Here is an 80,858-nt window from a genome sequence, read left to right on the forward strand (position 1 = left end):
GGACCGGCACTCCCGTGGTCTACCTCAACGGCTCCTACGCCGACCAGAAGCCCTGGCGGCGCCTCATCGCCGACCTCGGCGGCGACTACCGCCACATCACCTACGACGAGCGCGCCCGCGGCAAGTCGCAGCGCGCCTCCGACTACTCCTTCGAGGCGTGCGTCCGCGACCTCGATGCCGTCCTCAAGGCGCGGGGCGTGGAGCGGCCGATCCTGGTCGGCTGGTCCTACGGCGGCCTGATCGCGATGCACTGGGCCGCCCGTTACCCCGACCGCGTCGCGGCGGTGGTGTCCGTCGACGGCGCGATGCCGACGGTAGAGATCGACGACGCCACCCGCGAGCAGGTCCGGAACCTGTTCCGCAAGCTGAGCCCGCTGTTCCCGCTGCTGCGCCCGCTCGGCCTCGCCGCCCGGATGAGTACCGCGCAGCACGCCGAGATCAACCTCGAACTCATCGACCTCTGCTCGGCCCGCGCCCTCGCCCCGGTCTTCGCCGATGTGACCGCGCCGACCCGGTACATCATCGGCACCGGCGGCAACCTGGGCGCGACCGAGAAGGAGATGGAGGACATGCGGACCGAGCTGGGCCGGATGCTCGACGGCAACCCGACGATCCAGATCAGCAAGAAGGTCGCCAGCAACCACTCGCACATCCTCAGCAAGGACTTCCACTCGGTCGCCGACGCGGTCCGCGAACTCGCCACCGCCCGCGACCACGAGGTCGGCTGAGCCGCGATCGGGCCACGTCAACTGCGACTGGGTTCGACACCGAGGTTGCGCAGGCTGGGGCTGCCCGGGGTGCGGTCATCACCATGAGCAACTGGCTGTCGTCGAGGGTCCGCAGGACCTGCCAGTCGAAGGTGTAGGGGCCGGCGTCGAGGCTTCGTCGGCCTCGGCCGGTGAAGGCACGGCACACGGACGCAGGACCATGAGCGCGTCTTCCAAGGTCGCCACCATGGCAAAGGGAAACCTGTCGAGCTCAAGACAGAGCGCGACGTCATCAGGATGGACTCCTTGACGCACCCCCTCCGCCAACTCGGCCGCGGCGCGCGACTCGGCAGCGCGGCGAAGGAACACGGCAGCATCCGTCCCAGCAGCCTCGGTGGCTCTCCGAGCGATGTACTGAGCGCACGCCAGATCTTCATCGGCCTGCCCGTCCTCGCCAGTGACCACGAACGTGACACTGTCACTCCTGCGCGTCCGCAAGACCCGAGCCGTTGCCTCCGCCACTACGAAGCCGGCGCACAGCACCAGCGACGCCTCCTTGACCGCAAGGGCGCCGACCGTCCCCGCCGTGGTCTTCTGCACAACGGTCCGTCCGCCAAGGTCAACAGACCGCAGCAGGCCCGGCGAGTTGACCATGTCGAACCCGGGCGCGGGCGGCCCGTCCTTGAGCGCCACCCACGCCGGGTGACGAGCCTTGAGCGCCAGAGCGTCGTCCAACGACTCAGCGAGAACGATCTTTTCGGCCCCCTGGGCAAAGGCCCAGGCAGCCACGGTGAAGGCACGCATGACGTCGACCACGACCGCCACGGACGGGGCTTCGACCAGATCTGCGATACCAAGAAAACGAGCGTCCATTTCGATCACGTTCGGACGCTACATCACGTGCAGGTCCGGCCCCGGTCCCCCAGGCTTCCCGACCTGAGCACAGCCAAACGTGACCTGTGCTTATGCCTTCGAGGCATGAAGAAAGGTGGGCACATTCCGTGCCCACCTTGTCCGTTTTGCTGTGCCCCATGCAGGATTCGAACCTGCGACACCGGCTTTAGGAGAGCCGTGCTCTATCCCCTGAGCTAATGAGGCATGGGTGCCCGACAGGGTCCGGCACCGTCGCCAGTGTAGCGGCTGGGCGGCAGGGCAGTGATCAGGTTTCCGGTCGGGGCCGCGCCCGAGGTGGCAGGCTGACTCCATGGCCGATCGCATCGACGTACGCGTCGCGCACACCGCCGAGCTGGACGCCGCCGACCTCGCGGACGCACGGGCACTGCTCTACCGGGTCTTCGACGACATGGCCGAGGACGACTGGGAGCACTCCCTCGGCGGCGTGCACGCGCTGGTCCGCGAGGACGGGCTCGTCGTCGCGCACGCGTCAGTGGTGCAGCGGCGGCTGCTGCACGGCGGCCGGGCCTGGCGGGTCGGGTACGTGGAGGGCGTCGGCGTCGAGGCGCGGCTGCGCGGGCGTGGGTACGGAGCAGCGGCGATGGCCCCACTGGAGCGGGTGATCGCGCGTGCCTACGACTTCGGGGCGCTCGCCTCGACCGACGAGGCGATGGCGTTCTATGCCTCACGCGGCTGGCAGCGCTGGCAGGGCCCCACCTCAGCGCTGACACCCGCCGGGATCGTCAGGACCGAGGACGCCGACGACTGCCTGTTCGTCCTGCCGGGCAGCGCCGCCGCCCTGGAGCGGACCGGTGAGCTCACCTGCGACTGGCGCGACGGCGACCTGTGGTGAGGCCGCGTGATCAGAGCCGCGGACGCACCATGGAGGCATGAGCGAGTTCGACGAATGGCCACCCGGCGACCGGGTGAAGATCTACCGCGCTCCCGGAGTGGAGGTGAGCTTCGACGCCCGCCGCTGCCGGCACACCGAGGCCTGCGTGCGCGGCGCTCCGGAGGTGTTCGATCCGGCGGCCCGTCCGTGGATCCAGCTGGCGAACGCCGACCCCGAGCACATCGCCGAGGTCGTACGCCGCTGCCCGACCGGCGCGCTGCACTACGTGCTGACCGACGGTCCGGCCGAGCAGCCCGAGCGGCCGACCGTGATCACCCCCAGCACCGACGGGCCGCTGCTGGTCCGTGGGGACCTGCGGGTCGACGGGCCGTGGGGCACTGCGCGAGAGGTGCGGGCGGCGCTGTGCCGTTGCGGGGCCAGTGGGAACAAGCCGTTCTGCGACGGCTCGCACGAGCGCATCGGGTGGCGGGAGTGAGTCCGGCGCGGACGCGTGTCCGTTCGCACGAAAACCGACAGGGTGACGGACACTCGTCAGACAGGCGTGGGCGAAGCACGAGCCTGCGGACGCCATGCGAGGAGGCGGCGAGGATGAGCACGAGCGAGACCGAGGCCGAGGTCACAGTCGCCGACGTGCCCGAGGCGCAGCGTTTCGAGGCGCGCATCGAGGGCGATCTCGTCGGCTTCGCCTCCTACGTACGCGACGACGAGCGCGTCATCTACCAGCACACCGTCGTCGGCCCCGCCTATGAGGGTCTGGGCATCGGCGGGCTGCTGGCGCGCGCCGCGATCGAGGACGGGATCGGCCGGGGCATCAAGGTCAAGGCGACCTGCCCGTTCATCAAGGCCTGGCTGACACGACACCCGGAGTACCAGGACAAGTTGTCCGGTACCCCGGGTGTGTGAGGGGGAGAGAACCCGTTCGTAAAGCGGTCGATCAGCGGCCGATCAGCGGTCGACCGGGGTGATCATCAGGCGACGCGACCCGCGAAGTCCGGGGTGTAGTTGCTGATGGTCTCCCACTTGACGCCGGAGCTCGGGTTGGCGGCCTCGACGAACTTGCCCGCGCCGACGTAGATCGCGACGTGGTAAGTGCCGGCGGCGGTGCCGTCGTTGGACCAGAACAGCAGGTCGCCCGGCTGCAGCTGGTCGAGCGAGACGCGGGTGGTGGCCGCGGCCTGCTCCTCGCTGGTGCGCGGGAGCGAGACGCCGGCCTGCTGGTAGGCGGCCTGGACCAGACCGGAGCAGTCCCACGTGTTCGGGCCGGTACCGCCGTAGACGTAGGAGTCGCCGACGTGCGACTCCGCGAAGGAGATCGCGGCGCCGATGCCGGAGCTGCTGGCGCTGGACGTCGTCGACGAGGCGTTGGTCGCCGTGGTGGCGGTGCTCGACGAGCCGTTGGACGCCGAGCTGTCGGACGACGAGGACTGGGTCGCCGTGTCCGAGGAGCTGGAGGAGGTGGACGCCGAGGAGGCGCTGCCGCCGAGGACCAGGTGCTGGCCCGGGTAGATCCAGTCGGGACCCGAGGTCAGGGTCGACTTGTTCAGCTGGTACAGACGCTGCCAGCCACCGGAGACCTTCTCCTTCTGCGCGATGGTGGACAGCCAGTCGCCGGCCTGCACGGTGTAGCTGCCGGAGGTGGCGGCCGGGGTGCTGGTGGTCGGCGTGCTGGTGCTCGCGGCCGAGGAGCTGCCGGAGTCCGAGCTCTCGCTGTCGCTGCTGGAGGAGCCGCTCGTCGAGGAAGACGCGCTCGAGGAAGACGCGCTGCTCGAAGAGCTGCTGGACGAGCCGGAGGTGTTCAGCTGCGGCGAGCCGCCGCCCTGGCTCAGACCGGCCTGCGGGCCGCAGACGGGCCAGGCGCTCGGGCCCTGGCTGGCCAGGACCTTCTCGGCGGTGGCGATCTGCTGGTCCTTGGTGGCCAGGTCGGCGCGGGAGGCGTACTGCTGGCCGCCGTAGGCGTCCCAGGTGGACTGGTCGAACTGGAGGCCGCCGTAGTAGCCGTTGCCGGTGTTGATCGACCAGTTGCCGGTGCTCTCGCACTGGGCGACGGCGTCCCAGGTGGAGACGGTGGCGGCGTGTGCGCCGGTCGCGGTGACCAGCGGGAGGGCCATGCCGGCGCCGGTCAGACCGACGGTGGCGAGCAGGCGCTTCGAGGTGCGGCGGGCGATTTTGGGCGCGCGGTGGCGACCAGTGCCGTTGGACAGCATGAAGTGGGGTCCTCTCCCACGCCTGCGAGGTGAGCTGTCGGGTTCGGGCTGGAGTTGCCCGGCCGTGCTGTGTCACGGCTTCACCCCAAGCCGCGAGCGCTGAGCTCGCGGCGACTTACCTGGGTCCCCCGCTCCTGCCGTGAATGCGTCGGGTGACGTCTGACATGACCGGCGGCAGGACTCGGCGTTCCGGAGATGTCAGTTCCGCTTAAGTGCGGATGACGGCGACCGTAGGCAGGTCCGGCCTGAAACCTCAAGCCGCCAAGACGCCGATGAGACGTCTGTCACGTAGTCACTTCATGATTCACAGCTAGGCGGAGGCGAAATGCCCGAATTAGCACCCTGCTTTGAAGGCATTCAGTTGATATGTCCGTTTGACTACGCTTCGGCCACCGTCATCATGCTCACACTCGCACTCACCCCAGCCGGGTGAGCTTCTCGCCGAACCCGGGCGCGTTCAGGTTCGACTGCAGCGCCACCGGAATCGTCTGCGCGCTCGCTCCGCTGCCGACGACGAGGTCGGCGACGATCGTCCCGGCCGCCGCGCTGTGCGGGAGGCTCGCGCCCGCCTGCGGCTTCAGCGAGACGTCGACCGAGAGCCCGCTCCAGCCGGCGACGGAGACGTCCTGGGTCGCCACGACGGGCGTCCTGCCGCCGAGCCCGTCGTCCACGTAACCGACGACGTCGCCCTTCTTGGCGAGCACGTGCGACTGCAGCGCACCCTCGGCGCTGACGATCAACTTCTTGCTCTTCTCCAGCACCTGCGGCAGCCAGCCGCCGCCGTTCCCACCGACGGCAGGCTGGCTCAGCACGACGCCGTAGAGGGTCTCGGTGGTGTCGCCGACCTTCTGCTGCGCCGCCCACATCAGGTTGCCGAGCGCGGCACTGCTGGTGCCGGTCTTGACGCCGATGACGCCGTTCTTCAGCAGAAGAGCGTTGTTGTTCTGGGTCAGGCCGTTCTCCGGCGGCGTGAAGGACGCGGTGCCGACGATCTCCCGGAAGACCGGGTCGGCCATGGCCGCCTTGGCCAGCCTGAGCTGGTCGTTGGCAGTGCTCTTGGTGGTGCCGTTCAGACCGCTGGGGTCCGTGTACGTGGTCTTGCTCATGCCGAGCTCGGCGGCCGTGGCCTGCATCTTCTGAACGAAGGCGTCCTGGCTGCCCGCGTCCCAGCGGCCCAGCAGACGAGCAATGTTGTTGGCCGAGGGGATCAGCAGCATCTGCAGCGCCTGATACTCGGTCAGCTTCTCGCCCGCCGAGACCTTCATCACCGACTCGCCGCCGGCGGTGCCGGTGGTGTAGTCGTTCACCGCCTGCTGGTCGACGGTCAGGGTCGGGCCCTGCTCGCCCTTCTTGAGCGGCTTGTCGCGGAGTACGAGATAGGCCGTCATGACCTTGGTGACACTCGCGAGCGGCACCGGGTTGTCGCTGCCGCTGTGGCCCATCACCCCGAGTCCGGGAACCTCGACGGCGGCCTGGCCCTTGACCGGCCAGTCGAGCCCCGGCGCCCCGCCGTCGAAGGCGAAGCTCGACGCGGCGGTCATCGTGAGCTTGGGCGCCGGCAGCGGGCGCAGCAGCTGCACCGCGCCGAGGACCACCACGAGCACGAGCAGCAGCGTGCCCCAGAGGCGGACGCGGCGCAGCGCGATCCGGGCCGGGGTCATCGGCCGGGAGCTGAGACCGGCCAGGATGTCCATGGCCTCGACGGTCGTCTCCGGCGAGTCCGCGACGGCCGTCGCCCCGGCGGGCACGCCGCCCTGCGGCTGCGCCTGCGCCGCGCCGGACTGCTGCGCGGACGACTGCTGCGCGGCCAATGAGGAGGACGGCGAGGATCCGGCGGGCGATCCGGGCGCCGGCGATCCCGCAGGCCCGCGCGGCGCCGGTCGCGCCGGCGGGAACGCGGACATGGCGCGCGTCTCCGCGTTGTCGCTCGGGGGAGCGGACGGGCCGTGGCGATCGCCGTCGCTGTCGCTGTCGCCGTCGTCTCCGTCGGCGGCCGCGTCGGAATCGGTCTCGTCCTCGACCGGGGCCGGGGCGGAGGCCGGGGCCGGTTCCAACGGGGGGACGCGCAAGGTGCGGGTCGCGACGTCCGTCTTCGGCTCGAGCGCGGCTTCCGTCTCCGGTTCGGCTTCCGCCTCTGCCTCTGCCTCTGCCTCTGCGTCGTCGTCCTCGCGGTCGACCGGGAGGCGAGGGTCGCGGATAGCGCGCTCCGCGGCCGCAGGCCCCGCCGGCTCGTCCGCGTCGTCCGCGTCGTCCGCAAGGTGCTCGCGCGGGGTCTCCAGGTCGCCGATGCGCAGGGGGCGGGTCGGCGGGTCCGCAGGCGCGTCAGCCGCCGCCTCCGCGCCGGACTCGTCCGCCTGAGCCTCCGGGCTCGCCCCGGCCTCGTGGTCCGGCGGCGCGATATCCGAGGCGGGGGTCGCGTCGATATCCGAGGCGGGGGTCGGGTCGATGTCCGGGGCGGGGGTCGCGGGGTCGACTCCCGCCCGTTCCGCCTCCCGCTCCGCGCCCGCGGTCCGCTTCGACCTGTCGGGGGACTCACCCACGTAACCCAGCCTCCTCAAGCCTGCTCTGAATGCATACGACCGCTCGCGACCGCCCAGGGCAGCGCGTCACAGCGCGGCGCACCACGGTCTCCCGGGCGCACCGCACACCAGTCTCCTGCACTCGCCGGGACAATCCCGCTCGCCAGGCCGCTGACCGGCGATTCCGCCGGGCGAACCCGCTCCATGGCCAGACGCGGCGCCGGACCCGAACGGTTCCGAAAGATCACGGAGTCGTGTCACTCTCAAGGCCCTCTCGACAGCAGGGTGTGAGAGGCGTCACTCTGTTGTTCATCCACGCGGGGAGGCTTGGATGGGCAGGAGCCGCAGAACAATTCCCGAGGAGCTGCTGTTGCTCGCTCTGGACCCGGCCACGGGTACCACCGCGCAGCCACAGACGCTCGATCTCGGACTGGCCGGAGCACAGCTCGTCGAGCTGGCCATGGCCGGACGAATAGTCCCGGACGGGGACCAGATCACCGTGGTGAACCCGCGGCCGACCGGGGACCCGACCCTCGATCACGCGCTGGAACTGCTGCGCAGACGTGGCAGTGCCGTGCGCGCCGTGCAGTGGATCGGCGGCCCGAGACTGGGCCTACGTCAGACGTATCTGGCGCACCTGGAGCGGTGTGCCATGGTCAAGGCGGTGCCGGGCCAGGTGTGCGGGGTCTTGCCGACGACCCGGTACCAGGCGTCGGACGACTGCACGAACAGCGCCATAAAGGAAAGACTCGACACGGCGATCCGGACCGGCGTACCGCCGGACCCGCGTACCGCCGCGCTCGCCGCCCTGGCCCACGCCGTAGGACTGGGCAAACATCTCTACCCGGGCAACGAGGGACGTTCCTCCAGGTCGCGCCTGCGCGACCTGATCCGGTACGACCCCCTCGGCGGCATGGTCGCGCACGCGGTCATGGACGTGCAGAACGGCCTGCCGGCCGCTCAGTTGCGTGCGGCGGGCGTACGCCCGGCGCCGACACGCCCGGCGGCACGGCCCGCGGCGGTCACCGGCATGGTCCGGGCGGCCGTCCGGTAGGCGCGCAGCAGCGCACGGGCCACAGGCTGCAAGGCACGGGCCGCAGCAAGACGTAACACCGACAAGGTCGGGAGCGACGGCGGACCACCCTTCGCCGTCGCTCTCTCCATGTGTGGGCGCAGAATCGTTCCTTCTTCGACCCGATTCGTCAAGATCCCGGGCGATTGCGCCACATGAGGGCGTGTCGAGTGGCATTCTGCTGACACAGGGGCGTGCCACACCATCAATGCCCAGGAGAGTCCGTGTCGACCGCCAGCGTCAATCCCACCGTCCGTCGCCGACGCCTCGGGGCCGAGCTCCGACGCCTGCGCGAGCAGAAAGGCCTCACCGCCGAGGAAGTCGCGCAGCAGCTGCTCGTCTCGCAGTCGAAGATCAGCCGACTCGAGAACGGCCGACGCAGCATCAGTCAGCGCGATGTCCGCGACCTGTGCGAGGTCTACGGGGTCAGCGACTCGGCGATGATCGACGGCCTGATGACGATGGCGCGCGAATCCCGTCAGCGCGGCTGGTGGCACGCATTCGGCGATGTCCCCTATAGCGTGTATATCGGCCTCGAAGCGGAGGCTGTAGGTATTCGCACCTATGAATCCCTTTTCATCCCCGGCCTGTTGCAGACCCGCGAGTATGCGCACGCGGTGGTGACGGGTATCCAGCCGGAAGCGCAGCCGGCGCAGATCGACAAGCGCACGGATGTCCGGATGGTCCGCCAGGACCTGCTACGCAACGGCGAGGAGCCGCTGCGCCTCTGGGCCGTCGTCGACGAGGCGGCCCTGCACCGCGTCGTGGGCAGCCCGGAGACGATGCGCGCGCAGCTGGAGTCCCTGATCGAGACCAGCCTGCTGCCGCACGTGACCGTGCAGGTCCTGCCGTTCAGTGTGGGTGCACACCCCGGCATGACCTCCAACTTCTCCATCCTTGAGTACCGGGATGCATCGGACGCCACCGTCGTCTATCTGGAGGGCGTCACGAGCGATCTGTACCTGGAGAAGGAAACGGATGTACGCGCCTATGCCACGCTTTACGAACATCTGCAGGCACAGGCACTCGGACCGGAGCAAACCCGCGAGCTCGTCGACAAAGTGGCGAAACGTCACACGCACTGATGTGGCCGGGGAGCATACACCACAGGCAATGTTCTGTGGTGTACAGTTCACCGATTGCTATCCAACGGGTGAACACGAACGGCCCAAGGTTCCCAGATACCGGACGGTGTGGGCAGACTGACACCAGCAATCACGATCACCCGATTGCCGGTCCCTTCATTCGGAACTGGAGATGGAAATGATCACAGAGGACAACCGCCACGGCGCCCTCGACTGGCGCAAGTCCAGCTACTCCGGGGCCAACGCCTGCGTCGAGGTCGCCCGCCCCGGCGCGGCCGTCTTCGTGCGCGACTCCAAGGACCTGTCCGGCCCTTCGCTCGGCTTCTCCCGCGAGGCCTGGCAGTCGTTCCTCGCCGAGGTCGGCACCGGCTCCCTCGACCGGGTCTGACCCTCGCCCTCGCCGGTCGGGCGGCGGGACCGGACATTCCCGGTCCCGCCGACGCGGACTCTCGACAGTCCCCCCGACCCGTACCCGCCGAACCCCTCAGTCCCCCCGACCCGCAGCCCGCCCAACCTCAGCGCAGTTCGTCCACGTAGGCGTCGGTCCCCGGCAGGGTCGGGATGAAGGGCGCCACCAACTCCACCCGCGCGCCGGGCACCGCGGCGGCCACCTCCCCGTCCAGGCCGGTGAACGCGTCCCAGCAGGTGCGCGGGTCCTGCTGCAGGAACCAGATGAGCGTGAGCCGGGTGTCGGTCCCGTCCACCGGCTTCACGTAGGACATCCGGTCGACCGGCAGCGGCAGCGGCTCGAAGAGCGTGCACAGCGCCGCCGGAGAGCCGCTGCGCAGTCGGGACGGCAGATGCCGGTCCATCAGCCAGTCGGTCAGCTGCCGTCGCTGCTCCGCGTTCTCGGTGTCGATCACCTCGAGCACCAGCCCCTGGTAGGGGTGGTCCAGCGCGTGGATGTCGCGCGGCCCCGCGGCGCCGTCGCGGTAGTAGGTGCTGACATGCTGCTGGAACGCCGTGAAGACGTGCGTCCGGTCGCGGTAGACCCGGCCGTCGCGGTTGAGCCGCTTGTTGATCTGGACAGTCCAGCGCATGTGCGCGTCGTGGCGGCCCTCGGTGACCCAGTAGACCGAGAGGTAGCAGCCGGCGGTGACCGGCTCGGCCACGGCGGACTTCTCCGGATAGCGCAGCAGCTGCAGCTCGCGGGTGGCGACGAAGCGCCGGCCGGAGAACATCCACGGCATCGCCATGGCCCCGGCATAGAAGTGATCGTCCTCGTACCAGCGGTTGTACGCATACTCGTGGCCCGGCAAGGGCTCGACCATGGTGATCAGCGAGCTGCCGATGGCGACGCCGTAGGGCCCGCTCGCGGCCAGCTGCGTGTACTGCTCCAGATCGTCCGTCATGGAGCTGACGGTAAGTCAGATCCTGACAACTTCCCAGAGGCCGGGCAGCGATCGCCGCCCAAGGAATCCCGTCCGCCCTGGATGATGCTCCAGCCCTGCGCCCCTGACCTCGGCGCCACCCTGTGTGATCCTGCGCTGGGCGCGTCCACCTTGTCCGCATAACCTCCGGTCATGCCGAGACGCGCGTCCGCCTCCCCCGCCGCCCCCGTCCCGTTCGACCCTGCGGCTGCACGCGCCGTGCGCAGCTCACTGGGTATGAGCCCAGCGATGGTGGCCCGCGCCCTGGCGGACTCCTACGCCCTGCCGGCCCCGCCGGCCCTCGTCATCGCCTGGGAGACCGGCGCAGCCCACCCCGACGAGCGCGAACTCACCGCGCTGGCCCGCGTGCTGTGGTGTCTCCCCGGCCAGCTGATGGGCGGCCGCGCGGCGTCGCTGCGCGACTACAGGCTCGCCCTCGACCTCCCGCAGGAGGAGGTCGCCCGGCGCCTTCGCGTCTCCCCGCGCGACTACGCCCAGATGGAGCTGAGCTGGGACGGCGACCGCCTGCAGACCACCGACCTGGCCACGATCCTGAAGCTCAGCCCCCGAGCCCTGGTCTGCGCCTGCGGACGGGAGGAGCGCCTGGACGAGATCCTCCGCCGAGCCGTCGACGGCCGCTGGCAGTCGCAGGTCGACCCGCTCCTCGCCCTGGTGCCGACCCTCTCCGAGGACTGGATCGCCTACGCCCTCAAGTCACTGGCCGGCGAGAAGGCCGCGGCGAGCGCGCTGTGGGGCACCACCGGACCCGCGGCCCTGGAGGCGCGGCAGTCCGCGGAGATGGAGCTCTCGGACCGCTTCTGGCTGCTGATCGCGTAGTCGCGGCCGCGACACACCGCACCACGCCGCACCGGACCGCCCGCCGCCACCCCGTCCCCCCACTGTCACCCCGTCCCCGCTCTGGATTTCCCGACGGCTCAGCCCTAGTCTGACGCAGCGTCAGATACGACTGATTCCCCGTCCGGGAGGGCCCATGCTGCTCGAAGGTCGCACCGTCGTGGTCTCCGGGGTCGGCCCCGGTCTCGGGCACCGGGTCGCGGTGGCCGCAGCCAGGGACGGAGCCAACGTCGTCCTCGGCGCCCGGACCCAGGAGAACCTCGCCAAGACCGCCGCCGAGATCGAAGCCGACCACCCCGGCCGGACCGCCTGGAAGCGGACCGACATCGCCGACCCCGACCGCTGCGACGCCCTCGCCACCCTCGGCGTCGAGCGCTTCGGCCGGATCGACGCCGTCATCCACGTCGCCGCCATGGACAGCCACTTCGGCGGCCTCGCCGACGCCGACTTCGAGGACTGGCGCCGCGTGATGGACGTCAACCTCTTCGGCACGCTGCAGCTGACGCGCTCCTGCCTCCCCGCACTGCGCGAACGCGGCGGCTCCGTCGTCATCATCGGCACGCAGTCCTCCGTCGCCGCGCCGACCCAGGTGCGGCAGGCCGCTTACGCGGCCTCCAAGGGCGCGCTGACCAGCGCGATGTACTCGATGGCCCGCGAGCTCGGCCCGGAGCGGATCCGGGTCAACACCGTGCTGCCGGGCTGGATGTGGGGCCCGCCGGTCGAGAACTACGTCACCTGGACCGCCGCGACCGAGAACATCTCCGAGGAGGAGGTCAAGAAGCGCCTCACCTCCCGGATGGCGCTGCCTGAGCTCGCCACCGACGGCGACGTGGCCGAGGCCGCGATCTTCCTCGCCTCCGACCGCGCCCGCGCGATCACCGGCCAGTCCCTGCTCGTCAACGCCGGCGAGCTGATGCGCTGACCCGTCCACCGGCGACAGCTCTGACCAGCGCCGTCATTGACGCCCTCTCTATTATCGTCAGTATGACGATTCGAACCGAGCCCACCACCCTGTTCGATGCCCTCCACGCCGACGCCGTCCGCACCACCGACGCCCTGCGCGAGCTCTACGAGCAGCCCAAGGACAACGCCCTGCGCAAGCAGATGGACCGCCTCACCGAGCAGACCCGCGCGCTCGTCGGCTGCGCCTCGCTGGTCTTCGTCGGCAGCGCCGACGCCGCGGGCCACGCCGACGTGACGCCGCGTGGCGGGCCGGCCGGGTTCGTCTCGGTGCTGGACGACCGGACCCTGGCCATCCCCGACGCGACCGGCAACAAGCGGCTGGACACGCTACAGAACGTGATCAGCACCGGCCGCGTCGGGCTGCTCTTCGTCATCCCCGGCCGCACCACCACGCTCCGCGTCAACGGCCGCGCCTGTATCTCGGCCCGCCCCGAGCTGCTGTCACAGCTGAGCGCCGTGGGCAGGCCGCCGGTCAGCGCGCTCGTCGTCGCGGTCGAGGAGGTCTACCCGCACTGCCCCAAGTCGCTGCTGCGCGGCAACGCGTGGAAGCCGGAGAACTGGCTGCCCGCCGACGCCCAGCCCAGCTCGGCCGAGGTCACCCTCGCGCAGCTGAACCTGCCGGGGCTGACCATCGAGCAGATCCAGCGGGACGAGCGGGACTCGCTGTTGTACCGCTACGAGTGAGTTGTCCCGCTATGGGTGAGCTCGGGCCGGCTCCATGACGGGCCGGCGGCCGGACTCTTCATTTCCCGGTCGCCGGGAATCTTGTGCGCGGCCATTCACCTTTACACGTGTCATCACTAGCGTGCGGCGCCATGAAGACCCCTCAGCGCTCCTTCCGGCCGGCCGGCGCGGCGGTTCTGACCGCCGCCCTGAGCCTCGGTAGCGTCGCCATAGGCGGCGACGCGTACGCCAACGCAAACGCCCACCGACACTCCGGCGCGGCCCACGCGATCGACTGGGCGCACCCGATCCCCTTCACCGCCGCGAACGTGACCCAGAACGCCGACGGGAGCTTCACCGTCTCCTGGGCCTCCGACGCCGCCAACGCCCTCTCCGGCGTCCAGGTCTACGCCGGCCCCACCCCGTAGTCGATCGACTACGCCCACCCCGTCGCGCACGGCGCGGGGACGGACAGCGTCACCGTCACCGGACTCGGCCAGGCCGACCACTGGTGGTTCCGGCTCACGCCGAGCCGCGGCGAGGGGCTGACCGTCTCCGACCGCAGCCTGCACCTGGCGAGCGCGCCCAACTGCGTCAATCCAAGACAGGCAGCAGCTCGGGCAGGTGCCCGTCGGAGGCCAGGGCAGCCGCCCGGCGTTCGGCGGGCACCTCCCCGTAGAGGGTGGTGCGCTGGGCGGCCGGGCGGCCGGCCGCGTCTGCGATGGCCTCCAGGTCGCGGATCGACTTGTAGCTGCCGTAGGAGGAGCCCGCCATCCGGGAGATGGTCTCCTCCATCAGCGTGCCGCCCAGGTCGTTGGCGCCGGAGCGGAGCATCTCCGCCGCGCCCTCGGCGCCGAGCTTGACCCAGCTGGTCTGGATGTTCGGGATCCGGCCGTGCAGCAGCAGCCGGGCCATGGCGGTGACCGCCCGGTTGTCGCGCATCGTCGGGCCGGGGCGGGAGATGCCGGCCAGGTAGACCGGCGCGTTGGTGTGGATGAACGGCAGCGTCACGAACTCCGTGAAGCCGCCCCAGCCGTGTTCGAGCGAGCGTTCCTGGATCTCGGCGAGCAGCCGCAGGTGGCCGAGCCAGTGCCGGGGCTGGTCGACGTGGCCGTACATCATCGTGGACGAGGAGCGGATGCCCAGCTCGTGCGCGGCGGTGACCACCTCCACCCAGGTCGCGGCCGGCAGCTTGCCCTTGGTCAGCACCCAGCGGACCTCGTCGTCCAGGATCTCGGCGGCGGTGCCGGGGATGGTGTCCAGCCCGGCCTCCTGCGCCTGACGCAGCCACTCCTTGACGGAGAGTCCGGTCCGGGTGGCCCCGTTGACGACCTCCATCGGCGAGAAGGCGTGCACGTGCATGCCGGGCACGCGCTCCTTCACCGCCCGCGCGATGTCGAAGTACGCGGTGCCGGGCAGGTCGGGGTGGATCCCGCCCTGCATGCAGACCTCGGTCGCGCCCACGGCCCAGGCCTGCTCGGCGCGGTCGGCGACCTGCTCCAGGGAGAGGGTGTAGGCGTCGGCGTCGGTGCGGCGCTGCGCGAACGCGCAGAAGCGGCAGCCGGTGTAGCAGACGTTGGTGAAGTTGATGTTCCGGGTCACGCAGTAGGTGACGGTGTCCCCCACGACGTCGCGGCGCACCGCGTCGGCGATGGAGCAGAGCGCGTCGAGCGCCGGGCCGTCGGCGTGGAAGAGCGCGAGCGCCTGGGCGTCCGTCAGCCGGCGCGGATCCTCGGCGGCGACGGCCAACGCCTCGCGCACGTCCCCGTCCAAGCGCTCCGCAGCACGCGCGTCCGGAGCCCCGGTCACGGCGGCGACCTCGCGCAGCGCGTCCCAGTCCCCGTAGACCTCGTCGAAGTCGCCGCGCCGGTCCTCAGACCTTCCGCCCCCAGGTCCGGACTCGTCGATCTCGCGGTGCAGCTCGGTGCGGCCGGTCGCGACGAACGCGTCCTCCGGCTCCTGCCACGGCAGGCCGACGGGCAGAGCGTCCTCGCGGGCCAACCCGGTCTCCGGGTCGGCCAGCGCGCGGACGTGCGGGAGTACGCGCGGGTCCAGCCACGGCTCGTCGTGCCGCCCCTGGAGGGCCGGGCGCACATACTCCGGATAGACCGTCAGCCGCTCCCGCAGCGTGAAGCCGGACGCGGCCGTGCGCGCCGCCAGCGCGTCGATCTGCGGCCAGGGGCGCTCGGGGTTGACGTGGTCCGGGGTCAGCGGCGAGACGCCGCCCCAGTCGTCGATGCCCGCGTCCATGATGAGCGCGTACGACCCCTCGTCCTCGAAAGACGCAGCGACCAGGTTCGGCGGGGCCTGGATCCGCGCGGCGGGGCCGAGCACGACCCGGGCGACGGCGATCGTCGCCGCCAGCTCCTCAAGCTCCGCGTCGGGCATCGAGCGCATCGCGGTGTCGGGCTTGGCGCGGAAGTTCTGCACGATGACTTCCTGCAGCCCGTGGTACTGCCGGGCCACCCGGCGCAGCGCGAAGAGCGACTCGGCGCGCTCCTCGTGGGTCTCGCCGATGCCGATGAGGATGCCGCTGGTGAAGGGGACCGCCGAGCGGCCCGCGTCCTCCAGTACCCGGAGCCGGACGGCGGGCTCCTTGTCCGGCGAGCCGTAGTGCGGTCCCGAGGGCTCGGACCAGAGCCGGGTCGCGGTGGTCTCCAGCATCATCCCCATGGAGGGGGCCACCGGCTTGAGCCGCTGGAAGTCCGTCCAGCTCAGCACGCCCGGGTTGAGGTGCGGCAGCAGGCCGGTCTCCTCCAGCACCCGGATCGACATGGCCCGGACATAGGCGAGGGTGTCGTCGTAGCCGTGCGCGTCCAGCCACTCACGGGCCTCCGGCCAGCGGTCCTCCGGACGGTCGCCGAGGGTGAACAGCGCCTCCTTGCAGCCCAGCGCCGCGCCCTGACGGGCGATCTCCAGCACCTCGTCCGGGCTGAGGTAGAGGCCGTGGCCCTCACGGCGCAGCTTGCCGGGGACGGTGACGAAGGTGCAGTAGTGGCAGCGGTCCCGGCAGAGCCGCGTCAGCGGTATGAAGACCTTCTTCGAGTACGTGATCACGCCGGGCCGCCCGGCCTCAGCCAGGCCCGCGTCGCGCACCCGCGCCGCCGTGGCGCAGAGCTCGCGCAGGTCCTCGCCGCGAGCGTGCAGCAGGACGGCGGCCTCCGCCGTGTCCAGGGCGACTCCTTGCCGGGCCCGGTGCAGCGCGCGGCGCATGGCGGTACTGGTCGGGTGATCCTTCATGAGGTGAACCATACGCGCAGCGCCTTCAAGTGAAACGTGATGCGGACGGGCACGAGTGGTGCGGACCGACCCTGGCGGAACCCTGAGATCGTCTCAGGGTTCCGTAGTACGAGGGGTGGAATGCCTTTTGCGCCCGTGGGCCGATGCCGGGGGGCGGGTCCGGGGCGTTGAATGGGTCATCGTGGGGAGTCCAAGACGATGACGCACGACGATGCACGACGAAACACGACGACGCGAAGCACCACGAAGCGAAGCACCACGAAGTACGACGACGGAGGGACGAGCAATGTCGAACACCACCGATGACACCGCGGGCAGCCCGGGCAGCACGCCGGAGAGCACGCCGGACCGTGCGGGCAGCCGCGCCCGCGGCGTGATCGCCGGCCGCAAGCGGGTCCTGCTGGTGTCGGTGGCGGTCGCGGCCGTCGCCGGTTCCGTGGCGGCCGGCACGGCGCTGGCCGCGGGGCCCGCGCTGCCTGCGATGAGCGCCCAGGATCTGCTGAGCAGGACGCTGAACAGCCACGTCGAGACCTTCTCCGGCAAGGTCGAGGCCACGGTCGATCTGGGCATCCCGTCCCAGCTGCTCAGCGCGCTGCCCTCGGCCGTCGGCTCGAAGGCCGGCGGGACGACGGACCCCCAGGCGGCGCTCGCCGAGCAGCAGCTCCTCGCGCTGCTCTCGGGCACGCACACGGCGGACGTCGCGTCCGACGGCCAGACCAAGCAGAGCTTCAGCATCACGGACGCGGGCCGCACGGTCCACGCCGTCCACAACGGCACGAACGCCTGGGCCTACGACAGCCAGCGCAACGAGGTCATGCACTACACCGGCCTCGCCCAGGGCGACACCGGGGCGACCGCCCAGGCCGCCCCCTCGGTGACCACGCCGGCCAAGGCCGCGGACCTGCTGCGGCAGATAGCGCCGTACAGCAACGTCTCCGTGGACAACACCTCCATGGTGGCCGGGCGTTCGGTCTACATCCTGGTGGTCTCCCCGAAGGGCCACGGCTCGACGATCGGCGACGTCCGGGTCGCGGTCGACGCCAAGAACTACATGCCGCTCGAGGTCAAGGTGAACCCCTCGGACGGCGGCAGCCCGATCGCCGACGTCCGCTTCGCCGCGATCTCCTTCGACAAGCCGTCCGCGAGCACCTTCGACTTCTCCGCCCCTGCGGGTGCGAAGGTCACCACCAAGGCGGCCCAGGGCCACAAGGCCGGCGCCCCGGGCAAGGCCCATCCGGCGCTCCCGACGAAGCCTCACGGCGTCGTCCCCGGCCAGGCGGGCAAGAACGACGTCAAGGTCGTCGGCACCGGCTGGACGACTGTCTACGAGATCAGCCCGTCCGCCACCGCCAAGGACGGCAAGGCCGGCGGCAAGAACACGCTGGCCGAGCTCAAGACCTTCGGCACCCCGGTCAACGGCGGGACGCTGTTCTCGACGAAGCTGATCAACGTCTTCATCGCCGACAACGGCACCATCTACGCGGGCGCCGTGACGCCGTCCTACCTGGAGAACCTCGCCAAGTAGGTTCCGAAGGGCCCCTGGAGGCGAAGTAGTCCAGACAAGTGGTCGGTCGACCGATTCTTCGGTCGGCCGATCACGACTGCTCATGCATAGTTCTTCAATAATTACCCCTCGGTAGCTAGCGTGCAGCCTGTCATGCCCAGGCCCGCCTCCACCGAGGAGACCACGTGCGTACGCGTCACCTGCTTGCCGCCACTCTCGCCGCCACCACCGCGCTCATAGGCGGAGCGACGACCACCGCCCACGCAGCCACCGCAACCAGCAGCAACACCCTCTCCGTCTTCGCCTGGAACGTCGATCTGGCCACCTCGGTCGTCGACAGCACCCAGAACGAGAAGGCCGCCGAGCGCACCCCGGTGGTCGAGTCGATCATCCGGCAGCACAGCGCCGACGTCGTCGTGCTCGACGAGCTGTTCAACCACGCCTCGACCAGCGACATCGAGAGCAAGCTGGCCGACCTGTACCCGTACCACACCCCGGTCGTCGGCCAGGTCTGCTCCGGCGGCGGCTGGAACGGCATCAGCGGCGACTGCTCGAACTCCTGGTTCGTCATCAACGGCGGCACCATGATCTTCTCGAAGTACCCGATCGTCGCCCAGTACGCACACGTCTTCTCGAACTCCACCTCGGGCACCTGGGACTACAACGCGAACAAGGGCGCCGTGCTCGCCGAGGTGAACAAGAACGGCGCGAACAGCTGGGTCGTCGGCACCCACCTCCAGGCCGACCAGTCCGGCACCTCCACCGACACCACCCAGTCCACCCGCCTCGCCCAGCTCGGCGAGATCCGCAGCTGGGTCGACGGCATCGTCGGCTCCTCCGCGCCGGTACTGCTCGGCGGCGACCTGAACGTCGAGTACGCCCACGGCGCGACGCGCGGCGACTACACCAACGCGCAGAACGCCGTCGGCGGCCTCCTCGGCACGCCCGCGACCGACCCCTCGCAGCACTGGACGATGGACTGCCCGGTCTCCTCCTGGTGCCAGTACATGGCAGGCGTCGAGTCCTTCCCGACGGACTACCAGGACAGCCTCGACTACATCGGCTACCTCAACGCGCCCGGCCGCCCGACGCCGCTCGCGCTGCCCGCCGTGAGCACCGACTTCGACCCGCAGGCGGGCTGGATCTCCGGCATGCTCGACACCAAGTCGCCCAGCGACCACTACCCGGTCGAGGCGACCTTCCAGCTGCAGTAACCGGCGCCCACCGCACATCCACCCGCGCACATCCACGCGCACATCCACGGACAAGGGGAATTGCACCCCGCAACGGGGTGTCAATTCCCTTTCTTCGCTTGCGTCTCACCTTTTGAAAGCCACCTTGACGCCCGCTGGTAATACGGATGCCATGGACCGTCCCATTCGCCCAGTGCGGGGGCGAATCCGGTCCGACCAGAGAGCTTCACCTATGAGCATCAGCCGCCGCGCCTTTCTCGCTGCTGCCGGTTTCACCACCGTTTCAGCCGGGACGGCACTGCTGAGTGGCTGCGGAAGCAGCAAGACAAGCGTCACCGGGGAGTCGGGCGCCCCCAGTTCACTGGAGGTCTTCTCCTGGTGGACGGAGGGCGGGGAAGCCAACGCACTGTCCTCCCTGGTGAGCGAGTTCCATCTGCACAATCCGAACATCACGTTCATCAACCGCTCCGTGGCCGGCGGCGCCGGCGCGAACGCCAAGGCGGAGCTGGCCCGCCGGATGAAGGCAGGGAACCCGCCGGACACCTTCCAGGGCCAGGCCGGAGCCATGCTCGACGACTACGTGGACGCCGGGCAGCTGGAGGACCTCGGCTTCCTCTACCAGCAGCAGGGCTGGGACCGTTCGGTCAACTCGACGCTGCTGCAGCTGACCCAGCGCAACGGCAAGCACTGGTCGGTGCCGCTGGACATTCACCACATCAACGTCATCTGGGCCAACAAGCACCTCTGCGACCGCCTGAAGGTCCCCACCGCACCCACGAGCGTCGCCGACTTCGTGGCCGCCCTGCGCAAGGTCGCGGCTGCAGGGAAGGTCCCCCTGGCGATCGGCACCACGCCAGACCAGAACTGGCAGGTCAAGCATCTGATGGAGTGTCTGCTGGTCGCCGAGCTCGGACCGGCGGTCTGGCCGACGCTCTGGCAGCGCGGCGGCGACTGGACCGGCCAGCCGGTGACGCAGGCTCTGGTCGCCCTCAAGGAGATCCTGGCGCTGACCGCCAACCAGACGGCGGCCCTGACCTGGGACCAGGCCAGTGCCATGGTCGGCAGGGGCGACGCCGCCTACCAGATCATGGGCGACTGGACCGAGGCCAGTTTCACCCTCGCGGGGCTGATCGCGCACAAGGACTACGATTGGGCGCCCGCACCGGGAACGAGCGGCACCTTCCTCTTCGCCTCGGACTGCTTCACGCTCCCCAAGGGCGCGAAGGACCGGGATGCCGCGATCGCCTGGCTGATCGAGTGCGGCAGCCAGAACGGCCAGGACTCCTTCACCGCGGCCAAGGGCGCGATCCCCCCGCGCGCCCTGATCGGCGGGACCGAGCGCGGCCTCTTCGACACGTACTCGCTCTGGTCCATGGACCAGTGGACCTCCACCCGCATCGTCGGCTCGCTCACCCACGGCGTGGTCGCCCGCGCCGCGTGGAACGCCGCGATCGACGCCGCGATCACCGCCTTCGTGACCGACCGCAACCCCGCCCGCCTGCAGACCGCCCTCGCCGCAGCGGCGCACACGTATGCAGCCTGAGACGAGCGCGGCCTGAACGAGTGCAGCCTGAGACGAGTGCGGCCTGAGCAACCGCGCTAGGCGGGCTGCCCGCCGACCAGCAGTCGTCCCACCGCCGCCGCCGCGAGCTCCCGGACCTCCGGGGGCATCGCGGCGTCGGTGATCAGGGTATCCACCGCCGAGAGCGGCGCGTAGGAACTCAGGCTCACCATGCCCCACTTGCTGTGATCCGCCAGCACCACCACCCGACCCGCGCAGGCGATCAGCGCCCGGTTGGTCTCCGCCTCGGCCAGGTTGGGCGTGGTCAGTCCGGCCTCCGGGTCGAGCCCGTGGCAGCCCATGAAGAGCTGGTCGACGTGCAGGTCGTGCAGGGCCAGCGAAGCCATCGGTCCGACCAGCGCGTCGCTGGGCGTGCGGACGCCGCCGGTGAGCACGACCGTCGGGCCGGTGCGCCCGGGACGGCGCGCCTCCTCGAAGACGTCGGCCACCCGCACCGAGTTCGTCACCACCGTCAGCCGCTGCACCCGCAGCAGGTGCCGGGCCAGCGCGTGCGTGGTGGTACCCGCCGAGAGCGCGATGGCGGTGCCGGGCCGCACCAGGCCCGACGCGAGCTGCGCGATCTCGTCCTTGGCCTCCGGCTCCCACTCCGTCTTCGCCTCGAAGCCGGGCTCGACGCTGCCCGCGTCGCCGGCCTGCAACGCGCCGCCGTGGACTTTCTCCACCAGCCCCAGCCGGGCCAGCTCGGACAGGTCCCGACGGATCGTCATGTCGGATACGCCGAACCTGGTCGACAGCTCCCCGACCCGTACGCTGCCACTCCGGCGGATCTCCGCGAGGATCACGGACTGGCGCCGCTTCGCGAGCATCTCGCCCCTCTCCCCCGACGGAGTCGGACATGCTTGAACGCAATCAAACAGGACCGCGCATATCACATGCCCCGGCGTGCGGCGGTGTCAAGAGGTGTGGTGTCAAACAGTGTGCGTCAGGACGTCGCGGCGACGGTCTCCGCCGCTGCGGCGCTCCGGAGTTCGGCCCTCCGGGTGCGTCGCGCCTGACGCAGCCCGTCGAAGCTCAGCACCGCCAGTGCGGCCCAGACCAGCGCGAAGCCGATCCAGCGCGCGGTCGGCATGTACTCGTGGAAGACGGCGATGCCCAGCAGGAACTGGAAGACCGGCGCGAGGTACTGGAGCAGCCCCATCGTGGTCAACGGCACCCGCACCGCGGCAGCACCGAAGGCGACCAGCGGCACGGCCGTCACCAGGCCGCAGAGTGCCAGCAGCGCGGCGTGGCCGGGTCCGTGCGAGGCGAAGGTGGAGTGGCCGCTGCTGCCCAGGAAGAACAGGTAGCCCAGCGCCGGCAGGAAGAGGAAGGCGGTCTCGGTCGCGAAGCCCTCCAGGCCGCCGAGCCCGACCTGCTTCTTGATCAGCCCGTAGGTCGCGAAGGAGAAGGCGAGCGTCAGCGCGATCCAGGGCAGCTGCCCGTAGCCGACGGTCAGCACGGCGACGGCCGCCGCGCCGATCCCGACCGCCGTCCACTGCGCGGGGCGCAGCCGCTCCCGCAGGATGAGCACGCCGAAGGTGATGGTGACGAGCGGGTTGATGAAGTAGCCCAGCGAGGTCTCCACGACGTGCCCGCTGTTCACGCCCCAGATGTACATCCCCCAGTTCACCGTGATCACCGCCGCCGCCAGCCCCACCAGCGCCAGCCGCTTCGGCTGCCGCAACAGCGGGCGTATCCAAGCCCACTTCCGTTGGACAGTCAGCAGCAGCACCGCCGCGACCAGCGACCACACCATCCGGTTCGCCAGGATCTCCATCGCCCCGGCCGGCTTCAGCAGCGGCCAGTACAGCGGGAAGAACCCCCACATCGCATACGCGGCGAAGCCGAGCCACAGACCTCTGCGTTCTTCGTTCCGTCCCACCGAGTAACCCCTCAACCCTCGCCGCGTCCCCTACAGGCAAGGTAAACGACAGCGCCCCCGCTCGGAAATCCGAACAGGGGCGACAGTCAGAGGGATCAGTTGGACGGCGCGTCCAGGTGTTCCAGCTTCTCCACCTTCACGCCGGAGGCCGAGGCCTCCTCCAGCTCGTAGTGCGCGCTGACCACGTCGAAGGGGACGATCGTCGCCACGACGTTCGGCAGCTTGCCGACCGCCCGCGCGATCTGGTCCGCCGTGCGGCGGTGCAGCAGACGGCCCAGGACGGGCGAGTAGTTGCGCTCCGGGATCAGCAGGGTGATCTGGCTCTTCTCCCGCTTGGCGGTCCGCGCGATCAGCTCGACCAGCGAGCGCGTGATCCGGCGGTCCGGGCACTCGACGATCTCCAGCGGGAGGTCGCCGACCTCCACATTGCCCCACTGCGTCTTCAGTCGCTCGGCCTCGCGGTCGTCGATCATGAAGTGCACCGCACGGATCTCGGTCGGCCGCAGCGAGCGGGCGTAGCGGATCGCCTTGAGTACGGCCAGGTCGACGCGGTCGACCAGGATGTACATCACCTGACGGCGGTAGACCGGGGTGGTGGTGTCGACCGGAGCGGCGGCGAGCGCCTCCGACTCCTCGCGGTAGCGCTTGTTCACCTTGATCAGCGACCAGACGCCGATCGGGAAGATCACCACGACCACCCAGGCGCCCTCGGTGAACTTGGTGACCGCGAAGATCCCGACCACCAGCAGCGAGGCGACGGACGCCGCGCCGTTGATGGCGATCTTCATGGTGCGCCTGGGTTCGCGGCGATCCATGTGGTGCTTGACCATCCCCGCGCCGGCCATGGTGAAGCCGGTGAAGACGCCGATGGCGTAGAGGCTGACCAGGTGGGTCAGGTCTCCGTTGGTGGCGATCAGCAGCAGGACCGAGACGACGGTCAGCACGATGATGCCGCTGGAGAAGGCGAGCCGGTGGCCGCGACGGGTCAGCTGGCGCGGCAGAAACGAGTCCTCGGCGACGAAGCTGGCCAGGAAGGGGAAGCCGTTGAAGGAGGTGTTGGCGCCCGTGTAGAGGACCAGCGCGGTGGACAGCTGGACGAAGACCAGGGCCGCGTTGCCGTACCAGGCGTTGCCGAAGGCCCAGCTGGCCTCCTGCGAGACGACCGTCGGGGCGCCACCGGTGAACGGCATGGCGTGGGTGATGTGCGCGAGCAGCGAGACCCCGAGCACGCCGGTGCCCAGCACCGCCGACATGATGACCATGGTCTTGCGGGCGTTGACGCCCTGCGGGTTGCGGAACGCGCTGACGCCGTTGGAGATCGCCTCCAGGCCGGTCAGCGAGGAACCGCCGTTGGCGAAGGCCTTCAGCATGATCAGCAGCGAGGCGCCGTAGACGAAGCCACCGCCGCCGGAGCCGAGGCCGTACATCCCGGCCTGGTGCACGTCCAGGTGCGTGTGGTCACCCAGGAAGAACCGGACGAAGCCGACGACGATCAGGAGCGCCATCGCGGCCATGAACAGGTAGGCCGGCAGCGCGAAGGCACGCCCCGCCTCCCGAATGCCCCGCAGGTTGCCCCAGCACAGCAGCAGCACCACACCGATGGTGAGCCAGAGCTTGTGGGCGTCGACGAAGGATATGAAGCTGCCGTTGCCCCAGAGCAGGTGCCCGAGGGAGACCAGCGCGTCCGTCCCGGCCGCGGCCTGGACGGCCACGGTGACGATGTAGTCGATCAGCAGCGCCACTGCCGCGACCTGGGCGACACGCGGGCCGAAGTTCTCCCGCGCGACGACGTACGAACCCCCGGCGCGGGTGTAGACCATCACGACCTCGCGGTACGAGAAGGTCAGCAGGACCAGAAGCCCGAGGATCACGAAGGTCAGCGGGATCAGCGCGGTGAACGCGGCGATGCCGATCGCCGGGATCAGCACGACCAGCATCTGCTCGGAGCCGTACGCCATGGACGAGATGCAGTCCGAGGCCAGGACGCCGAGGGCGACAGGGTTCGAGAGCTTCTCGTGGGTGAGCTGTTCGGTGACCAGGGGCTTACCGAGCAAACGATTCTTCACTCGGTAGCCCGGGCTCTCCGGGAGTTCTACCTCGCCAGAGGGGCTGATGGTGCCGGCCATGGTGGGGATTCCGATCCGGGCGGGAGTTGACGCTCACATGCATACTCCCGCCCGGCCGGACATTTCGGGCATCTGTTCCAGCGGGGACGGATCTTAGCGCGTCCCTAACGCTGGCCCCATGACTTCTAAAGGCAGTACAGCGTCATCGAACCAGCCACGTGTCACTACCGGTAAGAAGGTCTTCCAGCTTCCCTTCGCCCCGGTTTGTCACCGCTTCCTGGACCTGCTCGTTCATCTGCTTGTCGTAGACCGGCCGCTGCACCGACCGCAGCACCCCGATCGGGGTCGGGTGACTCATCCGGGACAGCGCGAAGGCACGGGTCGGGTCCGGGTCGTGCGCGTCGTGGACGATCTCCTCGCCATCCGCCCCGTTCGGATGTTGGGGCAGCCGGTACGGCTGCCCGTGCTCCAGCCGCAGCAGCGCCGTGTCGCGGGTCGCGGGGTCCTTGAGGAGATCGAAGGCGCCGTCGTTGAAGATGTTGCAGTTCTGGTAGATCTCCACCAGCGCCGTGCCCTCGTGCTGGGCCGCCTGCCGCAGTACCTCGGTGAGGTGCTTGCGGTCGGAGTCGATGGTGCGGGCGACGAAGCTCGCCTCCGCGCCGATCGCCAGCGAGAGCGGGTGGAAGGGCGCGTCCAGCGAGCCCATCGGCGTGGACTTGGTGATCTTGCCCTGCTCGCTGGTGGGCGAGTACTGGCCCTTGGTGAGCCCGTAGATCTGGTTGTTGAAGAGCAGGATCTTCAGGTTCACGTTGCGGCGCAGCGCGTGGATCAGGTGGTTGCCGCCGATGGAGAGCGCGTCGCCGTCACCGGTGATCACCCACACGGACAGGTCCGGCCGCGTCGACGCCAGCCCGGTCGCGATGGCCGGGGCGCGGCCGTGGATCGAGTGCATCCCGTAGGTGTTCAGGTAGTAAGGGAACCGGGACGAGCAGCCGATGCCGGAGACGAAGACGATGTTCTCGCGGGCGATGCCCAGCTCCGGCAGGAAGCCCTGCACGGCGGCGAGGATCGCGTAGTCACCGCAGCCGGGGCACCAGCGCACCTCCTGGTCGGACTTGAAGTCCTTCGCGGTGAGCTTGATCTCAGCAGGCATCAGCGTTCTCCTTGATCACCTCAGCGAGCTGGGCCGCCTTGAACGGCATCCCGCTGACCTGCGTGAACGAGCGCGCGTCCACCAGGTACTTCGCCCGCAGCAGCAGCGCGAGCTGCCCGAGGTTCATCTCCGGCACCAGCACGCGTTCATAGCGCGCGAGCACCTCGCCCAGGTTGGCTGGGAAGGGGTTCAGGTGGCGCAGATGCGCCTGCGCGACCTTCCCGCCGCCCGCGCGGAACCGCCGCACGCCGGCCGCGATCGGCCCGAAGGTCGAGCCCCAGCCGAGCACCAGCAGCTTCGCGTCCGCAGTGGGGCCTCCCCGACCGAAGGCTGGGGAAGGGTCGTCGACCTCCAGCGCCGGGACCTCGATCCCGTCGATCTTCGCCTGCCGGGTGCGGACCATGTGGTCGTGGTTGGCCGGGTCGTAGGAGATGTTCCCGGTGCCGTCCTGCTTCTCGATGCCACCGATCCGGTGCTCAAGACCCGGCGTCCCCGGCACCGCCCACGGCCGCGCCAACGTCTCCGGATCCCGCAGATACGGCCAGAACTCACCCGAGCCGTCGGGGGCATTGACCTCTGTCGCGAACTCCACCCGCAGGTCCGGCAGCTCCGCCACCTCAGGCACGCGCCACGGCTCGCTGCCGTTGGCCAGATAGCCGTCCGAGAGCAGGAACACCGGCGTGCGATAGGTCAGCGCGATCCGCGCCGCCTCCAGCGCCGCGGTGAAGCACTCCCCCGGCGAGGCGGGCGCGACGATCGGGACCGGCGCCTCGCCGTTGCGGCCGAACATCGCCTGGAGCAGGTCCGCCTGCTCCGTCTTGGTCGGCAGCCCCGTCGAAGGGCCGCCGCGCTGGATGTCCACGACCAGCAGCGGCAGCTCCAGCGAGACCGCCAGCCCGATCGTCTCCGACTTCAGCGCCACGCCGGGGCCGGAGGTCGTGGTGACGCCCAGCGCGCCGCCGAAGGCCGCGCCCAGAGCGGCGCCGATGCCGGCGATCTCGTCCTCCGCCTGGAAGGTCCGCACGCCGAAGTTCTTGTGCTTGGACAGCTCGTGCAGGATGTCCGAGGCCGGCGTGATCGGGTACGAGCCCAGGAACAGCGGCAGTCCGGACTGCTTCGAGGCGGCGATCAGCCCGTAGGCGAGCGCCAGGTTCCCCGAGATGTTCCGGTACCGGCCAGGCGTGAAGGCCTTGGCGGCCGGGGCCACCTCGTAGGAGACCGCGAACGACTCCGTCGTCTCCCCGAAGTTCCAGCCCGCCCGGAACGCCGTCACGTTCGCCTCGGCGATCTCCGGCTTCTTCGCGAACTTCGACCGCAGGAACCGCTCGGTACCCTCCGTCGGCCGGTGGTACATCCAGCTGAGCAGCCCGAGCGCGAACATGTTCTTCGCCCGCTCGGCGTCCTTGCGGGCCAGCCCGGAGTCCTTCAACGCCTCCACGGTGAGCGTCGTCAGCGCGACCGGGTGCACCGCGTACGCCGACAGCGTCCCGTCGTCCAGCGGATCCGCCGCCCAGCCGACCTTCGCCAGCGCCCGCTTGGTGAACTCGTCCGTGTTGACGATGATCTCCGCACCACGCGGCAGATCGCCCAGGTTGGCCTTGAGCGCCGCCGGGTTCATCGCCACCAGCACGTCCGGCGCGTCGCCGGGCGTCAGGATGTCGTGGTCGGCGAAGTGCAGCTGGAAGGACGAGACACCCGGCAGCGTGCCTGCGGGCGCGCGGATCTCGGCGGGAAAGTTGGGCAGCGTCGACAGGTCGTTCCCGAATCCCGCCGTCTCCGACGTGAACCGGTCACCGGTCAGCTGCATACCGTCGCCGGAGTCCCCGGCGAAACGGATCACGACGCGGTCCAGGCGCCTGACCCCCTTGCCTCCCGTGTGGGGTCCCCCAGTGGGGGGTTCCTCGAACGTGGAACCCGTCTCCTCGACCCTGCTGGTCACGACGTGGGCCTCCCTCGTCACCGATGGTGGTGGTGCACCGCTTGAAATCCTATGCCGCCGGGCACCCGGAGCGCGGGATCATGAGCACAGGATATCTGACAGGCCGTCAGATAAAGAGCCCGGGCCGAGCCCCTCAGGAGTTCAGGTAGGTCAGCACCGCCAGCACTCGCCGGTGGTCCTCCGGGCTCTGGGCGAGGCCCAGCTTCAGGAAGATGTTGCTGACGTGCTTCTCCACGGCGCCGTCGGAGACCACCAGCTGCCGCGCCACGGCCGTGTTGCTGCGGCCCTCGGCCATGAGCCCCAGGACCTCCCGCTCGCGCGGCGTGAGGACCGCCAGCGTGTCGTGACGGCGGCTGCGGCCGAGCAACTGGGCGACGACCTCCGGATCCAGCGCCGTGCCGCCCGCGGCGACCCTGGTGACGGCCTCGACGAACTCCCGCACCTCGGCGACGCGGTCCTTGAGCAGGTAGCCGACCCCGCGTGTCGTGCCCGCCAGCAGCTCGGAGGCGTAGCGCTCCTCGACGTACTGGGACAGCACCAGCGTGCCCACCTCGGGGTGCCTCCCCCGCAGCTCGATACAGGCCCGCACGCCCTCGTCGGTGTGGGTCGGCGGCATCCGCACGTCCGCGACCACCACGTCCGGCACGCCCACGGCGCTGCCGGCGAGCTCGTCGACCAGCTTCAGCAGCCCCTCGCCGTCGCCCACGGCGCCGACGACCTCCATACCGCGGTCGGTGAGCAGCCGCGTCAGGCCCTCACGGAGCAGAACGGAATCCTCGGCGATCACCACGCGCAGGGCAGCAGACATGCTGCTGATCTTAGAAGAGCCGCATCGTACGCAGTGCTGGATCGTGCGGAGTGCTGGATCCGGAGTGCTACATCGTCCGCAGCGCCACCGCGTCGCACAGGCCTTCCAGCGCGGCCTTCGCCCCGCAGTCCGGCAGCGGGCCGAGCAGCGCGCGGGCCTCCTCCGACCAGCGGAGCGTGGCCTCGCGGGCCTGGGCCAGCGCCGGGTGCGCGCGGAGCAGCGTCAGCGCCTCCGCGTGCAGCGCGTCGTCCTCCAGCGGGCCGGCCGTCAGCTCGCGCAGCCGCAGGTCACCCGGGACGGACGGGTCAGGCTCGGAGGCGCGCAACAGCAGCACCGGCAGCGTGGGGACACCCTCGCGCAGGTCCGTGCCGGGCGTCTTGCCGGACTCGTGGCTGTCGCTGGCGACGTCGATCACGTCGTCGGCGAGCTGGAAGGCGGTGCCGATCCGCTCGCCGAACTGAGTCAGTATCTCGATGACCGTCTCGTCCGCCCCGGCCAGCAGCGCGCCCAGGTGGCAGGAGACGGCGATCAGCGAGCTGGTCTTGCCGGAGAGCACGTCGAGGTAGTGCCGGACCGGGTCGTCCTCGGGGCCGGGGCCCGCGGTCTCCAGGATCTGGCCGGTGACCAGCCGCTCGAACGCCTGGGACTGCAGCCGGACCGCCTCCGGGCCCAGGTCGGCCAGGATCTGCGAGGCGCGGGAGAAGAGGAAGTCGCCGGTCAGGATGGCGATCGAGTTGTCCCAGCGCGCGTTCGCGCTGGCCGTGCCGCGGCGCACGGCCGCCTCGTCCATGACGTCGTCGTGGTACAGCGTGGCCAGGTGCGTCAGCTCGACGACGACGGCGGCCGGAACGACACCCGGCGCGTTGGCGTCACCGAACTGGGCGGCCAGCAGGGCCAGCAGCGGACGGAAACGCTTGCCGCCCGCGTAGAGCAGGTGCTGTGCACCGACTGTAATGAACGGCACATCGCTCTTCGTGGCCTCGACGAGCGCCTGCTCGACGGCGGCCATGCCCACCTGGACGTCGGCCTCCAGTGCCTGGTCCTGCACGCTCAGCCCGAAGGGCCCCACGACGGTCACCGGGAACACTCCTGTCGCTGGTCGAGAGGGTGGCGAAGAGAAGCCATCAAGGGCAGCGTATCCGGTCCGTAGTGGATCACGGAGCGCGCCCGGCCTACTGAACTCAGCAGGCCGGGCGCGCTCCCGGATTCACCGGCGGATCACTGACTGTTCACTGCGCTCGTGTCACTCCATGAGGAACTCCGCACTCCACGAGGAACTCTGCAGTTCACGAACTCTCGTCACTTCACGAAGAGCGACGCGTGGTTCGCCAGGGACAGGAACCACGAGGGCAGCACGCCCAGCACGATGGTGACCACCGCGCCCAGGGCGATCGCCGTCCCGGTCAGCACGCTCGGCACCGCGACGGTCGGACCGTCGGGACGCGGGTCGGAGAAGAACATCAGCACGATGACCCTGATGTAGAAGAACGCCGCCACCGCCGAGGACAGCACACCGACGATGACCAGCGGCGTCGCGCCACTCCCCGCCGCCGCCTGGAAGACCGCGAACTTCCCTGTGAAGCCCGACGTCAGCGGGATGCCCGCGAAGGCCAGCAGGAACAGCGCGAAGACCGCCGCCAGCAGCGGCGAGCGCCGCCCCAGCCCGGCCCAGCGCGACAGGTGCGTCGCCTCGCCGTCCGCGTCGCGCACCAGGGTGACCACGGCGAAGGCGCCGAGCGTCACGAAGGAGTAGGCGGCGAGGTAGAAGAGGACGGCCGACAGGCCGCGCTGGTCCAGCGCGATCACGCCGGTCAGGATGAAGCCGGCGTGCGCGATGGACGAGTACGCCAGCAGGCGCTTGACGTCCGTCTGGGTCACCGCGATGACCGCGCCGGCGACCATGGTCAGGATCGCCACGCCCCACATCACCGGCCGCCAGTCCCAGACCAGGCCCGGGAACGCGACGTAGAGCAGCCGCAGCAGCGCGCCGAAGGCGGCCACCTTGGTCGCGGCGGCCATGAAGCCAGTGACCGGTGTCGGCGCCCCCTGGTAGACATCGGGGGTCCAGGCGTGGAAGGGGACCGCGCCGACCTTGAAGAGCAGGCCGACGCCGAGCATGGCCAGACCGATCAGCAGCAACGCGTCGTTGCCGGTGGTGCCCGCCAACGCCGGGGTGACGACCGCCTTGCCGGAGACGACGTCCGCGATCCCGCTCAGCTGCACGGTCCCCGCGTAGCCGTAGAGCAACGCGAGGCCGAAGAGGAAGAACGCCGAGGAGAAGGCCCCGAGCAGGAAGTACTTGACCGCCGCCTCCTGCGAGAGCAGTCGGCGACGCCGCGCCAGGGCGCAGAGCAGGTAGAGCGGGAGGGAGAAGACCTCCAGCGCCACGAACATCGTCAGCAGGTCCGAGGCGGCCGGGAAGAGCAGCATCCCGCCCACCGCGAACATGGTCAGCGGGTAGATCTCGGTCGTCGCGAAGCCGGAGTTCGCCGCCCGCTTCTCCGCGTCGCTGCCCGGCACGGCCGAGGCCTGCGGCGCGAAGGAGTCCACTGCCCCGCCGGTGCTGGAGCGCGGCTCCAGCCGCCGCTCGGCGAAGCCGAGCACGGCGACGACGGCGACCAGGGCGATCACGCCCTGCAGGAACAGCGCCGGCCCGTCGACGGCCACCGCGCCCATCGCGGCGAGGTGCGCCTTGGTGGTGGCGTAGCCGTCCAGGGCCAGGTAGAGGATCAGCCCGAAGGCCACGAACAGACCCGCCAGCGCGATGCCGACCTGCGCGACGTAGCGCTGCTTGCGCGGCACGAAGGCCTCCGCCAGCACGCCGACCAGCGCCGCGCCGAAGACGGCCAGCATCGGCGACAGCTGGAGGTACTCGATGTGCGGCGCGGTGATCGGGGGAACCGTCGCCGCGAGGCTGGTCAGATGCAAAGCCGGCGCACTCACTGCCCGCCTCCGATCGCGTTGATGTGCGGTGCCGGGTCGGTCCGGCCGACCTGGGAGAGCGTGGTGCCCACCGACGGGTTGACGATGTCGGTGATCGGCTTCGGGTAGACGCCCAGCACGATCAGCAGCGCGATCAGCGGGGCGACGACGACGAGCTCGCGCGCCTTCAGGTCGGACACGCCCTCGTTGCCGGGCTTGACCGGGCCTGTCATGGTGCGCTGGTAGAGCACCAGCACGTACAGCGCGGCCAGCACGATGCCCGCCGTCGCCACGATGCCGATGGCCGGGTACCGCTCGAACGTCCCGACGAGCACCAGGAACTCACTGACGAAGGGCGCGAGCCCCGGCAGCGACAGTGTCGCCAGGCCGCCGATCAGGAAGGTCCCGGCCAGGATCGGCGCGACCTTCTGCACCCCGCCGTAGTCGACGATCAGCCGGCTGCCGCGCCGCGACATCAGGAAGCCCGCCACCAGCAGCAGCGCGGCCGTCGAGATGCCGTGGTTGACCATGTAGAGCGTCGCGCCCGACTGGCCCTGGCTGGTCATCGCGAAGATGCCCATGATGATGAAGCCGAAGTGCGAGATCGACGCGTAGGCGATCAGGCGCTTGATGTCCTTCTGCCCCACGGCCAGCAGCGCGCCGTAGATGATGCCGATGACCGCCAGCACCATGATCGCCGGGGCGAAGGTCTTGCTCGCCTGCGGGAACAGCTGCAGGCAGAACCGGAGCATCGCGAAGGTGCCGACCTTGTCGACGACCGCCGTGATCAGCACCGCCACGCCCGCCGTGGACTCGCCCATCGCGTTCGGCAGCCAGGTGTGCAGCGGCCAGAGCGGCGCCTTCACGGCGAACGCGAACATGAAGCCGAGGAAGAGCGCGTTCTCCGCCACCGGGGAGAAGCGCAGCGTCCCGGCCTGCAACGCGTCGGTGATCTTCACCAGGTCGAAGGTGTGCGTGATCGTGTAGAGACCGATCACCGCCGCCAGCATGACCAGGCCGCCGAGCAGGTTGTAGAGGAGGAACTTGACGGCCGCGTAGCTGCGCTGCCGCGCGTCCTCCCCCTTCGTCCGGTCGCCGAAGCCGCCGATCAGGAAGTACATCGGGATCAGCATGGCTTCGAAGAACACATAGAAGAGGAAGACGTCGGTCGCCTCGAACGACAGCACCACCATCGCCTCGACCGCCAGGATCAGGGCGAAGAAGCCCTGGGTGCGGCGGTTCCGCTCGAAGGTGCCGGAGTCGTCAGCGACGGGGTCCGCGTCGTGCCAGGAGGCCAGCATCACGAAGGGCACCAGCAGCGCCGTCAGTAGGATCAGCACCACGGCGATGCCGTCGACGCCGACGCTGTAGCCGATGCCGAACTGCGGGATCCAGCTGTGGTACTCGGTCAGCTGGAACCGCGCCCCGTTCGGCTGGTACCGGACGACGGCGACGACGGCCAGCACCAGCGTCGCCAGCGCGAAGCCAAGCGGGATGACCTTGTTCCGGTCCCGGCGCTTGGCGTCGGTGGCCGGGGGCAGCGCGGCGGTGAGGATCGCCCCGACGGCCGGCAGCGCCGTCGTGACAGTCAGAAGGGGAAATGAGCTCATGCGACGGCCCTCATCAGGAGCGTGGTGGCGGCCAGCACCAGCGCGCCGCCGAACATCGACAGGGCGTAGGAGCGGACATAACCGTTCTGCAGCTTGCGCACCCGGCCGGACGTCCCGCCGACCAGGGCCGCGATGCCGTTGACCAGGCCGTCCAGGCCCTTTGCCTCCAGGTAGACCAGGAAGCGGGTCAGGTGCTCGCCGCCGCCGACCAGGACGACGTGGTTGAAGTCGTCCTGCAGCAGGTCCCTCCTGGCGGCCCGGGTGAGCAGCGAACCCAGCGGCGGCACCACCGGGACCGGCTTGCGCCCGTACATCAGCCAGGCGACGCCGACGCCGAGGACCAGCACCACCGTCGTCGCAATGGTCACCGTCGACGTGCTCAGCGGCGAGTGGCCCTCCGCATAGCCGGTGACCGGGGTCAGCCACTTGACGAACGAGTTGTTCAGGCTGAACAGGAAGCCCGCGGAGACCGAGCCGACCGCCAGCAGCGCCATCGGAACGCCCATCACCATCGGCGACTCGTGCGGGTGCGGCTCGTGGCCCTCGGCGTCGGGCTGCCAGCGCTTCTCGCCGAAGAAGGTCATCAGCACCACGCGCGTCATGTAGAACGCGGTGACCGCGGCGCCGACCATCGCGGCCGAGCCGAGGATCCAGCCCTCGGTCCCGCCATGGGCGAAGGCCGCCTCGATGATCTTGTCCTTGGAGAAGAAGCCGGACAATCCAGGGAAGCCGATGATCGCCAGATACCCGAGACCGAAGGTGGCGAAGGTCAGCGGCATGTACGTCCGCAGCCCGCCGTACTTCCGCATGTCGACCTCGTCGTTCATGCCGTGCATGACCGAACCGGCGCCGAGGAAGAGCCCGGCCTTGAAGAAGCCGTGCGTCACCAGGTGCATGATCGCGAACACGTAGCCGATCGGCCCGAGCCCGGCGGCCAGCACCATGTAGCCGATCTGCGACATGGTCGAGCCGGCCAGCGCCTTCTTGATGTCGTCCTTCGCGCAACCGACGATCGCACCGAAGAGCAGCGTCACCGCGCCGACCACGACCGTGGCCAGCTGCGCCGTCGGCGCCAGGTTGAAGATGACCGACGAGCGGGTGATCAGGTAGACGCCCGCGGTCACCATGGTCGCGGCGTGGATCAGGGCCGAGACCGGGGTCGGGCCCTCCATCGCGTCGCCGAGCCAGCTCTGCAGCGGCACCTGGGCCGACTTGCCGCAGGCTGCCAGCAGCAGCATCAGCCCGATGCCGGTCAGCGTCGCCTGGGTGGCCCCGCTCGCGTGGGCGAAGACGGGGGTGAAGGCGAAGGTGCCGAAGGTGGTGAACATCAGCATGATCGCGATCGAGAGCCCGACGTCACCGACGCGGTTGACCAGGAAGGCCTTCTTGGCCGCGGTCGCCGCGCTCGGCTTGTGCTGCCAGAAGCCGATCAGCAGGTAGGACGCGAGACCCACGCCCTCCCAGCCGACATACAGCAGCAGGTAGTTGTCGGCCAGCACCAGCAGCAGCATGGCCGCGAGGAAGAGGTTCAGATAGCCGAAGAAGCGGCGCTTGCGCTCGTCGTGCTGCATGTACCCCATCGAGTACATGTGGATCAGCGAGCCGACGCCCGTGATCAGCAGCACGAAGGTGATCGACAGCTGGTCCAGCTGGAAGCCGACCTGCGCCTGGAAGCCGCCCACCGGCACCCAGGTGTACAGGTGGTCAGTGACCGGCCGCTGCGCGACCGGACGGCTCAGCATGTCGAAGAAGAGCGTCAGCCCTACGCCGAAGGAGGCGAAGGCCGCGGCGGTGCCGAGCCAGTGCCCGACGCCGTCCAGGCGGCGCCCGCCGAGGAGCAGCACGGCCGCTCCCAGCAGCGGCACCGCGACCAGTACGGGGATGAGATTGTCCACGGTCAGTCAGCCTCCGCCGCTACAGCTTCATGAGGTTGGTGTCGTCGACCGAGGCCGAGTGACGGGTGCGGAAGACACTCACGATGATGGCGAGACCGACGACCACCTCGGCCGCGGCCACCACCATGGTGAAGAAGGCGATGATCTGCCCGTCCAGGTTGCCGTGCAGCCGGGAGAAGGTGACCAGGGCCAGATTGCAGGCGTTGAGCATCAGCTCGACGCACATGAACAGCACGATGGCGTTGCGCCGGACCAGGACGCCGACGGCGCCGATGGTGAACAGCAGGGCTGCCAGATAGAGGTAGTTGACCGGATTCACTTCGACTCCTCCACCTCTCGCGACTCCTGCTGCTCCCTGGCCTCGAGCTGCTTGCCCTCGACGTGGGCGAGTTCGGTGCCCGCGCGCTGCTTCGGGGTCTTGCGGCCGAGCCAGCCGGCCGTGCCGGACTCCAGCTCGCCCATCCGCCGCAGCAGATCACCGCCGAGCTGGCGCATCTGGCCGCGCTGACGCAACGTCGGGTTGACGCTGATCTCGGCCGGCGTGCCGTCCGGCAGCAGGCCGGGCGCGTCCACCGCGTTGTGGCGGGCGTAAACGCCGGGCGCCGGCAGCGGCGTGACCTGCGTGCCCAGCCGGACCCGCTGCTCGGCCAGCTCGCGCTGGGTCTGCCGGACCTCGGTGGCCTCGCGGTGCGTCAGCACCATCGCGCCGACCGCGGCCGTGATCAGCAGCGCGCCGGTGACCTCGAAGGCCCAGACATACTGCGTGAAGATCAGCCGGGCCAGGCCCTGGACGTTGCCGCCCGCCGCCTCGTTCGCGGCGCCGACGCCGGTGAAGTGGCGCAGCTTGGCGTTGGCGATGCCCGCGATCAGCAGCACCCCGAAGCCCAGCCCGCCCAGCACCGCCGCGAAGCGCTGCCCCTTCAGCACCTCCTTCGCGGAGTCGGCCGAGGTGACCCCGACCAGCATCACGACGAAGAGGAAGAGCATCATGATCGCGCCGGTGTAGACGACGATCTGGACGATGCCCAGGAACACCGCGCCCTCGGCCATGTAGCAGATCGCCAGCGCGATCATCGTCCCGGCCAGGCTGAGCGCGGAGTGGACCGCCTTCTTGCTGAGCACCATGCCCAGCGCCCCGCCGACCGCGATCACCGCCAGCACCCAGAACTGGACGGCCTCCCCGGTGGAGGTCATGCCGTCACCTCGTGTTCTTCTCCGAGTTCGCCCTTGCTGTGGGCGACCTGCTGCGCCGTGCCGGGCGCCGCCTCGGTGACGTGGCCCTGGTAGTAGTCGCGCTCGTCCATGCCCGGGAAAATCGAGTGCGGCGAGTCGACCATGCCCTCGGTCAGCCCGACCAGCAGCTGCTCCTTGGTGAAGATCAGCGACTCGCGCGAACTGTCGGCCAGCTCGTACTCGTTGGTCATGGTCAGCGCCCGCGTCGGACAGGCCTCGATGCAGAGACCGCAGAGAATGCAGCGGGCGTAGTTGATCTGATAGACCCGCCCGTACCGCTCGCCCGGCGAGTAGCGCTCCTCGTCGGTGTTGTCCGCGCCCTCGACGTAGATCGCGTCCGCCGGGCAGGCCCACGCGCACAGCTCGCAGCCGACGCACTTCTCCAGCCCGTCCGGGTGGCGGTTGAGCTGGTGGCGGCCGTGGAACCGGGGCGCGGTGGGCTTCTTGTACTCCGGGTACTGCTCGGTGAGGCGCTTCTTGAACATGGCCTTGAAGGTCACGCCGAAGCCTGCGGCGGGTCCGAGAATGTCAGGCACCGTCGTCTCCCTTCAGTGCAGAAACGGTCTGGTTGCTCTCCTGGCGGGAGGGCCTGCGCGGCACGGCCGGGAGCTGCTGCCCCGGCAGCGGCGGGACGGGGAAGCCGCCCGCCATCGGGTCGAACGCGCCCTCGTCGGCGGACACCGCCGGTGACGTGTCCTTCTTCGGCCGCAGCATGTCGACCAGGATCGACAGCAGCAGCACGGCCACCACCCCACCGGCGACGTAGAGCACGACGTGGCCGAAGTTGTAGCCCTGGTTCCGCAGCGCCCGGACGGTGGCCACCAGGACCAGCCAGACCAGCGAGACCGGGATCAGCACCTTCCAGCCCAGCTTCATGAACTGGTCGTAGCGGAGCCGGGGCAGCGTGCCGCGCAGCCAGATGAAGACGAAGAGCAACAGCTGGATCTTGACGATCAGCCAGAGCATCGGCCACCAGCCGTGGTTGGCCCCGGCCCAGAAGGCGCTGATCGGCCACGGCGCCCGCCAGCCGCCCAGGAACATCACGCTCGCGACCGCCGAGACCGTCACCATGTTGATGTACTCGGCGAGCATGAAGATCGCGAACTTCAGCGAGGAGTACTCGGTGTTGAAGCCTCCGACCAGCTCGCCCTCGGCCTCGGGGAGGTCGAAGGGCGCACGGTTGGTCTCGCCGACCATCGACACGAGATAGACGATGAAGCTGACGGGCAGCAGGCAGGCGAACCAGGTGTGCTGCTGCGCGTCCACGATCGCCGACGTCGACATCGAGCCCGCGTAGAGGAAGACGCCGGCGAAGCTCAGGCCCATCGCGATCTCGTAGGAGACCATCTGCGCCGCCGAGCGCAGCCCGCCCAGCAGCGGGTAGGTCGAGCCGGAGGCCCAGCCCGCCAGCACGATGCCGTAGATCCCGATCGACGCTGTGGCCAGGATGAACAGGATGCCGACCGGCAGGTCGGTCAGTTGCATCGTGGTCCGGGTGCCGAAGATCGAGATCTGGTGGTCGGCCGGGCCGAAGGGGATCACCGCGAAGGCCATGAAGGCCGGAATCGCGGAGAGCACCGGGGCCAGGATGAAGACCACCTTGTCGGCCCCGCTGACGACCAGGTCCTCCTTGAGGGCCAGCTTCACGCCGTCGGCGAGGCTCTGCAGCAGGCCCCAGGGGCCGTGCCGGTTCGGGCCGATGCGCAGCTGCATCCAGGCGACGACCTTGCGCTCCCAGACGATGGCGAGGAGCACCGTCAGCACCAGGAACGCGAAGCAGAACACCGCCTTCAGCAGCACCAGCCACCAGGGGTCGAGGCCGAAGAAGGAGAGGTCCTCGGCCGCGAGTTGCACCGAGTGAGGCGTCATCGCTGCTCTCCCATGTCCAGCTGCTCCATGCCCAGCTCCTCCATGCCTGTGCTGTCCATGCCCGTGCTGTCCATGCCCGTGCTGTCCATGCCCGTGCCGTCCGTGCCGTCGCCTTCCGGCTGGGGGGCCAGGCCCAGCGCCACGATCCGCCCCGGCGTCGCGCCCAGCGCCCGCGCGGCGCTGCCGCTGTTGCTGTTGCTGTTGCTGTCACCACTGTTGAGCGGAATCCAGACCACCCGGTCCGGCAGCTCCGGCGTGATCGCCAGCGGCAGCGTGACGCTGCCCGCCGGGCCGGTCAGGGTGAGCGGCGCGCCGTCGGCGACGCCGACCTCCGCCGCCGTGGCGGGCGAGAGGCGGGCGACGGCCGGGTGGCGGGTCCCGGCGAGGGCGGTGTCGCCCTGCTGGAGCACGCCGTTGTCCAGCAGCTGCCGCCAGCCGGCCAGCACCGCCTCGCCCGCGCTCGGGCGCGGCAGCGGACGGGCCAGCTCGATCGGCGCGTCCATCCGCTCGCCGCGCCAGGGCCCGAGTGCGTCCAGCTCGCGGCGGGCGGCGGTGACGTCCGGCAGGCCGAGGTGCCTGTCGAGCGCGTCCGCCAGCATGTGCAGCACCCGCACATCGGCGTTGAGGTGGCGCTGCGTCATCTGGTCCGGCTTGAGCGCGGCCTCGAAGAGGCGGACCCGGCCCTCCCAGTCCAGGAAGGTGCCCGCCTTCTCCGCGACCGCCGCGACCGGGAACACGACATCCGCGCGCTCGGTCACCGCGCTCGGCCGCAGCTCCAGACTGACCAGGAAGCCGACGCGGTCCAGCGCCGCCTCCGCCGCCGCCGGGTCCGGCAGGTCGTCGGTCTCGACGCCGCCGACGACCAGCGCCTCCAACTCGCCGCTGTCGGCCGCCGCGAGGATGCCCGCCGTGTCCCGGCCGAAGCCGGGGGGCAGCTCGGCCAGTCCCCAGGCCGCCGCCGTCTGCCGACGCGCCTCCGGGTCGGACGCCGGGCGACCGCCGGGCAGCAGGCCCGGCAGCGCGCCGACCTCGACCGCGCCTCGCTCGCCCGCACGGCGCGGGATCCAGGCCAGCTTCGCGCCCGTGATCCTGGCCAGCCGCAGCGCGGCGCTGTAGCCGCCGGGCGTCCCGGCCAGGCGCTCGCCGACCAGCACGATCGCGCCGGGCTCGCGCAGCCTGCGCGCCGCCTCCCCGGCCGCGCCGTCGAGGGGCTCGCCCTCGGCCAGTGCCTCCAGCCACTCCGCCTCGGTGCCGGGCGCGGCCGGAAGCAGGGTTCCGCCCATCTTGCCCAGCCCGCGCGAGGCGTGCGTCGCGATCGAGTAGACCGAAGCCCCGCGCGTCCGCGCCGCCTTGCGCAGCCGCAGGAAGACGATCGGCGACTCGTCCTCGGGCTCGAAGCCCGCGAGCAGCACGGTCTTCGCCGCCTCCAGCGCCGCGTAGTCGACGGCTCCGCCGCTGAGCATGCCGCCGCCAATGCCACCGCCGTCCAGGTCGACCCCGCGTCCGGCGACGGCGGCGGCCAGGAACTCCGCCTCCTCCGCGCTGTGCACCCGGGCCCGGAAGTCGACGTCGTTGCTGCCGAGCGCCACCCGCGCGAACTTCGCGTAGGCGTACGCGTCCTCGACCGTCGACCGGCCGCCGACCAGCACGCCCGCCCGCTTGCCCGCGAGCCCGCGCGCGGCGGCGGCCAGCGCCTCCGGCCACGAGGCCGGCTCCAGCACACCGCTCTGCGCGTTGCGCACCAGCGGCGTCTTCAGCCGGTCCGGCAGCTGGGCGTAGCGGAAGGCGAAGCGGCCCTTGTCGCAGTTCCACTCCTCGTTCACCGCCGGGTCGTCGCCCGCCTGGCGGCGCATCACCTTGCCGCGCCGGTGGTCGGTCCGCGTCGCGCAACCGCTCGCGCAGTGCTCACAGACGCTCGGCGAGGAGACCAGGTCGAACGGCCGCGACCGGAACCGGTAGGCCGCCGAGGTCAGCGCGCCGACCGGGCAGATCTGGATGGTGTTGCCGGAGAAGTACGAGCGGAAGTCGTCGCCCTCGCCGATCCCGACCTGCTGGAGCGCCCCACGCTCCACCAGGTCGATGAACGGGTCACCGGCGATCTGCTCGCTGAAGCGGGTGCAGCGCGCACAGAGCACGCAGCGCTCGCGGTCCAGCAGCACCTGGGTGCTGATCGGCATCGGCTTCTCGTACGTCCGCTTCACGCCCTCGAAGCGGCTGTCCGACTGGCCGTGCGAGAGTGCCTGGTTCTGCAGCGGGCACTCACCGCCCTTGTCGCAGACCGGGCAGTCCAGCGGGTGGTTGATCAGCAGCAGCTCCATGACGCCGCGCTGCGCCTTCTCCGCGACCGGCGAGCTGAGCTGGCTGTGGACCACCATGCCGTCGGTGCACTCGATGGTGCAGGAGGCCACCGGCTTGCGCTGGCCCTCCACCTCCACGATGCACTGTCGGCAGGCCCCGACCGGGGCCAGCAGCGGGTGGTCGCAGAAGCGCGGGATCTCGACGCCGACCTGTTCGGCGGCGCGGATCACCAGGGTGCCCTTCGGCACCTTGACCTCGACTCCGTCGATGGTGACGGTCAGCAGGTCGGTGGCAGTGCCCTCTTCGGGGACCGTCGCGGTCACGCCAGCACTCCGTTCTCACTCGCGGGGTCTAGGTCACCGGGACGGCCGTCGCCGTGCGGTTCTCGGTCGTCGCCCGGATCGTCGCCGGGGTCCTCCCCCGGGCTGTGACTCTCGGAGATGTAGGCCCGCCGTCCACGACCGCCCGCCCAGACCGTCGAGGCCGCCGGGTCGAACGGGCAGCGGCGCTCGCGCAGGTGCTGCTCGTACTCGTCCCTGAAGTACTGCAGCGAGGAGAAGATCGGGCTGGCGGCGCCGTCGCCCAGGGCGCAGAAGGACTTGCCGTTGATGTTGTCGGCGATGTCGTTCAGCTTCTCCAGATCGCCGGGGACACCCTCGCCCGCCTCGATCCTGCGCAGCAGCTGGACCAGCCAGTAGGTGCCCTCACGGCAGGGCGTGCACTTGCCGCAGGACTCGTGGGCGTAGAACTCGGTCCACCGGGTCACCGCGCGGACGACGCAGGTCGTCTCGTCGAAGATCTGCAGCGCCTTGGTGCCGAGCATGGAGCCCGCCGCCGCGACGCCCTCGTAGTCGAGCGGGACGTCGAGGTGCTCCTCGGTGAACATCGGCGTCGAAGAGCCGCCCGGCGTCCAGAACTTGAGCCGGTGCCCCTCACGGACGCCGCCGGTGACCTCCAGCAGCTGCCGCAGCGTGATGCCGAGCGGCGCCTCGTACTGGCCGGGGTTGGTGACGTGCCCGGAGAGCGAGTAGAGCGTGAAGCCGGGCGACTTCTCGCTGCCCATCGAGCGGAACCACTCCTTGCCCCGGTGCAGGATCGCCGGGACGGACGCGATCGACTCGACGTTGTTCACGACGGTCGGGCAGGCGTAGAGACCGGCGATCGCGGGGAACGGCGGCCGCAGTCGCGGTTGGCCGCGACGCCCCTCGAGGGAGTCGAGCAGCGCCGTCTCCTCGCCGCAGATGTACGCGCCCGCACCGGCGTGGACGGTGATGTCCAGGTCGAAGCCGCTGCCCAGCACGTTCCGGCCCAGGTATCCGGCGTCGTACGCCTCCTGGACGGCCGCGTGCAGGCGGCGCAGCACCGGCACGGTCTCCCCGCGCAGGTAGATGAAGGCGTGGTTGCAGCGGATCGCCCAGCTCGCGATGATCATGCCCTCGATCAGCGAGTGCGGGTTCGCGAAGAGCAGCGGGATGTCCTTGCAGGTGCCCGGCTCCGACTCGTCCGCGTTGACGACGAGGTAGTGCGGCTTGCCGTCGCCCTGCGGGATGAACTGCCACTTCATGCCGGTCGGGAAGCCCGCTCCGCCACGACCGCGCAGACCGGCGTCCTTGACCAGCGCGATGACGGCGTCCGGGTCCATCCGCAGCGCCTCGTGCAGGCCCTTGTAGCCGTCGTTGGCGCGGTAGGTGGCCAGCGTCCAGGGACGGTCCGCGTCCCAGGTCGCGGAGAGGACCGGGGAGAGCAGCTTCTCCGGGTGCGTCGCGGTCATGCCTCGTCCCCTTCCGTGCCCATGCCCGTGTCGGTGGCCGTGCCATCGGGGTGGGCCGTGTCCTCGCGGTCGGTGCCCTCGTGACGCGGCGCGACGACCCGGGTCGGGGTCGCGCCCGGCAGGGTCTCGCCGCGTGAGAGCCGCAGACCGGCCAGGCTGGGCGCACCGCCCGCGCCGGACTCGTCCACCGCGCCCGACCGCTCGTCGGGGAAACCGGCCAGGATCCGCGCGGTCTCCTTGAAGCTGCACAGCCGCGCCCCGCGGGTGGGCTGCACGTCCGCGCCCCCGCCCGCGCGCAGCTGGTCGACCAGCTCGCGGGCGCTCTCGGGGGTCTGGTTGTCGAAGAACTCCCAGTTGACCATCACCACGGGCGCGTAGTCGCAGGCCGCGTTGCACTCGATGTGCTCCAGCGAGACCGAACCGTCCGCGGTCGTCTCGTTGTTGCCGATGCCGAGGTGCTGCTGCAGCTCCGCGAAGATCTGGTCGCCGCCGAGCACCGCGCAGAGCGTGTTGGTGCACACCCCGACGTGGTACTCGCCCGCAGGACGCCGCCGGTACATCGTGTAGAAGGTAGCCACCGCGGTGACCTCGGCCGTCGTCAGCTCCAACTGCTCGGCGCAGTACCGGATCCCGGTGCGGCTGACGAAGCCCTCCTCCGCCTGCACCAGGTGCAGCAGCGGCAGCAGCGCGGAGCGCGACTGCGGATAGCGGGCGATGATCGCCGCCGCGTCCGCGTCGAGCCGCTCGCGTACCTCGGCGGCGTACGGCGCCGCCGGGAGCTCCGGCAAACCGAGTTGAGTCGCACTCATCGGTCCACGCCTCCCATCACCGGGTCGATGCCGGCCACGGCGACGATGACGTCCGCGACCTGCCCGCCCTCGCACATCGCGGCCATCGTCTGCAGGTTGGTGAAGCTCGGGTCGCGGAAGTGCACCCGGTACGGACGCGTGCCGCCGTCGGAGACGACGTGCACGCCGAGCTCGCCCTTCGGCGACTCGATCGCCGTGTAGGCCTGGCCCGGCGGGACGTGGAAGCCCTCGGTCACCAGCTTGAAGTGGTGGATCAGCGCCTCCATGGACTCGCCCATGATGGTGCGGATGTGGTCGAGCGAGTTGCCCATCCCGTCCGGTCCGAGCGAGAGCTGCGCGGGCCAGGCGATCTTCTTGTCGGCCACCATCACCGAGCCGCCGACACCGGCCCCGGAGGAGCCCTTCAGCTGCTCCAGGCACTGGTCGACGATCCGCAGCGACTGCTCCATCTCGCGCAGCCGGATCAGGAAGCGCCCGTAGGAGTCGCAGGTGTCGGCCGTCTCGACCTCGAAGTCGTACTGCTCGTAGCCGCAGTACGGATCGGTCTTGCGCAGGTCGTGCGGCAGGCCGGTGGCCCGCAGGATCGGCCCGGTCGCGCCGAGCGCCATGCAGCCGGCCAGGTCGAGGTAGCCGACGTCGACCAACCGGGCCTTGAAGACCGGGTTGTTGGTCGCCAGCTTGTCGTACTCGTGCATCCGCGAGCGCAGCAGCTTCACGCCCTCGCGGATCTGGTCGAGCGCGCCCGGCGGCAGGTCCTGCGCCAGCCCGCCGGGGCGGACGTAGGCGTGGTTCATCCGCAGGCCGGTGACCAGCTCGAAGATGTCGAGGATGATCTCGCGGTCACGGAAGCCGTAGATCATCAGCGTGGTGGAGCCGATCTCCATGCCACCGGTGGCCAGGCACACCAGGTGCGAGGCGATCCGGTTGAGCTCCATCATCAGCACCCGGATGACGCTGGCGCGCTCCGGGACGTCGTCGGTGATCCCGAGCAACTTCTCGACGGCAAGGCAGTAGGCGGTCTCGTTGAACAGCGGAGTCAGGTAGTCCATGCGGGTCACGAAGGTCGTGCCCTGGACCCAGTTCCGGAACTCCATGTTCTTCTCGATGCCGGTGTGCAGGTAGCCGATGCCGCAGCGGGCCTCCTTCACCGTCTCGCCGTCGATCTCCAGGATCAGGCGCAACACGCCGTGCGTGGACGGGTGCTGCGGACCCATGTTGACGATGATCCGCTCGTCGTCGGCCCTCGCCGCGACCGCGCTGACGACCTCTTCCCAGTCGCCGCCGGTGACCGTGTAGACGCGGCCTTCCGTCGTCTCCCGGCCCGGTGCCTCGGCCTGACGGGGAGCGTGCGGTGCCCCGGATGCCCCGGGTGCCTGGGGTGCAGTCTGACTGGACATCAGTTGTACGACCTCCGCTGGTCGGGAGCCGGAATCTGCGCGCCCTTGTACTCGACGGGGATGCCACCGAGCGGGTAGTCCTTGCGCTGCGGGTGGCCCAGCCAGTCGTCCGGCATCATGATCCGGGTGAGCGCCGGGTGGTCGTCGAAGACGATGCCGAAGAAGTCGTAGGTCTCGCGCTCGTGCCAGTCGTTGGTCGGATAGACCGCGACCGTGGACGGGATGTGCGGGTCGGTGTCCGGCGTCGAGACCTCGACGCGGATCAGCCGCCCGTGGGTGATCGACCGCAGGTGGTAGACCGCGTGGAGCTCGCGCCCGGCGTCGCCCGGGTAGTGCACGCCGCTGACGCCCGTGCAGAGCTCGAAGCGGAGCGCCGGGTCGTCGCGCAGCGTCCGCATCACCTGGACCAGGTGCTCACGGTGCACGTGGAAGGTGATCTCGCCGCGGTCGACGACGGTCTTCTCGATCGCCGCCTCGGGGCCGAGCCCCTGCTCCTCCAGCGCGCCCTCGAACTCGTCGGCGACGGTGTCAAACCAGGCGCCTCCGTACGGTCGGCTGCTCGCCGCCGGCAGCACGATCGGCCGGACCAGCCGCCCGTACCCGGAGGTGTCGCCGCTCGTCCCGCTGGCGTCGCCGCCGAACATGCCGCGGCGGACGCCGATGACCTCCAGCTCAGTCTGCCCCTCGCGCGGTACCGGGACGTTCCCGGGCTCGCCTTGGGCGTTCTGCTCGCTCATCGCAGCAGCCCCTTCATCTCGCTCGTCGGGACCGCCCGCAGCGCCTGTTCCTCGGCCTCCGCCTCGGCGCGGCGCTTGTTGACGCCGAGCTTCTCGTGGCGGATCTGCTCATGGAGCTTGAGGATCGCGTCCATCAGCATCTCCGGACGCGGCGGGCAGCCGGGCAGGTAGATGTCGACCGGGATGATGTGGTCGACGCCCTGGACGATCGCGTAGTTGTTGAACATCCCGCCGGAGGAGGCGCAGACGCCCATGGAGATGACCCACTTCGGATTCGCCATCTGGTCGTAGACCTGGCGCACCACCGGTGCCATCTTCTGACTGACCCGCCCCGCGACGATCATCAGATCCGCCTGCCGCGGCGAACCGCGGAAGACCTCCATGCCGAACCGCGCCAGGTCGTAGCGCCCGGCGCCGGTGGTCATCATCTCGATGGCGCAGCAGGCGAGCCCGAAGGTCGCCGGGAACAGCGAGCTCTTGCGCACCCACCCCGCCGCCTGCTCGACCGTGGTGAGCAGGAAGCCGCTGGGCAGCTTCTCCTCGATACCCATCCGTCGTTCCTCTTCTCAGCCTTGGTCGTGTGGGTCCTGTGGGTCGTGTGCTTCGCTTGTCAGTCCCACTCGAGCCCCCCACGCCGCCAGACGTACGCGTAGGCCACGAACACCGTGGCGATGAACAGCACCATCTCCACCAGGCCGAAGATCCCCAGGGCGTCGAAGGTCACGGCCCACGGGTAGAGGAAGACGATCTCGATGTCGAAGACGATGAAGAGCATCGCCGTCAGGTAGTACTTGATCGGGAACCGACCGCCCCCGACCGGCTGCGGCGTGGGCTCGATCCCGCACTCATAGGCGTCGAGCTTGGCCCGGTTGTAGCGCTTGGGGCCGGTCAGCGCGGCCATCGCCACCGAGCCGACCGCGAACGCAGCCGCGATGGCGCCAAGTACCAGAATCGGCGCATAAGCGTTCATGCCGAACGACCTCTCCAGGCGTCAGTCCGTGCCGACGTCCCTGTCGGTGACTGCGGTCCGTGCAGCTTGGGCTGCCTTTTTTGGCTTCGCCTATGACTGTGATCCCCACATGTGAGGCAGTTCACAAGCCCCCAAGACGGCTGCATCCTATGCCTCTTCGCATGTGATCTGCGACACGCGGTCACAGACCAAGATTGTGATCTACACCACCTGACAGATGATCATGAAGCAATGAGAGGGCAAAATCGGACACATTGCGTGTGCTTGCGTTCACAAGCAGTGGTGAGGCCGCGCATTGACGCAGCTCGGAGGCCCTGCGCCTAGCATCGGCCTTGGATCCAAAGCAAGTTTTGCTCCTGCGGCGACCACGTGTTAGTGAACCTGGCCTCGTCAGGGTGACGAGTCTGTGCAGAGCCTTGACCCGGACAAGCGGGCACACGAAACCAGCGCGCCGCCGGGAGGGGCCCGGCGGCGCGCTGGAGGATACGAAAGGGAGTCGGAGCGCCTACGGCACCCCGAGGTTGAAGATCGCGTAGCCGCCGTACCAGCCCGAGATCGCACCCAGGATCAGCAGAAGCGCGATCGCCTGGCCCCGGCTCATCCGGCGCAGGGCGAGCGCGAGCGGGATGGCGAGCGGGAAGAGCGGCATGACGAAGCGGCTGATCGTGCCGAACATCTGCTGGCTGAGAATGATCATCGCCAGCGTGCCGAGCGTGTAGACGACCAGCACCGCCGGCGGTCGCAGGCGCAACAACAGCAACACCAGGACCGGCAGGCACATCAGCACCGCCAGCCCCACCAAGTCCTCGGTCGGGTAGGGGAAGAGGTAGTCGTACCGGCCCAGCAGCAGGCCCTGGACGGACTTGAAAGCGTTGGCGCCCCAGTCGAAGGAGTGCGCCCAGCCCTGGCGTTGCAGCGTGAAGTAGCCGGTGAAGTCGTGCAGCTGGAAGCCCAGCCAGGTCAGATACCCGCCCAACCCCAACGGCGCCGCGAAGAAGGCGAAGACCGGCCCGCCCTGCTTCCCCTCGCGCCGCCACAGCGCCAGCAACGCGGCCAGGCAGACGCCCGCGATCAGCGTCACGGCCGACGGCCGGGTCAGACCGGTGGCCAACGTCAGCAGCCCGGCCGTGTACCAGCGACGGGCCAGGACCGCGTAGCAGGCCCAGACGGCCAAGGCGGTGAACAGCGCCTCCGAGTACACCGACCACTGCACCGCGGACGCGGGGAACACCGCCCACAGCCCCGCCGCGAGCACCCCCGCGCGCCGGCTCCCGGTGAGCCGCTCCGTCAACGCGAAGATCCCGGCCGCCGCCACGAACGAGGCGACGACGGAGACCAGCATCCCCGCCCCGTAGAGCCCGAGCCCGGTCACCTCGCTGACCAGTCGGATCAGCCCCGGGTAGAGCGGGAAGAAGGCGATGGAGTTCTGCTCCATCGTGAAGGGCCCGAGCGGCGCCATCGGTGTCAGCGCCGGGTGGTAGCCGTGCGCGGCGACGTCCTGGTACCACCAGCCGTCCCAGGAGCCCAGCACGTCCCAGGGCTTCGCGCCGCCGCCGTAGCGCGGCGTGTTGGTGCGGTAGGTCCCCGAATACGCGAGCAGCCGCAGCAGGACGAGCAGGCCGACCAGCTTCACGGCGCCGTAGAGCGCGAGCGGCGCGCCGAAGCGCCGACCGAAGCGCGCGCCGAAGGCGCGGAGCCGGTCGGCCCGCGTCTCCGCCGCCCGGTGCGCCCCGCGCGCCCCGACCGGCTCGGTCGGCTCGGTCGGCTCGGTGACGCCTACGTCGTCGGTACTCAACTCGTCGGTACTCAACTCGCCTGTGCTCAACTCGTCCGTGCTCACGCCGTCGATATTCACGCCTTCGGGGCGACCTTGGCCAGACCGTTGATGATCCGGTCCATCGCGTCGCCGCCCTGCGGGTCGGTCAGGTTCGCGAGCAGCTTCAGCACGAACTTCATCAGCACCGGGTGGGTCAGGCCGTGCTGCGCGGCCATCCGCATCACCAGCGGGTTGCCGATCGCCTTCACGAAGGCGCGTCCCAGGGAGTAGTAGCCGCCGTAGACGTCCTTGAGGATCCGCGGGTACGCCTCCAGGGCGCGCTCGCGCGCCTGGTCGGTCGTCCGGGCCAGCGCCTGGACGACGACGCCCGCCGCGATCTGGCCCGACTCCATCGCGTAGGCGATGCCCTCACCGTTGAACGGGTTGACCATGCCGCCCGCGTCGCCTACCAGCATGAAACCGCGGCTGTAGTGCGGCTGCCTGTTGAAGGCCATCGGCAGCGCCGCGCCGCGGATCGGCTCGGTCATGTTCTCCGGCGTGTAGCCCCACTCCTCGGGCATACCGGCGCACCAGACCTTGAGCAGCTCGCGGTAGTCGATGTCCTTGAACGACTTGGTGGTGTTCAGCAGCCCGAGACCGACGTTGCTGGTCCCGTCGCCCATGCCGAAGATCCAGCCGTAGCCCGGCAGCAGCTTGTCCTGCCCGTCCCTGCGGTCCCACAGCTCCAGCCAGGACTCCAGGTAGTCGTCATCCGCGCGGGGCGAGGTGAAGTACGTCCGGTACGCGACGCCCATCGGCCGGTCCTCACGCCGGTGCAGGCCGAGCGAGAGCGAGAGCCGCGTCGAGTTGCCGTCGGCGGCGACCACGAGCGGCGCGCGGAACTCCACGACGCGCTTGTCCTTTGATGTCGCAGCGCCGCCGTCCTCCAGCTTCGCCGTCACGCCGATGACCCGCCCGGTGCGCTCGTCCAGTACCGGACCGGTGACGTTGCAGCCCTCGTGCAGCTTGGCCCCGGCCTTCTCGGCCTGCCGCGCCAGCAGCTCGTCGAAGTCGGCGCGCTTGCGCACCAGCCCGTAGTCTGGGAAGGTCGCCAGCTCCGGCCAGTCCAGCTCCAGCCGAACGCCGCCGCCGATGATGCGCAGGCCCTTGTTGTGCAGCCAGCCGCTCTCCTCGGACACGTCGATGCCCATGTCGACCAACTGCTTCACGGCGCGCGGCGTCAGCCCGTCCCCGCAGACCTTCTCGCGGGGGAAGCGCGACTTCTCCAGCAGCAGCACCTCGAGACCGGACCGGGCCAGGTGGTACGCCGTCGTCGCCCCGGCCGGGCCGGCGCCGACGACGATCACATCGGCGTGGGCCTCCACGGTGCTGGTGCTCTCGCTCAACCTGGGCTCCTGAGTCGTCGGGGCGGGCATGCGGTCGAGTCTAGAGAACCCGCCGCTCACAATCGGCCTGCGCCCCGCAGTCAGCCGGAAGCCCGGACGCCCTTGAAGCCGAGCGGCTGCTCCGGGTCCGGACATGCCGTACGTGCCGTACGTGCGGTGCGTGCCGTCCCGCGGAGTCCCTATCCCTTGATCCCGCGGTGCAGCGCGACGATGCCGCCCGTGAGGTTGCGCCAGGCTACTCGCTGCCATCCGGCCTGCTGGAGGCGGGTGGCGAGGGCCGGCTGGTCGGGCCAGGCGCGGATGGAGTCGGCGAGGTAGACGTAGGCGTCCGGGTTGCTGCTGACCGCGGTGGCCACCGGGGGCAGCGCGCGCATCAGGTACTCGGTGTAGACGGTGCGGAACGGCGGCCAGGAGGGGTGGCTGAACTCGCAGATCACCACGCGCCCGCCGGGCTTGGTCACGCGCAGCATCTCGCGCAGCGCGGCGTCCGTCTCCTGGACGTTCCGCAGCCCGAAGGAGATGGTGACCGCGTCGAAGACGCCGTCCGCGAACGGCAGCCGGGTCGCGTCCCCCGCCGTCAGCGGGAGCTCGGGGTGACGCCGCTTGCCCTCGCGCAGCATGCCGAGCGAGAAGTCGCACGGGACGACCTGCGCACCCGCCTCGGCGAAGGGAATCGACGAGGTCGCCGTCCCCGCGGCCAGGTCCAGCACCCGTTGACCGGGCCGGGCGTCGACCGCCCGCGCGACCTCGCGACGCCAGAGGCGGGTCTGGCCCAGGGAGAGAACGTCGTTGGTGAGGTCGTACTTCGCCGCGACGTCGTCGAACATCGAGGCGACCTCGTGCGGCTGCTTGTCCAGGGAGGCTCGGGTCACGCGCTCATTCTCCTCTGCGTTACGTACGACGGTGCACGAGGCGCCCCGCGAGGACGGTGGCCAGGCAGGCGCGGTCGGATCTGTGGGTTCTGTCGGATCTGTGGGTTCTGTCGGTCCCGTCGGTTCTGTCGGTGGCGTCGATGGCGTCGGTCCCGTCGGTGGCGTCGGTCCTGCTTGGTGCGAAGACCGCGAAGTCGGCGCGCGCGCCGACGGCGAGCGGCGCAGGCGTCCCGAAGGGGAGCCCGACCCGTGCCGCGGCCTGCCCGAGCGCCGGATCGTCGTCCAGCGCACCCGCCGCCAGCGCGGTCACCCCGCGCAGCAGCAGCGCGTGCACGCGCTCGCGCGGGCTTGGCGCGTCCGGCAGCGGGCCCTCCCACAGCAGCCCCGCCCGCAGCTCCCCCGGCCATTCGCGCACACGCGCGCCGGGGTAGCCGGCGCGCAGCGCCGTGACGTCCCCGACGGCGACGACGCGGTCACGCTCGACCGCGACAGCGCCGTCGGGATGGGCGCCGACATGAATCGTGAGCATCGACAGGTCAGTTGGTCGGGCTGAGCAGCTTCAGCTCCGGGTGGGCCGTGCCCCCCTCGATCGCCGTCGAGGCGATGTGCGAGAAGACGTGGTCGTCCACCGGGTCGTTCGCCGGGTCGTCATGGACGACCAGGTGCTCGTAGGTGGTCGCGCGCTGCGCCGGGACGCGACCGGCGGCGCGGATCAGGTTGATCAGCTCCATCCGGTTCGACCGGTGCTTCGCGCCCGCCGAGGAGACCACGTTCTCCTCCAGCATCACGGAGCCGAGGTCGTCCGCGCCGTAGTGCAGCGACAGCTGCCCCATCTCCTTGCCGACGGTCAGCCAGGAGCCCTGGATGTGCGCGACGTTGTCGAGGAAGAGGCGGGCCACCGCGATCAGCCGGAGGTACTCGAAGAGCGTCGCCTGCGTGCGGCCCTTCAGATGGTTGTTCTCCGGCTGGTAGGTGTAGGGGATGAACGCGCGGAAGCCGCCGGTGCGGTCCTGCACGTCACGGATCATGCGCAGGTGCTCGATCCGCTCGGCGTTGGTCTCGCCCGTCCCCATCAGCATGGTGGAGGTCGACTCGACGCCCAGGTTGTGCGCGAGTTCCATGATCTCCAGCCAGCGCTCGCCGGACTCCTTGAGCGGCGCGATCACCTTCCGCGGCCGCTCGGGCAGCAGCTCCGCACCAGCTCCGGCGAAGGAGTCGAGCCCGGCCGCGTGGATCCGACGGATCGCCTCCTCGGCGCTGACGCCGGAGATCCGCGCCATGTGGTCCACCTCGGAGGCGCCGAGGGAGTGGATCACGAGCTGCGGGAAGTCCTTCTTGATCGCCGAGAAGGCACGCTCGTAATACTCGACCCCGTAGTCCGGGTGGTGCCCGCCCTGGAACATGATCTGGGTGCCGCCGAGCTCGACCGTCTCCGCGCAGCGGCGCAGGATCTCGTCGAGGTCGCGCGACCAGCCCTTCTCGGTGTCCTTGGGCGCCGCGTAGAAGGCGCAGAACTTGCAGGCCGTCACGCAGACGTTGGTGTAGTTGATGTTCCGCTCGATGATGTACGTCGCGATGTGCTCGGTCCCGGCGTAGCGGCGACGGCGCGCCGCATCCGCGGCTGCGCCGAGCGCGTGCAGCGGCGCGTGCCGGTACAGCTCCAGCGCCTCCTCGGCGCTGATACGTCCCCCGGCTGCGGCGTGGTCGAGGACGGCCTGGAGGGGCTCGGTTCCTGCGGCGCGCTCGGTCTCTGCAGCGGCCTTGGTCTCTGCGGCGAGCTTGGTCTCTGCGGCGGGCTGGGTCTCTGCGGCAGGCGTAGTCACCTCGTCAGCGTACGCCAGAGGCATTCAGCCCCCGGGGCTGACCCGGCCCGTCCGCGGCCGCCGGTCGCCCCGGGGTCGATCGGCCGGCGGATCAGCTTCCGAACAGTCGGATCTCGTCCGTCGCGAGGCCGATGCGCGACGCGAACTCCCGCATTCCCTCGAGCTGCCGTTCGCCGAAGCTGAAGTCCAGCGCCTCCGCGTAATAGCGGTGCAGCGTGGACGCGTCGAACGACTCCCAACGAGCGGTCTGCTCGCAGACCTTGTCGATCTCCTGCATGGAGAGGTCCCTGGACTCGAGGAACGCGCGGTGCACCTCGGCCACGGTCTCCGGCTCGCGCGCCAGGAAGTCGCGGCGGGCGGCGAAGACGGCGAAGACGAACGGCAGCCCGGTCCACTCCTTCCACATCGCACCGAGGTCGTAGACGTGGAGCCCGAGCCGCGGCGCCTCGTGCAGGGACGCGCGGAGCGCGGCGTCGCCGATGAGGACGGCGGCGTCGGCCTCCTGCATCATCGCGCCGAGGTCCGGCGGGCAGGTGTAGTAGTCGGGCGTGACCCCGAAGCGCTCGGCCAGCAGCAGCTGGGCCAGCCGGACGGAGGTCCGGCTCGTCGAGCCGAGCGCGACCCGGCGACCGTCGAGCTCGTCGAGCGGCAGCTCGCTGATGATCACGCAGGACATCACCGGCCCGTCGCTTCCGACGGCGATGTCCGGGAGCACGGTCAGCTGATCGGCGTGGCGCAGGTACTCGACGCAGGAGATCGGCCCGATGTCGAGCCGCCCGTCGACGAGGGCGTCGTTGAGTGCGTCCGGATTGTCCTTGGTGAGGTCCAGATCGATGAGGCTGCCGGTGCGGGCCAGCCCCCAGTATAGCGGGAGGCAGTTGAGGAACTGGATGTGTCCCACGCGTGGCCGCTGCTGGCGCTCTTGCAGGTGCAGGTCTTGCATGTGCGGGTGTTGGGTGTCCACCCGAAGAACAGTAGACCCGCCTGACGATCATCCCTGGCCGGGGGCGAGGCTGCGTGCTAGGGTTTCTGCAGTTGCAGTTTGATTTCCCATGCAGTACTGAAGCCTGCGGAGCACATGTGACCGCGGGCTTCTGTGATTTTCAGAGCTTTGTCACAGAAGTCCCTGGAAGGCACGGCGGGGTGATCAGCGCAGCGGACCGGATGCCACGAGGTGTGGCGTCCATTTCGTCCCTCGCAAGGAGAACGGTATGGCGACCGGAACCGTCAAGTGGTTCAACGCCGAGAAGGGCTTCGGCTTCATCGCCCAGGACGGCGGCGGCCCCGATGTCTTCGTCCACTACTCCGCCATCAACTCGAGCGGCTTCCGCTCGCTGGAGGAGAACCAGACCGTCGAGTTCGACGTCACCCAGGGCCCGAAGGGCCCGCAGGCCGAGAACGTCACCCCGCTGTAGGTCTGACTTCCAACTGAGTCACCAGCAGTCCACGTAGTACCCAAGAGGGCCTGCCCCGGCGCACAGCCGGGGCGAGGCCCTCTGCCTTTTGGCCTGCCCTGACGCACAGCCTTTTAACGGCTTTGCCCGAGTGCTCACGGGCTCATCGGCGGCTTTGCCTCATTCAAGTTATACGTATAACTTGGTTATCCATGGGCTATCTCTCCGTGCTGCGCGCCCCCGTCGTCGCCCGCCTCCTGTCCGGCACCCTGACCGGACGCCTCCCCGCCGGCATGACGGTCGTCGCCATCGCGCTCGCGCTGCGCGGCGCGGGAGCGTCCTACGCCCAGATCGGCCTGACCACCGCCGCCTACGCCATCAGCGCGGCCATCGGCGGCCCGGTCCTCGGCCGCGCCGTCGACCGGCTCGGCCAACCGCGCGTGCTGCTCGCCTCCGCGTTCGTGGCCGCCACGGGCTACGTCCTGCTCGCCCTCGACCCGCGTTCGGCCGCGATGGCGGTGACCGGCGCGGCCCTGGCCGGTGTCGCCATGCCGCCGCTGGAGCCCTGCCTCCGCGCGCTCTGGCCGGACATCGTCGCGGAAGAACAGTTGGAGACGGCCTATGCGCTGGACTCCGCGTCCCAGCAGATCCTCTACGTCGCCGGACCACTGCTGGTGGCGGGCATCGCCGCCTTCGGCTCACCGAGCGCCGCGCTGTGGCTGGCGGCCGGACTGGGCATCGCCGGCACGCTGGTCGTCGCGACCTCCGCCCCCGCGCCGGCCTGGCGGTCGGCGTCGGCGGTGGCGGTGGAGGTGGCGTCGGCGGGGGCGTCGGCCTCCGCTTCGGGCGAGGCGGGGGGCGAGGCAGGGGCCGAGGCAGGGGCTGAGGCAGGAGCCGAGGTCGCGTCCGGCCATCCGCGTCGGCACTGGCTCGGGCCGCTGCGCTCGCGCGGTCTGGTGCTGCTCCTGCTCGCCTTCGCCGGGACCGGCTGGTCCGTCGGCGGCCAGAACATCCTCTTCGTCGCCTACGCCCAGGAGCACCCGGGCCTCCCGGGCGGAGCCGGACTCCTGCTCGCACTCGCCGCCTTCGCAGGACTGCTCGGCGCCCTCGCCTACGGCGCGGTCCGCTGGAAGGCCCCCACCTCCACCCGCACCTGGGCACTCGCGGCCGGCATGGCCGCCTGCTACCTCCCGCTCCTCGCCGTCCCCGGCCCATTGGGCATGAGCGCGGCCGCGACCGTGTCCGGTCTCGGTCTCGCCCCGCTGCTGGCGGCGGCATTCGTGCTCATCGCGGAACTCGCCCCGACCGGAACCACGACGGAGGCCTTCGCGTGGCTGGTCACCGTCTTCTCCACGGGCAATGCGCTCGGGTCCGCCGCGTCCGGCGCGGTCGTCGGCGGTTCGCTGCGAGCGGCAGCGCTGATCGCCTGCGCCGGCATCGTCTTCGGCGCTGTGCTCCTTGTCGCCTGCCGGAAGTGGCTGACCCCACCCGCGGACACGCTCGTGGCTCCGGCCACAGCTCCGGCCATAGCTCCAGCCCTGGCTACGGTTATGGCAACCGCGGGCGACGCGGAACCGGCCGCCGCGTCCGTGTGAGGTGAGGCGCAGGGATCAGCCCTCGGCGGTGAGAGACCACTCCGCAACTGCCTCGTAGTGCGCGGGCCCGGCACCGAGGTAGCTACGCATCAGGCAGAGCGTCCCCGCCGTCCACTCCGCGCCTTGGAAGTCCGCGAGCGCCGCCGCCAGTGCCCTCAGGTCCGCACGGGCCGTGCCGCTGCGCGCGAGGGTGAGATGCGCACGGAAGAGCCGGTCGTCCACCGCTATCCCGCTGCGCCGCGCCGCGTCCGCCACGTCCTCGGCGAGCTTGCGCAGCGCGAGCGTGTCCCCCGAGACACCCGCCCACAGCGCGCGGTCACCGAACCGCCCCGCACCGGCGAGCCGGAGCCGGTGCGCCGGATGCTCATGCGCGACGTGCGCCAGCCCGGGCTCGAGCGCGGACAGTTGCTCGGTGTCCACCTGTCCGAGGAATGCCAGCGTCAGGTGCCACGACTCCAGCCCCGTCCAGCGCAACCCCGTCCCCTGCGGGAGCGAGCGCAGCGGTCGCACGGCGGCATCCAGTTCCTGGATCGCCGACTCGGGCGGCACGACGGCGAGGAAGAGTCTCATCCCGGCAGTCTCTCCGACAAGCCCCGTCGAACGGAATGCGCGTCCACGTGAGTGCCCACCAGTCGGACGCCTTGATCCGATAGAAATGATCACATGACGAACACCGCCGATCCCGAACTCCATGTCCGACTGGCGACCTCCGAGGACGCCCCGCGTGTGCTCGCCGTCATGGACGGCATCATGGACTGGCTCATCGGCCTGGGCCGTGTGGCGCAGTGGGGGACCGAGTCCTGGTCCACGAATCCAGCGCTGGTGGAGCGCATCCGGAGCCGCATCGACCGCGCCGAGCTGCGGGTGGCGGTGACTGCGACTGACGAGATCGCGGGCGTCCTCTCCGTCTCCGAGACCGGCGCCGCCGACTACTTCCCCCCTGCGGGCGAGCCCGAGCTGTTCATCAATCTGCTGGCGACGTCGCGCGCGTTCAAGGGTCGCGACGTGGGCGGATTCCTGATCGCGGAAGCGGTGGCAGAGGCCCACCGACGCGGCCTGGGCCTCGTGCGAGTCGACTGTTTCGCAGGCGACGACGGCCGGCTGAAGGCCTGGTACGCGACGCAGGGCTTCGTGGAGGTCGAGCCGTTCGTGGTCCCGAGGGAAGGCCGACCGGACTGGCCCGGGATGCTCTTCGCCATGCGCCTGAAGTAGCGGCGCAGAGCCTGCGCGCATGCGCGTACATGCGTGTGGGCGTGCCGGTGGGCCGCCTGGTGGGGCGGCTCGTCGGCGCGCTGGCTCGTTATCGGGGGTATCTGGTGTTGGGGGGTGGTGGGGTGTCGGGTGGTGGGACGGCTTGGGGTTGGCCGTTGATCATTTCGAGTTCCCAGCCGGTTTGGTGGAGGTCGGTGTGGTGTTCGCCGCACAGGAGGGCGAGGTTGTCGAGGCTGGTGGTGCCGCCGTCGGCCCAGTGGGTCAGGTGGTGTGCTTCGCACCAGGTCGGGGGGCGGGTGCAGCCGGGCCAGACGCAGTGCCGGTCCCGGGCGATGACCGCGTCGCGCAGGTGGGCGGGGACGGTGCGGGTGGCGCGGCCGATGGAGACGGGCTTGTCCTGGCCGCGCGTCAGGATGACGCGGAGCTGACAGTCGCAGGCTTCCTTTCGGGCCTGCCAGGCGGGGAGCTGGTAGCCCCGGGTCGTGGTCGCCGCCACCCGAGGGCGCAGCAGCCCCGACAGGTCATCCTCACCCTCTTCGGGCTCGTCGTCCTCGGACTCGGTGTGGTCGAGGGTGGGGTGGGTGGGGCAGGTGTTCCGCAGGGCGTCGAGGTCCGCGATGAGCGTGAGGTGCGGACGCTGACCGCCCGTGGTGGGGAGCTTGTCCGATCCGAGCGCGAGGTCGGCGACGGTCTCGATGGCGTCGCCCATCCGCTCCGCGTGGGTGCGCGGGTCCCCGTCGACGGGAGCGCCCATGGCGGCCTCGAGGGCGACGCGGAGCTTCTCCCCCACCACCGGCGACAGTTCACCGGACAGGACCCAGAACGGGTCGTCCGAGGTGCCGGTCGGGGACAGCTTCGCCCAGGACTGGAAGCTCGCGGGAACGTCCTCGTTCTTGGGGTCTTCCTCGGCGACGAGGTGGGCGTGGACCTGCTGGGCGGCCGTCCGCAGCCCCGCGAGGTGCAGGACCTTGGCCTGGGCGATGAGGAGTTCCTCGGCCTGCCGGCGGGCCTGGGGGTCCTCGACCGGGGCGATCTCCCTCGCGATGACCTCGACCTGGCTGGAGGACAGCTCACCGGACGCGAGGGCGGTGCGGACGCTGCGGAGCTTGTCCAGGTCCCGGGCCCGGCCGACCAGGTGGTTCGCGTGCTTTTCCGCGAGCTGCCCGTGGGTGCGGAGGAAGCCCTTCGTGCTGCGGGACCGGACGGCGGTGGCGCCGCCGGTGCGGTCGAACACCGCCAGGCGGCGCGCCAACTCCGCGCCGACCATTTCCTCGAACCGCACCAAGGCAAGGAGTTGCTCGGACTGGAACCGGGCTCCGGCCGCGTGCAGCACCTCGTCGTCCTCCGCCGCCAGAGCAGCAAGGAACGAGAGTGCGGAAGCGGGCAGGGTACGGAGGGGCTCCGCACAAGCGCGGGCCTGGCGGGAAGACTTGGGGGTCAGCGGGTCCGCACGGAACACATCCCCGAGCGAGGGGCCAGAACAGCCCTCACCCATGGACGCATCTCCGTCTTCACACCCGCCCCCGAACATCGAGGCGTCCATAGAACAATTGTGACACCCAAACAGCCCCACGCCAAGCCCAAACCATCACCCACAAGAGTGAAAAACCCCAGCTCAGACCCCAATTGATGCTGTCATCGCGGCACCAGCGCCACCACATGTCCCTGCTGCCCGAACCCGTGCAGCAGATCCAGCCGCAGGCGCAGGTTCCCGATCCGCGCCAGCACCAGTCCCACCAGGCCGGCCGCCACCGCCGAGACCAGTCCGCACGCCAACAGGCCCACGCGGGGGCCGTACTGCTGCGTCAGCCAGCCGACCAGCGGTGCGCCCAGCGGCGTTCCGCCCGCGAAGACCATCATGAACAGGCTCATCACTCGCCCCCGCATCTCCGGTGCCGTACGGAGCTGGACGAGCGCGTTCGCTGCGGTGTTGAAGGTGAGGCCGAGCAGGCCGACCAGCGTCAGCAGCGCGGCGAAGGTCCAGTAGCTGGGCGCGAGACCCGCACCGGCCTCGAGCAGACCGAAGCCCAGTGCCGCCGCGACCAGCAGCCGCAGGCGCGGACGGCTCCGCTTCGCCGCCAGGAGTGCTCCCACCAGCGAACCCACCGCCAGAGCGGTGTTGAGCAGACCGTACAACCCAGGACCGACATGGAAGACCGAGTACGCGAACCCCGAGAGCACCGTCGGAAAGTTGAAGCCGAAGGTGCCGATGAAGCCGATCAGCACGATCGGCCAGATCAGGTCCGGGCGTTCGGCGACGTAGCGCAGACCCTCCCTCAGCTGGCCCTTTTCGCGCGGCAGTTGTGGTGTGCGGCGCAGCTCGCTGGTGCGCATGGCCATCAGGCCGAGGATCACGGCCCCGAACGACAGGGCGTTGACGGCGAATGCCCAGCCCGCGCCGACAGCGGCCATCAGGCCGCCTGCGACGGCCGGTCCGATGAGCCGTGCCGTCTGGAAGTTGGCCGAGTTGAGGCTGACCGCGTTGGCGAGGTCGGACTTGCCGACCATCTCGACGACGAAGGTCTGCCGGGCCGGATTGTCGACGACGGTCACCAGCCCCAGCAGGAAGGCGAAGATGTAGATCTGCTCCGCTCGCACGACCCCGGCCAGCGTCAGCACGGCAAGTCCTGCGGCGAGCAGACCCATCGCACCCTGGGTGAACATCAGCAGCTGCCGCTTCGGGAAACGGTCGGCGATCACGCCGCCGAAGAGGCCGAAGAGCAGCACAGGCAGGAACTGCATGGCGGTGGTGACGCCCACCGCGAGCGTGCTGCCGGTCAGGCTGAGCACCAGCCAGTCCTGCGCGATGCGCTGGATCCACGTCCCCGAGTTGGAGACGACCTGGCCGGCGAAGAAGTAGCGGTAGTTGCGGTTGTGCAGCGCGGAGAACATGCCGCCCCGTCGGCCGGTCCTCTTCTTCGCGGAAGTGGCTATTCGGTTGTTGTTGATGCTGTGGTTGGTGCGGTCGATCGTCTGGGCTTCGGTGGTCTCTGGCTCTCCGTGCGACGAATGCAAAAGCTTGCGTCCCCTGTGCGGTTGTCTTTCTCTTCTCTCCTCCGCATGCCTCAGTTGCGCGGGACGGGCGCAGTACGGGTCTAGAGCTGGGCCAGTCGTTCGAGGACGGGCGCGGCCGCGCGCAGCACGGCCCACTCCTCCTCGGTCAGACCGGACGCGAGTTCGGCGAGCCAGGCGTCACGCTTGGCCCGGCTCTGGTCGAGAATGCTCTCGGCCTGCTCGGTACTGCTGACGACCACCTGCCGGCGGTCCTGCGGGTGCGGCTCCCGCCGCACCAGACCCTTTTCCTCCAGCATCGCGATGATCCGCGTCATCGACGGCGGCTGCACGTGCTCGCGCTTGGCGAGCTCTCCCGGTGTGGCGCTGCCGCAACGGGCGAGCGTGGCCAGGACCTGCATCTCGGTGGGCGTGAGGGACTCCTCCACCCGCTGATTGCGCAACCGCCGAGCGAGCCGCATCACGGCGGAGCGCAGCGTGGCAACCGCTGCGTCGTCGTGCTCGGGCAACTCAGGCATGATGGTTACCTTAGCTCATTACCTTTGCTAAAGAAAATGGATACCGCGCGGAACGCCACTCCGCGTCAGCGTCGCGGTGGACGCCCCCGCGAGGGCGTTGCGTGATCGGTGACGCGGCATTCTGGTGGCATCCCCGCCCCGCAGGCGACCGGATTCGTCAAGGCGGCCGACGCCGGTGCCGCCATCACGCACTCCGCCGCGTACGGCTGCTGCCCGCGCCCAGAGCGCGAGCGAGTGGTTGACTGAAGAGACGGTAGCCGGCGCCCGAAAGGATGCGGCCATGGAATCGGACGGCGTCAGCGACGCGGCGCTCGCCGACCTCGGCGCCGGATTCGACGGGGCACTGATCCTTCCGGAGGATCCCGGGTACGACGACGCACGGACCGTCTTCAACGCGGCGATCGACCGCAGGCCGGCCGTCATCGCTCAGTGCGCCGGACCACCGGACATCGCCAGAGCCATCCGCTTCGGGCGCGAGCACGGGCTGGAGATCGCCGTACGGGGCGGCGGCCACAGCGTCGCGGGGATGGCGATCACCGAGGGCGGGATCGTCATCGACCTGCGGCGGATGAACTCGGTGTCGGTCGACCCGGCTGCTCGGACCGCACGAGCCGGCGGCGGCACGACCATGGGCGACTTCGACCGCGCCACCCAGCCGTACGCGCTGGCGTGCACCGGCGGCCGGGTCTCCACGACAGGTCTGGCCGGACTGACGCTCGGCGGCGGGTCGGGTTGGCTGGAGCGCACCTTCGGGCTCACCTGCGACAACCTGCTGTCGGTCACGCTGGTGACCGCGGACGGCAGCACACTCCGCGCCGCCGAGGACGAGAACCCGGAGCTCTTCTGGGCGCTGCACGGCGGCGGCGGAAACTTCGGGGTCGTCACCGAGTTCACCTTCCGGCTGCACCCGGTATCGACGATCACCTTCGCGCTGCTGCTCTGGGAGCCCGCCGCAGGGTTCGACGTCGGGCGGGCCTACCGCGACTTCATGGCGACCGCCCCGGACGAGGTCGGCGGCGGTTTCCTCTTCTGCACAGCGCCGCCCGAGGACTTCGTCCCCGAGTCCCTGGTCGGTCACCTCGCCTGCGGAGTCCTGCTCACGTACGTAGGCGGGGAGGAGGCTGCGAGGGAGGTGTTCCGGCCGATGCTCGAGCTCGGCCACGCATGTGCGGAGATGGCAGAGCTGCCGTACGCCGACTTCCAGTGCGCGCTGGACGACCCGCCGGGCTTCCGGAACTACTGGTCAGCGGAGTATCTCGACGCTGTGCCGGACGAGGTCCTGAAACGCTTCTGCGAACGCGCCGATCAGATGATCACACCCTCGCCGTCGCAGCTGTACCTGCTCCCCCAGGGCGGCGCCGTGTCGCGGGGCCGAGCCGACTACCCCGTCCCTTGGCGAACCGCCTCGTGGGTCGTGCACCCGTACGGCATGTGGTCCGACGCCACCGACGACGAGCGTGGCCGGCGGTGGGTGCAGGAGACGCGGGCCGAGCTCAGGCCGTGGTCGACCGGCGCGGTCTACCTCAACTTCATCGGCCACGAGGGCCAGGAACGCGTCGTGGCGGGCTTCGGCCGGGCCAACTACGAGCGCTTGGCTGCGGTGAAGCGGCAGTACGACCCGGAGAACGTGTTCCACCTGAACCACAACGTCAGGCCTCAATGAGATGCCGGGTGGCGCGGAACCGCCCTGCGGAGGGGTGCACCCAAGTCCGCGATCCGCGTCAGCCTTGCGCTCCCGGGCGTGGAACGCCAAAGGCGGCGGACCCGTCGAGATCCGCCGCCCGTCCCAGCCGCTAGCTCACTGCCCCAGACCCAGCGCCGGCATCAGGTAGTAGAACGCGAAGACCGCCGCCACCGCGTACAGCGGGACCGGTACCTCGCGGCCACGGCCCGCCGCCAGGCGCAGCACGCAGAAGACGATGAACCCGATGCCGATCCCGTTCGTGATGCTGTACGTGAACGGCATGATGATCATCGTCAGGAACGCCGGGACGGCGATCGTGAAGTCGGACCAGTCGATCTCGCGGATGCCGCTCGCCATGATCAGGAAGCCGACCACCACCAGCGCTGGGGTGGCCGCCTGGGTCGGGACCATGGTCGCCAGCGGGGTGAGGAAGAGCGCCGCGGTGAAGAAGAGGCCGGTGACCACGCTGGCCAGACCCGTCCGCGCGCCTTCGCCCACGCCCGTCGTCGACTCGGCGAAGCAGGTGCCGGCCGAGCTGGAGGTCGCGCCGCCGGTGAGGGTCGCGATGCCGTCGATCATCAGGACCTTGTTCATGCCCGGCAGGTTGCCCTCGGCGTCCAGCAGGTGCGCCTCCTCGGAGACGCCCAGCACGGTACCCATGGCGTCGAAGAAGCACGACAGCAGCACCGTGAAGACGAAGAGAACGCCCGTCAGCACACCCACCTGGCTGAAGCCGCCGAAGAGGCTGACCTTGCCGATCAAGCCGAAGTCCGGCGTGGCGACCACGTGGCTCGGCAGGGCGGGGACGGTCAGGCCCCAGCTCTCGGCGGGGATCTTGGCGACCTTGTCCACGATCATCGCGAATACCGTCGCGACCACGATCGAGATCAGGATCGCGCCCGGGACCTTGCGGACCATCAGCACCAGGGTCAGCAGCACGCCGACGACGAAGATCAGCACCGGCCAGCCGGTCAGGTGCCCGTTGCCGCCGAGCTGAAGCGGGACCGTCGTGTGCGCGGCGTCGGGGATACGCGTGACGAAGCCGCCGTCGACCATGCCGATCAGCGCGATGAAGAGGCCGATGCCGATGGCGATCGCCTTGCGCAGGCTCAGCGGGACCGCCGCCATGACGCGCTCGCGCAGGCCGGTGGCCACCAGAACCATGATCGCGAGGCCGGCCAGGACCACCATGCCCATCGCGTCCGGCCAGCTCATCTTCGGCGCGAGCTGCAGCGCGACGACGCTGTTGACGCCGAGGCCGGCCGCCAGCGCGATCGGGACGTTGGCGAAGACGCCCATCAGCAGCGTGGTGAAGGCCGCGGTGATGACCGTCGCGGTGACCAGCTGGCCGGTGCTCAGGTGATGGCCGAATTTGTCCGTCGCAGAGGACAGGATGATCGGGTTCAGCACGATGATGTAGGCCATCGCGAAGAAGGTGGCAGCGCCGCCGCGGATCTCGCGGCCGAAGCTGGAGCCGCGCTCGGAGATCTTGAAGAAGCGGTCCAGCGCGCCGCCGGGCGGCTGGGATCCGGGGTCAGCGGGCGCGGTCATGGCGGTGGCCGACGAGGTCATGGAGCGGTTCCTAGCGCGGAGCGTTCGGGCGGTGGGTCGATCGGTCCGGCAGTCACGATTCGAGCGACTAACACAGGAGGCTGAATACCGGTCGCTTCGACGCACTGGATCCAGCCATGAGTTCGATCGCGTCCAGTATCAAATAAACAAAATGTTTTGGCCATCTGCGCGCGTAGACTGTGCGAACATCCAACGCAAGCAGCGAACAGGCCCGCAAAACCCCGCGCTGTACGCTCGTGAACTGTGAAGATGCCGAGCCTCGTGAAGAAGACAGCCAAGCTGCCCTCCGCGCCGCCCATGGAGGCGAACGACGTCGCCATCGTCACCGGCGGGACCGTGCTCTGGCTGATCGGCTTCCTGGTGCTGATCCCCTTCCACAGCTCCCTCGCCGCGCACGGCCGCGGCAACTGGCCGTGGATCTGCCTGGCCGGATTCGGACTGGGCCTGATCGGCATCTGGTACTGCCGCGGTCGGCGTCGGGCGATCCAGGCGGCGGCCGACCGAGCAGCGGCGATCCAGGAGGCCGAGGAGCGGCGCGCCCAGCAGGCGTCGGGAGACACCCCCGCCTAGGGTCGGCCGTATGACCAGCACGCTCCCCTCGCTCTCCGGACTCAGCGACGCCGAGGTGGCGGAGCGTGTCGCCAGAGGCGAGGTGAACGACGTACCGGTCCGCTCCAGCCGGTCCACGCAGGAGATCGTGCGGACGAACGTCTTCACCCGCTTCAACGCCATCATCGGCACCCTCTTCGTGGTGATCATGACGGTGGGGCCGATCCAGGACGGGCTCTTCGGCTTCATCATCGTCGCCAACACCGGCATCGGGATCATCCAGGAGCTGCGCGCCAAGAAGACCCTGGACAATCTGGCCGTGATCGGCGAGGCCAAGCCCCGGGTCCGGCGCGGGGGCCGCACGCTCGAACTGAGCAACAGCGAGATCGTCCTCGGCGACCTGGTGGAGCTGGGCTCCGGCGACAAGATCACGGTCGACGGCGCGGTGGCCGAAGCCGAGGGCCTGGAGATCGACGAGTCGCTGCTCACCGGTGAGGCCGACCCGGTCATCAAGCACCTGGGCGACCCGGTCCTCTCCGGCAGCTTCGTCGTCGCGGGCAGCGGCGCGTTCACGACCACGAAGGTCGGCCGCGAGGCGTACGCCGCGCAGCTCGCCGAGGAGGCGAGCCGGTTCACGCTGGTCCACTCCGAGCTGCGCAGCGGCATCAACACCATCCTGCGCTTCATCACCTACCTGCTGATCCCGACCGCGATCGGCCTGGTGATCAGCCAGCTCTACGTCTCCCGCAGCAACTTCCCCGAGGCGATCCGGCGCATGGTGGCCGGGATCGTGCCGATGGTCCCCGAGGGTCTGGTGCTGCTCACTTCCGTCGCCTTCGCCATCGGTGTGGTCCGGCTGGGGCGTCGGCAGTGTCTCGTCCAGGAGCTGCCCGCCATCGAGGGGCTGGCCCGGGTCGACACGGTCTGCCTGGACAAGACCGGGACGCTCACCGAGGGCGGCATGGACGTCGAGAAGGTCCAGCCGCTCGACGGCGCGCCCCTCGACCGTGCCGAGCACGCGCTCGGCGCACTCGGCACCGCCGACGCCCGCCCGAACGCGAGCCTGCAGGCGATCATCGACGCCTACCCCTCCCCCGACGGCTGGCGGGTGCAGCAGGCGGCGGCGTTCTCCTCCGCGCGCAAGTGGTCGGGGGCGGAGCTCAAGGACGCCCAGGGCGAGGTCGCGACCTGGCTGCTCGGCGCGCCGGACGTGCTGCTGCCCGTCGGGCACCCCGCCCTCGTCGACGCGGACGCGCTCGGCTCGCAGGGCCTGCGCGTGCTGCTGCTGGCCCGGACGCCGACGCCGCTGGACGCGCCCGACCCGGCGGCAGGTCTCGCCCCGCAGGCGCTGGTGGTGCTGCGGCAGCGGGTGCGGCCGGACGCGGCGGAGACGCTGCGTTACTTCGAGCGGCAGAACGTCGCGGCGAAGGTCATCTCCGGCGACAACGCGCTGTCGGTCGGCGCGGTGGCCGGCTCGCTCGGCCTGCCGGGAGCGCAGAACCCGATGGACGCGCGGCAACTGCCCAAGCCGGTGGCGGTGGCGGTGGCGGCGACAGCACCGGCGGCCACGGCGATCACCGCAACCACGACCGCGACCGCTACGACCACGGCGAGCGCCACGACTGCCACGACCGCCGACCCCGAGCCCGAGCCCGACGCTGCGGCCACGGACGCGAACGCCGCCCAGTTCGCCGAACTCGCCGACGCCGTCGAGGCGCACTCCGTCTTCGGCCGGGTCACCCCGCAGCAGAAGCGCGACATGGTGGCCGCGCTGCAGTCGCGCGGCCACCATGTCGCGATGACCGGCGACGGCGTCAACGACGTGCTCGCGCTCAAGGACGCCGACATCGGCGTGGCGATGGGCTCGGGCAGCGAGGCGACGCGCGCCGTCGCGCAGATCGTGCTGCTGGACAACCGCTTCTCCACCCTCCCCCTCGTCGTCGCCGAGGGCCGCCGGGTGATCGGCAACATCGAGCGGGTCGCCAACCTGTTCCTGGTCAAGACCGTCTACGCGGTGTTCCTGGCGCTCGCGACGATCATCTGCCGCGTCCCCTACCCGTTCCTGCCGCGACACTCCACCGTGCTCAGCGCGCTGACGATCGGCATCCCGGCGTTCTTCCTCGCGCTCGCGCCCAACAACGAGCGCGCCCGGCCCGGCTTCGTCCGGCGGGTGCTGCGCTTCGCGGTGCCCGCAGGCGTGATCGCGGGGACGGCGGCGTTCACCGCGTACATGCTGGCCCGCGCCAACCACGCCACCGGGGAGGTGGCGGACACCAGCACCGCGACGTTGACGCTGTTCATCGTCGCACTCTGGGTGCTGGCGATCATCGCGAGGCCGTTCGCGCTCTGGAAGCTGCTCCTGGTCGTGCTGATGGCGCTCGGATTCCTGCTGGTGATGGTCGTGCCGTGGGCGCAGCACTTCTTCCAGCTGCATCTGGTCGGCCTGCGCGACCCGCTCACCGGCGTGGGGATCGCCGTGGCGGCGGGCGTGCTGCTGGAGATCGTCTGGCGCTGGATCAACCATGGCCTGCCCCAGCCCCGGCGGTTCTCCCGCCAGGGCTGAGGCACTGAGGCAGGGGCGGAAAGCAGGTCCCCTACCCCTCGAAGTCCCGCGCCGCCGAGAGCTCGTAGGCGCGGTCGGGGTCGCCGAGCAGGGCGAGCACCTCGAAGCGGCGCGACCACGCGCCCGCCGCCCAGGCCAGGCCGGCGGCCAGGCCCTCCGGCGTCGCGGCGTGCAGCGTGCCGAAGGGGACGACCGGCGCGAACTCGTCGGGCTCCGCTACCTCGTCCTCGCCCTCTCCCGGGACCGGAGCCTCGGTGGCCGCGTCCCAGCGCCAGTCGACGGCGGCCTCCTCGCCCTCGGGGCCGACGACGAGCAGTTCCTCGTGCTCCTCGTAGACCGCAGGGCAGCCGGGAAGCAGCTCGCGCACCTCGGCGGGGACGCGGCGCACGGCGCCCTCGGTCAGCACCCGGCCGCCCGCGATCTCGCTGGCGAGCGAGACGTGCAGCCGCTCGGCCAGCGCGGGGGCGAGCGCCGGGGCGACGGTGATGAGCGGGAAGTCGTCCAGCAGCTGCACCAGGTCAGGGGCGTCCGCGATCACAGCGTCGGCGACGTCCACGATGACGGTGTGGGCGGGGCGGCGGTGCGTCGCCGGGTCCAGCGGGGGTAGGGCGCGGACCTCGTCGGGCAGGGCGATCCGCTCCAGCGCGACCGAGGCCAGGGCGGTGTAGAGGCCGTGCAGCTGACGGTGGGTCACGGCTCGCTCGGCGTCGGTGAGGCGCTCCAGCACGTCGTCCGGGCCGTCGGGCTCGGTGAGCAGCGCGGCCAGCGTGGTGCGGACGCCGAGGGCGTGCAGGAAGACCTCGTCGAGCGTCGTCCGCGCCTCGTCGTAGAGGCCGCGCAGCAGCCGGTCGCCGCCGGCGGCGCGCAGCCCGGCGGGGGCGCGGCCGTCGAGGACCGGGTGGTCGCGCAGCCACCAGGCCGCGTAGGGGACGACCTCGGCGGTGCCGCCGTCCGGCAGCAGCAGGCGGATCTTGTCGACGACGGCGGCGCGCAGCGGCGGCGCGGAGAGCAGGGCGAGCGCCTGCGGCCAGGCTTCGTCGTCGACGAGGTCCAGGTCGCGGACGGCGAGCAGTTCGGCCGCGACCGGCGGGACGGCGAACGGCAGGTCGCCCGAGTGGAACCGCTCGGTGACCTCATCGGCCCACTCGGCCAGGCCGTCGGGGGCCTCGTCCAGCAGCGAGAGGGGCTCGCCGCCGAGAGCGCGGTCGGCGGGGGCGGTCGGGTCGAAGCGCTCCAGGTCGTCCGGGTCGAGGACGGCCTCCTCGGCGTGTAGCAGGCCGAGCGTGTGCCCGACGCCCACCGCGCGCAGCACCTCGGGGCCCCAGCGCTCGGCGAGCTCGTCGTCGAGGAAGACCGCGTCCTCCTCCTGCACGACGGCGGCCAACGCGCTGCCCGGCAGCACGAGTTCACCGGCAGGGGTCGGCCCGCCGTCCTCGTCGAGCAGCGCGAGGCGGGCCAGCCACGGGTACTGACCCTCCGTCATCGACCCGTCCGCCACGGCGGCCCGGACCAGACGCAGCACGGCGTCGGCCAGCTCCTCCGCCTCGTCCTCGTCGTCGAGCTCGGCGGAACGGAGGACAGCGGCCTGGACCTCCGGCGTCTCCAGGACACCCGCCGGGGTGGCGAGGCCCGCGCCGAGCTTCTCCAGCAGCGCGTGGGCGGCATCCGGGTGGGCCAGACGGAGCCCGAGGACCGCCAGATCGTCGGCGCTGACCTGGGCGTCGGAGTCCGACAGTCCCATCGGGATCAGCACGCGGCGCGGGCCGCGCACGATCCGCCCGTCGGCGAGCGGCACCGGCAGCGCGCCGAGCGCCTCCGGGTCGGCGGCTGCGAGCGAGCCGTAGAGGTTGCGCCACCACTCGGGCGCGCGGTCCAGGTTGGCGAGCTGGTCGACCGTCTCGGCCAGCGCGACCCGGCGCACCTCCAGCGCGCGCAGCTCCTGGCGACGTTCGAGACCGGCGGGCAGCAGGCCCGGCAGCACGGCGGCGAGCGCGCGGACGATCTCGGCGTCGGCGCCCTCCAGCAGCACGGCGTCGCGCGGACGCAGGGCGGTCTCGCCCTCCTCCTCGTCCACGGCGAGGGGCAAGAACGGCGTCTCCGGCAGCCGGGCCAGGATCGCGCGACGCAGCTTGGCGTCCAACTCGCCCTTGCCGAGCGGAGCCGGGACCAGCCGGAGCGAGCCGAGGCTGACGCCGCGACGGCGGACCAACTCGACGTAGGCGTCGGCGGCCTGCTCGACCAGGAAGTCGGTGAGCGGTCCCGGCGCGACGTGGCGGCGCGTCGAGTCGAGCGGGAAGCTCGCGATCAGCAGTGCGGGCAGGCCGAGCGGCTCGTCGCTGGGCGTGGGCGCGTGCAGGTAGGCGGCGGTGCGGACGCGCAGCGGGTCGCCCGCGTCGTCGACCGGGACGGCCCAGGTGACGGACCAGTAGGGGCGGTGGCGCTCCTCGACCGTGCGGTCGGCGAGCAGGGCCGCGTCGAGCGGGCCGTCCGCGCTGACGACCTGCCAGCGCGTCTCGGCGTCGTCGTCGGCGATCACCACCTCGGCGGGGCCGTCCTCGGCCTCCGTCGCGGTGGCGGCGCGGCGGGCGAGCGTGCGGACGGCACCGTCCGTCTCGATGACGACCTCGGCCAGGCCCGGCAGCGCCAGCAGCAGCGCGTCGTCGGTGTCCTCCAGCAGGCGGCGGGTCAGATCCTCGGCGGCGGCGTCACGGAGCGGCAGCAGCACGACGGTGTCGTAGCCGGCGGGCGGGGTGCCCTCGGCGGGCAGCGGCAGGCGGAGCAGCGGGACGTGACCGTCACGGCGGCGCAGCTCCTCGGCGAGCCCGGAAGCGGTGCCTGAGCCGGCGCCTGAGGCGGCCTCCGCAGCCAGCGCCTGCGCCTCGCTGAGCGACCAGCGCACGCCGCCGGGGACGCCGATGACGCTCGGCTCGTCGCTGACCGCGAGCACCGCGGCGAAGCCGACGCCGAAGCGGCCGACGGAGCCCGCGTCGCGGTCGTCGCGCTTGGAGGACGCCCGCAGCGTGGAGAGCGACTCGACGCCCTCGGCGTCCAGGTGCGCGCCGGTGTTGGCCGCGCCGAGGACGCCGTCGCGCAGGGTCAGCCGCAGCCGGCCGGTCACGCCGGCCCGGCGGGCGGCGTCGGCGGCGTTCTGCGCGAGTTCGACGATCAGCCGGTCGCGGTAGCCGCCGAGGGCCAGCTCCTCCTCGGCGTTGGCGTCCTCACGGAACCTGGCAGGGGCGGCGGCCCACGCGTCGAGGACGCGTCGGCGCAGGGCTGCGGTACCGAAAGGGTCAGTACCGAGCGGGTCAGTGCCGAACGCGTCGATCGCGGTCATGGCCGTCCTCCCAGGGTGGATGGCGTGAATCAGTGCAGAAGGTGGAGCAGATGACGTGGAGCCGTCGGCCGCATTCTGCCTGGTGCGAGTGACAGGGACGAAACAGGGGCGCGAGGCCTTATGCCTCGCGCCCCCGTCAGGGTGCCGTGTCCGCTCCGGCGTCAGACGCCCGCGTAGGAGTGCTTGCCGTTGATGAAGATGCTCACGCCGTAGGCGTTGAACAGGTAGCAGGCGAAGGCGACGAACGCGAGCACCGCCGCCTTGCGGCCCTTCCAGCCGGCCGTGGCCCGCGCGTGCAGGTAGCAGGCGTAGGCGACCCAGGTGATGAACGCCCAGGTCTCGGTCGGGTCCCACTCCCAGTAGTGGCCCCAGGCCGCCTCGGCCCAGATCGCGCCCGCGATGATGGTGAAGGTCCACAGCGGGAAGACGAAGGCGTTGATCCGGTAGGACCACTTGTCGAGCGTCGCCGCGGCCGGGAGCCGGTCGAAGACGTCCGACCACCAGCCGCCCTTGATCAGCTCCTGCCCCTTGCGCTGCTCGTAGACGTCCTTCGCGTAGAACAGCACCGCCGCGACCGCGCCCGCGTAGAGCGCGCCGCCGCAGACCATCGCGCCGGAGACGTGGATCCAGAGCCAGTAGGAGTGCAGCGCGGGGACCAGCTGCTCGGAGTCGGTGTAGAAGACCGCGACCGCGATGCCGAGGCCGAGCACCGCGCCGAGGGTGACCGGCAGGCCCATCCAGCGGACGTCCTTGCCCGCCGTCAGCAGGCCCACGAAGAGCAGCGCGGCGACGACGGTCATCGCGCAGGTGAACTCGTAGAGGTTGCCCCACGGCGGCCGGTGCGCGGAGATACCGCGGGTGATGACCGCGCACAGGTCCAGCAGCGCGGCCAGCGTGGTCAGCGAGACCGCGATCCGGCCGAGCCGGTCCGCGCCCTCGTCGCCGCCGGACGCGCCGACGCCGTCGACCGGCGGGGCCGCGTCGCCGCGGGTGACCACGTCGACCTTGCCCGCCTTCGCGGCGACGGTACGGGTCAGCGTCGTGGTCCCGCCACCCGCACGGGTGACGGTCACGGCGACGGTCGGCGCCTGGCCGGCCTTCGTGGCCTCGGCCTCGGCCTCGGCGACGGTCTCCGCCAGCGAGCCGCGGCCCGCGAGCGCGGCGGACTGCCGCGCCACGCGGCTGCGCCCGCCGAAGGTCCACTCGGCCGCGTATGCGAGGAAGGCGAAGAGGAAGACCGCCATCGCCGAGTAGATGAGGACGTTGGAGATGTTGGCGAAGCGGGTGTCGATCGCCGCCTCGGCGAGGATCCTCACGTTCACTCCTTGGTCGTGGTCGTGGTCGTGGGGCCGGCCGCGACCTTGTCGTCATCGGCGGACGGTTCTTGGACTGCGGATTCTTCAATGGGCTCGGCGTCCGCCTCGACGTCGGCAGGCGCCGTGTCCTGGAGCTCCAGCGCGAGCTCGGCCAGCTCCTCCGCGATCCGTGCGGACTCGCTGCGGGCGAGACCGGCGAGCTCGACGGTCGTGGTGCCGTCCGGGCTTGTCACCGCGCGGACCCAGATCCGGCGGCGCTGCACGAAGAGCGAGCCGATCAGGCCGAGGACGGCGAGCATCGAGCTGGTCAGCGCCCAGCCGGTACCCGGGTTGTGGGCGACGGTGAAGTTGGCCCACTGCTGGATCCCGGTGAAGGTCACCGTGCCACCGCTCGGCAGCTTGAAGCCCTGGTTCGGCGCGAGCGGCAACGTCAGCGGCGTGCCGTCGGCGAACTTGTACTGGGCCATGTGCTTCGTGTCGAGCTGGTAGATGCTCTGCGGGGCGCCGGAGTTGTTGCCCAGGTCACCGTGGTAGGCGGTGAGGTAGATCTTGGGGTCGGCCAGGTCCGGGAAGATCGAGTGCGGGCCCAGCTTCTTCACGGACGCGTCGGTGGCCGCGGTCGGCGTGAAGATGCCGGAGATGCCGATCTGCGTCGCCGTGCCGTTGTTGTCGACGTAGCCGTCGTTGACCTTGATCGCGCAGACGGAGGTGATGTTGCCGTCCTGCGGCAGACAGGGCGTCGGGCCGTCGAAGACGACGTTGCCTTTGGCGTCGGTGACCTTGAAGACCGGCGCGTAGCCGTGCGCGGTCAGGTAGACGTTGCTGCCGTCGACGGTCAGCGGGTCGTTGACCCGGATCGTCGCCTTCTTCGCGGTCGACGCGTCGCTGCCGGTCCAGTAGGAGACGTTCGCCTGGAAGGTGCGCGCGGTGCCGAGCTGGTCGCCGGTGGTCTGGTACGTCGCCTCGAAGCGGTCCAGCTTGAAGCCGAAGGGGTCGAGGCTGTCGGCGGTGTAGAAGGTGCTCGGCATGAAGTCGTCGTACTGCGAGACGTTGTTGCTGAACCCCTTGCCCTCGATCAGGAGCACGGTGCCCATGCCGCCGAAGAGCTTGCCGACCGCGAAGGCGATCAGCATGCCGAAGAGGGAGATGTGGAAGAGCAGGTTCCCGACCTCGCGCAGGTAGCCCTTCTCGGAGGTGATCGCGTCCCCGTCGCGGGCGACCCGGAAGCGGCGCTTGCGCAGCAGCGCCTCGGCGGCGTCGAGCGTCCGCTCCGCGCCCGCGCCTGCGTTGGAGTCCGAGCCCGAGCCGCGCGAGCGCCAGCTCGCGTAGACCGGCAGCCGGACCAGGTGCTTCGGCGCGGCGGGCGGCTGCGCGCGCAGCACGCCGACGAACTGCCAGGTACGCGGGACGATGCAGCCCGCGAGCGAGATGAAGAGCAGCAGGTAGATCGCGGAGAACCAGAACGAGCTGTAGACGTGGAACAGCCCGAGCTTCTGGTAGATCGGCGCGAGGGTGTGGTGGTTGGCCACGAACGCGGCGACCTTGGTCGGCGAGGCGGAAATCTGCGGCACCAGCGAGCCGGGGATGGCCGCGAGCGACAGCAGGAAGAGCAGGATCAGCGCGGTGCGCATCGAGGTGAGCTGCCGCCACATCCAGCGGAGCCAGCCGACCACGCCGATGCCGACCTCGCCGCCCGTGTCGCCGTCCTCCGTGGGGGCGGAGCTCAGCCGCTCGGCGGCATCAAGGTCGGACGTCATCAGATACCCACCGAGTTGTTCGGAAACCAGTACTTCAGCTGCGTGGTGATCTGGTCCCACGCCCCGGTGACCAGCAGCAGGCCGACGAGGACGAGCATGGCGCCACCGATGCGCATGACCCACTGGTTGTTCCGCTTGATCCAGCTGAACGCGGACAGCGTCCGCCGGAACGCGAGCGCCGCGACGATGAAGGGGAGGCCGAGACCGAGGCAGTAGGCCACGGTCAGCAGGGCGCCGCGTCCGGCGCTGGCCTCGTTGAACGACAGCGTGTTCACGGCGGCGAGGGTCGGCCCGATGCACGGGGCCCAGCCCAGGCCGAAGACGACGCCGAGGAAGGGCGCACCGACCAGGCCCATCACCGGCTTGCGGTGGCTGCGCAGTTCGCGCTGGGTGAAGCCGGGCAGGAAGCCCATGAAGGCGAGGCCCATCAGGATCACCAGCACGCCGGAGACCCGGGTGATCATGCTCTGGTGCTGCGCGAGGGTGTTGCCGAAGTAACCGAAGAAAGCGCCGAAGGAGACGAAGACGGCGGTGAAGCCCAACACGAAGAGCAGCGCCCCGAGCGCCATCCGGCCGCGGCGGCGTCCCTCGGCGTCGGAGAGGTCGGCGGCGGAGAAGCCGGTGACGTAGGAGAGGTAGCCGGGGACCAACGGCAGCACGCACGGGGAGAAGAACGACACCATTCCCGCGAGCAGCGCGATCGGGATCGCGAGGAGCAGCGCCCCGTGCAAGACCGTCCCGTTCACGACTTCTCCGCGATCACCGGGTCGAGGATCTTGTTCAGCTGGTCGCTGGTCAGCGGCTGCAGCGCGCGCACGGCGATCCGGCCCTGGCGGTCCAGGATCAGCGTGGACGGGATGGCCTGCGGGTTGAGGCTGCCCTTGGGGAACTGCAGCAGCAGCGAGCCGTCCTCGTCGTAGAAGCTAGGGAAGGTCACCCCGTGCGTCTTGACGAACTGCTGCGCCTGGTCGATCTGCGTGTCGCGGGTGTTGATGCCGACGAACGCGACGCCCTTGCCCTGGTCGGCCTTGTAGACGCTCTCGAGGTCGCCCGCCTCCGCGCGGCACGGGCCGCACCAGGAGCCCCAGACGTTCAGCACGACGACCTTGCCGCGGTAGGCGGCCAGGTTGATCGCCTTGCCGTCGAGGTCCTTGCCGCTCAGATCGATCGCCGCGCTCCGGCTGGCGACCGGGACGGAGACGGACTCGCCGGCCCCGGCCACGAAGCCGCTGTCGCTGCCGCCGCCGTTCTCCGCCGGGTTGGTGCCACTGCAGGCGGAGAGCGCGAGGACGCCGGTCAGAGCGGCGATGACGGCGAGCGTGGGGCGGCGACTCATGTGAAGAGTTTCGCATGGGTGTTTAGGTCGATTTCACCGCCCCCACGAATACGTCGTGGTAGGCCATTGACCTGCCACGACGCTTCGTGTAGTGGATATTTAATTGATCTTTATCCAGGCCGGAAGGCCAATCAGGCCCCGAAGGACTTGTTGGTCAGCGGGCCCTTGTTGCCCGTCAGGTGCGCCGGCAGCAGGTCGCGGGCCGGCTCGCTGTAGCCGATGGAGACGATCTTGTCGCCCTCGTAGGTGAACGTCGTCAGGCTCGCGAGCGAGCACTGCCTGCGGCGCGGGTCGTGCCAGAGGCGGCGGTGCTCGGCGAAGGAGCGGGTGACCCAGATCGGCAGCTGGTGGCTGACGCAGACCGCCTCGTGCCCGCGCGCGGCGTCGCGGGCCGCGCCGAGCGCGCCCATCATCCGCACGACCTGCTCGATGTACGGCTCGCCCCAGGACGGGCGGAACGGGTTGACCAGGTGCTTCCAGTAGGCCGGGTTGCGCAGTGAGCCGTCGCCGACGCCGAAGGTCTTGCCCTGGAAGACGTTGTCCGCCTCGATCAGCCGCTCGTCCGCCGCGACGGCCAGCCCGTGCGCGGCGGCGATCGGCGACGCGGTCTCCTGCGCGCGGTCCAACGGGGACGCGACGACGTGGGTGATGTCACGGCCGCTGAGGTGGTCGGCGACCCGGTCGGCCATCTTCCGGCCCAGCTCGGAGAGGTGGTAGTCCGGCAGCCGCCCGTACAGGACGCCATCCGGGTTGTGCACCTCGCCGTGGCGCATCAGGTGGACGACCGTGATGTCCTTCTCACTCACCGCTGCTCCTGGCCCTTCGTCGGGGGTGTTCACGCCTGAGTGGCCTGGGTGGCCTGGGTTGCTTCCGCCGCGGCCCGCGCAGCGCTCGGCAGCGCGGCGGCGATGCGCTCCAGCGCGCGCTCGTCGTGCGCGGCGGAGACGAACCAGGACTCGAAGGCGGAGGGCGGCAGGTAGACGCCCTGGGCGAGCATGGCATGGAAGAAGGCCGTGAAGCGGAAGGACTCCTGGCCGCGCGCCTCGTCGTAGTTGGTGACAGCACGGTCGGTGAAGAAGACCGAGAACATGTTTCCGGCCGTCTGCAGCTTGTGCGCCACGCCCTCCTTCGCGAGCGAGTCGCTGACCAGGGAGGCGACCTCGGCGGCGACCTGGTCGACGGTCGCGTAGACGGCGTCGGTGCAGGCGCGCAGCTGGGCGAGGCCGGCGGCGGTGGCGACCGGGTTACCGGAGAGCGTGCCCGCCTGGTAGACGGGGCCGGCCGGGGCCAGGTGGGCCATCACGTCGGCGCGACCGCCGAAGGCCGCGGCGGGGAAGCCGCCGCCCATGACCTTGCCGAAGGTCATCAGGTCCGGCTTGACGTCGGCGGACCACCCTTCGTTCACGGATTCGAAGCCGTACCAGCCGGCCTTCGAGACGCGGAAGCCGGTCATCACCTCGTCCGAGACGAAGAGCGCGCCGTTGGCGCGGCAGATCTCCGCCAGGCCCTTGTTGAAACCGGGCAGCGGCGGGACCACGCCCATGTTGCCGGGGGACGCCTCGGTGATCACGCAGGCGATCTCCCCCGGGTGCGCGGCGAAGGCGGCACGGACGGCGTGGAGGTCGTTGTACGGCAGCACGATGGTGTCGCCGGCCTGGGCGCCGGTGACGCCGGGGGTGTCGGGGAGCGCGAAGGTGGCCAGGCCGGAGCCGGCCGCGGCCAGCAGCGCGTCGACGTGACCGTGGTAACACCCAGCGAACTTCACGACCTTGGCGCGGCCGGTGAAACCCCTGGCCAGACGGATCGCGGACATCGTCGCCTCGGTACCGGAGGAGACCAGGCGCACCTGCTCGACCGGCGCGATCCGGTCCACGATCTCCTCGCCCAGCTCGACCTCGCCCTGACCGGGCGTGCCGAAGGAGGTGCCGCGCGAGACGGCGTCCTGCACGGCGGCGATGACCTCGGGATGCGCGTGGCCGAGGATCATCGGGCCCCAGCTGCAGACCAGGTCGACGTACTCACGGCCGTCCGCGTCGGTGAGATAGGGGCCGGTGCCGGACACCATGAAGCGGGGCGTACCCCCGACCGCGCGGAAGGCGCGCACCGGCGAGTTCACTCCACCCGGCGTGACGACGGACGCGCGTTCGAACAACGCCTGGGAAACGGGCGCCTCGTACGGGTACGGACGGCCGATGGTCTGCATGCTCACGGGATCGCTCACGAGAACATGGTCTCAAATCACCGTCGTTTCGAAATCGCAGCCTTCGACGCGGCATGTCCGCGCCGATCATCTGGGACGATGATCGTGCCATCCGGTGTGCGTGGCCACGTGACGGGGACGTGATGACCATGTGCCGAGTACGCGCGTGACTTGTACGTGACGAGCGTGTGCGCGGCGGCCTGTTGGCAAATCGACGACGGACGGTAAGGATGGTCCGGGGTGTCCGAGCAGCGCGAGGGCTCCGACTGCGGCGCGGGACGCGCCGCGCGCCGGGGTCGCGAGTTCGCAGATGCGTCACGCCGTGGTGACGGAGGTGGAGGTGCTGGCCGCGTGGGCGTGACCTACAAGTACTTCGGTGCACCCGACCGCGCCACGGCCGCCCGCGTTCCCACCGCCCTCGGCCGCGACGGCCTCGGCCTCGACGCCGGCGAGCTCGGCACGCTCGGCCGCCTCGGCGAGCTCTTCGGCCACGACGGCACCGAGGAGTCGATCAGCGGCGGGCTCTCCACCAAGATCAAGCCGGAGACCATGAGCGCGATGGTCCTCACCGGCATCCTCGGCATCCCCCTGAACGAGGTACCCCCGCTGGAACTGGTGGTCCTCCACCCGGATTACGCGGTGGTCCAGCTCCCGCAGACGGTGGTCGCACCGCTGCTGAAGGCGGACGAGGCGGAACTGGGCACGGCGGCGTTCATCTGGTCCACCGTCCCGGACCGCCGGGGGCCGCGGGACGCGTTCGTGATCTACAAGATGCTGCACGAGTGGCAGGACTTCGCGAACCGGCTGCACGAGGCCGGGCACCAGCTGTACTGCCTGATGTGGCCGTGAGCTGTGGGTTTGTCGTCTCGGCGGTAACGGTCCCTGACTCTCGAACGAACCTGCCGGCTGTGCCGCAATGCACTTCGAGAGCACGCGGCCGGAGTTGCGCTCGCCCGATCCCGTTCCGTTCAAGCGCTCCGCCGAAGCAGCTTGGCGTCCCGTAATACGCGTCATACACTGACGTCATGGCGAAGACCAGGATCAGCATCAGCCTCGACGCCGAACACGCCGAGCAGATCAGAGCGCACGCCGACCGCGCCGGGATGGACGTCTCGGCGTACCTGGTCAATGCTGCGACCCGGCAAATGGCTGAGACCGATGCCTTGGAAGCTCAATTCGCCTCCATCGACGCGGTCATCTCCGCAGCCGAGACCGAGGCAGCCGCGCTCCCCGCCTTGCCCGACGTTGGGGAGGACGATCTCACCGAGCAGGAACGGCGCGAGGTTGAGGAGGCCCTGGAGCTCGTCTACGGATCCGATCGACCCGCCCAGTCGCCGCCGCGACCACAGCGCCCCGGCCACGCGGCGTGAACGCTCGCGTCCCCGTCTACGACACCGGCATGCTGATCGCTCTCGCCGATCGCAAAGCCAAGGCAGTGCGCCTCCATGAAAGCCTGAAGGCGACCCCGCACCGCGCCATCGTGCCCGGACCGGTACTGGGACAGGTCTGGCGTCCCGCCCCCAGTACCGTCCATGCCCTGGCAACTGCCCTACGGGACTGCACTGTTCCGCATGCGCGCAGCTCACCAGGAGCACTCCGCCCGACAGCCGCCGGACAGCCCGTGTGCCTGCTGTGCAGCACCGCCCTGGACATGACCGAGTGGCATCGCATCGGCGGGGCACTGGGCACGGCAGACCTGCCGCCGAAGAAGCGCCCGGATGTAGTGGACGCCATGGTGGCCATGACAGCGATTCGCCATGGCAGCGCCGTCGTCTTCACCAGCGACCCTGACGACATCGGCGCCTACCTGTCAGCACTGAACGCGCAGGACGTCCACCTCGTCGCAATCTGAGGACGAGATCGAAGCAACCCAGGGAAGCTGGGTGGGGGGCGTCTCGAGCCGTGACAGGGTCTCGGGCGAACAGAACCCGGCTGACCCGCATCGGGTTGGGGCACCCTTCGCCTGCCGTGCGAGCATCGCCAGGTGACCGACGGCGGGGAGCTCTCCGCCACCGATCTGGTCGGAAAGCTGCTGCTGCAGGCGACCGCCTCCTCCGGGTAGGGCCGGCGGTCATGTGCCACGCAGCAGAGCGTCGCGCAAATTCCCGCGACTGTGGTCATGCTTCCCCCCGAGCTGACCAAGGACGTGACCGCGGGAGCCAGTCTCGGCTCACACAGCGGAAAGCGAGCCGTTTTCCACGACGTAGTGAGGTCGGCCTTCAGCTGAGCTGAGAAAGCGCCAGTCCTCCAGACCAGGATTTCCTGCTGGGAACACCTCCAGGGTCATACCCGACGAGAGGCTCAGCTGAAGCTCGAACTCTTCGCCGATGCGCACATGAACGACCACGGGAGCCTCAGCCGCGATCATCCGCATGCCGGCTTCAGCATTGTCGTCGAACCGGCTCGTTCCAATCTCTGCTCCGACAGCGAAACCTTCCTGGGCCTGCGCTCCCGGAACAAGGAGATCACCCGGGACGCCTGCTGATGGAGGCAACCATCACGGATGCATCCGCCGAAGGATTGCCTCGACCTGTTGCGGGTGCTCCCTCAACCAACGACCGAGATGCTCCCGGGTGGCCTCCTCGACGCACGTCCGTACCACGGCGTTGCCCAGCGTTCCGCGCGTGGCGCCTTCGAACTCGGGGTGGTCCAGCTTCACCGAGACGACCGCGGTGAGGCCCTCCAAGATCTGACTCGCCTGAAGATCGTGGTCCGCCGCCGTCAGCCACCGCCGCTCCCTGGCGTGCGCGTTGACGGCGGTGGCCACTCCAGCGCGAAATCCCAGATCGTGCGTGCTGGCAGCGAGCGTGGGACGGCTGTGGGCGAAGGCTAGGACGTGCTCCTCTCCGGCCGCCCGCCATCGGAAGGCAACCTCCGTCGTTCCAGCCATCCGCTCGTCCTCGCGCTCGAAGCCGATCACTTCCGAGTCCACACAAGCCCCCGCCCGTTGGTCGAGGAAGGCAACGAAGTCCCTTGCTCCGCCGGGGAACCGGCACCGGACGGACCGAGGGTCATCGGATCGGCGCTCGTCGCTGAGCAAGATGTCGAGGCTGCGGTTGAGGAAGGCCAGTTCCCTGAACCGATCCACAAGCGTGTCGAACGAGACCTCCGTGGTCTCGAAGATGTCCGCGTCGGGCCAGAAGGTGATGACAGTCCCGCTGTCATCCACCGGTCCAGGCCCGGCGGGCGGGGCGACCGCCATGCCCCTGGCGAACTCCCGGATTTCGAGAACCCCGTCGCGCCGCACCTCGGCCGTCAGGCGACCGGACAGAGCGGTGGCGACGAAGAGCCCCACATGGAGCCGGCCGACGAGCGCCGCGTCACGGCCGAGCGTCCCGTGCCCCCCGAAAATCTGTGTGAGCTGCGCGCCGAGGCCGGGACCCGCCAAGTCCGCGGCGTCCTCGAAGGGGACGCCGGGCCCGTCGATGGCGACGCGCACGCCACCGTCAGGGATCAGAGTGATCTCCACACGACTGGCCCGGCCGCCCAGGACCTCGTTCACCGCCTGGTTGCCGACCTCGAACACCAGCTGGTGCAGCCCACGCTCACTGACCGACCCGAGATACATTCCGGGCCGCCTCCGAACGGCTGCCAGCCCCTCCAGCACCTCGATGTGGCTCGCGTCGTACTGCGCGGATTCCTGACTCATGGTGCCCCCTCCGATGAAGTCCCGCGGAAGCCACCAGCTTAGGAGAGTTGAAGGAAAACACCAGGTCAGCATGCATGCGGCGAGGTCGTGAGCGAGCGTTCGAGCGCCTTCCGGAGCCGGTCGGCCAGGACATCCCAAGACCACCACCGGAGTGCATCCTTGGGCCCGTCAGAGCGGCGCAAGAGGCAGTTTTCCCTGTCTCCGAGGTCACCAATTCAACTGGTTGCCTCAGAAGCCGTTGTCGTACCGATCACGGTGAGCGTCGGTTCGATTGGTGAGGCTCGGTCGAGTGATCTTCAACGGGCGCGCGCATGAAGGCAGGGCCTCCTGGTCAGCTCGGGATTGTCGAAGCCCGAAGCCCAGGAGGCCCTCATGTCTCAGTTTTGCCCTGTCGTGCCCGTGGAGTCCAACTCGGTTCCCCGGTCGTGTGATTGCCTCGCTCACCGGTTCGGGAATGCGGCCGACCGTCCCGAACGAGCACGGACCTATCCGTCCGACATGACGGACGCCGAGTGGGCCCAGGTTCGTGCGTCGCTGCCGGTTCCGGGATGGCTGGAGGGCAGGGGCGGGCAGCCGGAGGGTTACTGCCACCGACAGATGGTCGACGCCGTGCGCTACCTGGTCGACAACGGGATCAAGTGGCGGGCGATGCCGGCCGACTTCCCCGTCTGGGACCGGGTCTACGCCTTCTGGCGCAGGTGGCGGGACAAGGGCTTCACGCGCGAACTGCACGACCGGCTCCGCGACCGGGTCCGCGAGGCCGCGGGACGGGACCGGGAGCCGACCGCGGGCGTCATCGACGCGCAGTCGGTGAAGGGGGCCGCCTCCGTGCCCGCCGCGACGCGAGGCTTCGACGGCGGGAAGAAGGTGAACGGACGCAAGCGGCACATCGTGGTGGACACACTCGGGCTGCTGCTCGCCGTGATGGTTACTGCGGCCTCGGTCACCGATCGCGAGGCCGGGCAGACGGTGCTGGCCGCACTGCGCGAGCGGCACTGGCGCATGACGCTGGTGTGGGCGGACGGCGGCTACACCGGCCAGCTCGTCGACTTCGCCCGCAGTGTCCTGCGCTTCGCGTTGACGGTGGTCAAACGCTGCGACAACGCTTCGGGCTTCGTCGTCCCGAAGAGGTGGCTGGTCGAGCGGACGTTCGCGTGGCTGATGCGCTCACGTCGCCTGATTCGAAAATCCCCGCTTCGTGACCGTTTCCGCTGTTCAGGGCGTCCCGATGGGTTGGAGGTTGACTTGGTAGCCGAGTTGGTTCAGTT

The 80,858-nt window shown here is 70.2% G+C and carries 69 protein-coding genes, 1 tRNA gene, 1 pseudogene and 1 riboswitch (1 of these 72 running past the window's edge); of the genes and pseudogenes, 24 read left to right on the forward strand and 47 right to left on the reverse strand.

Features of this window, described 5'->3' with window-relative positions; translation table 11 throughout:
• Positions 1-728, forward strand: the 3' portion of a protein-coding gene (locus ABIA32_RS25645) for an alpha/beta fold hydrolase (protein ID WP_370099983.1). 79 nt of this gene lie to the left of the window's left edge; 728 of the gene's 807 nt are visible here — the last part of the coding sequence; its start codon lies off the left edge, out of view; it ends in the stop codon at positions 726-728.
• 78 nt (positions 729-806) lie between these two features.
• Here ABIA32_RS25645 and ABIA32_RS25650 read toward each other — a convergent pair whose 3' ends face one another.
• Both ABIA32_RS25650 and ABIA32_RS25655 read right to left on the reverse strand, forming a co-directional pair.
• Positions 807-1,580 carry a 2-phosphosulfolactate phosphatase gene (locus ABIA32_RS25650; protein WP_370100153.1) on the reverse strand — a complete coding sequence of 258 codons (774 nt, stop codon included), beginning with the start codon at positions 1,578-1,580 and terminating at the stop codon, positions 807-809.
• 152 nt (positions 1,581-1,732) lie between these two features.
• Positions 1,733-1,805 (reverse strand) — tRNA-Arg (locus ABIA32_RS25655).
• A 106-nt stretch (positions 1,806-1,911) separates the two neighbouring features.
• Here ABIA32_RS25655 and ABIA32_RS25660 point away from each other — a divergent pair.
• The 3 genes from ABIA32_RS25660 to ABIA32_RS25670 all read left to right on the forward strand — a co-directional run bounded on the left by ABIA32_RS25660 (position 1,912) and on the right by ABIA32_RS25670 (position 3,357).
• Entirely contained in the window at positions 1,912-2,454 is a 543-nt protein-coding gene (locus tag ABIA32_RS25660) for a GNAT family N-acetyltransferase (protein WP_370099986.1), read from the forward strand.
• A 37-nt stretch (positions 2,455-2,491) separates the two neighbouring features.
• The gene (locus ABIA32_RS25665; RefSeq protein ID WP_370099988.1) at positions 2,492-2,929 is read left to right on the forward strand and encodes a (4Fe-4S)-binding protein; all 438 of its coding nucleotides are present in this window, start codon (positions 2,492-2,494) and stop codon (positions 2,927-2,929) included.
• Positions 2,930-3,042: 113 nt separating this feature from the next.
• Positions 3,043-3,357 carry a GNAT family N-acetyltransferase gene (locus ABIA32_RS25670; RefSeq protein ID WP_370099991.1) on the forward strand — a complete coding sequence of 105 codons (315 nt, stop codon included), beginning with the start codon at positions 3,043-3,045 and terminating at the stop codon, positions 3,355-3,357.
• 65 nt (positions 3,358-3,422) lie between these two features.
• On the opposite strand, the gene ABIA32_RS25675 is transcribed toward ABIA32_RS25670, so the two are convergent.
• Both ABIA32_RS25675 and ABIA32_RS25680 read right to left on the reverse strand, forming a co-directional pair.
• Positions 3,423-4,658: a transglycosylase family protein gene (locus ABIA32_RS25675; protein ID WP_370099994.1), complete on the reverse strand. Its 1,236-nt coding sequence runs from the start codon at positions 4,656-4,658 to the stop codon at positions 3,423-3,425.
• A gap of 6 nt (positions 4,659-4,664) precedes the next feature.
• A riboswitch (cyclic di-AMP (ydaO/yuaA leader) is annotated at positions 4,665-4,819 on the reverse strand.
• Between the two features lie 255 nt (positions 4,820-5,074).
• Positions 5,075-7,198 (reverse strand): D-alanyl-D-alanine carboxypeptidase family protein, encoded by a 2,124-nt coding sequence (locus ABIA32_RS25680; RefSeq protein WP_370099997.1) that lies wholly within the window; start codon positions 7,196-7,198, stop codon positions 5,075-5,077.
• A 310-nt stretch (positions 7,199-7,508) separates the two neighbouring features.
• Here ABIA32_RS25680 and ABIA32_RS25685 point away from each other — a divergent pair, with 310 nt between their 5' ends.
• The 3 genes from ABIA32_RS25685 to ABIA32_RS25695 all read left to right on the forward strand — a co-directional run bounded on the left by ABIA32_RS25685 (position 7,509) and on the right by ABIA32_RS25695 (position 9,722).
• Positions 7,509-8,231 carry a GPP34 family phosphoprotein gene (locus ABIA32_RS25685; protein WP_370100000.1) on the forward strand — a complete coding sequence of 241 codons (723 nt, stop codon included), beginning with the start codon at positions 7,509-7,511 and terminating at the stop codon, positions 8,229-8,231.
• A 242-nt stretch (positions 8,232-8,473) separates the two neighbouring features.
• Positions 8,474-9,334 carry a helix-turn-helix domain-containing protein gene (locus tag ABIA32_RS25690; RefSeq protein WP_370100002.1) on the forward strand — a complete coding sequence of 287 codons (861 nt, stop codon included), beginning with the start codon at positions 8,474-8,476 and terminating at the stop codon, positions 9,332-9,334.
• Positions 9,335-9,512: 178 nt separating this feature from the next.
• Positions 9,513-9,722 carry a DUF397 domain-containing protein gene (locus ABIA32_RS25695; RefSeq protein ID WP_370100005.1) on the forward strand — a complete coding sequence of 70 codons (210 nt, stop codon included), beginning with the start codon at positions 9,513-9,515 and terminating at the stop codon, positions 9,720-9,722.
• A 127-nt stretch (positions 9,723-9,849) separates the two neighbouring features.
• Here ABIA32_RS25695 and ABIA32_RS25700 read toward each other — a convergent pair whose 3' ends face one another.
• Complete coding sequence (locus ABIA32_RS25700; protein ID WP_370100008.1) at positions 9,850-10,686, reverse strand: hypothetical protein; 837 nt, start codon at positions 10,684-10,686, stop codon at positions 9,850-9,852.
• A 171-nt stretch (positions 10,687-10,857) separates the two neighbouring features.
• On the opposite strand from ABIA32_RS25700, the gene ABIA32_RS25705 reads away from it, so the two are divergent.
• The 4 genes from ABIA32_RS25705 (at position 10,858) to ABIA32_RS25720 (ending at position 13,613) form a co-directional block, all read left to right on the forward strand.
• A complete protein-coding gene (locus tag ABIA32_RS25705) occupies positions 10,858-11,541 on the forward strand; it encodes an XRE family transcriptional regulator (protein WP_370100011.1) in 684 nt (227 codons plus the stop codon).
• Between the two features lie 154 nt (positions 11,542-11,695).
• Positions 11,696-12,481, forward strand: a complete 786-nt coding sequence (locus ABIA32_RS25710; protein ID WP_370100014.1) for an SDR family oxidoreductase — start codon at positions 11,696-11,698, stop codon at positions 12,479-12,481.
• 62 nt (positions 12,482-12,543) lie between these two features.
• Positions 12,544-13,206 carry an MSMEG_1061 family FMN-dependent PPOX-type flavoprotein gene (locus ABIA32_RS25715; RefSeq protein ID WP_370100015.1) on the forward strand — a complete coding sequence of 221 codons (663 nt, stop codon included), beginning with the start codon at positions 12,544-12,546 and terminating at the stop codon, positions 13,204-13,206.
• Between the two features lie 131 nt (positions 13,207-13,337).
• Entirely contained in the window at positions 13,338-13,613 is a 276-nt protein-coding gene (locus ABIA32_RS25720) for a hypothetical protein (RefSeq protein ID WP_370100017.1), read from the forward strand.
• Between the two features lie 166 nt (positions 13,614-13,779).
• On the opposite strand, the gene ABIA32_RS25725 is transcribed toward ABIA32_RS25720, so the two are convergent.
• Entirely contained in the window at positions 13,780-16,398 is a 2,619-nt protein-coding gene (locus ABIA32_RS25725) for a bifunctional FO biosynthesis protein CofGH (protein WP_370100156.1), read from the reverse strand.
• Positions 16,399-16,711: 313 nt separating this feature from the next.
• Here ABIA32_RS25725 and ABIA32_RS25730 point away from each other — a divergent pair, with 313 nt between their 5' ends.
• The 3 genes from ABIA32_RS25730 to ABIA32_RS25740 all read left to right on the forward strand — a co-directional run bounded on the left by ABIA32_RS25730 (position 16,712) and on the right by ABIA32_RS25740 (position 20,665).
• Complete coding sequence (locus ABIA32_RS25730) at positions 16,712-17,950, forward strand: outer membrane lipoprotein carrier protein LolA (RefSeq protein WP_370100019.1); 1,239 nt, start codon at positions 16,712-16,714, stop codon at positions 17,948-17,950.
• Between the two features lie 164 nt (positions 17,951-18,114).
• The gene (locus tag ABIA32_RS25735; protein ID WP_370100022.1) at positions 18,115-19,143 is read left to right on the forward strand and encodes a sphingomyelin phosphodiesterase; all 1,029 of its coding nucleotides are present in this window, start codon (positions 18,115-18,117) and stop codon (positions 19,141-19,143) included.
• Positions 19,144-19,354: 211 nt separating this feature from the next.
• Positions 19,355-20,665, forward strand: a complete 1,311-nt coding sequence (locus tag ABIA32_RS25740) for an ABC transporter substrate-binding protein (RefSeq protein ID WP_370100025.1) — start codon at positions 19,355-19,357, stop codon at positions 20,663-20,665.
• Positions 20,666-20,721: 56 nt separating this feature from the next.
• Here ABIA32_RS25740 and ABIA32_RS25745 read toward each other — a convergent pair whose 3' ends face one another.
• From ABIA32_RS25745 to ABIA32_RS25875, 27 genes and pseudogenes are all read right to left on the reverse strand, one after another.
• Positions 20,722-21,510, reverse strand: a complete 789-nt coding sequence (locus ABIA32_RS25745) for a DeoR/GlpR family DNA-binding transcription regulator (RefSeq protein ID WP_370100028.1) — start codon at positions 21,508-21,510, stop codon at positions 20,722-20,724.
• A gap of 116 nt (positions 21,511-21,626) precedes the next feature.
• Positions 21,627-22,565: an EamA family transporter RarD gene (gene rarD, locus ABIA32_RS25750; protein ID WP_370100030.1), complete on the reverse strand. Its 939-nt coding sequence runs from the start codon at positions 22,563-22,565 to the stop codon at positions 21,627-21,629.
• Positions 22,566-22,660: 95 nt separating this feature from the next.
• Complete coding sequence (locus ABIA32_RS25755) at positions 22,661-24,691, reverse strand: APC family permease (RefSeq protein WP_370100033.1); 2,031 nt, start codon at positions 24,689-24,691, stop codon at positions 22,661-22,663.
• A 142-nt stretch (positions 24,692-24,833) separates the two neighbouring features.
• Complete coding sequence (locus tag ABIA32_RS25760; RefSeq protein WP_370100035.1) at positions 24,834-25,784, reverse strand: 2-oxoacid:ferredoxin oxidoreductase subunit beta; 951 nt, start codon at positions 25,782-25,784, stop codon at positions 24,834-24,836.
• Positions 25,774-27,723: a 2-oxoacid:acceptor oxidoreductase subunit alpha gene (locus ABIA32_RS25765; protein ID WP_370100038.1), complete on the reverse strand. Its 1,950-nt coding sequence runs from the start codon at positions 27,721-27,723 to the stop codon at positions 25,774-25,776. The genes ABIA32_RS25760 and ABIA32_RS25765 overlap by 11 nt, the downstream gene beginning before the upstream one ends.
• Before the next feature lie 133 nt (positions 27,724-27,856).
• Positions 27,857-28,531 carry a response regulator gene (locus ABIA32_RS25770; RefSeq protein WP_370100040.1) on the reverse strand — a complete coding sequence of 225 codons (675 nt, stop codon included), beginning with the start codon at positions 28,529-28,531 and terminating at the stop codon, positions 27,857-27,859.
• 67 nt (positions 28,532-28,598) lie between these two features.
• On the reverse strand, positions 28,599-29,609 hold the full coding sequence (locus tag ABIA32_RS25775) for a polyprenyl synthetase family protein (protein ID WP_370100043.1): 1,011 nt from the start codon (positions 29,607-29,609) through the stop codon (positions 28,599-28,601).
• A 221-nt stretch (positions 29,610-29,830) separates the two neighbouring features.
• Complete coding sequence (gene nuoN / locus ABIA32_RS25780; protein WP_370100046.1) at positions 29,831-31,459, reverse strand: NADH-quinone oxidoreductase subunit NuoN; 1,629 nt, start codon at positions 31,457-31,459, stop codon at positions 29,831-29,833.
• Positions 31,460-31,470: 11 nt separating this feature from the next.
• Positions 31,471-33,063 (reverse strand): NADH-quinone oxidoreductase subunit M, encoded by a 1,593-nt coding sequence (locus tag ABIA32_RS25785; protein WP_370100049.1) that lies wholly within the window; start codon positions 33,061-33,063, stop codon positions 31,471-31,473.
• A complete protein-coding gene (gene nuoL, locus ABIA32_RS25790; protein ID WP_370100052.1) occupies positions 33,060-34,958 on the reverse strand; it encodes an NADH-quinone oxidoreductase subunit L in 1,899 nt (632 codons plus the stop codon). Before nuoL ends, ABIA32_RS25785 begins: the two co-directional genes overlap by 4 nt.
• Before the next feature lie 19 nt (positions 34,959-34,977).
• Positions 34,978-35,277 carry an NADH-quinone oxidoreductase subunit NuoK gene (nuoK, locus tag ABIA32_RS25795; protein WP_037605876.1) on the reverse strand — a complete coding sequence of 100 codons (300 nt, stop codon included), beginning with the start codon at positions 35,275-35,277 and terminating at the stop codon, positions 34,978-34,980.
• Entirely contained in the window at positions 35,274-36,152 is an 879-nt protein-coding gene (locus tag ABIA32_RS25800) for an NADH-quinone oxidoreductase subunit J (RefSeq protein WP_370100055.1), read from the reverse strand. Before ABIA32_RS25800 ends, nuoK begins: the two co-directional genes overlap by 4 nt.
• Entirely contained in the window at positions 36,149-36,727 is a 579-nt protein-coding gene (nuoI, locus tag ABIA32_RS25805) for an NADH-quinone oxidoreductase subunit NuoI (RefSeq protein ID WP_370100058.1), read from the reverse strand. Before nuoI ends, ABIA32_RS25800 begins: the two co-directional genes overlap by 4 nt.
• Positions 36,720-38,060 carry an NADH-quinone oxidoreductase subunit NuoH gene (nuoH, locus tag ABIA32_RS25810; RefSeq protein ID WP_370100061.1) on the reverse strand — a complete coding sequence of 447 codons (1,341 nt, stop codon included), beginning with the start codon at positions 38,058-38,060 and terminating at the stop codon, positions 36,720-36,722. The genes nuoI and nuoH overlap by 8 nt, the downstream gene beginning before the upstream one ends.
• On the reverse strand, positions 38,057-40,681 hold the full coding sequence (locus tag ABIA32_RS25815) for an NADH-quinone oxidoreductase subunit G (protein ID WP_370100064.1): 2,625 nt from the start codon (positions 40,679-40,681) through the stop codon (positions 38,057-38,059). The genes nuoH and ABIA32_RS25815 overlap by 4 nt, the downstream gene beginning before the upstream one ends.
• Before the next feature lie 143 nt (positions 40,682-40,824).
• Positions 40,825-42,129, reverse strand: a pseudogene (gene nuoF / locus ABIA32_RS25820) (NADH-quinone oxidoreductase subunit NuoF); the annotation flags it as partial.
• Positions 42,126-42,938 (reverse strand): NADH-quinone oxidoreductase subunit NuoE, encoded by an 813-nt coding sequence (nuoE, locus tag ABIA32_RS25825; protein WP_370100067.1) that lies wholly within the window; start codon positions 42,936-42,938, stop codon positions 42,126-42,128. The pseudogene nuoF and the gene nuoE, both read right to left, overlap by 4 nt.
• The gene (locus ABIA32_RS25830; RefSeq protein WP_370100069.1) at positions 42,935-44,335 is read right to left on the reverse strand and encodes an NADH-quinone oxidoreductase subunit D; all 1,401 of its coding nucleotides are present in this window, start codon (positions 44,333-44,335) and stop codon (positions 42,935-42,937) included. The genes nuoE and ABIA32_RS25830 overlap by 4 nt, the downstream gene beginning before the upstream one ends.
• Positions 44,335-45,072 (reverse strand): NADH-quinone oxidoreductase subunit C, encoded by a 738-nt coding sequence (locus ABIA32_RS25835; protein WP_370100072.1) that lies wholly within the window; start codon positions 45,070-45,072, stop codon positions 44,335-44,337. Before ABIA32_RS25835 ends, ABIA32_RS25830 begins: the two co-directional genes overlap by 1 nt.
• Positions 45,069-45,623 (reverse strand): NADH-quinone oxidoreductase subunit B family protein, encoded by a 555-nt coding sequence (locus tag ABIA32_RS25840; protein ID WP_370100075.1) that lies wholly within the window; start codon positions 45,621-45,623, stop codon positions 45,069-45,071. The genes ABIA32_RS25835 and ABIA32_RS25840 overlap by 4 nt, the downstream gene beginning before the upstream one ends.
• A 59-nt stretch (positions 45,624-45,682) precedes the next feature.
• On the reverse strand, positions 45,683-46,042 hold the full coding sequence (locus ABIA32_RS25845) for an NADH-quinone oxidoreductase subunit A (protein ID WP_370100078.1): 360 nt from the start codon (positions 46,040-46,042) through the stop codon (positions 45,683-45,685).
• A 505-nt stretch (positions 46,043-46,547) separates the two neighbouring features.
• Positions 46,548-47,882, reverse strand: coding sequence for a hypothetical protein (locus ABIA32_RS25850; RefSeq protein ID WP_370100081.1), 1,335 nt, complete (start codon positions 47,880-47,882; stop codon positions 46,548-46,550).
• Positions 47,883-47,893: 11 nt separating this feature from the next.
• Positions 47,894-49,234: a geranylgeranyl reductase family protein gene (locus ABIA32_RS25855; protein ID WP_370100084.1), complete on the reverse strand. Its 1,341-nt coding sequence runs from the start codon at positions 49,232-49,234 to the stop codon at positions 47,894-47,896.
• A gap of 149 nt (positions 49,235-49,383) precedes the next feature.
• Entirely contained in the window at positions 49,384-50,076 is a 693-nt protein-coding gene (locus ABIA32_RS25860; RefSeq protein ID WP_370100087.1) for a demethylmenaquinone methyltransferase, read from the reverse strand.
• A gap of 19 nt (positions 50,077-50,095) precedes the next feature.
• Positions 50,096-50,605 carry a hypothetical protein gene (locus ABIA32_RS25865; RefSeq protein ID WP_370100090.1) on the reverse strand — a complete coding sequence of 170 codons (510 nt, stop codon included), beginning with the start codon at positions 50,603-50,605 and terminating at the stop codon, positions 50,096-50,098.
• A 7-nt stretch (positions 50,606-50,612) separates the two neighbouring features.
• Positions 50,613-51,758: a cyclic dehypoxanthinyl futalosine synthase gene (mqnC, locus tag ABIA32_RS25870; protein ID WP_370100159.1), complete on the reverse strand. Its 1,146-nt coding sequence runs from the start codon at positions 51,756-51,758 to the stop codon at positions 50,613-50,615.
• A gap of 232 nt (positions 51,759-51,990) precedes the next feature.
• Positions 51,991-52,842, reverse strand: a complete 852-nt coding sequence (locus ABIA32_RS25875; protein WP_370100162.1) for a menaquinone biosynthetic enzyme MqnA/MqnD family protein — start codon at positions 52,840-52,842, stop codon at positions 51,991-51,993.
• Positions 52,843-53,110: 268 nt separating this feature from the next.
• Between ABIA32_RS25875 and ABIA32_RS25880 the strand changes: the two genes are divergently transcribed.
• Together ABIA32_RS25880 and ABIA32_RS25885 are read left to right on the forward strand one after the other, a co-directional pair.
• On the forward strand, positions 53,111-53,314 hold the full coding sequence (locus tag ABIA32_RS25880) for a cold-shock protein (protein ID WP_037602390.1): 204 nt from the start codon (positions 53,111-53,113) through the stop codon (positions 53,312-53,314).
• A 191-nt stretch (positions 53,315-53,505) separates the two neighbouring features.
• Positions 53,506-54,888: an MFS transporter gene (locus tag ABIA32_RS25885; RefSeq protein WP_370100094.1), complete on the forward strand. Its 1,383-nt coding sequence runs from the start codon at positions 53,506-53,508 to the stop codon at positions 54,886-54,888.
• Positions 54,889-54,903: 15 nt separating this feature from the next.
• Here the strand turns inward: ABIA32_RS25885 and thpR are convergent, their stop codons facing one another.
• Positions 54,904-55,458 carry an RNA 2',3'-cyclic phosphodiesterase gene (gene thpR, locus ABIA32_RS25890; RefSeq protein WP_370100097.1) on the reverse strand — a complete coding sequence of 185 codons (555 nt, stop codon included), beginning with the start codon at positions 55,456-55,458 and terminating at the stop codon, positions 54,904-54,906.
• A 93-nt stretch (positions 55,459-55,551) separates the two neighbouring features.
• On the opposite strand from thpR, the gene ABIA32_RS25895 reads away from it, so the two are divergent.
• Complete coding sequence (locus tag ABIA32_RS25895) at positions 55,552-56,100, forward strand: GNAT family N-acetyltransferase (RefSeq protein ID WP_370100100.1); 549 nt, start codon at positions 55,552-55,554, stop codon at positions 56,098-56,100.
• An 88-nt stretch (positions 56,101-56,188) separates the two neighbouring features.
• On the opposite strand, the gene ABIA32_RS25900 is transcribed toward ABIA32_RS25895, so the two are convergent.
• From ABIA32_RS25900 to ABIA32_RS25910, 3 genes are all read right to left on the reverse strand, one after another.
• On the reverse strand, positions 56,189-57,595 hold the full coding sequence (locus ABIA32_RS25900; protein ID WP_370100103.1) for a DUF222 domain-containing protein: 1,407 nt from the start codon (positions 57,593-57,595) through the stop codon (positions 56,189-56,191).
• Positions 57,596-57,735: 140 nt separating this feature from the next.
• Positions 57,736-58,992 carry an MFS transporter gene (locus ABIA32_RS25905; RefSeq protein WP_370100164.1) on the reverse strand — a complete coding sequence of 419 codons (1,257 nt, stop codon included), beginning with the start codon at positions 58,990-58,992 and terminating at the stop codon, positions 57,736-57,738.
• Positions 58,993-59,195: 203 nt separating this feature from the next.
• On the reverse strand, positions 59,196-59,630 hold the full coding sequence (locus ABIA32_RS25910) for a MarR family winged helix-turn-helix transcriptional regulator (protein ID WP_370100106.1): 435 nt from the start codon (positions 59,628-59,630) through the stop codon (positions 59,196-59,198).
• Positions 59,631-59,910: 280 nt separating this feature from the next.
• On the opposite strand from ABIA32_RS25910, the gene ABIA32_RS25915 reads away from it, so the two are divergent.
• Complete coding sequence (locus ABIA32_RS25915) at positions 59,911-61,293, forward strand: FAD-binding oxidoreductase (protein WP_370100108.1); 1,383 nt, start codon at positions 59,911-59,913, stop codon at positions 61,291-61,293.
• A gap of 135 nt (positions 61,294-61,428) precedes the next feature.
• Here ABIA32_RS25915 and ABIA32_RS25920 read toward each other — a convergent pair whose 3' ends face one another.
• The gene (locus ABIA32_RS25920) at positions 61,429-62,886 is read right to left on the reverse strand and encodes an NCS2 family permease (RefSeq protein WP_370100111.1); all 1,458 of its coding nucleotides are present in this window, start codon (positions 62,884-62,886) and stop codon (positions 61,429-61,431) included.
• Positions 62,887-63,135: 249 nt separating this feature from the next.
• On the opposite strand from ABIA32_RS25920, the gene ABIA32_RS25925 reads away from it, so the two are divergent.
• Together ABIA32_RS25925 and ABIA32_RS25930 are read left to right on the forward strand one after the other, a co-directional pair.
• Positions 63,136-63,456: a DUF2530 domain-containing protein gene (locus ABIA32_RS25925; RefSeq protein ID WP_370100113.1), complete on the forward strand. Its 321-nt coding sequence runs from the start codon at positions 63,136-63,138 to the stop codon at positions 63,454-63,456.
• 10 nt (positions 63,457-63,466) lie between these two features.
• A complete protein-coding gene (locus ABIA32_RS25930; protein WP_370100116.1) occupies positions 63,467-65,998 on the forward strand; it encodes a cation-translocating P-type ATPase in 2,532 nt (843 codons plus the stop codon).
• Between the two features lie 31 nt (positions 65,999-66,029).
• On the opposite strand, the gene ABIA32_RS25935 is transcribed toward ABIA32_RS25930, so the two are convergent.
• From ABIA32_RS25935 to hemL, 7 genes are all read right to left on the reverse strand, one after another.
• Positions 66,030-69,332 (reverse strand): sacsin N-terminal ATP-binding-like domain-containing protein, encoded by a 3,303-nt coding sequence (locus tag ABIA32_RS25935; RefSeq protein ID WP_370100118.1) that lies wholly within the window; start codon positions 69,330-69,332, stop codon positions 66,030-66,032.
• Between the two features lie 161 nt (positions 69,333-69,493).
• On the reverse strand, positions 69,494-70,642 hold the full coding sequence (gene ccsB, locus ABIA32_RS25940) for a c-type cytochrome biogenesis protein CcsB (RefSeq protein WP_370100167.1): 1,149 nt from the start codon (positions 70,640-70,642) through the stop codon (positions 69,494-69,496).
• An 8-nt stretch (positions 70,643-70,650) separates the two neighbouring features.
• A complete protein-coding gene (locus ABIA32_RS25945) occupies positions 70,651-72,405 on the reverse strand; it encodes a cytochrome c biogenesis protein ResB (protein WP_370100121.1) in 1,755 nt (584 codons plus the stop codon).
• The gene (locus ABIA32_RS25950) at positions 72,405-73,151 is read right to left on the reverse strand and encodes a cytochrome c biogenesis CcdA family protein (protein ID WP_370100124.1); all 747 of its coding nucleotides are present in this window, start codon (positions 73,149-73,151) and stop codon (positions 72,405-72,407) included. The genes ABIA32_RS25945 and ABIA32_RS25950 overlap by 1 nt, the downstream gene beginning before the upstream one ends.
• The gene (locus tag ABIA32_RS25955) at positions 73,148-73,741 is read right to left on the reverse strand and encodes a TlpA family protein disulfide reductase (RefSeq protein ID WP_370100127.1); all 594 of its coding nucleotides are present in this window, start codon (positions 73,739-73,741) and stop codon (positions 73,148-73,150) included. Before ABIA32_RS25955 ends, ABIA32_RS25950 begins: the two co-directional genes overlap by 4 nt.
• A gap of 131 nt (positions 73,742-73,872) precedes the next feature.
• A complete protein-coding gene (locus ABIA32_RS25960) occupies positions 73,873-74,514 on the reverse strand; it encodes a histidine phosphatase family protein (protein ID WP_370100170.1) in 642 nt (213 codons plus the stop codon).
• 62 nt (positions 74,515-74,576) lie between these two features.
• Positions 74,577-75,944 carry a glutamate-1-semialdehyde 2,1-aminomutase gene (hemL, locus tag ABIA32_RS25965; RefSeq protein ID WP_370100173.1) on the reverse strand — a complete coding sequence of 456 codons (1,368 nt, stop codon included), beginning with the start codon at positions 75,942-75,944 and terminating at the stop codon, positions 74,577-74,579.
• 348 nt (positions 75,945-76,292) lie between these two features.
• On the opposite strand from hemL, the gene ABIA32_RS25970 reads away from it, so the two are divergent.
• The 3 genes from ABIA32_RS25970 (at position 76,293) to ABIA32_RS25980 (ending at position 77,793) form a co-directional block, all read left to right on the forward strand.
• Positions 76,293-76,790 carry a hypothetical protein gene (locus tag ABIA32_RS25970; protein ID WP_370100130.1) on the forward strand — a complete coding sequence of 166 codons (498 nt, stop codon included), beginning with the start codon at positions 76,293-76,295 and terminating at the stop codon, positions 76,788-76,790.
• A 176-nt stretch (positions 76,791-76,966) separates the two neighbouring features.
• On the forward strand, positions 76,967-77,311 hold the full coding sequence (locus ABIA32_RS25975) for a hypothetical protein (RefSeq protein WP_370100133.1): 345 nt from the start codon (positions 76,967-76,969) through the stop codon (positions 77,309-77,311).
• Positions 77,312-77,340: 29 nt separating this feature from the next.
• Positions 77,341-77,793 (forward strand): hypothetical protein, encoded by a 453-nt coding sequence (locus ABIA32_RS25980; protein WP_370100136.1) that lies wholly within the window; start codon positions 77,341-77,343, stop codon positions 77,791-77,793.
• Between the two features lie 318 nt (positions 77,794-78,111).
• Here the strand turns inward: ABIA32_RS25980 and ABIA32_RS25985 are convergent, their stop codons facing one another.
• Positions 78,112-78,315, reverse strand: coding sequence for a hypothetical protein (locus ABIA32_RS25985; protein ID WP_370100138.1), 204 nt, complete (start codon positions 78,313-78,315; stop codon positions 78,112-78,114).
• Between the two features lie 123 nt (positions 78,316-78,438).
• Entirely contained in the window at positions 78,439-79,590 is a 1,152-nt protein-coding gene (locus ABIA32_RS25990) for a DNA gyrase subunit B (RefSeq protein ID WP_370100141.1), read from the reverse strand.
• 498 nt (positions 79,591-80,088) lie between these two features.
• Between ABIA32_RS25990 and ABIA32_RS25995 the strand changes: the two genes are divergently transcribed.
• Positions 80,089-80,858 (forward strand): IS5 family transposase (locus ABIA32_RS25995; protein ID WP_370100144.1); only part of this gene is annotated, 770 nt, incomplete at its 3' end.

It is taken from the genome of Streptacidiphilus sp. MAP12-20, assembly GCF_041262525.1.
Taxonomy (GTDB): Bacteria; Actinomycetota; Actinomycetes; order Streptomycetales; family Streptomycetaceae; genus Streptacidiphilus.

Excerpts from the sequence above, each read along its gene's own strand:
- ABIA32_RS25885 (WP_370100094.1), top strand. The coding sequence starts at position 53,506 with ATGGGCTATCTCTCCGTGCTGCGCGCCCCCGTCGTCGCCCGCCTCCTG.
- ABIA32_RS25925 (WP_370100113.1), top strand. The coding sequence starts at position 63,136 with ATGCCGAGCCTCGTGAAGAAGACAGCCAAGCTGCCCTCCGCGCCGCCC.
- ABIA32_RS25705 (WP_370100011.1), top strand. The coding sequence starts at position 10,858 with ATGCCGAGACGCGCGTCCGCCTCCCCCGCCGCCCCCGTCCCGTTCGAC.
- ABIA32_RS25695 (WP_370100005.1), top strand. The coding sequence starts at position 9,513 with ATGATCACAGAGGACAACCGCCACGGCGCCCTCGACTGGCGCAAGTCC.
- ABIA32_RS25990 (WP_370100141.1), bottom strand. The coding sequence starts at position 79,590 with ATGAGTCAGGAATCCGCGCAGTACGACGCGAGCCACATCGAGGTGCTG.
- ABIA32_RS25875 (WP_370100162.1), bottom strand. The coding sequence starts at position 52,842 with ATGCAAGACCTGCACCTGCAAGAGCGCCAGCAGCGGCCACGCGTGGGA.
- ABIA32_RS25675 (WP_370099994.1), bottom strand. The coding sequence starts at position 4,658 with ATGCTGTCCAACGGCACTGGTCGCCACCGCGCGCCCAAAATCGCCCGC.
- ABIA32_RS25720 (WP_370100017.1), top strand. The coding sequence starts at position 13,338 with ATGAAGACCCCTCAGCGCTCCTTCCGGCCGGCCGGCGCGGCGGTTCTG.
- ABIA32_RS25670 (WP_370099991.1), top strand. The coding sequence starts at position 3,043 with ATGAGCACGAGCGAGACCGAGGCCGAGGTCACAGTCGCCGACGTGCCC.
- ABIA32_RS25650 (WP_370100153.1), bottom strand. The coding sequence starts at position 1,580 with ATGGACGCTCGTTTTCTTGGTATCGCAGATCTGGTCGAAGCCCCGTCC.
- ABIA32_RS25900 (WP_370100103.1), bottom strand. The coding sequence starts at position 57,595 with ATGGGTGAGGGCTGTTCTGGCCCCTCGCTCGGGGATGTGTTCCGTGCG.
- ABIA32_RS25920 (WP_370100111.1), bottom strand. The coding sequence starts at position 62,886 with ATGACCTCGTCGGCCACCGCCATGACCGCGCCCGCTGACCCCGGATCC.
- ABIA32_RS25845 (WP_370100078.1), bottom strand. The coding sequence starts at position 46,042 with ATGAACGCTTATGCGCCGATTCTGGTACTTGGCGCCATCGCGGCTGCG.
- ABIA32_RS25880 (WP_037602390.1), top strand. The coding sequence starts at position 53,111 with ATGGCGACCGGAACCGTCAAGTGGTTCAACGCCGAGAAGGGCTTCGGC.
- ABIA32_RS25935 (WP_370100118.1), bottom strand. The coding sequence starts at position 69,332 with ATGACCGCGATCGACGCGTTCGGCACTGACCCGCTCGGTACTGACCCT.
- ABIA32_RS25725 (WP_370100156.1), bottom strand. The coding sequence starts at position 16,398 with ATGCGCCGCGCGCTGCACCGGGCCCGGCAAGGAGTCGCCCTGGACACG.
- ABIA32_RS25730 (WP_370100019.1), top strand. The coding sequence starts at position 16,712 with ATGTCGAACACCACCGATGACACCGCGGGCAGCCCGGGCAGCACGCCG.
- ABIA32_RS25740 (WP_370100025.1), top strand. The coding sequence starts at position 19,355 with ATGAGCATCAGCCGCCGCGCCTTTCTCGCTGCTGCCGGTTTCACCACC.
- ABIA32_RS25905 (WP_370100164.1), bottom strand. The coding sequence starts at position 58,992 with ATGTTCTCCGCGCTGCACAACCGCAACTACCGCTACTTCTTCGCCGGC.
- ABIA32_RS25710 (WP_370100014.1), top strand. The coding sequence starts at position 11,696 with ATGCTGCTCGAAGGTCGCACCGTCGTGGTCTCCGGGGTCGGCCCCGGT.
- ABIA32_RS25955 (WP_370100127.1), bottom strand. The coding sequence starts at position 73,741 with ATGAGTCGCCGCCCCACGCTCGCCGTCATCGCCGCTCTGACCGGCGTC.
- ABIA32_RS25760 (WP_370100035.1), bottom strand. The coding sequence starts at position 25,784 with ATGCCTGCTGAGATCAAGCTCACCGCGAAGGACTTCAAGTCCGACCAG.
- thpR (WP_370100097.1), bottom strand. The coding sequence starts at position 55,458 with ATGAGACTCTTCCTCGCCGTCGTGCCGCCCGAGTCGGCGATCCAGGAA.
- ABIA32_RS25915 (WP_370100108.1), top strand. The coding sequence starts at position 59,911 with ATGGAATCGGACGGCGTCAGCGACGCGGCGCTCGCCGACCTCGGCGCC.
- ABIA32_RS25835 (WP_370100072.1), bottom strand. The coding sequence starts at position 45,072 with ATGAGCGAGCAGAACGCCCAAGGCGAGCCCGGGAACGTCCCGGTACCG.
- ABIA32_RS25685 (WP_370100000.1), top strand. The coding sequence starts at position 7,509 with ATGGGCAGGAGCCGCAGAACAATTCCCGAGGAGCTGCTGTTGCTCGCT.
- ABIA32_RS25865 (WP_370100090.1), bottom strand. The coding sequence starts at position 50,605 with ATGCTCACGATTCATGTCGGCGCCCATCCCGACGGCGCTGTCGCGGTC.
- ABIA32_RS25855 (WP_370100084.1), bottom strand. The coding sequence starts at position 49,234 with ATGCCCGCCCCGACGACTCAGGAGCCCAGGTTGAGCGAGAGCACCAGC.
- ABIA32_RS25980 (WP_370100136.1), top strand. The coding sequence starts at position 77,341 with ATGCTGATCGCTCTCGCCGATCGCAAAGCCAAGGCAGTGCGCCTCCAT.
- ABIA32_RS25945 (WP_370100121.1), bottom strand. The coding sequence starts at position 72,405 with ATGACGTCCGACCTTGATGCCGCCGAGCGGCTGAGCTCCGCCCCCACG.
- ABIA32_RS25715 (WP_370100015.1), top strand. The coding sequence starts at position 12,544 with ATGACGATTCGAACCGAGCCCACCACCCTGTTCGATGCCCTCCACGCC.
- ABIA32_RS25840 (WP_370100075.1), bottom strand. The coding sequence starts at position 45,623 with ATGGGTATCGAGGAGAAGCTGCCCAGCGGCTTCCTGCTCACCACGGTC.
- ABIA32_RS25660 (WP_370099986.1), top strand. The coding sequence starts at position 1,912 with ATGGCCGATCGCATCGACGTACGCGTCGCGCACACCGCCGAGCTGGAC.
- ABIA32_RS25910 (WP_370100106.1), bottom strand. The coding sequence starts at position 59,630 with ATGCCTGAGTTGCCCGAGCACGACGACGCAGCGGTTGCCACGCTGCGC.
- nuoH (WP_370100061.1), bottom strand. The coding sequence starts at position 38,060 with ATGACGCCTCACTCGGTGCAACTCGCGGCCGAGGACCTCTCCTTCTTC.
- ABIA32_RS25975 (WP_370100133.1), top strand. The coding sequence starts at position 76,967 with ATGGCGAAGACCAGGATCAGCATCAGCCTCGACGCCGAACACGCCGAG.
- nuoE (WP_370100067.1), bottom strand. The coding sequence starts at position 42,938 with ATGAGTGCGACTCAACTCGGTTTGCCGGAGCTCCCGGCGGCGCCGTAC.
- hemL (WP_370100173.1), bottom strand. The coding sequence starts at position 75,944 with ATGCAGACCATCGGCCGTCCGTACCCGTACGAGGCGCCCGTTTCCCAG.
- ABIA32_RS25960 (WP_370100170.1), bottom strand. The coding sequence starts at position 74,514 with ATGCGCCACGGCGAGGTGCACAACCCGGATGGCGTCCTGTACGGGCGG.
- ABIA32_RS25745 (WP_370100028.1), bottom strand. The coding sequence starts at position 21,510 with ATGCTCGCGAAGCGGCGCCAGTCCGTGATCCTCGCGGAGATCCGCCGG.
- ABIA32_RS25755 (WP_370100033.1), bottom strand. The coding sequence starts at position 24,691 with ATGGCCGGCACCATCAGCCCCTCTGGCGAGGTAGAACTCCCGGAGAGC.
- ABIA32_RS25665 (WP_370099988.1), top strand. The coding sequence starts at position 2,492 with ATGAGCGAGTTCGACGAATGGCCACCCGGCGACCGGGTGAAGATCTAC.
- ABIA32_RS25785 (WP_370100049.1), bottom strand. The coding sequence starts at position 33,063 with ATGAGCTCATTTCCCCTTCTGACTGTCACGACGGCGCTGCCGGCCGTC.
- ABIA32_RS25895 (WP_370100100.1), top strand. The coding sequence starts at position 55,552 with ATGACGAACACCGCCGATCCCGAACTCCATGTCCGACTGGCGACCTCC.
- ABIA32_RS25830 (WP_370100069.1), bottom strand. The coding sequence starts at position 44,335 with ATGTCCAGTCAGACTGCACCCCAGGCACCCGGGGCATCCGGGGCACCG.
- ABIA32_RS25700 (WP_370100008.1), bottom strand. The coding sequence starts at position 10,686 with ATGACGGACGATCTGGAGCAGTACACGCAGCTGGCCGCGAGCGGGCCC.
- ABIA32_RS25985 (WP_370100138.1), bottom strand. The coding sequence starts at position 78,315 with ATGCGGATGATCGCGGCTGAGGCTCCCGTGGTCGTTCATGTGCGCATC.
- ABIA32_RS25930 (WP_370100116.1), top strand. The coding sequence starts at position 63,467 with ATGACCAGCACGCTCCCCTCGCTCTCCGGACTCAGCGACGCCGAGGTG.
- ABIA32_RS25800 (WP_370100055.1), bottom strand. The coding sequence starts at position 36,152 with ATGACCTCCACCGGGGAGGCCGTCCAGTTCTGGGTGCTGGCGGTGATC.
- ABIA32_RS25770 (WP_370100040.1), bottom strand. The coding sequence starts at position 28,531 with ATGTCTGCTGCCCTGCGCGTGGTGATCGCCGAGGATTCCGTTCTGCTC.